This is a genomic window from Kitasatospora misakiensis (genome assembly GCF_042656005.1).
Classification (GTDB): Bacteria; Actinomycetota; Actinomycetes; order Streptomycetales; family Streptomycetaceae; genus Kitasatospora; species Kitasatospora misakiensis.
In genome coordinates, this window is record NZ_JBHSOF010000001.1 from 57,672 (window position 1) to 170,723 (window position 113,052).

General features: G+C 75.0%; 99 protein-coding genes and 2 pseudogenes (2 of these 101 running past the window's edge). 51 read left to right on the plus strand and 50 right to left on the minus strand.

Annotated features, from left to right (window positions below; genetic code table 11):
* From ACFP3U_RS00125 to ACFP3U_RS00135, 3 genes are all read left to right on the plus strand, one after another.
* On the plus strand, positions 1-37 hold the 3' portion of the coding sequence (locus tag ACFP3U_RS00125; protein ID WP_380222937.1) for a hypothetical protein. Its footprint begins 194 nt before the window's first position; the window shows 37 of its 231 coding nt (coding positions 195-231); its start codon lies beyond the left edge, outside the window; its stop codon occupies positions 35-37.
* Between the two features lie 113 nt (positions 38-150).
* Positions 151-687, plus strand: a complete 537-nt coding sequence (locus ACFP3U_RS00130; protein ID WP_380222938.1) for a hypothetical protein — start codon at positions 151-153, stop codon at positions 685-687.
* Positions 688-746: 59 nt separating this feature from the next.
* Positions 747-1,532, plus strand: coding sequence for an alpha/beta fold hydrolase (locus tag ACFP3U_RS00135; RefSeq protein WP_380222940.1), 786 nt, complete (start codon positions 747-749; stop codon positions 1,530-1,532).
* A 22-nt stretch (positions 1,533-1,554) separates the two neighbouring features.
* Here the strand turns inward: ACFP3U_RS00135 and ACFP3U_RS00140 are convergent, their stop codons facing one another.
* Positions 1,555-1,914, minus strand: coding sequence for a winged helix-turn-helix transcriptional regulator (locus ACFP3U_RS00140; protein WP_380222941.1), 360 nt, complete (start codon positions 1,912-1,914; stop codon positions 1,555-1,557).
* An 83-nt stretch (positions 1,915-1,997) separates the two neighbouring features.
* Between ACFP3U_RS00140 and ACFP3U_RS00145 the strand changes: the two genes are divergently transcribed.
* The 4 genes from ACFP3U_RS00145 (at position 1,998) to ACFP3U_RS00160 (ending at position 5,164) form a co-directional block, all read left to right on the plus strand.
* Complete coding sequence (locus tag ACFP3U_RS00145; RefSeq protein WP_380222942.1) at positions 1,998-2,738, plus strand: NADPH-dependent F420 reductase; 741 nt, start codon at positions 1,998-2,000, stop codon at positions 2,736-2,738.
* A 32-nt stretch (positions 2,739-2,770) separates the two neighbouring features.
* Positions 2,771-3,790, plus strand: coding sequence for a hypothetical protein (locus ACFP3U_RS00150; protein WP_380222944.1), 1,020 nt, complete (start codon positions 2,771-2,773; stop codon positions 3,788-3,790).
* 5 nt (positions 3,791-3,795) lie between these two features.
* A complete protein-coding gene (locus ACFP3U_RS00155; RefSeq protein ID WP_380222945.1) occupies positions 3,796-4,149 on the plus strand; it encodes a deoxyxylulose-5-phosphate synthase in 354 nt (117 codons plus the stop codon).
* A gap of 76 nt (positions 4,150-4,225) precedes the next feature.
* Positions 4,226-5,164, plus strand: a complete 939-nt coding sequence (locus ACFP3U_RS00160) for an aldo/keto reductase (protein WP_380222946.1) — start codon at positions 4,226-4,228, stop codon at positions 5,162-5,164.
* A gap of 44 nt (positions 5,165-5,208) precedes the next feature.
* On the opposite strand, the gene ACFP3U_RS00165 is transcribed toward ACFP3U_RS00160, so the two are convergent.
* The 5 genes from ACFP3U_RS00165 to bioB all read right to left on the minus strand — a co-directional run bounded on the left by ACFP3U_RS00165 (position 5,209) and on the right by bioB (position 9,974).
* Complete coding sequence (locus ACFP3U_RS00165) at positions 5,209-5,868, minus strand: hypothetical protein (protein WP_380222947.1); 660 nt, start codon at positions 5,866-5,868, stop codon at positions 5,209-5,211.
* 55 nt (positions 5,869-5,923) lie between these two features.
* The gene (locus tag ACFP3U_RS00170; RefSeq protein WP_380222948.1) at positions 5,924-6,370 is read right to left on the minus strand and encodes a hypothetical protein; all 447 of its coding nucleotides are present in this window, start codon (positions 6,368-6,370) and stop codon (positions 5,924-5,926) included.
* Between the two features lie 135 nt (positions 6,371-6,505).
* Complete coding sequence (gene bioD / locus ACFP3U_RS00175) at positions 6,506-7,273, minus strand: dethiobiotin synthase (protein ID WP_380223289.1); 768 nt, start codon at positions 7,271-7,273, stop codon at positions 6,506-6,508.
* Between the two features lie 62 nt (positions 7,274-7,335).
* Positions 7,336-8,640 carry an adenosylmethionine--8-amino-7-oxononanoate transaminase gene (locus ACFP3U_RS00180; RefSeq protein ID WP_380222949.1) on the minus strand — a complete coding sequence of 435 codons (1,305 nt, stop codon included), beginning with the start codon at positions 8,638-8,640 and terminating at the stop codon, positions 7,336-7,338.
* 47 nt (positions 8,641-8,687) lie between these two features.
* Positions 8,688-9,974, minus strand: coding sequence for a biotin synthase BioB (bioB, locus tag ACFP3U_RS00185; protein WP_380222950.1), 1,287 nt, complete (start codon positions 9,972-9,974; stop codon positions 8,688-8,690).
* A 236-nt stretch (positions 9,975-10,210) separates the two neighbouring features.
* Between bioB and ACFP3U_RS00190 the strand changes: the two genes are divergently transcribed.
* On the plus strand, positions 10,211-11,089 hold the full coding sequence (locus ACFP3U_RS00190) for a hypothetical protein (protein WP_380222951.1): 879 nt from the start codon (positions 10,211-10,213) through the stop codon (positions 11,087-11,089).
* Between the two features lie 79 nt (positions 11,090-11,168).
* Here ACFP3U_RS00190 and ACFP3U_RS00195 read toward each other — a convergent pair whose 3' ends face one another.
* The 4 genes from ACFP3U_RS00195 to ACFP3U_RS00210 form a co-directional block, all read right to left on the minus strand.
* Positions 11,169-13,661: a DEAD/DEAH box helicase gene (locus tag ACFP3U_RS00195; RefSeq protein ID WP_380223290.1), complete on the minus strand. Its 2,493-nt coding sequence runs from the start codon at positions 13,659-13,661 to the stop codon at positions 11,169-11,171.
* A gap of 63 nt (positions 13,662-13,724) precedes the next feature.
* Positions 13,725-14,411: a hypothetical protein gene (locus ACFP3U_RS00200; protein WP_380222952.1), complete on the minus strand. Its 687-nt coding sequence runs from the start codon at positions 14,409-14,411 to the stop codon at positions 13,725-13,727.
* Positions 14,412-14,467: 56 nt separating this feature from the next.
* A complete protein-coding gene (locus ACFP3U_RS00205) occupies positions 14,468-16,717 on the minus strand; it encodes a hypothetical protein (protein WP_380222953.1) in 2,250 nt (749 codons plus the stop codon).
* A 19-nt stretch (positions 16,718-16,736) separates the two neighbouring features.
* On the minus strand, positions 16,737-17,168 hold the full coding sequence (locus tag ACFP3U_RS00210; RefSeq protein WP_380222954.1) for a hypothetical protein: 432 nt from the start codon (positions 17,166-17,168) through the stop codon (positions 16,737-16,739).
* Positions 17,169-17,394: 226 nt separating this feature from the next.
* Between ACFP3U_RS00210 and ACFP3U_RS00215 the strand changes: the two genes are divergently transcribed.
* The gene (locus ACFP3U_RS00215) at positions 17,395-18,594 is read left to right on the plus strand and encodes an 8-amino-7-oxononanoate synthase (RefSeq protein ID WP_380222955.1); all 1,200 of its coding nucleotides are present in this window, start codon (positions 17,395-17,397) and stop codon (positions 18,592-18,594) included.
* A gap of 461 nt (positions 18,595-19,055) precedes the next feature.
* Here ACFP3U_RS00215 and ACFP3U_RS00220 read toward each other — a convergent pair whose 3' ends face one another.
* The 3 genes from ACFP3U_RS00220 to ligD all read right to left on the minus strand — a co-directional run bounded on the left by ACFP3U_RS00220 (position 19,056) and on the right by ligD (position 21,651).
* Positions 19,056-19,925 carry an aminoglycoside phosphotransferase family protein gene (locus ACFP3U_RS00220; protein WP_380222956.1) on the minus strand — a complete coding sequence of 290 codons (870 nt, stop codon included), beginning with the start codon at positions 19,923-19,925 and terminating at the stop codon, positions 19,056-19,058.
* Positions 19,922-20,578 (minus strand): GNAT family N-acetyltransferase, encoded by a 657-nt coding sequence (locus ACFP3U_RS00225; RefSeq protein WP_380222957.1) that lies wholly within the window; start codon positions 20,576-20,578, stop codon positions 19,922-19,924. The genes ACFP3U_RS00220 and ACFP3U_RS00225 overlap by 4 nt, the downstream gene beginning before the upstream one ends.
* A 74-nt stretch (positions 20,579-20,652) precedes the next feature.
* The gene (ligD, locus tag ACFP3U_RS00230; protein ID WP_380223291.1) at positions 20,653-21,651 is read right to left on the minus strand and encodes a non-homologous end-joining DNA ligase; all 999 of its coding nucleotides are present in this window, start codon (positions 21,649-21,651) and stop codon (positions 20,653-20,655) included.
* A gap of 176 nt (positions 21,652-21,827) precedes the next feature.
* Here ligD and ACFP3U_RS00235 point away from each other — a divergent pair, with 176 nt between their 5' ends.
* Positions 21,828-22,889, plus strand: a complete 1,062-nt coding sequence (locus tag ACFP3U_RS00235) for an ATP-dependent DNA ligase (protein ID WP_380222958.1) — start codon at positions 21,828-21,830, stop codon at positions 22,887-22,889.
* 80 nt (positions 22,890-22,969) lie between these two features.
* Here ACFP3U_RS00235 and ACFP3U_RS00240 read toward each other — a convergent pair whose 3' ends face one another.
* On the minus strand, positions 22,970-24,433 hold the full coding sequence (locus ACFP3U_RS00240; protein WP_380222959.1) for a serine hydrolase domain-containing protein: 1,464 nt from the start codon (positions 24,431-24,433) through the stop codon (positions 22,970-22,972).
* Between the two features lie 748 nt (positions 24,434-25,181).
* Between ACFP3U_RS00240 and tdh the strand changes: the two genes are divergently transcribed.
* The 18 genes from tdh to ACFP3U_RS00330 all read left to right on the plus strand — a co-directional run bounded on the left by tdh (position 25,182) and on the right by ACFP3U_RS00330 (position 48,730).
* Complete coding sequence (tdh, locus tag ACFP3U_RS00245; RefSeq protein WP_380222960.1) at positions 25,182-26,210, plus strand: L-threonine 3-dehydrogenase; 1,029 nt, start codon at positions 25,182-25,184, stop codon at positions 26,208-26,210.
* Positions 26,211-26,256: 46 nt separating this feature from the next.
* Positions 26,257-27,450 (plus strand): glycine C-acetyltransferase, encoded by a 1,194-nt coding sequence (locus ACFP3U_RS00250; RefSeq protein ID WP_380222961.1) that lies wholly within the window; start codon positions 26,257-26,259, stop codon positions 27,448-27,450.
* A 470-nt stretch (positions 27,451-27,920) separates the two neighbouring features.
* Entirely contained in the window at positions 27,921-30,017 is a 2,097-nt protein-coding gene (locus ACFP3U_RS00255) for a phosphatase PAP2 family protein (protein ID WP_380222962.1), read from the plus strand.
* Positions 30,018-30,114: 97 nt separating this feature from the next.
* Positions 30,115-31,098: a LysR family transcriptional regulator gene (locus ACFP3U_RS00260; protein ID WP_380222963.1), complete on the plus strand. Its 984-nt coding sequence runs from the start codon at positions 30,115-30,117 to the stop codon at positions 31,096-31,098.
* Positions 31,099-31,199: 101 nt separating this feature from the next.
* On the plus strand, positions 31,200-31,823 hold the full coding sequence (locus ACFP3U_RS00265; RefSeq protein ID WP_380223292.1) for a helix-turn-helix domain-containing protein: 624 nt from the start codon (positions 31,200-31,202) through the stop codon (positions 31,821-31,823).
* 1 nt (position 31,824) lies between these two features.
* On the plus strand, positions 31,825-33,672 hold the full coding sequence (locus ACFP3U_RS00270; RefSeq protein WP_380222964.1) for an AfsR/SARP family transcriptional regulator: 1,848 nt from the start codon (positions 31,825-31,827) through the stop codon (positions 33,670-33,672).
* 142 nt (positions 33,673-33,814) lie between these two features.
* Complete coding sequence (locus ACFP3U_RS00275) at positions 33,815-33,946, plus strand: hypothetical protein (protein ID WP_380222965.1); 132 nt, start codon at positions 33,815-33,817, stop codon at positions 33,944-33,946.
* Between the two features lie 161 nt (positions 33,947-34,107).
* Positions 34,108-35,439, plus strand: a complete 1,332-nt coding sequence (locus ACFP3U_RS00280) for a glycosyltransferase (protein ID WP_380222966.1) — start codon at positions 34,108-34,110, stop codon at positions 35,437-35,439.
* Positions 35,345-36,322, plus strand: a complete 978-nt coding sequence (locus ACFP3U_RS00285; protein ID WP_380222967.1) for a DUF6895 family protein — start codon at positions 35,345-35,347, stop codon at positions 36,320-36,322. Before ACFP3U_RS00280 ends, ACFP3U_RS00285 begins: the two co-directional genes overlap by 95 nt.
* Entirely contained in the window at positions 36,319-37,512 is a 1,194-nt protein-coding gene (locus tag ACFP3U_RS00290; RefSeq protein WP_380222968.1) for a radical SAM protein, read from the plus strand. Before ACFP3U_RS00285 ends, ACFP3U_RS00290 begins: the two co-directional genes overlap by 4 nt.
* Positions 37,509-38,588, plus strand: coding sequence for a DUF6895 family protein (locus ACFP3U_RS00295; RefSeq protein ID WP_380222969.1), 1,080 nt, complete (start codon positions 37,509-37,511; stop codon positions 38,586-38,588). Before ACFP3U_RS00290 ends, ACFP3U_RS00295 begins: the two co-directional genes overlap by 4 nt.
* Complete coding sequence (locus ACFP3U_RS00300; RefSeq protein WP_380222970.1) at positions 38,585-40,006, plus strand: MFS transporter; 1,422 nt, start codon at positions 38,585-38,587, stop codon at positions 40,004-40,006. Before ACFP3U_RS00295 ends, ACFP3U_RS00300 begins: the two co-directional genes overlap by 4 nt.
* Positions 40,003-43,404, plus strand: coding sequence for an ATP-binding protein (locus tag ACFP3U_RS00305; protein WP_380222971.1), 3,402 nt, complete (start codon positions 40,003-40,005; stop codon positions 43,402-43,404). Before ACFP3U_RS00300 ends, ACFP3U_RS00305 begins: the two co-directional genes overlap by 4 nt.
* Entirely contained in the window at positions 43,401-44,285 is an 885-nt protein-coding gene (locus tag ACFP3U_RS00310; RefSeq protein WP_380222972.1) for a S8 family serine peptidase, read from the plus strand. The genes ACFP3U_RS00305 and ACFP3U_RS00310 overlap by 4 nt, the downstream gene beginning before the upstream one ends.
* Entirely contained in the window at positions 44,275-44,934 is a 660-nt protein-coding gene (locus ACFP3U_RS00315) for a GAF domain-containing protein (RefSeq protein WP_380222973.1), read from the plus strand. Before ACFP3U_RS00310 ends, ACFP3U_RS00315 begins: the two co-directional genes overlap by 11 nt.
* The gene (locus ACFP3U_RS00320; protein ID WP_380222974.1) at positions 44,927-46,060 is read left to right on the plus strand and encodes an ATP-grasp domain-containing protein; all 1,134 of its coding nucleotides are present in this window, start codon (positions 44,927-44,929) and stop codon (positions 46,058-46,060) included. Before ACFP3U_RS00315 ends, ACFP3U_RS00320 begins: the two co-directional genes overlap by 8 nt.
* 433 nt (positions 46,061-46,493) lie before the next feature.
* A complete protein-coding gene (locus tag ACFP3U_RS00325) occupies positions 46,494-47,705 on the plus strand; it encodes an MFS transporter (protein WP_380222975.1) in 1,212 nt (403 codons plus the stop codon).
* A 125-nt stretch (positions 47,706-47,830) separates the two neighbouring features.
* Positions 47,831-48,730, plus strand: coding sequence for a Gfo/Idh/MocA family protein (locus tag ACFP3U_RS00330; RefSeq protein WP_380223293.1), 900 nt, complete (start codon positions 47,831-47,833; stop codon positions 48,728-48,730).
* An 87-nt stretch (positions 48,731-48,817) separates the two neighbouring features.
* Here ACFP3U_RS00330 and ACFP3U_RS00335 read toward each other — a convergent pair whose 3' ends face one another.
* The 7 genes from ACFP3U_RS00335 to ACFP3U_RS00365 all read right to left on the minus strand — a co-directional run bounded on the left by ACFP3U_RS00335 (position 48,818) and on the right by ACFP3U_RS00365 (position 57,262).
* Complete coding sequence (locus tag ACFP3U_RS00335) at positions 48,818-49,261, minus strand: hypothetical protein (RefSeq protein ID WP_380222976.1); 444 nt, start codon at positions 49,259-49,261, stop codon at positions 48,818-48,820.
* A gap of 62 nt (positions 49,262-49,323) precedes the next feature.
* Complete coding sequence (locus ACFP3U_RS00340) at positions 49,324-50,259, minus strand: NAD-dependent epimerase/dehydratase family protein (RefSeq protein ID WP_380222977.1); 936 nt, start codon at positions 50,257-50,259, stop codon at positions 49,324-49,326.
* Positions 50,260-50,379: 120 nt separating this feature from the next.
* On the minus strand, positions 50,380-51,741 hold the full coding sequence (locus ACFP3U_RS00345) for a M14 family metallopeptidase (protein ID WP_380222978.1): 1,362 nt from the start codon (positions 51,739-51,741) through the stop codon (positions 50,380-50,382).
* A gap of 400 nt (positions 51,742-52,141) precedes the next feature.
* Complete coding sequence (locus ACFP3U_RS00350) at positions 52,142-52,855, minus strand: hypothetical protein (RefSeq protein ID WP_380222979.1); 714 nt, start codon at positions 52,853-52,855, stop codon at positions 52,142-52,144.
* On the minus strand, positions 52,852-54,273 hold the full coding sequence (locus ACFP3U_RS00355) for a hypothetical protein (protein ID WP_380222980.1): 1,422 nt from the start codon (positions 54,271-54,273) through the stop codon (positions 52,852-52,854). Before ACFP3U_RS00355 ends, ACFP3U_RS00350 begins: the two co-directional genes overlap by 4 nt.
* 296 nt (positions 54,274-54,569) lie before the next feature.
* Positions 54,570-55,748 carry an ARPP-2 domain-containing protein gene (locus ACFP3U_RS00360; protein ID WP_380222981.1) on the minus strand — a complete coding sequence of 393 codons (1,179 nt, stop codon included), beginning with the start codon at positions 55,746-55,748 and terminating at the stop codon, positions 54,570-54,572.
* On the minus strand, positions 55,745-57,262 hold the full coding sequence (locus tag ACFP3U_RS00365) for a hypothetical protein (RefSeq protein ID WP_380222982.1): 1,518 nt from the start codon (positions 57,260-57,262) through the stop codon (positions 55,745-55,747). Before ACFP3U_RS00365 ends, ACFP3U_RS00360 begins: the two co-directional genes overlap by 4 nt.
* A 342-nt stretch (positions 57,263-57,604) precedes the next feature.
* Here ACFP3U_RS00365 and ACFP3U_RS00370 point away from each other — a divergent pair, with 342 nt between their 5' ends.
* Entirely contained in the window at positions 57,605-58,444 is an 840-nt protein-coding gene (locus ACFP3U_RS00370) for a class I SAM-dependent methyltransferase (protein ID WP_380222983.1), read from the plus strand.
* Positions 58,445-58,486: 42 nt separating this feature from the next.
* On the opposite strand, the gene ACFP3U_RS00375 is transcribed toward ACFP3U_RS00370, so the two are convergent.
* Positions 58,487-59,479, minus strand: a complete 993-nt coding sequence (locus tag ACFP3U_RS00375; RefSeq protein WP_380222984.1) for an aldo/keto reductase — start codon at positions 59,477-59,479, stop codon at positions 58,487-58,489.
* A 280-nt stretch (positions 59,480-59,759) separates the two neighbouring features.
* On the opposite strand from ACFP3U_RS00375, the gene ACFP3U_RS00380 reads away from it, so the two are divergent.
* Positions 59,760-60,299, plus strand: coding sequence for a GNAT family N-acetyltransferase (locus tag ACFP3U_RS00380; RefSeq protein WP_380222985.1), 540 nt, complete (start codon positions 59,760-59,762; stop codon positions 60,297-60,299).
* A gap of 17 nt (positions 60,300-60,316) precedes the next feature.
* On the opposite strand, the gene ACFP3U_RS00385 is transcribed toward ACFP3U_RS00380, so the two are convergent.
* The 3 genes from ACFP3U_RS00385 to ACFP3U_RS00395 form a co-directional block, all read right to left on the minus strand.
* Positions 60,317-60,835: a DUF3291 domain-containing protein gene (locus tag ACFP3U_RS00385; protein WP_380222986.1), complete on the minus strand. Its 519-nt coding sequence runs from the start codon at positions 60,833-60,835 to the stop codon at positions 60,317-60,319.
* Positions 60,836-60,912: 77 nt separating this feature from the next.
* Positions 60,913-61,590 (minus strand): helix-turn-helix transcriptional regulator, encoded by a 678-nt coding sequence (locus tag ACFP3U_RS00390; protein WP_380222987.1) that lies wholly within the window; start codon positions 61,588-61,590, stop codon positions 60,913-60,915.
* A gap of 78 nt (positions 61,591-61,668) precedes the next feature.
* Complete coding sequence (locus tag ACFP3U_RS00395; RefSeq protein WP_380222988.1) at positions 61,669-62,427, minus strand: SOS response-associated peptidase; 759 nt, start codon at positions 62,425-62,427, stop codon at positions 61,669-61,671.
* 142 nt (positions 62,428-62,569) lie between these two features.
* Between ACFP3U_RS00395 and ACFP3U_RS00400 the strand changes: the two genes are divergently transcribed.
* Positions 62,570-63,979, plus strand: coding sequence for an NAD(P)/FAD-dependent oxidoreductase (locus ACFP3U_RS00400; RefSeq protein WP_380222989.1), 1,410 nt, complete (start codon positions 62,570-62,572; stop codon positions 63,977-63,979).
* 19 nt (positions 63,980-63,998) lie between these two features.
* Here the strand turns inward: ACFP3U_RS00400 and ACFP3U_RS00405 are convergent, their stop codons facing one another.
* A complete protein-coding gene (locus tag ACFP3U_RS00405) occupies positions 63,999-65,519 on the minus strand; it encodes an alpha/beta hydrolase family protein (RefSeq protein WP_380223294.1) in 1,521 nt (506 codons plus the stop codon).
* A 253-nt stretch (positions 65,520-65,772) separates the two neighbouring features.
* Here ACFP3U_RS00405 and ACFP3U_RS00410 point away from each other — a divergent pair, with 253 nt between their 5' ends.
* Together ACFP3U_RS00410 and ACFP3U_RS00415 are read left to right on the plus strand one after the other, a co-directional pair.
* Entirely contained in the window at positions 65,773-67,095 is a 1,323-nt protein-coding gene (locus ACFP3U_RS00410; protein WP_380222990.1) for a sensor histidine kinase, read from the plus strand.
* Positions 67,092-67,766, plus strand: a complete 675-nt coding sequence (locus ACFP3U_RS00415; protein ID WP_380222991.1) for a response regulator — start codon at positions 67,092-67,094, stop codon at positions 67,764-67,766. Before ACFP3U_RS00410 ends, ACFP3U_RS00415 begins: the two co-directional genes overlap by 4 nt.
* Here ACFP3U_RS00415 and ACFP3U_RS00420 read toward each other — a convergent pair.
* The 5 genes from ACFP3U_RS00420 to ACFP3U_RS00440 form a co-directional block, all read right to left on the minus strand.
* Positions 67,750-68,688 carry a GNAT family N-acetyltransferase gene (locus tag ACFP3U_RS00420; RefSeq protein ID WP_380222992.1) on the minus strand — a complete coding sequence of 313 codons (939 nt, stop codon included), beginning with the start codon at positions 68,686-68,688 and terminating at the stop codon, positions 67,750-67,752. The genes ACFP3U_RS00415 and ACFP3U_RS00420 overlap by 17 nt on opposite strands.
* 70 nt (positions 68,689-68,758) lie before the next feature.
* A complete protein-coding gene (locus tag ACFP3U_RS00425) occupies positions 68,759-69,541 on the minus strand; it encodes an oxidoreductase (RefSeq protein WP_380222993.1) in 783 nt (260 codons plus the stop codon).
* 92 nt (positions 69,542-69,633) lie between these two features.
* Complete coding sequence (locus ACFP3U_RS00430) at positions 69,634-70,212, minus strand: TetR/AcrR family transcriptional regulator (RefSeq protein ID WP_380222994.1); 579 nt, start codon at positions 70,210-70,212, stop codon at positions 69,634-69,636.
* Between the two features lie 585 nt (positions 70,213-70,797).
* Positions 70,798-71,358, minus strand: a complete 561-nt coding sequence (locus ACFP3U_RS00435) for a GNAT family N-acetyltransferase (protein WP_380222995.1) — start codon at positions 71,356-71,358, stop codon at positions 70,798-70,800.
* An 8-nt stretch (positions 71,359-71,366) separates the two neighbouring features.
* Positions 71,367-71,981, minus strand: a complete 615-nt coding sequence (locus tag ACFP3U_RS00440) for a hypothetical protein (RefSeq protein ID WP_380222996.1) — start codon at positions 71,979-71,981, stop codon at positions 71,367-71,369.
* 1 nt (position 71,982) lies between these two features.
* Between ACFP3U_RS00440 and ACFP3U_RS00445 the strand changes: the two genes are divergently transcribed.
* The 6 genes and pseudogenes from ACFP3U_RS00445 to ACFP3U_RS37125 form a co-directional block, all read left to right on the plus strand.
* Positions 71,983-72,186, plus strand: coding sequence for a hypothetical protein (locus ACFP3U_RS00445; RefSeq protein WP_380222997.1), 204 nt, complete (start codon positions 71,983-71,985; stop codon positions 72,184-72,186).
* A 45-nt stretch (positions 72,187-72,231) separates the two neighbouring features.
* Positions 72,232-72,969 (plus strand): annotated as a pseudogene (locus ACFP3U_RS00450) (aminotransferase class III-fold pyridoxal phosphate-dependent enzyme); the annotation flags it as partial.
* An 88-nt stretch (positions 72,970-73,057) separates the two neighbouring features.
* Complete coding sequence (locus ACFP3U_RS00455; RefSeq protein WP_380223309.1) at positions 73,058-73,288, plus strand: hypothetical protein; 231 nt, start codon at positions 73,058-73,060, stop codon at positions 73,286-73,288.
* A 263-nt stretch (positions 73,289-73,551) separates the two neighbouring features.
* Complete coding sequence (locus ACFP3U_RS00460) at positions 73,552-73,917, plus strand: SIR2 family protein (RefSeq protein ID WP_380223310.1); 366 nt, start codon at positions 73,552-73,554, stop codon at positions 73,915-73,917.
* 147 nt (positions 73,918-74,064) lie between these two features.
* On the plus strand, positions 74,065-75,387 hold the full coding sequence (locus ACFP3U_RS00465) for a UDP-glucose dehydrogenase family protein (RefSeq protein ID WP_380222999.1): 1,323 nt from the start codon (positions 74,065-74,067) through the stop codon (positions 75,385-75,387).
* 141 nt (positions 75,388-75,528) lie between these two features.
* Positions 75,529-75,663 (plus strand): annotated as a pseudogene (locus tag ACFP3U_RS37125) (acyl-CoA dehydrogenase); the annotation flags it as partial.
* Positions 75,664-75,698: 35 nt separating this feature from the next.
* Here ACFP3U_RS37125 and ACFP3U_RS00470 read toward each other — a convergent pair.
* Together ACFP3U_RS00470 and ACFP3U_RS00475 are read right to left on the minus strand one after the other, a co-directional pair.
* Positions 75,699-76,427, minus strand: a complete 729-nt coding sequence (locus ACFP3U_RS00470; protein WP_380223000.1) for a class F sortase — start codon at positions 76,425-76,427, stop codon at positions 75,699-75,701.
* Positions 76,414-77,160: a hypothetical protein gene (locus tag ACFP3U_RS00475; protein ID WP_380223001.1), complete on the minus strand. Its 747-nt coding sequence runs from the start codon at positions 77,158-77,160 to the stop codon at positions 76,414-76,416. Before ACFP3U_RS00475 ends, ACFP3U_RS00470 begins: the two co-directional genes overlap by 14 nt.
* A 452-nt stretch (positions 77,161-77,612) precedes the next feature.
* Between ACFP3U_RS00475 and ACFP3U_RS00480 the strand changes: the two genes are divergently transcribed.
* The 3 genes from ACFP3U_RS00480 to ACFP3U_RS00490 all read left to right on the plus strand — a co-directional run bounded on the left by ACFP3U_RS00480 (position 77,613) and on the right by ACFP3U_RS00490 (position 82,591).
* A complete protein-coding gene (locus ACFP3U_RS00480) occupies positions 77,613-79,205 on the plus strand; it encodes a 4-coumarate--CoA ligase family protein (RefSeq protein ID WP_380223002.1) in 1,593 nt (530 codons plus the stop codon).
* Between the two features lie 137 nt (positions 79,206-79,342).
* Positions 79,343-79,963 carry a TetR/AcrR family transcriptional regulator gene (locus ACFP3U_RS00485; RefSeq protein ID WP_380223004.1) on the plus strand — a complete coding sequence of 207 codons (621 nt, stop codon included), beginning with the start codon at positions 79,343-79,345 and terminating at the stop codon, positions 79,961-79,963.
* Positions 79,964-80,107: 144 nt separating this feature from the next.
* On the plus strand, positions 80,108-82,591 hold the full coding sequence (locus ACFP3U_RS00490) for a SpoIIE family protein phosphatase (RefSeq protein ID WP_380223005.1): 2,484 nt from the start codon (positions 80,108-80,110) through the stop codon (positions 82,589-82,591).
* Between the two features lie 34 nt (positions 82,592-82,625).
* Here ACFP3U_RS00490 and ACFP3U_RS00495 read toward each other — a convergent pair whose 3' ends face one another.
* The 6 genes from ACFP3U_RS00495 to ACFP3U_RS00520 form a co-directional block, all read right to left on the minus strand.
* A complete protein-coding gene (locus tag ACFP3U_RS00495) occupies positions 82,626-84,209 on the minus strand; it encodes an MFS transporter (protein WP_380223006.1) in 1,584 nt (527 codons plus the stop codon).
* Between the two features lie 73 nt (positions 84,210-84,282).
* Positions 84,283-84,837: a TetR/AcrR family transcriptional regulator gene (locus ACFP3U_RS00500; RefSeq protein ID WP_380223007.1), complete on the minus strand. Its 555-nt coding sequence runs from the start codon at positions 84,835-84,837 to the stop codon at positions 84,283-84,285.
* A gap of 181 nt (positions 84,838-85,018) precedes the next feature.
* Complete coding sequence (locus ACFP3U_RS00505; RefSeq protein ID WP_380223008.1) at positions 85,019-85,411, minus strand: cell division protein SepF; 393 nt, start codon at positions 85,409-85,411, stop codon at positions 85,019-85,021.
* A gap of 353 nt (positions 85,412-85,764) precedes the next feature.
* Positions 85,765-86,532 (minus strand): TVP38/TMEM64 family protein, encoded by a 768-nt coding sequence (locus ACFP3U_RS00510; protein ID WP_380223010.1) that lies wholly within the window; start codon positions 86,530-86,532, stop codon positions 85,765-85,767.
* 104 nt (positions 86,533-86,636) lie between these two features.
* On the minus strand, positions 86,637-87,185 hold the full coding sequence (locus ACFP3U_RS00515) for an RICIN domain-containing protein (RefSeq protein ID WP_380223011.1): 549 nt from the start codon (positions 87,183-87,185) through the stop codon (positions 86,637-86,639).
* 236 nt (positions 87,186-87,421) lie between these two features.
* Entirely contained in the window at positions 87,422-88,696 is a 1,275-nt protein-coding gene (locus ACFP3U_RS00520; RefSeq protein WP_380223012.1) for an MFS transporter, read from the minus strand.
* A gap of 208 nt (positions 88,697-88,904) precedes the next feature.
* Between ACFP3U_RS00520 and ACFP3U_RS00525 the strand changes: the two genes are divergently transcribed.
* The 4 genes from ACFP3U_RS00525 to ACFP3U_RS00540 all read left to right on the plus strand — a co-directional run bounded on the left by ACFP3U_RS00525 (position 88,905) and on the right by ACFP3U_RS00540 (position 92,594).
* A complete protein-coding gene (locus ACFP3U_RS00525; protein WP_380223013.1) occupies positions 88,905-90,113 on the plus strand; it encodes an ROK family transcriptional regulator in 1,209 nt (402 codons plus the stop codon).
* Positions 90,114-90,233: 120 nt separating this feature from the next.
* Complete coding sequence (locus tag ACFP3U_RS00530; protein ID WP_380223014.1) at positions 90,234-90,650, plus strand: TOBE domain-containing protein; 417 nt, start codon at positions 90,234-90,236, stop codon at positions 90,648-90,650.
* 118 nt (positions 90,651-90,768) lie between these two features.
* On the plus strand, positions 90,769-91,485 hold the full coding sequence (locus ACFP3U_RS00535) for a glycerophosphodiester phosphodiesterase (RefSeq protein WP_380223015.1): 717 nt from the start codon (positions 90,769-90,771) through the stop codon (positions 91,483-91,485).
* A 17-nt stretch (positions 91,486-91,502) separates the two neighbouring features.
* Positions 91,503-92,594, plus strand: a complete 1,092-nt coding sequence (locus ACFP3U_RS00540; protein WP_380223016.1) for a winged helix DNA-binding domain-containing protein — start codon at positions 91,503-91,505, stop codon at positions 92,592-92,594.
* Positions 92,595-92,630: 36 nt separating this feature from the next.
* Here ACFP3U_RS00540 and ACFP3U_RS00545 read toward each other — a convergent pair whose 3' ends face one another.
* Positions 92,631-93,809 (minus strand): hypothetical protein, encoded by a 1,179-nt coding sequence (locus tag ACFP3U_RS00545; RefSeq protein WP_380223018.1) that lies wholly within the window; start codon positions 93,807-93,809, stop codon positions 92,631-92,633.
* A 264-nt stretch (positions 93,810-94,073) separates the two neighbouring features.
* Here ACFP3U_RS00545 and ACFP3U_RS00550 point away from each other — a divergent pair, with 264 nt between their 5' ends.
* Together ACFP3U_RS00550 and ACFP3U_RS00555 are read left to right on the plus strand one after the other, a co-directional pair.
* The gene (locus ACFP3U_RS00550; protein WP_380223020.1) at positions 94,074-94,496 is read left to right on the plus strand and encodes a hypothetical protein; all 423 of its coding nucleotides are present in this window, start codon (positions 94,074-94,076) and stop codon (positions 94,494-94,496) included.
* 122 nt (positions 94,497-94,618) lie between these two features.
* On the plus strand, positions 94,619-95,806 hold the full coding sequence (locus ACFP3U_RS00555) for an AI-2E family transporter (protein WP_380223021.1): 1,188 nt from the start codon (positions 94,619-94,621) through the stop codon (positions 95,804-95,806).
* Here ACFP3U_RS00555 and ACFP3U_RS00560 read toward each other — a convergent pair.
* Positions 95,797-96,369, minus strand: a complete 573-nt coding sequence (locus ACFP3U_RS00560) for a hypothetical protein (RefSeq protein ID WP_380223023.1) — start codon at positions 96,367-96,369, stop codon at positions 95,797-95,799. The genes ACFP3U_RS00555 and ACFP3U_RS00560 overlap by 10 nt on opposite strands.
* Before the next feature lie 133 nt (positions 96,370-96,502).
* Between ACFP3U_RS00560 and ACFP3U_RS00565 the strand changes: the two genes are divergently transcribed.
* Positions 96,503-97,393, plus strand: a complete 891-nt coding sequence (locus ACFP3U_RS00565) for a Vgb family protein (protein WP_380223024.1) — start codon at positions 96,503-96,505, stop codon at positions 97,391-97,393.
* Positions 97,394-97,428: 35 nt separating this feature from the next.
* Here the strand turns inward: ACFP3U_RS00565 and ACFP3U_RS00570 are convergent, their stop codons facing one another.
* From ACFP3U_RS00570 to ACFP3U_RS00585, 4 genes are all read right to left on the minus strand, one after another.
* On the minus strand, positions 97,429-100,452 hold the full coding sequence (locus ACFP3U_RS00570; protein ID WP_380223025.1) for a helix-turn-helix transcriptional regulator: 3,024 nt from the start codon (positions 100,450-100,452) through the stop codon (positions 97,429-97,431).
* 308 nt (positions 100,453-100,760) lie between these two features.
* The gene (locus tag ACFP3U_RS00575) at positions 100,761-100,952 is read right to left on the minus strand and encodes a hypothetical protein (protein WP_380223026.1); all 192 of its coding nucleotides are present in this window, start codon (positions 100,950-100,952) and stop codon (positions 100,761-100,763) included.
* A 102-nt stretch (positions 100,953-101,054) separates the two neighbouring features.
* A complete protein-coding gene (locus ACFP3U_RS00580; RefSeq protein WP_380223028.1) occupies positions 101,055-104,084 on the minus strand; it encodes a type 2 lanthipeptide synthetase LanM family protein in 3,030 nt (1,009 codons plus the stop codon).
* A gap of 550 nt (positions 104,085-104,634) precedes the next feature.
* Positions 104,635-105,279, minus strand: coding sequence for a class I SAM-dependent methyltransferase (locus ACFP3U_RS00585; protein ID WP_380223029.1), 645 nt, complete (start codon positions 105,277-105,279; stop codon positions 104,635-104,637).
* A gap of 235 nt (positions 105,280-105,514) precedes the next feature.
* On the opposite strand from ACFP3U_RS00585, the gene ACFP3U_RS00590 reads away from it, so the two are divergent.
* Positions 105,515-105,961, plus strand: coding sequence for a nuclear transport factor 2 family protein (locus tag ACFP3U_RS00590; protein WP_380223030.1), 447 nt, complete (start codon positions 105,515-105,517; stop codon positions 105,959-105,961).
* A 259-nt stretch (positions 105,962-106,220) separates the two neighbouring features.
* Positions 106,221-106,526 (plus strand): hypothetical protein, encoded by a 306-nt coding sequence (locus ACFP3U_RS00595; protein WP_380223032.1) that lies wholly within the window; start codon positions 106,221-106,223, stop codon positions 106,524-106,526.
* 95 nt (positions 106,527-106,621) lie between these two features.
* Here ACFP3U_RS00595 and ACFP3U_RS00600 read toward each other — a convergent pair whose 3' ends face one another.
* The 5 genes from ACFP3U_RS00600 to ACFP3U_RS00620 all read right to left on the minus strand — a co-directional run.
* Positions 106,622-107,881 carry a hypothetical protein gene (locus tag ACFP3U_RS00600; RefSeq protein ID WP_380223033.1) on the minus strand — a complete coding sequence of 420 codons (1,260 nt, stop codon included), beginning with the start codon at positions 107,879-107,881 and terminating at the stop codon, positions 106,622-106,624.
* A gap of 327 nt (positions 107,882-108,208) precedes the next feature.
* The gene (locus tag ACFP3U_RS00605; protein ID WP_380223034.1) at positions 108,209-108,703 is read right to left on the minus strand and encodes a copper chaperone PCu(A)C; all 495 of its coding nucleotides are present in this window, start codon (positions 108,701-108,703) and stop codon (positions 108,209-108,211) included.
* A 44-nt stretch (positions 108,704-108,747) separates the two neighbouring features.
* On the minus strand, positions 108,748-111,063 hold the full coding sequence (locus ACFP3U_RS00610) for a heavy metal translocating P-type ATPase (protein ID WP_380223295.1): 2,316 nt from the start codon (positions 111,061-111,063) through the stop codon (positions 108,748-108,750).
* A gap of 433 nt (positions 111,064-111,496) precedes the next feature.
* Positions 111,497-111,922, minus strand: coding sequence for a PPOX class F420-dependent oxidoreductase (locus ACFP3U_RS00615; protein WP_380223036.1), 426 nt, complete (start codon positions 111,920-111,922; stop codon positions 111,497-111,499).
* Positions 111,923-111,950: 28 nt separating this feature from the next.
* Positions 111,951-113,052: the 3' portion of a D-alanyl-D-alanine carboxypeptidase family protein gene (locus ACFP3U_RS00620; protein WP_380223038.1), read on the minus strand. The gene runs 386 nt beyond the window's last position; the window shows 1,102 of its 1,488 coding nt (coding positions 387-1,488); the start codon falls outside the window, past its right edge; the stop codon is at positions 111,951-111,953.

The following is a 113,052-nucleotide window of genomic DNA, read 5'->3' on the forward strand; positions in this document are numbered from 1 at the left end:
CGTCCGCCGCGCCGCCACCCGCCGCGCCCCGTACTGACCCGCCATCCCGCTGCGCAGGAGGTCGGCCCCTCCGACCTCCTGCGCCACGGAGCGCACTCCGACAGGGGATCCGCCCCCAAAACCGGTTGACCCATCCGGGACGATGGGGGCGTGATCACCAGGGAGCGCGCCATCGAACTCGTCGAGTCCTACCTGGCCGGGATGGACTGGCCGGGCGGCGGTCCGGCGCCCGAGGTGGCGGTGTACGCCGTGGAGGAGCACTCCGTCGGCTGGCTGGCCTTCTGGGACACCGCCGCGTACGCCCGCACCCGGGACGCGCGGCTCAGCTTCGGTGGCGGCGGCAGCCACGTGCTCGTGGACCTCGAAGACGGCAGCCTGCACTTCGTCCCCAACGCCCGTGACCTGGACGAGGGCTGGGAGGACCACTACCTCCTGGAGGCCAAGGGCGTCCGCCGCCCGGACCCGCTGGCCGCCGAGGTCCGCGCCCTCGTCCGGTCCGCCGGGGCCGTGGCCGCGCTGGCCCACCTGCGCAAGCGGGCCCCGAAGCTGGGCCTGCCGCAGGCCAGGGCCTACCTGACGGCCGTCCGCGACGGCGCCGAACCGCCGGAGGAGCTGGCGAGCCTCACCCGCACGGAACCGAGGTGGCCGCTCCGGCCCGTCGAGAGGTTGGCCGGGCCCGCCGAGTGACGGACCGGCGGGCCCGAATTGGCTGGCCACGGACACGTCCGAGCTGCGACGATGCACGGATGATCACTCTCAAGGACGAGCTCGGCCACCTCTCCTACGTCGTCTCCGGCGACGGACCGCCCGTCGTCCTCGTGCACGCCGGCGTCGCCGACCACCGGATGTGGGACGCCGTCGTGCCCGCGCTCGCCGAGCGGTACACCGTCGTCCGGTACGACCTGCGGGGCTTCGGCGAGTCGGCGCCCCCGACCGGGCCGTTCCGCGAGACCGACGACCTGCTCAGCCTCCTGGACCACCTCGGCCACCAGCGCGTCGGGCTCGTCGGCGCCTCCTGGGGCGGCCGGGTGGCCGTGGAGTTCACGCTCGCCCACCCGGACCGCGTCCACTCCCTCGCACTGCTCGCGGCGCCGTGGCCGGGCTACGACTGGTCGGCGGACATGGTCGCGTACGACGAGGCCGAGACCGCCGCGCTGGAGGCCGGCGACCTCGACACCGCGGTCCAGGTGAACCTCGACATGTGGCTGCGCGGCCCGGCCCGCGGCTGGGACGAGGTGGCCCCGGGGCTGGCCGACCGGCTCCGCGGCGCGGTGCGGACCTCGCTGGTGAACCAGGGCGTCGTGGGCGAGCACTCGCAGGGTCCCTCGGGCCGCGAGGTCTCCGCCGTCGCCGTGCCGACGCTGGTGGGCGTCGGCCGGCTGGACGTCCCCGATTTCCAGGCCATCGCCCGCCGCTACGCCGCAGAGATCCCGGGCGCCACCCTGGTCGAGTTCGCCACCGCCGCGCACCTCGTCGCGCTGGACGCGCCGGAGGAACTCGCCGCCGCGCTGGGGTCGTTCCTGGCTGCCTGACGCCCGCCTCCCGCCTCCCGCGTCAAGGCGTCGGAGCCTCGCCGCGCTCCTGGGCCGCCATGACCTCGTCGCCGTGCTCGAACGCCCAGGCGCCGACGGCGTCGATGGGGGCGAGGAAGGTGCGGCCCAGCCCGGTGAGCCGGTACTCGACGCGGGGCGGGGCGCCGGGCAGCGGCCGGCGCTCGACCAGGCCGTTGAACTGGAGGCGGCGCAGCGTCTCGGTGAGGACCTTGGAGCTGATACCGCCGATACGCTCCCGCAGTTCGACCGGGCGCAGCGGCCCGTCGCGCAGGGCCCAGAGGACCACGGCGTTCCACGTGTTGGAGAGCAGGTCGAAGGCGAGACGGGCGCGGCAGTCGGCCAGGAAGGCGTTGGTGGTCACGTACCGAATGGTGCCTGACGGGTTCTCTAGCGTCGCTGGGGACGGCGTCGAACGGCGCCGAACGACCCCGAGGAGGCGGCGCGATGAGGATCGGTGTGCTGGGCACGGGCAACATGGCGGACGCGCTCGCGACCCACTGGGCGCGGGCCGGGCACGAGGTGCGGGTCGGCGGGCGGGACGCGGTCCGGGCTGAGCGGCTCGCGCGGCGGATCGGCTCTGGCGCCGAGCCCGCCGGGCTGCGGGCGGCTGCCGCGTTCGGCGAGGTGGTGCTGGCCGCGCTGCCCTACGGGGCGGGGGCGGAGGTGGTCCGGGAAGTGCGCGCGGAGCTGGACGGCACGGCGCTGGTCGACTGCTCGAACCCGGTCGGCCCCGGCTTCCGGCTGCTGACGGACGGCGGACCCTCCGCCGCCCGGCGGCTCGCCGAGGCCGCCCCCGGGGCCGCGGTGGTCAAGGCGTTCAACCTCTGCCACGAGGACGTGTGGCGGATGCGGCCACCGGTGTTCGACGGCAGGCCGCTGGCCGTGCCGCTCTGCGGGGACGACGCGGCGGCCCTCGCCGCGGTGTCCGAGCTGGTGCGGGACGCCGGCTGCCGGCCGGTGGCCGCCGGCGGACTGGACCGGGCGGGGCTGCTGGAGGCGACCGCCGCGCTGTTCATCGGTCTGTGGGTCGGCGAGAACGCCGACGCGCAGGCGATCGCCCCACCGCTGGCGTACGCGGCGGGGGAGCCGACGACCGCCACCCGCACAGCCGGTCAGGACGGAGTGAAAGGGGGCGGAACGGGACGACGGGCCCTGTCGGCCGGGACGTCGGGACCGGGAGCGTGAGCGGGAACGGTCCGTACCGAGAGGGGCACGCGATGGCGGAGTACCGCAACGACCACGGGGCGGACGTCGATCCGCACGACCTGGAGATGGTGGCCTTCCGCTCCACGCCCGAGGGCCGGGCGCGCGACGCGCTGCGCGCCGTCAACGCCGACATGCGGCGGAACTACGCCGCCCTGAAAGGCGAGTTGACCACCCACCTCACCCCGGTGATCGTGGTCCAGAACGACGCCCGGGGCGGCCGCTACACCCTCGTCGACGGCGGCGAGCGGGAGTCCCTGCACCCCGTCCCCGAGGTGTTCGAGCTGGCGAAGTCGATCGCGCACGTGCCGCTCGGCGTCTACACGATCCTCGCGCCCCACCTGACCGGACCGGAGGGGCTCGGCTGGGTGCGCCCCCTCCAGGACTTCGCGGAGACGCTGACCGCCGCCCGGCAGCGGCTCCCCGCCGCCGGCCTGCCGCGCGAACTGGAGGCGTCCTCGCGCCGGATCCTCGACGGGGCGCTGCGCTTCGTCGCCGGGTCCGTGGAGCACGGCACCTTCAGCACCCGCTCGTTCACCGAGTTCACCGGCGCGGTGTACGGCGACGTCCGCACCACCATGCGCCACGCCGCCCGGGCCCAGATCACCGGGGTGGAGGCGGTGATGCGGCGCTGGCGGCGCCGGGTGGGGGAGGAGCGGTGGCCGGACCTCTACGTGGTGGTCCTCTCGCTCTGGACCACCTCGGTGCTCAACCAGAACAGCATCATCATCGAACGGTTCATGGCCCCGGCCGCCGCGCCCTCGCACCTCATCGACCTGCCGACCGCCGAGCCACCCGCCGACCCCGTCGCCACCGCCCTCGACAACCTCGCCCGGATCGTGCAGGACAACGTCGCCGCCGAACTGGTCTTCCCGGCCGACCAGGAGATCGCGGACGCCCTCAAGGGCCGGGAGGACCTGCTCTCGGACGCCATCCAGGAACAGCTGGCCTGCCCCTACCGGGACGGACGGGCGGCGGGGGCGGCGGCGGGCGGAAAACCCGTCGAACGCCCGGCCGGTCGCGCCGTACGCTGACGCGCATGGCGTACACCAAGACCTCCTATGTCTGCCTGCCCTGCCGGGCCTCCTACAAGCAGCCGTACGGCAGCGGCACCGACGCACGGCGCTGCCCGCGCTGCGCCGGCACGCTGATTCACGCGGGCTCCGCCTTCGCCGCCCCGCCCCGACGGGACGCCGCCGCCTGGCGGACCCTCACCCTGCTCCTGAACGCGGGCATCCGCTTCCACAAGAGCTGCTGCGGCGGCCCGGGCTACCGACCCCGCACCCGCCACGAGGTACGCGAGCGCACGCTCTACGCCCGCCGCTCCGGCGAGCCCCTGGAGCGGGCACTTCTGCACCCCGAGGTCCCGTGGGAGCGGACGATCACCGGGTGAGACGGCCGGAATCTGTTTGCGGGTGTTCGCGATTGGGTCTTCAATGGTCCGGACCACTACGGGAGGACGCACACCTATGACCATTCCTCAGCGCACCGTCGTCCTGGGCACCTTGGGTTTCGGAACGGCCGTCGACGAGGAGACCTCGTTCGCCATCCTGGACCGGTTCGTCGAGAACGGTGGCACGGTCCTCGACACCGCGAACAACTACGCGTTCTGGATCGGCGACGCCACCGGGGGCGAGAGCGAGGCCGTCATCGGCCGCTGGCTGGCCAGCCGCAAGGCGCGCGACCAGGTCGTCATCAGCACCAAGGTGGGCGCCCGTCCCACCGTGCCCGGGGCCGGGCTGGAGGCGGCCGAGGGGCTGTCCGAGAAGGTGATCCGGGCGGGGATCGAGGGCAGCCTGCGGCGCCTCGGGACGGACCACGTCGAGGTCTACTGGTCGCACATCGAGGACCGCGCGGTGCCGCTCGACGAGACCGTGCAGACCCTCGCCGAGCTGGTGACCTCGGGCAAGGCGGGCGCGGTCGGCGCCAGCAACCACGCCGTGTGGCGGGTCGAGCGGGCCCGCGCGCTCGCCGGGGACGGGCCGCGCTACACCCACCTGCAGTACCGGTACTCCTACCTCCAGCCCCGCTTCGACGTGCCGCTGCGCTCCGCCGGCCATGTGCACGTGACCTCCGAGCTCCTCGACTACGTCCACGCCGAGGGCGACCTGCGGCTCTGGGTCTACAGCCCGCTCCTCTCCGGCGGCCTCACCCGCGACGACGTCGAGATCGACGCCGCCTACGACCACCCGGGCACGCCGAAGCGCCTCGCCGCACTGCGCGCCGTGGCCGAGGAGACCGGCGCCACCATCAACCAGGTGACGCTCAGCTGGCTGCTCGACCACGAGGCGGGCCTCCTCCCGCTGGTCGGCGTGAGCCGGATCGCCCAACTCGACGAGGCGCTCGGCGCCCTCGACGTGCGACTGACGGCGGAGCAGCGCAAGCGCCTGGACGAGGCCGCGCTGTAGGCCCCGTCCGCGGGGGCCCGGCCGGGCCCCCGCGGACGGTCGGCTCAGGCGGTCGGGTAGCCGATCCCGGCGATGTCCTCGGCGAGTTCGGCCGGTTCGACGTCCGGGTTGAGGGCCGCCACGACGGCCGCCGTGAGCGGACGCAGCGCGAGCACGTGCGCGATCGCCGCGCGGTCCAACGCGTCCTCGCACTCGTAGTACTCCTCGGCCCAGACCGCGTACGCCTCCGCCAGGTCCTCGGCGGCCAGCAGGTCGAACAGCTCCACCCCGCCGGTGGGCGCCGCCGACGGGGCCCGCCACGCGGCGTCCCCGGGTTCGCGCCAGAAGCAGACGGTGGCGAGCGGTGCGCCGTCCTCCGCACCGAACGCCGGCTCGTCGACGTACGCGCGGAACGCCGCCGGCACCTCGGCCGTCAGCGCCGGCCCGGCGTTCGGCGCTGTGTGGTCGAACCCGCGCGCGTACGCCCCGGCGGCGGAGAGGACGAGGAACCAGTCGTCGCCCTCCCCGTCGCGCATCGACGCCATCTCCTCGCCCTCGCCCCACTGCGAGTCGAAGGAGTAGTAGCGGCCTCCCCAGTCGGGGCTGAGGATCGCTTCGAGCATGGCGAGCCCGCGGCAGCGGTCCCGGAGGGCCGGGCGGTCGGGCAGCCGGGCGAGGAGTCCGTGCAGGTCAGGGGCGTCGTGCGGGCCGTGAGTGTGGTGCATGTCCGGATTCAAGCAGATGCCACTGACAGCCGGCCTCGCCCGCGGCCGGTAGCCGTCAGGGAGTGTCGCTCAGCGCGTAGGTGCGGAAGGTGGCGAGCAGGGGCAGGACGTCGGTCTTGGCCGGCTCCTCGGTGACCGCCCGCATGGCGTCGATCACGGCGTGCGCGATCACCTTCACCACGTCGAGGTCGTCCCCGGCCGTCGCGCCCCAGGCGCGCAGGGTCCGGGTGAGCAGGGCGCTCATCCGGGCGCCGATGTTGGAGCTCACCGCGTCGGTGAGTTCGGCGAGTTCCGCGTCGGTCATGCTCGACCGCAGGCCGAAGGCCAGCGCCATCAGCGTGTCGACGGCGTGCTCGCCGTAGCGCGCGACCACCGCGGCGAGCGGCTGCTCGGCCGGTCCCCGGACGGCCAGCGCGGCCAGGGCCTCGTCGTCGTCCTTCCACGCCGCTTCGAGCGCGGCGAGGGCCCGCAGGGCCTCGTCCACCATCAGGCCATCCGTCATGCGGAGAACGGTATTGAGCGCTCCGGCGTCGCGGGCGGGGTCCGGCCGCGATCTCACCCGTTCGAGCGAAAACCGCCGGGTTCCGCCACGCGGACGCCGCTGCGCGGCCCCGGCGCGGGCTCAGCCGACCCCGGCTCAGCCGGCCCCGTGCTCGGCGGTGAAGGCTGCGGCGTCCCAGTGGCCGTGCAGCGCGGGCGCCAGCGCGGCGACCGCGAGCGCGGGGAAGTCCTCGGTCAGGCCCGCGCGTTCGGGCAGTACGCCGAGCAGCGGGGCGCCCGCCGCGCGCGGCAGGTCGGCCAGGTTGCAGCGGTCGGCGAGGCCGGGGGAGTCCGGCCAGGCGCCCACCACCACGCCGAGCAGCGGCAGGCCGCGCGCGTCCAGCGCCTCGGCCGTCAGCGTGGTGATGTTCAGCGTGCCGAGACCGGCCGTCGCCACCAGCAACACCTCGGCCGGCAGGCCGAGTTCACGCACGGCGCGGGCCTGGTCGGCCAGCGTCCGGCCCTGCTCGTCGTAGCGGACCAGCAGCCCGCCCGCGCCCTCGACCAGCACCAGGTCGTGCCGCTCGGCCAGGGCGGCGACCTCCTTCGCCACGTCCTCCGCCGGCAGGCAGGGCAGTCCGGCCCGCCGGGCCGCCGTGTCGGGCGCCAACGGCTCGGGGTAGCGGGCGAGTTCGCGCAACGTCAGGGAGTCAGCCGACGGCGCGGCCGGACCGGCCAGCCGGCGGACCTCCTCGGCGTCGCCCGGCTCGTCCGGGCCGACCCCGGTCTGCCCGGGCTTGAGCACCGCGACCCGCAGGCCCGCGCGCAGCGCGCTCGCCGTGACGGCCGCCGTGGTGACCGTCTTGCCGACCTCGGTGCCGGTGCCGGTCACGAAGACGACCCGCCCGTTCGCACCCGCGTCCATCCGCCCGTCCGTCCGTTCGTCGATCCCGTCGCCTGCCATGCCACTCATCGCGCCACCCCCGGTCACCCGGCCACCGCCGCCGCCGTCACGGCCGCGGCGATCCGCGCCACGTCCTCGTCGCCGGTCACGAACGGCGGCATGGTGTAGATGAGGTCCCGGAACGGGCGCAGCCAGACGCCCTCCCGCGCGGCGGCCTCGGTCGCCGCCACCATGTCCACCGGGTGGTCGAGTTGGACGACGCCGATCGCGCCGAGCACCCGCACGTCCTTGACGCCCGGCAGCGCGGCCGTGTCCGCCAGGCCGGTGAGCAGCCCGGCCTCGATCCGCTTGACCTCGGTCGCCCAGTCCTGCCCGAGCAGCAGCTCGATCGAGGCGTTGGCGACCGCCGCCGCCAGCGGGTTGCCCATGAACGTCGGCCCGTGCGCCAGGACGGGCATCTCGCCCCGGCTGATGCCGTCCGCGACCTCCGCCGTGCACAGGGTGGCCGCCATGGTGAGATAGCCGCCGGTCAGCGACTTGCCGAGGCACATCACGTCCGGGGAGACGCCCGCGTGGTCGGCGGCGAACAGCGCGCCGCTGCGGCCGAAGCCGGTGGCGATCTCGTCGAAGACGAGCAGCACCCCGTGCCGGTCGCACAGCTCGCGCAGCATCCGCAGGTAGCCGGGGGAGTGGAAGCGCATCCCGCCCGCGCCCTGCACCACCGGCTCCACGATCACCGCCGCCAGCTCGTCGGCGTGACGCTCCATCAGTTCCTCGAAGGCGCGCACGTATTCGTCGTCGAGCGGGGCGTCGAAGCCGGCCGGCGGCTCGGCGGCGAACAGCTGGTGGGGCAGCACCCCGCCCCACAGGTGGTGCATGCCGCCCTGCGGGTCGCAGACCGACATCGGGTGGAAGGTGTCGCCGTGGTAGCCGCCGCGCCAGGTCAGCAGCCGCCGCTTCTCCGGCCGTCCGACGGACTGCCAGTACTGCAGGCACATCTTCATCGCGACCTCGACGGCCACCGACCCGGAGTCGGCGAGGAACACGTGCCGCAGCGGCTCCGGCGTGATCTCCACCAGGGTGGCGGCCAGCCGGACGGCGGGCTCGTGGGTGAGCCCGCCGAACATCACATGGCTCATCCGCCCCAGCTGCTCGCGCACCGCCTCGTCCAGCACCGGGTGCCCGTACCCGTGGATCGCCGCCCACCAGGACGACATGCCGTCGACGAGCTCGCGGTGGCCGCCCGCGGCCGGGGCGGCCAGCCGCAGCCGGACGCCGGACGCGGACTCCACCACGTACGGGGTGACGGTGCCGGGCATCGGCCCGTACGGGTGCCAGACGTGCGCCCGGTCGAGCGCGAGCAGGGTGTCCGTGGACAGCTGGGGCATGGGGAGACGTCTTTCCGAGGGAAGGCGGTCGGGGCGGGAGCCGGAGCTCAGGCGTTCGGCGCCAGCTCGGTGCCGGCGCCACGGCGGCGGACCCGCACCAGGTCGGTGCGCGCCTCGTCGGTGCCCTCGGTGCCCTCAGCGCCGGCCTCGGTCTCCGCCGCGTGGCCGTGGCCGTGCCCGCCGCACGGGCCGCAACCGCCGCCCGTCCCGCAGCCCGCGGCCTCCGGCGCGGCCGCGGTCCCGGCCTCCGCCCCGGCCGCCTGGCCGTGCCCGCCGCCGCACGGGCCGCCACCGCCGCCGGCGCCCGCCGCCGCGTCCGCGGCGATGTCCGCCCGGTGCCGGGGCAGGGTGCCCTCGCCCATGCCCTCGATCTCGAAGCCGCCGTCCCGGATCATGTCGAGGTCGGCCTGCCCGGCCTGGCCCTCACTGGTCAGGTAGTCGCCCAGGAAGATGGAGTTGGCGAGGTGCAGGCCCAGCGGCTGCATGCTGCGCAGGTGCACCTCGCGGCCGCCGGCGATCCGCACCTCGGTGTCCGGGTTCACGAACCGCACCATGGCCAGGATCCGCAGGCAGCGCTGCGGCGAGAGGTTCCACTCCTTGGCCAGCGGCGTGCCCTCGAACGGGATGAGGAAGTTCACCGGCACCGAGTCCGAGCCCAGCTCGCGCAGCGCGAAGACCACGTCCACGAGGTCCTCGTCGCTCTCGCCCATGCCCGCGATCAGGCCCGAGCAGGCCGACAGGCCCGCGCCGTGCGCCTTCTGCACGGTGTCCACCCGGTCCGCGTAGGTGTGGGTGGTGGTGATGTCGCCGTAGGTGCCCTCGGAGGTGTTGAGGTTGTGGTTGTAGGCGTCGACCCCGGCCGCCTTCAGCCGCTCCGCCTGGTTGTCGGAGAGCAGGCCCAGGCAGGCGCAGATCTCCACCGCCGGGTCGGCCTCCTTGATGGCCGCGACGGTGTCCGTCACCCGGTCGATGTCCCGGTCCGTCGGACCGCGGCCGCTCGCCACCAGGCAGACCCGCTTGGCGCCGCCCGACACGCCGGCCTTCGCCGCCTCGGCGGCCTGACCCGGCTTGAGCCAGGTGTACTTCAGGATCTCGGCCTTGGAACCCAGCCGCTGCGAACAGTAGGAGCAGTCCTCCGGGCAGAGCCCGCTCTTCAGGTTCACCAGGTAGTTGAGCTTGACCCGGCGGCCGAACCAGCGCCGTCGCACCCGGCCGGCGGCCGCGACCACGTCGAGCAGCTCGTCGTCGGTGGTGGCGAGGACGGCGAGCGCCTCCTCGCGGGTGGGGGTCTCCCCACGCAGGCCCTTGGCGGTGAGGGTATCGAGCAGATCCATGGGCCTGATCCTGCCTGCTGGGCCGCGACGGACGCCAGAGGAAACCCACCAGAAGATCCCGGGGAGGATGTGCGAGTTGTCACAGTGGCGAAGCTCACGGTAGTGGCGCCGGTCACCTCGGCGGACGGGCCCCGCGACGCCCGCCGCCGCGGGCGTTCCCCGAGGTCCGCCGGCCGCCCGGCCGACCGCCCGACCCAGTGATCTCCACCACCCGTGACCTGCATACAATCGGGCGCATGACCACGCAGGGGGAGCGCGCCCCGTCATCGGCGGAACCGCCGGCGGAGCGGCCGGCACACGACATGTCAGAACGGCCGCCCGGGGCGTACCGGGCCAGACGGGTGACCGCCCGACGGGTCGTCGGCTGGGTCACCGTCATCGGTGTGGTGGCCGCCGGCGGCTGGATCGTCACCCGCCCCACGCCCGGCGACTACATACCCGGGCTGGGCCCCTCCAGCAAGGAGGCGTCCAAGACCCCGCCGATCGTCGGCGCCCCGCCCCCGCGCACCGTCTCCGACCCCGAGGCCCTCGACGTCGACGCGTACTTCCCCGCCCAGCGGGTCGTCGAGTCCGGCGGCTACAAGGGCAAGCGCTCCGGGGTGCGCCGCGGCGACAACTGCGTCGAGGTGCTGGAGGACCGCACCCTGGAACTGCTGCGCGAGGTCGGCTGCAAGGGCTACCTGGCGGTCAGCTTCACCGCCCAGGAGAAGCCGGTGCTGAGCAGCGTCACGCTGCTGCGCTTCGCCGACGCCCCGTCGGCGGCCCGGGCCGCGGAGGCGCTGCGCGCCAAGTCCGGCGCGGTCGCCTTCATCCTGCCGGACGCCTCCACCGCCCCCGCCCTGCCGGCGGGCGCGGCCCGGCCGGCCACCGAGCCGCGGGTCGAACTCGTCGGCCACTACGTGACGGTGACCAGCTCCCGGCCCGCCGACCCGCACCCCGGCGCCACCGCCGGCGCCCCGGCCGGCGGGACCGCCTCAGCGGCCGGCAGCCCGTCCGCCTCCCCGGCGATCCCGCTGCCGGTGCCCTCGTCCGGCACCGCCGGCCTCGACCAGCTGCTCGACGAGGCCACCCGGGCCGTCTCCTACACGGCGGGCGCGCCGTTCGTCTGGATGTAGCACCGCCCACCGCCGTCGCGAACGGCGGGAGGGGCGGGCCGCAGCCCGCCCCTCCCGCCGTTCGCGCTCTTGCGACCCGTCAGCCGCCCAGCCGGTCCACGGCGGTGACCCGCACCACCGCGCGGCCCTCCTCGTCCGAGCCGTACAGGTCGACCTCGGCGCTGATCCCCCAGTCGTGGTCGCCCGCCGGGTCGTCGAAGATCTGCCGGACCCGCCAGGCGGAGTCCTCCTCCTCGATGATCAGCATCTTCGGGCCGCGCGCGTCCGGACCGGTACCCAGGTCGTCGTACTCGTCCCAGTACCCGTCCAGGGCGTCCGCCCAGCGGTCCGCGTCCCAGCCGTACTCGCCGTCCAGCGCGCCCAGCTCGTCGTAGTGCTCCAGCGCGCACAGCTCCACCCGCCGGAACATCTCGTTGCGCACCAGGACCCGGAACGCCCGCGCGTTCGCCGTCACCGGCGCCGGCTTGTCGTCCAGCACCACCTCGGCGGACTGCGGCTCGGTCGGGTTGGCGAGCTGCTCCCACTCGTCCAGCAGGCTGGAGTCGACCTGGCGGACCAGCTCGCCCAGCCAGGCGATGACGTCCTTCAGGTCGTCGGTCTTGACGTCCTCCGGGACGGTCTGCTCCAGCGCCTTGTACGCGCCCGCCAGGTAGCGCAGCACGATGCCCTCGGTGCGGGCCAGCTCGTAGAAGCCGACGTAGTCCGAGAAGGTCATCGCCCGCTCGTAGAGGTCCCGGACCACCGACTTCGGCCGCAGCTCGTGGTCGCCGATCCACGGGTGCGCCCGCCGGTACACCTCGTAGGCGTGGGTGAGCAGCTCCTCCAGCGGCTTCGGGTAGGTGATCTCCTGGAGCCGCTCCATCCGCTCCTCGTACTCGACCCCGTCGCGCTTCATCTCGCCGATGGCCTCGCCGCGCGCCTTGTTCTGCTGCGAGGCGAGGATCTGCCGCGGGTCGTCCAGGGTCGCCTCGACCACCGACACCACGTCCATCGCGAACGACGGCGAGGTCGGGTCGAGCAGCTCGAAGGCGGCCAGCGCGAAGGTGGACAGCGGCTGGTTGAGCGCGAAGTTCTCCTGGAGGTCCAGGGTCAGCCGCACGATCCGGCCCTCGGCGTCCGGCTCCGGCAGCCGCTCCACCACGCCGCCCTCCAGCAGCGAGCGGTAGATGGCGATCGTCGTACGGATGTGCCGGCGCTGCGCGGCCCGGTCCTCGTGGTTGTCGGTGAGCAGCTTGCGCATCGCCTCGAAGGCGTTGCCCGGCCGCCCGATCACCGACAGCAGCATCGCGTGGCTCACCTTGAACCGGGAGACCAGCGGCTCCGGGTCGGCGCCGATCAGCTTCTGGAAGGTCTCCTCCGACCAGCCGACGAAGCCCTCCGGCGCCTTCTTCCGGACGATCTTGCGCTTCTTCTTCGGGTCGTCGCCCGCCTTGGCGACGGCCTTCTCGTTCTCGATGACGTGCTCGGGCGCCTGCGCCACCACCTGCCCGACGGTGTCGAACCCGGCCCGCCCGGCCCGCCCGGCGATCTGGTGGAACTCGCGGGCCCGCAGGATCCGCACCCGCTGCCCGTCGTACTTCGACAGCGCCGTGAACAGCACCGTACGGATCGGCACGTTGACGCCCACGCCGAGCGTGTCCGTCCCGCAGATCACCTTCAGCAGACCCGCCTGCGCCAGGCGCTCGACCAGCCGCCGGTACTTCGGCAGCATGCCCGCGTGGTGCACACCGATCCCGTGCCGGACGAAACGCGAAAGATTGCGGCCGAACTTGGTGGTGAAACGGAAGTTGCCGATCAGCTCGGCGATGGCGTCCTTCTCCGCCTTCGACGACATGTTGATGCTCATCAGCGACTGCGCGCGGTCCACCGCCTCCTTCTGCGTGAAGTGCACGACGTACACCGGCGCCTGGCCGGTCTGCAGCAGCTCCTCCAGCGTGTCGTGCATGGTGGTGCGGCGGTACTCGTAGAACAGCGGCACCGGACGCTCCGTGTTGCGCACCACCGTCGTCGGCCGCCCGGTGCGCCGCGTCAGGTCCTCCTCGAACCGCCGCACATCGCCCAGCGTCGCCGACATCAGCAGGAACTGCGCCTGCGGCAGCTCCAGCAGCGGGATCTGCCAGGCCCAGCCGCGGTCCGGCTCCGCGTAGAAGTGGAACTCGTCCATCACCACCTGGCCGATGTCCGCCCGGGCCCCGTCGCGCAGCGCGATCTGCGCCAGCACCTCCGCCGTGCAGCAGATGATCGGCGCCGTCGGGTTCACCGAGGCGTCACCCGTCATCATGCCGACCTGCTCGGTCCCGAACATCTTCACCAGGTCGAAGAACTTCTCCGACACCAGCGCCTTGATCGGCGCCGTGTAGAACGTCCGCTGCCCCTCCGCGAGCGCCGCGAAGTGCGCACCCGCCGCCACCAGGCTCTTCCCCGAGCCCGTCGGCGTCGCCAGGATCACGTTGTTCCCCGACACCAGCTCGATCAGCGCCTCCTCCTGCGCCGGGTACAGCGAGATCCCGCGCTCCTCCGCCCAGGCGGCGAACGTCTCGTACAGCGCGTCGGGCGTGGCGGGCTTCGGCATCAGATCAAGGAGGGTCACCCGGCTATCTTGCCTGCTCGCCGCCGCCCCCGGCAAAGCCCGGGATCACTTGGCGGGGACGGCGGGGGCCTGCTCGGCGAGCCGGACGTCGGGGCAGCCCTCCTGGCGGACGACCTCCTTCGCAGTGCGCAGCGCCAGCTCGGTGTAGTCCTGGGCCACATCCCGGGCCGGGCGTCCCGACAACCAGATGTCGCCGCTGACGGCTACCTCCCGGTAGACGTCCTCGGGGTGCGCCTGCCGGTCGCTGTCGCACCGGAAGAGCACCACCGGGCGGCTCCCGAGATGGAGCCAGGCGCTGGTGCCGGTACCGAGGTCGAGCACCTTCGTTCCGTCGCCGGCCGCAACGGCTGCGGTCATCGACCGGGTCTGCGACTGGGCCGAGGACTCCATCAGTTGTCGGACTTGGATCCTCACGGCGAAGTCGTCGCCCGTGGGGCTCCAGGTGACCCCGCAGCTGACCTGCTCACTCCGGCCGGACAGGTCGCCGCGCGGGGTGTGCTCCTGCGCTCGGCCGTCCGCGCCGACCAGCGGCCTGATCTGGTCGCCGGTGAGAAGCCCCCAGCAGGCGCTGGTCGGCACCTCCACGGACTGCCACGGCTTCCACGCCCACAGTCCGCCGCCCACGGCTGCGGTCATCACAAGGGCGACGGCGGCGTGCCAGGGGCGGACCCGGGACCGGCGCGGGGGCGGGTCGTCGGGGGCGGGCGGGATGATGTGGGCGACGTCAACCATGTCTCAAACGCTCTCGGTCGTGGCCGGGGGTGTTGCTGTCGGGATGGCGGGCACGTCTAGCCTTCCTTCGGCTTCGTGGGAAAGTGATGGTCGTAGGCGCCCTTGCCGCTGGTGAAGCCGGTGTTCTCCTCGTTGGCGGCGCGGCGGGCGACATCGTTGATGTAGTTCGGGTCGACGCCCGCGTTGCGGCCGCCGTCGCGGACCGCGCTGATGATCGCCTGCTGAGCGTTGGCCTCGGCGTTCTCCACCCATCCGCCGGCCTTGTCGATCGCCTCGTTGCGGGTGTCCACCTTGTAGCTGTCGGCAAAGCTGTCCATGATCTTGTTGGCCGCGGCGTCGATGCCCTCGCCGATCAGGGGCGCCCGCTCCTTCAGCGCGTCGCCGGCGAACGACCAGAGCTGGCCGGCGAGTTCCCGCTTGCTGTTGACGGCCTCGTTGTACTTGGCGTCACTGGTGGTCTGCTGGGTGTACACCTCGTCGACCATGGCGCTGGTGAGCAGGCCGTTGACCTGCCCGGCCGGCTTTGCGATGTTCTCGATCGCCAGGGACAGGTCCTTGTGCAGCTCGGGGTGGGCGAACACGTCCTCGATCTGGGCCGTGGTGTACGCCTGCTGCCCGGCCGCGATCGCGGCGTAGGCGTTCGGGTCGTGGCCGAGCGTGCCGACCAGCCGTGTGACAGCGGTTGGGTCGAGGAGGTGCTTCTCGGCGCCCTTACCTTCCATGGCGTCCTGGACATCGCCGATGTAGTTGGCCGTCATGTCGCCGAGGCTGCCGTTGAGGCTGGCGAAGGGCGCGTGCTCGCCGCGCAGCAGGTCCGGGCCCTCGCCGGTGCCGAACTTGTCCACGACCTGCTTCATCAGGCCCTCCATCGCCGCCGTGTGCGGCGGGAACTTCCCGGCCGTGTCGTCGTACGCCTTGCCCGTGGTGGCCGCCTCCAGGGCGTGGCCGAGGGCGGTGACGTCGAAGGGGTCGGCGGTGCCCGGGTTGGGGCGGGGCGGGTACTGCTGGTCGAGCAGCAGCGAGCGCTCGCCCTTGTCGGTGAACATCTCGAAGTAGGTGTTCTTGCCGCCCGTGCTCTTGACCGTGCCGTCCGGGTTGTACGTGGTCGGCGCGTCGTGGAAGAACTTGGTGGCCGCCTCCGGGCTGTGGCCGAGGGCCTCCAGGACGGCGGACATCGGGTTGATGCCCCGGATGTTGCCGTCCTTGTCCGGCACGCCGACGAACTTGAGCTCGGTGAACGGGTAGGTCGCCTTGCCGGCCGCGTCCCAGCGCATCGGGTTCTCGTTGGTGAGCTGGGTGACGTGCTCGGCGACCGGGTTGAGGAAGTGCGGGTCGTACTTCCCGCTGCGCAGGATGTTGCCGAGGATCTGGTAGCCGTACGGGCTGTGCGCCGGGTCGGCGCCCGCCGGGACGGGGATCTGGGTGGCGCCGGCCTTGCGCAGGCGCGCCTCCCAGTCGTCGGAGACGTGCGGCTGCTGCTTGCTGTCGGTGGCGGTGGCCAGGGTGAGGCCGAGGCCGTCCTGGATGTGCTTGACCGCGTCCGCGCGCGCCGGGCTGCCGGCGAAGTCGGCGCTCTGGGCGAGGGCGCCGTAGGAGGCGAGGAAGGTCTGCGGGTCCTGCTTGCCGTAGAAGGCGGAGGCGAACCGCGGGTCGGCGCCGTGGTGTTCGAGCAGCGACCGGAGGTGGGCGAGTTCGGCGTCGGTGGCCTTGCCCCCGGCGCGGACGATCCGGGCGGCGTCCGCGGCGTCGGCCTCGGCGATGCCGCCGACCGCGAGGGGGTTGAACTCGGTGGTGTCGTTGCCGGTGTCCAGGGCGAGCGCGCTCGCCGCGCCGGTGTCGGCCTCGGTGGCGCGGTCGAGCGCGGCGGCGATCTCCTTGGCGACGGCGGTGGCGTTGGCCTGGTTGGTCCTGGCGTAGTCGGGATCGTTGCGGTCGGCCTGGTCGGTGGCGGGCGGCCAGTGGACGCTGCCGTCGGCGGCGACGGTGAGGCCCTTGTCGGCGGCGTGCCGCAGCGCCGTCTCCAGGTCCTTCTTGGCGGCCGCGAACTCGTCGTGCGCGTCGCGCAGGGCGCGGGCGATCGCCGAGCCCTCCTCGAAGGCGTTGTGGATGTTGTCCCGGGTCTTGGTGAGCGCGGTGGCGGCGGTGCCGGCGGTGTCGCCGTGCCAGCCGGAGTGCTGGACGGCGCCGATGACGTCGTTCTGCATCCGGGTGGTGAGGTCCCACTTGCGGAGCAGCTGCTCGAAGTCGCCGGCGGCGGCCGAGAGGGCGGTGAGGTCGACGTGCTGGAGCTGGCTGAAGGTGACCATGGTCGGCGTCGTTCCTCTGCTACTGCTGCGGCGCGAACTGGGCGTGGATGGCGGCCTCGGTCTGCGCGTAGTTCCGGGCGGTGGTGTCGAGGTTCCCGGCCAGCCGGCCGACCTCCAGGGAGAGGTTGTTCGCCTGGTCCGACCAGATGCTCCAGGCGGTGGTCAGCCGGCCGCCGGTCTCCCACCCGCTGAGCGCGGCGGCCGCGGCGGCTACGTGCTGGGCCGGCTGGGTGAGCTCGGTCTTGACGGCGGCCTGAAGGGCGTGCGCGTTCTGCGCGGCCTTCTGCAGCAGCGGCGGGTCGGCCTTCAGGGTCTGCCCGCCGGCCAGTGACACCGGGGCGGCGTTCGCGCCCGCCAGGTCCGGGAACTGCTGCTTCGCCTCCGCGGTCAGGTTGCCCGAGCTGTCGAACAGCCACGGGTTCATCCGTCGCTCGAATTCCAGGTCCGCCACTTGTGTATCCCCCCATGTCCGGAACGGTGGCGAGGCTAATCGGGAGCGAACAAAAGACGGAAACTCATGACCGAATCTTTGAATTCTTTGCCATTTCATGGGAATGGAAATGAAGCGGAGGGATTGTCTCGGTGGAATCCGGATGAACAGGATGTGCGCGCCGCCGTCACGACTGTGCTCAGCCGCACATTGCCCGCCCCGCGCCCGCCGTGCCAGAGTGCCGACCATGGTCAACCGCGTCGCGCCCGCCCCGTCCGTCCCCGCCGCCCCCGGCGCCGTCTTCGACTGGCTCGACGAGACCGCCGAGCAGCGGGCCGCGGCCGGACTCACCCGGACGCTGCGCAGCAGGCCCGCCGACGATCCGGTGCTCGACCTCGCGGGCAACGACTACCTCGGGCTCACCCGGCACCCCGCCGTCACCCGGGCCGCCGCCGATGCCGCGCTGCGCTGGGGCGGCGGGGCGACCGGCTCCCGGCTGGTCACCGGCACCACCGCGCTGCACACCGAACTGGAGGAGGAGCTCGCCGCGTTCTGCGGGGCGGAGGCCGCCCTGGTGTTCTCCTCCGGCTACACCGCCAACCTCGCCGCGCTCACCGCGCTCACCGACCCCGACACCCTGATCGTCTCCGACGCCTACAACCACGCCTCGCTGATCGACGGCTGCCGGCTCGCCCGCGCCGACGTCCACCGCGCCCCGCACAGCGACCCGCGGGCCGTCGCCGACATCCTCGCCGGACGGGCCCGGCGCCGCGCCCTGGTCGTCACCGACTCCGTCTTCTCGGTCGACGGCAACGCCGCCCCGCTCGCCGAACTCGCCACCGTCACCCGCCGGTTCGGCGCCGCCCTGCTCGTCGACGACGCGCACGGCCTCGGCGTCCTCGGCCCCGGCGGCGCCGGCGCCCCGGCCGCCGCCGGCCTCGCCGGCGCGCCCGACCTGGTCACCACCGTCACCCTCTCCAAGTCGCTCGGCTCCCAGGGCGGCGCCGTCCTCGGCCCGCGCCGGGTCGTGCGCCACCTCGTCGAGACCGCCCGTACCTTCATCTTCGACACCGGCCTGGCCCCCGCCGCCACCGGCGCCGCCCTCGGCGCCCTGCGCCTGCTGCGCGCCGAACCCCACCGCGCCGACCGCGCCCGCGAGGTCGCCCGCACCCTCGCCGCCCGCCTCACCGCCGCCGGCCTGCACGCCTCCACCCCCGACGCGGCCGTCGTCTCCGTCCGCGCCCCCGGCCCCGAGGCCGCCGTCGCCTGGGCCGCCGACTGCCGCCGCGCGGGCCTCGCCGTCGGCTGCTTCCGCCCCCCGTCCGTCCCCGACGGCGTCTCCCGCCTCCGCCTCACCGCCCGCGGCGACCTGACGGACACTCAGATCGCCGACGCCGTCCGCATCATCGCGGCCACCGCCCCGGAGGGCGCCGAGACGGCGGGCTGATCCCACCTCGCCCGGTCGGACACTGCGGTCAACTCCGCTGAGACAGAGCATTGGTGACTGATCGTCCGGCTGTCATACTGGCGGCCCGGTCGGCGGTCGGCGGTCGGCGGTCGGCGGTCGGCGCGGGACGGCGGCCCGCAGCCGGAGGACCTCTACCGGTGGCGCAATCTGGCGATCGCCGCCCTCCGCTCGGACCTCGACCTCGCCGGGCTGGAGTCGTACGACTTCCAGGCCGGCTCCACGATCCTGGCGGATCTGCGGCGGGAGCTGGAGTCGGCCGAGCGCGGTCCGGGGCGCGGTCCTGGGCGCCGGGACGGCCGCCGGACCGCGGGCCGGTTCACGCTCCGCCGGACCGCCGGTCCTCCGGTCGGGACGACGGCCCGGCCGACCGGACGCCGGTCCGTGCCCCCGCCCGCTCCGCCCGCCGACGGCCGCTGACGAACCCGGGCCACCCACAGCTCCTACAGCCCCGCGAGCTCCCGCAGGAACGCCGTCCCGTCGTCCCGGCGGCCGGCCGCGATGCGCGGGGCGGCGATCAGGACGGCCGTCGCGCGGCACCAGGCGAGGAGCCGGTCGGCGTCCGCGCCCGGCACCAGGCGGGCCAGTTCGGCGATCCGGGCGGCCAGCGCGGCCGGGTCGGTCACGCCGTCGAGGGCCCAGTCGACCAGGTCGAAGTCCGGGTCGCCCAGGCAGGCGCGCGGGTCGATGGCCACCGGACCGGCCGGGCCGAGCAGCACATTGGCCGGGTGCAGGTCGCCGTGGACGAGCGCCAGCGGGCTGCCGTCGCCGGTCAGTTCGCGGGCGAGGGCCCGGGCGTTCGCCGTCGGCACCCCCGGCGCCCGGCGCTCGGTCAGGTCGAAGAGGAACTCGGCGCGCTCCGCCAGGGAGGGGAGCGCGGCGCGGGGCGGCGCGGCCACCGAGCGGAGCTCGCCCAGCAGCCCGGCGACGTCCGCCGGGCGCCAGCCGTGCTCGCGCAGCGGCGTCCCCGGCGCGACGTCGGCCAGCAGCAGCGCCCCGGCCCCGGCGTCCTGCTCCAGCGGACGCACCACCGACGGCACCTCCCGCCACGCGGTCAGCGCCACCGCCTCCTGCCGGGCCACCTCGGCGTCCGGCGTCAGCTTGAGCCACACGGCCGCGCCGTCGGCCGGCCGCTCGCAGCGGAACACCCGCGCCGTGCCGCCCCCGCCGGCCGCCCGCACCGCCAGCCCCCAGCGCTCGGCCAGCGCGTCGACCAGCCGCGGCAGCTCCGCGCACCAGGCCTCGGCGCCCGGGCCGAAGCGGGTCACCAGCCGGGCCCGCACCTCCTCGGGGACGATCGTCAGAGGGTTCACGGCTGCCCCAGCACCAGCAGGGTCTCCGCGCCCACCGGCCGGTAGCCGGCCGCCTGGAAGGCCCGCACGCTCGTCGCGTTGCCCGGAGCCTGCTGCGACCAGAGCCGGTCGCCCTCCGGCAGCAGGTGCCGGGCCGCCACGGCCAGCGCCCGCCCCAGGCCGCGTCCGCGCGCCGCCGGGTCGACCTCCACCGAGCACTCCCAGCGCCCGGCGACGCCGCGACCCAGCACCAGGACCCCGAGCCCGCCGTCCGCCTCGAAGACCCGCACGTCCTCGCGGTAGCGCAGCGCGCGCACCACCCGCGGATGCCCCCGGTCCGCGACCGGGGTGAGCGCCAGCGGCGGCTCACCGGGCAGGCGGTCGGCCACGGTCAGCAGGTCGATGTTGCCGTTCACCCGGCCGGTGCGCCGCGCGAACGCGGTGAGGAAGGGCGGGCAGAGCGGCGCCGCCAGCGGGTCGCTCGGTACGGCGGCCAGCGTCGCCCGCACCCAGTCCGGGTCCTCGTCGGTGAACACCACCGCGTGGGCGGAGAAGGACACCACCCCGGCCTCGCGCGGCGACGGCTGCGGCACCACCGTCACCGATCCGTCCGACGGCGGGAACAGCCCGCCCGCCGCGTCCGCCAGGATCTCCCGCAGCCCCCGTACACCCACCGTGCGCCCCCTTTGTGATCTTCGTCGGCGGTCAGCCTACGTGATCACGTCACACCCCGATCGGGCTTCAGGGGTCAGGTCTTCTTCCGGGCCCGGCTCGGCTGCACGCGGGTCGGCTCGCCCGCCGCCTTCGGATGGTCCGGCGGGTACGGCAGCTCCCCGTGCGCGCCCTCCGCGACCTGCCGCTCGTACAGCTCCAGCAGCCCCTCCAGCCGGAACGCCTCGTCCGCCATCCCCGCGTGCGGATCGCCCACCTCCGCGAACCGGGCCGGCACCGTCCGCAGGTCGAAGTCCTCCGGCAGCGCGTCGTCCAGCTCCTCCCAGGTCAGCGGCGTCGACGCGGTCGCCCGCGGCCGGGCCCGCAGCGAGTACGCGGAGGCGATCGTCCGGTCCCGCGCCATCTGGTTGTAGTCGACGAAGATCCGCTCCCCGCGCTCCTCCTTCCACCACGCCGTCGTCACCCGCCCCGGCAGCCGCCGCTCCAGCTCCCGGCCCAGCGCGATCACCGCGTGCCGCCCGTCGGTGAACGTCCACTCCGGCACCAGCGGCACGTACACGTGCACCCCGCGCCCGCCCGAGGTCTTCGGCCACCCCCGCAGGCCCTGCTCCTCCAGGACGGCCCGCAGCTCGCGCGCGATCCGCACCGCGTCCCGGAAGTCCGTGCCCGGCTGCGGGTCCAGGTCGATCCGCAGCTCGTCCACATGGTCGGTGTCGGACCTGCGCACCGGCCACGGGTGGAAGGTCAGACAGCCCAGGTTCGCCGCCCACAGCACCGCCGCCGGCTCGGTCGGGCAGATCTCGTCCGCCGAACGGCCGCTGGGGAAGGCGATCCGCGCCGTCGGCAGCCAGTCGGGCAGGCCCTTAGGCGCCCGCTTCTGGTAGAAGAACTCGCCCTCCACCCCGTCCGGGAACCGCTGCAGCGTGGTCGGCCGGTCCCGCAGTCCGCGCAGCACCCCGTCCGCGACCGCCAGGTAGTACTCCGCGACGTCCAGCTTGGTGAAGCCGCGCTCCGGGAAGTACACCTTGTCCGGGTTCGACAGCCGGACGGTGCGCCCGGCGACATCCAGTTCCACGGCAGAGCCCATGCCACTCACGCTAAGCGCGGCCCGCCCACCGCGCCTGTGCTGAGCTGCGTACCTGTGCTGAGCTGGGCACCTGTGCTGACCTGGGGGCCTGCGCTGACCTGCACGCCTGTGCCGACCTGCGCGCCACCGCGCGGCGGGCCCGCTCCGGCGGGAGGATCGGGACCATGGACCTGCCCGTGATGCCGCCCGTCGCCCCGATGCTCGCCAAGTCCGTCGCGAAGATCCCGCCCGGCATGCAGTACGAGGCCAAATGGGACGGCTTCCGCACCATCGTCTTCCGCGACGGCGACGAGGTCGAACTCGGCAGCCGCACCGGCAAACCCCTCACCCGCTACTTCCCCGAACTCGTCGACGCCCTGCGCCGCGAGACACCCCCGCGCTGCGTCCTCGACGGCGAGGTGGTCATCGCCCGCGACGGCCGGCTGCGCTTCGAGGAACTCCTCGAACGCATCCACCCCGCCGCCAGCCGGGTCAAACTGCTCGCCGAACGCACCCCCGCCTCCTTCGTGGCCTTCGACCTGCTCGCCCTCGGCGACGCCTCCCTGCTCGACGAGCCCCTCGCCGTACGCCGCGCCGCCCTCGAAACGGCGCTCGCCGACGCCGCCGACCCCGTCTTCACCGCCCCCGCCGCGACCGACCGCGAGCTCGCCGAGACCTGGTTCGCCCAGTACGAGGGCGCCGGCCTGGACGGGATCGTCGCCAAGCCCCTGGACCAGCCCTACCGACCCGGCGAACGCACCATGTACAAGATCAAGCACGAGCGCACCGCCGACTGCGTGGTGGCGGGCTACCGCGAGCACAAGAGCGGACCGGTCGTCGGCTCCCTGCTGCTCGGGATCCACGACGCCGAGGGCCGCCTCCAGCACGTCGGAGTCTGCGCCGCGTTCCCGATGGCCCGCCGCCGCGAACTCGCCGAGGAACTGGCCCCGTTGCGCACCACCGACCTCTCCGGCCACCCCTGGGGCGCGTGGGCCGACGAGGCCGCGCACGCCGACGCCCGGCTGCCCGGCGCGCAGAGCCGCTGGACCGGGAAGAAGGACCTCTCCTGGGTCCCGCTGCGGCCCGAACGCGTCGTCGAGGTCGCCTACGACCACATGGAGGGCACCCGCTTCCGGCACACCGCGCAGTTCCGCCGCTGGCGGCCGGACCGGACGCCGGCGAGCTGTACGTACGAGCAGTTGGAGGAGCCGGTCTCGTACGACCTGGCCCGGGTGCTGGGCGGCTGACCGCCCGCCACCAGCGCGTCCGGGGTCGCCGGGCCGCCGGTTCAGACCGCCGGCTCAGGCCGTTGGTTCAGACCGCCGGTTCAGGCCGTCGACGGCACCGGCGGGGTGACCGAGGTCGACACCGAGGCCGAACCGGTCGGCGTGCCCGGCGACTCGTCCCCGCCCGCCGGCGCCGCCGGCAGGTCGTAGACGTTCCCGGGCGAGACGACCTCCGTGATCGCCTTCGCGAACAGGGTCGACGGCGCCGAACCGTTGAACGGGATGTCCGTGTTCAGCAGCACCACCAACGACGCCTGCGCCGACGGCAGGTACACCACCACCGACTGGTAGCCCGGCAGCGAGCCGTTGTGCCCGATCCACCCGTGGTTGTAGAACAACCCCAGCCCGTACCAGGTGTCCGGCACCGCCGAGGGCTGCGGCTGGAGCCGCTGCGCCTGCGTCTGCGGGGTCAGCAGCGTGCCCGTGGCCAGCACCTTCGCCCACTTCTTCAGGTCCGCCTGGTCCGAGATGATCGCCCCCGCCGCCCACCCCCAGGACGGGTTCCAGTCCGTGGCGTCGGCGATCGTCCCGTCCGCCGTCTGGTTGGTGTAGCCCCGGGCGTGCGGCTGCGGGAAGGCGTTGGTCGTCGGGAACACCGTCCGGCCCAGGTCCGCCGGGTCGAACACCTCCTTCTTCAGGAACTCGCCGAGCGGCCGCCCGCCCAGCTTCTCGATCACCTTCCCGATCAGCACCGTGTTGGTGTTGGAGTACTCGAACTCGGCCCCCGGCGCGAAGTTCACCGGGTGCTTGAACGCGTACGCGAGCAACTGGTCCGGCGTGAACTGGCGCTGCGGGTCCGACTGGAGCGCCGTCACGAAGGCCTCGTCCTCGCTGTACGAGAACAGGCCGCTGCGCATGTCGGCCAGTTGCCGCAGGGTGATCGAGTCACCGTTCGGCACCCCCGCGACGTACTTGCCGATCGGGTCGTCGAGCCCGGCCTTGCCCTGGTCCACCAGCCGCAGCAGACCGGTGACGGTGAAGGTCTTGGTCTCGCTGCCGATCCGCATGTTGAGCCCGGTCACCATCGCCGTGCCCGCGACCTTGTCGGACACGCCGAAGGCCTTCAGGTAGTCGCCCTTCGGCGTGGACAGGTTGACGATCACCCCCGGCACCGAGGCCTCCGTCAGCACCCGCTGCACCGCCGCGTCCAGCCGTGACGTCACGTCGGGCGTCAGCGGCAGCACGGTGGGAGCCGCCGACGGGCTGCCGGTAGTCGGTGAGGGACTCAGCGGGGTGGCGGTGGCGCTCGGACCCGACGCCGAGGGGCTCAGCGCCGCCGGAACGGCCGTCACCTCCCCGGCCGCCGGCGCGCCGGTCGACCCGCCGCCCGAACACCCGGCGGAGGCCAGCAGCCCGGCCAGCGCCAGCACCAGCGCCAGCGGGGCCGGCCGGGTGGCCGGCCGGGCGGCGGGACGGGGAGCGAGACGGGGGGCGGGACGGCGGCGGGGGGTCGTGGCCCGGTCGGGCCCGGGGGCCGTCGCACGGGTCGTCACACGGTTCGTCATGTCGAGGCGCCTCTCTGGGCCGGACGGGCCCGGAGCAGCGCTCCACGGGCCCGCAAGGGGGAGCGATCGCCACCGTATGCGCGCCCGGACCGCCCCGCGCGCCCGGCGGCCGCCCGCTGGCCCGAACGGACCCACCCCTCGGCCCGCCTCAGCCACCCGGCCCGGCCCGGCTCGCACCCCGGCGGTCCGTCCGGCACCATGACCCGCCCCCTACCGGCGCCCGCGTAGGGTGCGCACGGCACACCGTCGCCGTCCGCCGCGACTGACCCCGGGGGCCGGGGGTGACTTTGCAAAGTCCCCACTTTGCAAAGTGTGTGTTGGCAAAGTCCCACCGGGTCCGGGTTCGGCTCCGCGTCCGCGACTTTGCAAAGTGGGGACTTTGCAAACAGTCCCTCGCCCGCCCTGCGGCGCGGGGCCGCCACCGCCACCGCCCGGACAGCGCCGTGCGCGCCCCGCGCACGCGCCGCGCGCTGCGCCGTCGGAGTGCCGCCCGGCACGCCGCGAGGGCCCCCGAGCCCAGCTCGGGCACGATCGTTTAGCCCAGCTGTCGCGGCCCTTAAGAATTCCTCGATGGACCGCACCCCCTCCCACCAGGCAGATTTCTGCCTGCCCGGAGTGCGGACGCCAGGATCGAGGTCAGGGATCCCGGCCCCCGCCAGGACCCTCCGGCCCTCCCGAGGGCCGCCACGCCGGGCCCCGTCGGCCTGCCCACACCAGGTCGCCCCACCGTGCGTCAGGAGCCACCGCCGTGAAGGCACTCGTCAAGCAGAAGGCCGAGCCCGGACTCTGGCTGATGGACGTCCCCACCCCGGCGATCGGCCCCGGCGAGGTGCTCATCAAGGTGCTGCGCACCGGCATCTGCGGCACCGACCTGCACATCCGCAAGTGGGACGGCTGGGCCCAGCAGGCCATCCGGACCCCGCTGGTGCTCGGCCACGAGTTCGTCGGCGAGGTCGCCGAGATCGGCGCCGGCGTCGCGGACATCTCCGTCGGCGACCTGGTCAGCGGCGAGGGCCACCTGGTCTGCGGCAAGTGCCGCAACTGCCTGGCCGGCCGCCGCCACCTGTGTCGCAACACCGTGGGCCTCGGCGTCAACCGCGACGGCGCCTTCGCCGAGTACGTCGCGCTGCCCGCCTCCAACGTCTGGGTGCACCGGGTCCCGGTCGACCTCGACGTCGCCGCGATCTTCGACCCGTTCGGCAACGCCGTGCACACCGCGCTGTCCTTCCCGCTGGTCGGCGAGGACGTGCTGGTCACCGGTGCCGGCCCGATCGGCATCATGGCCGCCGCCGTCGCCAAGCACGCCGGCGCCCGCAACGTGATGATCACCGACGTCTCCCCGTACCGCCTCGACCTCGCCCGCCAGGTCGGCGTCACGCTGGCGCTCAACGTCGCCGAGGAGACCATCGAGGACGGCCAGCGCAAGCTCGGCCTGCGCGAGGGCTTCGACGTCGGCCTGGAGATGTCCGGCCGCCCCGAGGCGATGCAGTCGATGATCGCCAACATGACCCACGGCGGGAAGATCGCCATGCTCGGCCTGCCCGCCGAGCAGTTCCCCATCGACTGGGCCTCCGTCGTCACCTCGATGCTCACCATCAAGGGCATCTACGGCCGCGAGATGTTCGAGACCTGGTACGCGATGTCCGTCCTCCTGGAGGGCGGCCTCGACCTCAGCCCCGTGATCACCGGCCGGTACGCCGCCGAGGACTTCGAAGCCGCGTTCGACGAGGCGGCCGGCGGCCGCTGCGGCAAGGTCATCCTCGACTGGACCGCCTGAGTACCCTCGCCGATCTGACGATCCGACGATCCGTTTAGGAGCAGCTGTGTTCGACAACGTGCGCGACGACCTCGCCGCCACCCTCGAAGAGATCCGCGAAGCCGGTCTCTTCAAGCCGGAGCGCGTCATCGGCACCCCGCAGAGCGCCGCCGTCACCGTCACCGCCGGCGGCACCCCGGGCGAGGTCCTCAACTTCTGCGCCAACAACTACCTCGGCCTCGCCGACCACCCCGAGGTGCTCGACGCCGCCAAGGACGCGCTCGACCGCTGGGGCTACGGCATGGCGTCCGTCCGCTTCATCTGCGGCACCCAGGACGTCCACAAGCAGTTGGAGGACCGGCTCTCCGCGTTCCTCGGCCAGGAGGACACGATCCTCTACTCCTCCTGCTTCGACGCCAACGGCGGCGTCTTCGAGACCCTGCTCGACGAGCGCGACGCCGTCATCTCCGACGCCCTCAACCACGCGAGCATCATCGACGGCATCCGCCTGTGCAAGGCCCGCCGCCACCGCTACGCCAACCGCGACCTCGCCGACCTGGAGCAGCAGCTCAAGGAGAGCCAGGGCGCCCGCCGCCGCCTGATCGTCACCGACGGCGTCTTCTCGATGGACGGCTACGTCGCCCCGCTGCGCGAGATCTGCGACCTCGCCGACCGCTACGACGCCATGGTCATGGTCGACGACTCGCACGCCGTCGGCTTCGTCGGCGCGGGCGGGCGCGGCACGCCCGAGCTGCACGGCGTCATGGACCGCGTCGACATCATCACCGGCACCCTCGGCAAGGCGCTCGGCGGCGCGTCCGGCGGCTACGTCGCCGCCCGCCGGGAGATCGTCGCCCTGCTGCGCCAGCGGTCGCGGCCGTACCTGTTCTCGAACTCGCTGGCGCCGGTCATCGCGGCGGCCTCGCTGAAGGTGCTGGACCTCGTCGAGCGCTCCAACGAGCTGCGGGAGCGGCTGGCGGCCAACACCGCGCTGTTCCGCTCGAAGATGACCGAGGCCGGCTTCGAGATCCTGCCGGGCGACCACCCGATCGCGCCGGTGATGATCGGCGACGCGGCCAAGGCAGGGCGGCTCGCCGAGCTGCTGCTGGAGCGCGGTGTGTACGTGATCGGCTTCTCCTACCCGGTCGTCCCGCACGGCCAGGCCCGGATCCGGGTCCAGCTCTCCGCGGCCCACACCACCGAGGACGTCGAGCGCGCCGTGGCGGCGTTCATCGACGCGCGTTCCGTGCTGGGGGAGTAGCCCGCAGCCCGCACGATCCCCACCCGTCACCGCCGCGGTGTCCGGGGAGCGCCCTCCGGGCCGGCTCCCCCCTCGATCGCCTGTGGCGCGTCCGCTCGCAACCGGACGCGCCACGGGCTCCCAATCCGCCGCACGGCACCAAGACCACCTGCCCCACCCTCCCGCCGCGGGAGTGGGAAGTCGGCCCGGCCGACTTCCCACTCCCGTTCGCGGTTTCCGGGGGCCTCGGTCGGCACTTTGCAAACACCCAGAAAACTTTGCAAAGTGCGTTGTGACGTCCCTCTACCAGGACAAACAGGCTCTGCACTTTGCAAAGTGCACACTTTGCAAAGTGCGGAGCCCGGAACCGGGGTAGTGGCACCAACCCGGGCGGACCACCCGCCCGGCGCCCTCCGGAGTGCGCGCGGGTGGGCGGGCGCCGAGAGTCGGCGGGGAGAGAACAGAAGAGGAGCCGCGGCGGGAGGAACGGGATGGCGGTGCGCAGGGCGACGCCCCCGACGCCCCGGGCGTCGAGGGCGCCCGGCGTCCCGCCCGTGCTCACCCTGCTCCTCCGGCTGCTCGCCCTGACCGCCGCCGGGCTCGTCACCTGGACCACCCTCGCCGACGCCGCCGGGCGCCGGCCGGCGCTGCCGCTGCTGTTCGCGGCCTGGCCGCCCCCGCCGTCCGCCGGCCTGCGGGCCGTCCTGCTGCTCGTCGCCGTGGCCGCCGTCGCGTCGGTCGGCGCCCTGGTCGCCCGCCACCCGCCGCCCGGCGTCCCCGCTCCGGCCTCGGTCGGGACGCTCGCCGCGGCGGCCGTCCTGATCAGCGCCGAACTGCGCGGCCACCCGGCCGACGCCGTCCTCGGCCTCGCCACCATCGCCCTCGTCCTGTTCGACGTCCTGCCCCGCCGTCCGACCGCGCCGCCCACGGCGGGCCTCGCGCTCGGCGTGGGCATAGCGCTCCACCCCGTCGCGCTCCTCTTCCTCCCCGCCGTCCTCCCCGGTCGCCCGGCCCGCGCCCCCGCCCGGGCGCGGCTCGCCCGCGTCCGGCCCGCGCTGGTCGCGCTGGCCACCGCCGCCGCCGTGCACACCGCCGTCCGGCTGGCCGATCCTGCCCGCACCGCGCGTTTCCACCGGCGCTTCGCCGACCCCGCCGCCATCACCGACCCCGCCGATCTGACCGCGCTCGCCCTGCTCCACCGCCTCGGCCTGCACGGCGGCCCGCCGCTGTTCGCCGGCTGGCTCGCCGTGGCCCTCGCCGCCGCGCTGCTCGCCCTGCGCCGCGCCCGCGCCCTCGCCGCCGACGGCCAACCCCTGCTCGCGGCCGGCGTCCTCGGCTGCGCCACCGCGGCCGTCGCCCCCGTCGCCGGTCCGGCCGACCTCGGCTGGCTGCTGCTCGCCGCCACCGGCCGGCTCGGCCGCCGCCCGGAGGACCGCGCGCTGTGGCCGGTGATCGCCGCCACCGTCGCCCTGCTGCCCGCCACCCTCCTCGACCCCGGTATCGAACCCGTCAGCGGCCTGCTGCTGCGCAAGGCCCCCGTCCTGGTCGCGCTCGCCGCGGCCGCCGTGCTGCCGTTCCGCCGCCGCACCGACCCGTACTGGCGGCTGCACCGTGCCCCCGGCCCGCCGCCCACCGGGCGCACCGGCAGGCGACGCTACGTCCCGCTGCTGCCCGCCCGGCTGCGCCCGGTCTCCCGGCCCAATCCCGTGCTGGAGCTGCTGTTCATCCAGGTCGGCTACGGCGTCTACACCTACATCCGCAACGCCGCCCCGGACCGGGTCGCCGTCGCCACCGACCACGCCCGCCGCCTGTACCACCTGGAGCAGACCCTCCACCTCGACCTCGAACCCGCCGTCAACGGCTGGGCGCTGCGGGCCGGCGAGGGCCTGCGCGACGCCGCGCAGGAGTACTACAAGGTCCTGCACTTCGCCGTCCCGCTCGCCGTGCTGCTCTGGCTCTACGCCCGCCACCCCGGCCGGTACCGCACCGCGCGCACCGTCCTGTTCGCCGCCACCGGCCTCGCCCTGCTCGGCTTCTGGGGGTACCCGCTGGCGCCGCCCCGGCTGGTCCCGGAGTTCGGCCTGCGAGAGGACCCGGGCGGTGCTCCCGCGGACGCCCCGCTCGGGGCGCTGACCGCGCTCACCAACCAGTACGCGGCGATGCCCTCGCTGCACATCGCCTGGTCGGCGTGGGCCGCCCTGGTGGTGGTCACCACCGTCCGGTCGCCGTGGCTGCGCGCCCTGGCGGCGCTCTACCCGGTGACGACCTTCGTGGTCGTGCTGGCCACCGCCAACCACTGGGTGCTGGACGCGGTCGGCGGCGTGGCGGTGCTGTCCGCCGGCGGTCTGGTGGCCTTCCTGCTCACCGGCCGGCTGCTCACCGACCGCGCCCCCGCGCCGTCCGGACCGCGTCCTCCCGCTCCGGCGGACCGACCCGTCCTCGGCGCCCTCGCCCACGGCGCGGCCGGGCCCCCGGACCTCCCCGACCGCCCACCCGAGCGCCCGCCCGACCTACAGCCCCAGCACCCGCCCGACCGCTCCTCGGAACACCGCCCGCCGGACGGTCGCACGGAGCGCCGCCGGGAGTAGGAAGTCGGCCGGTCCGACGTCCCACTCCGCCGCCGCCCCGCGCAGCGCTTCGCCGCCCCGCCCCGGGAGCCCCGCCGACGCTGGCAGAATTGGCCTTGTGATCGACGCGAGACGGCTGCGGACCCTGCGAGCGGTGGCGGACCACCGGACGGTGACCGCCGCGGCGGCGGCGCTCTACCTCACCCCCTCCGCGGTCTCGCAGCAGCTGGCCGCGCTGGAGCAGGAGACCGGCCACCACCTGCTGGCCCGCGAGGGCCGGGGCGTGCGGCTGACCGCCGCCGGGGAGATCCTGCTGGGGCACGCCGACGCCGTGCTCGCCCAGCTCGAACGCGCCGAGGCCGACCTCGCCGCGTACAGTGCGGGCGTCTCCGGCGAGGTGACCGTCGCCTCCTTCGCCACCGGCATCTCCCTCGTCCTCGCGCCCGCGATCGGCATCCTCGCGACCCGTGCCCCCGGCGTCCGCCTCAAGGTGCTCGACGCGGAGGGCGACGCCAGCCTGCCGATGGTGCTGGACGGCCGCGCCGACCTCGCGGTGGCCGTCGAGTACCGGGGCGCCCCGCGCGCCGACGACGCCCGCCTCACCCGCGTCCCCCTCTACGCCGAACCCTTCGAGGCGGTGCTGCCGCTCGCCCACCCGCTGGCCGCGGCCGAGGGCCCGATCGCGATGGCCGACCTCGGCGACGAGCCGTGGATCGGCCCCTACCCGGGCAACCCGTGTCACGACGTGGTGCTGCTGGCCTGCGAGCACGCCGGCTTCCAGCCGCGCCTGGTGCACTCCTCCGACGACTTCCGCGCCGTCGTCGCCCTCGCCTCGGCCGGCGCCGGCGTGGCGCTCGTCCCGCGCTCGGCCCTGCTCGGCGTCGATCTCGCCCACGTCGCCGTCCGCCCCGTCGACAGCGCCCTCGCCACCCGCCGGGTCTTCGCCGCCGTGCGCGCCGGCGCCGACGGGCACCCCCTCATCCGCCCGGTCCTCGACGCCCTCGCCGACGCCGCCCCGACCGCGCCCGCGGCCCCGACGGCCCCGGCGACCCACGGCACCCCTGACGCCCCCGACACCCCCGGCACGCCGCCCCGATCCTGAGACTCCCTCGACGAGACCCGACCGCGCCGGCCCGGGGGTGGTGGGGGCGGTGGGGTTGGACGGGCTGCTGGCACCATCCGGGCACGCTCGTCCTCTTGCCGGTGTTCGACGGGACCGTCAGCATGAGGGCACCGCAGTGGTGTGCCGCCGGAGGGGGGATCCCGTCGATGGGTGGTGGAGATCCGGTGTGTCCGGCGTGCGGAGCGCCACGCGCGCCGGGGCTGCCACCGCCGGCGGCGGCGCTCCCGCTGGCCGGGGCGCTGACCCCCCGCGAGCGCACCGTGCTGCAACTGCTGGGCCTGGGGTACGACAATCGCTCGATCGCCTACGAACTCAGCATCAGCGAACGCACCGTCAAACGGTTCGTCACCGCCATCCTGGCGAAACTCGGACTCCGATCAAGACTTCAGGCCGGGCTGCTCGCGCTGATCCTCGCGTCCTCCCCGGCCGGCGGCGGCCCCTGGCCCAAAGGTCTCATGGACGGCGTCCCGGGCGCCGGTGATGATGATCTGGCATCCGAGAAGGAGGGGACCATGACATTCGACGCCCTCGCCGCCCTCCGGCAGGCGGGCAACCCGGTCGACCTGCTGACACTGGAACAGCGGGACGTGCTGTCCCGGCTCACCGAGGACGAGGTGACCGTCCTCAATTCCGTCAAACAGCGGCTCGACGCCGTTTCGGACGCCGAGGTGGAAGGGCATTCCTTCGTCATCAAGTTGGCGTGAGATGGCGGTCAGATTCGGGATTCTCGGGCCGCTGCGCGTGCTGGAGAACGGTCGTGCGGTCGACCCGGGATCGCGGAAGCAACAGGTCCTCCTGGCGGCTCTGCTGTCCCACGCGAATACCCGGTTGTCGGCCGACGCACTGGTCGAGGCGCTCTGGGACGACGCGCCGCCGCGCACCGCCCGGAAGAACCTCCAGGTCTACGTGTCGGGACTGCGCCGACTGACCGGCCCCGAGCCCGGGACAGAGGCCGACCCGACCTGCGGGCCGGGCGCCACCCGGATCAGCCACCAGGCCGGCGGCTACATCCTGCACACCGCCGAGGCGGAGCTCGACGCGCTCCGCTTCGAACAGCGGGCCCGGGCCGGGGCGCTCGGCGAGGCGCTGGGGCTGTGGCGCGGGTCGGCGCTCGACGGGTTCCGGGACGTCCCGCTGATCGACACGGCCGCGCAGCGCCTGGACCGCCGCTTCCTCGGCGTGTTCGAGGACTGGCTGGACGCCGAACTCGCCGCCGGCCACGGGGCGGAGGCGATCGAGCGCGCCACCGAGACCGCCCAGCGGCACCCGCTGCGCGAACGGCTGCGGATGCTGCAGATGACCGCGCTGTGCCAGGCCGGGCGGCGCTCCGAGGCACTCGCCGTCTACGACGAGCTGCGGCAGGCGCTGGCCCACGAGCTCGGCCTGCCGCCCAGCCCCGCGCTGGCCCGCTTCTACCGCTCGCTGCTCTGCGAGGCCGGCCCGGTCCCGCCGCGCCCCGCCGCCTCCGCCGAGCTGCGGCCGCCACCGGCACCGCGCCCGCACCGCCCGGCGGCGCCGAACCTGCTGCCCACCGACCCGCCCGCGTTCACCGGCCGCGCCTCCGCCGTGCGCCGGCTGACCGAGGTACTCACCGGGGACGCCGGCCGGCTGGCCGTGGTGACCGGACCGCTCGGCGCGGGCAAGACCGCGCTGGCCGTCCACACCGCGCACCGGCTCGCCGGGCACTTCCCGGACGGCCGGCTGTTCGTGCGGCTGCGCGGCGAGGACGGCCGGCTGCGCCCGCTGGAGGACGTGCTGCGCCAACTGCTGGCCGCCACCGCCCCCGGCGGACGGGACGGGCCGCCCGGCGCGCCGCCGCCCGCCGAGCCGTCCGACCCGCGCTGGGCCTGGCAGTTGTGGCTGACCGGGCGCCGCGCGCTGGTGGTCGTCGACGACGCCCGCCGCGAGTCGGAGGTCCGCCCGCTACTGCCGGAGGCCGGCGAGAGCGCCGTCGTGGTCACCGCCCGGCCCCGGCTGATCGGGCTTGAGGGCGCCCACCGGCTCTGGCTGCCGCCGCTCACGGTGGACGAGGCGGTGGAGCTCCTCGGCCGGACGATCGGCGCCGAACGGGTCGACGCGGACCGGGAGTCCGCCGCCAGGATCGTCCGCGCGACCGGGCTGCTGCCGCTCGGGGTGCGGCTGGTCGCCGACCGGCTGGCCTTCCTGCGGCACGTCCCGCTGGGCGAGTACGGCGCGCGGCTGGCCGGCGGGCGGGCCCTGCTGGACGAGCTGTGCGGCGGCGACCCGCTGGTGCGGGTGCGGCTGGCCGAGTCGGTCGGCGAGCTGCCGGAGGCCGCGCACTGGGCGGTGCTGCGGCTCGGCCTGCTGGCCCGCCCGGTGTTCACCCTGGACCGGGCCGCCGCGGCGTTGGACTGCGACCCGGGGACGGCCGTACGGGTGCTGGAGGACCTCCTGGAGGCCAGCCTGCTCACCGTCGCCGGCGCGGAGGGGCTCGCCCACACCGTGCGGTACGAGATGCCGGCGCTGCTGTACGCGTACGCCCGGGAGCGGGCCGCCCGGACCGCCGACCGGGTGCCGGCCCGTCACCACTGAGCCGCCAACACCCGAATGGTGAACGGCATCTGACCAACCGTCATACCGAAATCGAACCGCCGCCTAATCGCCGTCATACCGGAGGTCCCTACGTTTCTCCCGGGCCGGCGTAGCGGACGCCGCACTGCAGAGGGAGGTCAGCATGAGCGACTCCATCAACCCGGAGCCGACCGCCGAGGACGAGGACGTCGACGTCGTCGCGCACGGTGTCGAGGTGGAGGACGACGGTCTCGTCGAGGACATCTGCATCATCAACAACAGCGCGGCGCTCTGACCCGATCCGTCCGGTCGTCGAGCCATGACGCCTGAGCGGGCCATCCGGCCCCGGCGGCCCGAACCGCCGGTGGCCGGGTGGCCCGCTCGGCCGCTCCCGACGCCGTTTCTGCTCCCGGTCCCGAGCGCCGCCCCGACCGCCCTCCCCGGCCCGGAGGTCCCGTGAACGTCCTGCTCTGCCCGCTCAGTGACGGCGGCTACCTCTACCCGGCGCTCACCGTCGGGCGCGAACTGCGGCGCCGCGGCCACCGGGTCTCCGTGCTCGGCCGCGCCGGCGCCGCACCGTTCGCGGCCGAGGCGGGCCTGCCGTTCGCGGCGGCGGAGGAGTTCGGCGGTGAGCGGGCCTTCTCCGCCGCCCGCTGGGGCGTCACCGGCCTCGCCCAGTACCGGGCCGTCGTGCGCGCCGCCCGGCAGGCCCGCGCCGACCTGCTGGTCACCTCCGTGCTCTGCAACGGCGCGCTGCTCGCCGCCGAGACCCTGGACGTCCCGGTGGTCGTGCTCGGACTCTCGATCCACCTGTGGACGTACCGCTCCGGCGGCGCGGACGAGCCGCAGTACGGCCGCAGCCGGGCGAACCGGACGCTGGAGACGCTGGCGCTCTACGACGCGACCCGCGAGGAGGCTGGGCTCGCCGGCCGGCCGTCCCGCTGGCCGTCGACCCGGTCGACCTCGCCGCGCACGGCCACCGTAGAAGCCCCGGACGACTCCCCGCTGCTCGGCGACGCGCTGCTGCTCCGTGGCGACCCCGAACTGGAGTACCCCGGAGCCGAGTTGCCCGAGCGGGTGCACCACGTCGGCCCGCTGCCCTGGGAGCCCGCCGCCGACCCGGCCGAACTCGCCGCCGTCGACGCCGCCCTGGCACGCACCGGCAAGCCCGTCGTCTACGTGCACCTCGGCCGCTTCTTCGGCGGCGGCACCCCGTGGCCCCGGCTCAACGCGACCTTCACCGGCGGCCGCCACCAGGCCGTGGTGGAACAGGGCCGCACCGGCGAGCCGCGACCCGCCCCGGACGCCGACATCCTGCTCGTCCGCAAGCCCTGGCTGGGGCCGCTCGTCGACCGGGCCGGGTTCGTCATGACCGCCGGCACCTCCGCCCCCGTCCTCGGCGCCCTGCTGCGCGGTCGCCCGCTCGGCGTCACCCCCAACGGCTCCGAACAGCCCGTCCTGGCCGGCGCCCTGCTGCGGGCCGGCGCCGCCGTCCACCTCCCGCGCACACCGGGACCGGACCCGGCCGGGCTGCTCGAAACGGCCTGGCGGGACGACCGACTGCGCGCCCGCGCCCGCCGCCTCGGCCGCCGGCTCGCCGAGGCCGCGACCGACGGCCCGCGCCGCGCCGCCGACCTCGTCGAGCGGGTCGCCGGACAGCCCGCCCAGCAGCCCGCAACCTCAAGGGAGAACCATGGGTACTCGATCAGCCGGCCCGGACCTCGCGGCCGTGGCGAGCCTCTCGGCGGGCGCCCGGCAGTGGATCGGCCTGCACTGCGGCTACCTTGACGAACCGTCAGGACGGGCCGAGCTGCCGGTGACCCCACGGGTCAAGGCGCTGCTGCAACTCGCCCTGCTGCGCCGCTGCTGGGCCGCGGCCGCCCCGGCGGACCCGGACCTCGCCCCGGTCGCCGGGACCGTCGAACAGGTCTGGCGCGACCCCGACCACCCGCGCCTGCTCACCGTCGAACCGCGCTACGCCCGGCAGTTCCAGCTGATGTACGGCGCACTCGCCCCCGCCGGGCCCGATGCCGACGGCCCGCACCGCGCGGTCCTCGCCGAGGCCGCGTCCGGCGACCTCCTGACGCCGCGCCGCAAGTCGCCGTACCTGCACCTGGAAACCCGCTACTACGCCGAACTCGCCGGCGTCCCACACCGGTTGCTGGACTACCCGGAGCTGTACCGGATCAGCCGGCTGGCCGGGCACGCCGACGGACGGCCCACGGCCGAACTCGACGTGTGCAACGTGACCCACACCGTCTTCCACCTCGCCGACTTCGGCTTCCGCGACCCCGGCCTGGGCGGGGCCGACCTCGCGCACGCCCGCGACCGGGTGGAGCGCCTCACCGAGGAGTCCGTCCGGCGCGGCGAGTGGGACCTCACGGGCAAACTGCTGCTCGCCCAGCACTGCCTCGGCCTCGACCCGCTCAGCACACCCTCCGGCGCGGCCGGCCTGCGCCTGCTCGCCGAGGCCCAGGCGCCCGACGGCGCCCTCCCCGGCCGCTCCGCCACCGACCGCGCCGCCACGGGCGCGACCCCGGTCGAGTACTTCCGGAAGTCCTACCAGTCGACCCTGGTGGTGGCTCTGACGACGGTGATCCTCTTGCAAGGAAACACAATTGACGATCCATCAGACATGATGATGGCGGCGGCTCCGGGCGGTGTCCGATGAGCCCGACGCAGGCCGCCACCGCGAGCGGCGCCCGCATCCTCCAGGGCGAGCGGAACTGGTGGTTCCTCGGCCCCGGCGGCGGCCTCGCCCGGCTGCGCCCCGGCCAGCTGACCGCCGACGGCACCCTGCGCCCCGGCACCGAGCGCCGGCTCCGCGAACACGGGCTGCTGACCGCCCCGGCCCCGCGCAGCTACGCGCTGACCGTCCTGACCAGCACCCACTGCAACCTGGGCTGCGGCTACTGCTTCCAGAACACCGCCCAGGACGCGGACGGCGGCAGCCGGCCGCCCCGGATCGCCCGCAAGCGCCTGACCTCGCGGACCATCACCGAGATCCTCGACTTCACCGACCGGCAGATGGCCGCCGCCGGCCTGGCGAAGCTCCGCATCCTGCTGTTCGGCGGCGAGCCCCTGCTCAACCCGCGCGGCTGCCTGGACCTCCTCGAACGCGCCGCCGACCACGGCCTTGCCTCCGCCTGGATGATCTCCAACGCCACCCTGCTGACCCCCGCGCTCGCCGCCGGACTCGCCGAGCGCGGCCTGCGCTCCGTCCAGGTCACCTTCGACGGCGACCGCCCCGACCACGACCGGATCCGGATCCGGCGCTCCGAGGGCGGCGGGACCTTCGACACCATCCTCGGCAACCTCGCCCGCGCCTCCGAATCCTCCCCGCTGCACTGGATCTTCCGGGTCAACGTCTCGCAGGAGACCTACCGGGGCGTCGACTCCCTGATCGACCGGCTCGCCGGCGCGCTCGAACCGGCCCGCTGCACCCTGTACTTCGCCCAGGTCGGCGATGTCGGCGTCGGCTACGGCAACGACCTGCGGCACACCCGCGACCTGTCCGCGCGGTTCACCCGCTGGCAGCGCCGCGCACTCGACCTCGGCTTCGGCGTCACCCGCCCGCAGGCCCACCGCCCCTGCGCCACCTGCGGGCACGGCGACGGCCGGTACGGCGCGGTGGTCAGCGCCGACGGCACGCTCGCCAGCTGCTGGGAGACGGCGGGCAAACCGGACTGGGAGGTCGGCACCGTCACCGGCGGCTACCTGCCCGGCACCCTCACCCGGGACCGCTGGGTCGGCTGCGAGGACCTCTACCGGCGGGACGAGGACCGGCGCACGCTCGCCGCGTTCCACGACACGGTGGACGCGGCGCTGCTCGACTACCTGGACGAGACGGGGCGCCTGTGACCACGGCACCCGGTCTCCGCACCGCGCCCGACGACGGCGGGCCCGGGCTCGCGCACGAGCTGGAGCGGCTCTCCGCCGGCACGCTCGACTGGCTCGTCCACCACCTCGACGACTTCGACCCGTTCGCGCCCCGCCGGCCCGGCACCGGCCCCGGCCCCGGCCCCGGCCCGCGGACGGGGCGAGCGGCCGTGGACGCGCCGCCCGGCGGAGCGCACCGCCCCGCCAAGGCCGCGCTGGAACTCGCGCTGCTCACCCACTGCTGGACCCGCCTCGACCCCGGCGACGACCCGCGCCGGGCCGGGGCCACCGCCCGGGTCCGGTCCGTCTGGCAGCACCCCGGCTTCCCCCGCCTGCTCACCGCCGAGCCGCGCGGCGCCACCCAGTACCGGCTGGCCTGGGCCGCCCTGGCGCCGCGCGGGACGGACGACGCGCCGTACCGGGCCGAGCTCGCCCGGATCCCCGCCGCCGACCTCTCCCCGGCCGGGCGCTCGGCCTACCAGCGGCTCGAACTGCGCTACTACGCGGACAAGGCCGGGGTCGCGCACACCGTCGAGCCGTACCGGGAGCTGGCCGAGCGCAACGTCCTCGTCGAGCTGCCCGGCACCGCCCTCGCCCGGGCCGCCCGACGCGACCACCGCCGGGACACCACCGCCGACCGCCCCGACGAGCCGCCCGTCACCGTCCCCGAGGCGTACGCGCTCACCCACTCCGCCTTCTACCTCAGCGACTTCGCCCGCACCGCCCCCGAACTGCCGGACGGCGCCGCCGCCGACGCGGCGGCCCTGGTCGGCCGGCTGCTCGACCACTGCGTCCGGCACGACTGGTGGGACCTCGCCGCCGAACTCGTCATGACCCAGGTCTGCCTGGGCCTGGACGCGGCGCGCACGCCCGAGGGCGCCGCGGCCGTCGCCTGCCTGGCCCGCGCGCAGCGACCCGACGGCTCGATCCCCGGACGGTCCGCCGCCACCCGGGCGAGCGCCGCCGACCCGGCCGCCGAGTACTTCGCGAAGGCCTACCACACCACCCTGGTGACCGCCCTGATGACGCTGCTGCTCGGAACGGCGCGTGCGTCATGACCGCGCGTCCGGCGACCGTCCTGGGCCGGCTCCGGCCGACCCTCATCAACCCGACCTACAGTCGGCTCTGGTTCGGCCAGGCGGTCTCCTCGGTGGGCGACGCGGTGTTCAGCACCACGCTCGTGCTCTGGGTGGCGACCGTGCTGGCGGAGGGGAAGTCCTGGGGCCCGCAGGCGGTCAGCGGCGTCGTCCTGGCCACCAGCGCCGCCGTGATGTTCGTCGGACCGCTCGCGGGCGTCTTCGTCGACCGCTGGGACAAGCGCGCCACCATGCTCGGCACCGAGGTGCTGCGCGGCGCGCTGGTGGCCGTGCTGACCGCCGTGGCGTTCGTGCCGACCGAGGACCTGCCGGCGGGCGTCTGGCTCGGGCTGATCTACCTGACGGTGCTGGTGCTCAACGCGGCCGGCCAGTTCTTCACCCCGGCCCGGTTCGCGATCATCGCGGACCTCGTCACCGACGAGGCCGACCGGGCCCGGGCGGCCGGCATCGCCCAGGCGACCGGGCAGACCGCCTGGATCGTCGGTCCGCCGCTCGCCGCCCCGCTGCTGTTCGCGGTGGGCCTCCAGTGGGCGCTGCTGTTCAACGCGCTCTCGTACCTGGTGTCGTACATCGCCATCAGCACGGCCGACCTGCGGCCCGTGCAGCCCACACCGTCGCAGTCCGCCACGACGAACGGGAAGGCCGCCGAACGGCCCGGGCTCTTCCAGGACTTCGCGGCCGGCCTGCGCTTCTTCGGACGCAACCGCTTCCTGGTCGCCCTGCTGCTGCTCACCGTGATCGGCCAGCTCGGCATGGGCGCCCTGAGCACCCTGAACATCTTCTTCGCCACCCGGAACCTGCACGCCTCCGCCGAGCTCTACGGCTACCTGGGCATGGCGCTCGGCATCGGCGGGATCGCGGGCGCGCTCGCGGCCGGGCGGGTCGTCCAGTGGATCGGCGCCCGGCGGACGACCTGGATCGGCCTGATGGCGAGCGGCGCGCTGCTGGTGCTGTACTCGCGGCAGACCGGCTTCCCGGCGGCGGTGACCCTGCTGTTCGTCTTCGTCGTGCCGATCACCATGCTGAACACGGCGATGGCGCCGCTGCTGCTCGCCGCCACCCCGCAGGAGTTCCGGGGCCGGGTGATTTCGGTGTTCTACCCGGTCACCCGGCTCGCGTCGATGCTGACGGCGGTGCTGTCCGGCTGGCTGGCGGGCAGCGGGCTGCGGGACTTCTCGGGCTCGCTGGCGGGGGTGCGGTTCGGCCCGATCGACACGATCTTCGCCGCCTCCGGGCTGGTGGTCGTGCTCGCCGGCGTCTACGCCCGGATCGCGCTGCCCGCGACCGAGGCCGTCCCGTCGGCAACCCCGTCGGCCGATCCGCCGGGCGAGCCTGTGGCCACACCCTCACCCGGCGCCACCCCGGAGGCCCGGCCGTGAGCTGCCGGGCGTGCGGACGCCGCACCGCCGAGGCCGACCGGTTCTGCGCCGGCTGCGGCACCCCGCTCGCGGCCACCGGCACCGCCGCGCCCCCGGTCGAGGCCGAGCCGCGCGAATCGCGCCGCAAGGTGTCCATGCTCTTCCTGGACGTCGTCGGCTCCACCACCCTCGCCGAGCGGCTCGACCCCGAACCGCTGCGCCGCGTGATGGACCGCTACTTCGCCAGCTGCGGGGCCTGCATCGCCGAACACGGCGGCGTGGTCGAGAAGTTCATCGGCGACGCGATCCTCGCCGCGTTCGGCGCCACGGTCGCCCACGAGGACGACGCGCTGCGCGCCGTCCGCGCCGCCACCGGAGCGCTCGCGGCGCTGGCCGGGCTGACCGCCGACCTCGCCGCCGAGTACCAGGTGCGGCTGGAGGCCCGGGCCGGCATCTGCACCGGCAACGTCGTGGTGATCACCAGGCCCGGGGACGACTTCCGGGTCGTCGGCGACTCCGTCAACACCGCCGCCCGGCTGCAGACCGCCGCCGCCCCCGGCGAGGTGCTGATCTGCGCCGACACCGCCGCCATGGTGCGCGGACAGGTCGGCGTCGAGTCCGTCGAACCGCTGCGGCTGAAGGGCAAGTCCCGCCCCGTGCCGGCCTGGCGGGTCACCGCCCCCGGGGCGGCGGCCGACGACCCCGCCCCGGTCACCCCGTTCATCGGCCGGACGGAGGAGCTGGCGGCGCTCGACCGCGGCTACCGGCAGGCCCGCGACGGCCGCCGGGTCTGCCTCGCCACCGTCGTCGGCGCCCCCGGCATCGGCAAGTCGCGGCTGGTGCGGGAGTTCCTCGATGGGCTGCCGGCGGGCGAGGCCGTCGTGCTGTCCGGGCGCTGCTCCGCCTACGGCCGGGGCATCACCTACCGGCCGCTCGCCGAGATGCTCGGCTCGCTGCCCGGCGGCCGGCCGGAACTCGCCCGGCTGCTCGCCGAGGACGCGGTGGACGCGGCGGAGGCCGGTCCGCCCGGCAGCGCCGGGGCGCGGGCGCGCCGCCTGGTCGCCCGCACCCTCGCCGCCGTCGCCGACGCGGCCGGCGCCGACCCCACCGACGCCGGCCCGGCCGGGGACCAGGACGTCGGACCGGTCGGCGTCGAGGACATCGCCTGGGCCGTGCGCCACCTCCTGGAGGTGCTCGGCCGCTCCCGGCCCGTGATCATGGTCTGGGAGGACCTGCACTGGGCGGAGGCGACCCTGCTCGACCTCGTCGACGGGATCGCCACCTGGCTGCGCGACGTCCCGGTCCTGCTGCTCTGCGTCGCCCGCCCCGACCTGCTCGACCTGCGCGGCGACTGGGGCAACGGCAAACCGTGCGCCACCACCGTCGACCTCGGGCCGATGACCGAGGAGCAGACGGCCGCCCTGGTCGGCCGGCTGGCACTGCGCGGCGACGTCCACCCGCAGGACTTCCGGGCCCACGAGCACCGGGAACTGACCGACCGGGTCATCGCCCTGTGCGACGGCAACCCGCTCTTCGCCGAGCAGCTCATGGACGTCTTCGCCGAGACCGCCCCCGGCACCCACGTGCCGCCCACCGTCCAGGCGCTGCTCGGCGCCCGGCTGGACCAACTCCCCACCACCGAGCGCGGGTTGCTGGAACTCGCCGCCGTCGTCGGCCGCGAGTTCAGCCGCGGACAGCTCCGGGCGATGGCCGAGGCCGACGGCGTCCCGCCGACCGCCGCCGACGAGGCGACCGCCCGGCTGGCCCACCGCCGGGTCTTCGAGCCCGGACCGGCCGCCACCTACCGCTTCGCCCAGGCCCTACTGCGCGACACCGCCTACGAGTTCACCCCGAAGACCCGGCGCGAACGCTGGCACGACTTCCTCGCCGACCGGTTCTCCCGGGTGCGCCCGCCGGACCGGATGGCGGTCGCCTACCACGTCGAGGCCAGTTGGCTGCTCGGCCGACAACTACGGCCGGGCGTCCAGCAGTTGCCCGCGCTCGCCGGGGCGGCGGCCGGTGCCCTGATCGCCGAGGGCCGGCAGGCGCTGGCCCGCAAGGACCTCCCCGCCGCAGTCCAACTCCTCGAACGCGGGCGGGCGTTGCTGCCGGTCGGCGACCCCCGGCACACCGCACTCGCGCTGCACGTCTGCGACGCCGGGATCTGGCTGCAGGACGAGGCCCGCTGCCGGGCCGCGCTCGACGCCGCCGAGGCCGCGCTGCCCGACCACCCGCGCGCCGCGGTGACCATCGCCGTCCAACGCGGCATCGTCGCACTCCGGTTCGGCCTCGCCCCGCCCGCCGCCGTCGCCGCCGACGCGGACCGCCTCGCGGCACGGCTGGAGCACGACCCGGGCGACGACCGCAGCTGGTGCCGGCTCCACCAACTGCGCGCCCTCCTCGAACTCGCCGCCGAGCGCACCGCCTCCGCCGAGACCTCCTTCCGTCGCGCGCTGGCCCGCGCCCGGGCCCTCGGCGACGGCTACGAGGAGGACCGACTCCTCTGCGCGGTCTGCGAGTTGGCGCAGTGGACGCCCACCCCGGTGGCCGCCTCGCTGGAGCTGTGCGCGCTGCTCGGCCGGCGCTTCGCCGCCAACCGCTCGCTGCTGATCCCCGTGCTCGTCGCCCGCGCCCACCTGGAGGCGCTCGGCGGGGAGTTGGAGCGGGCCCGCCGCACCCTCGCCGAGGCGCTCACCTACTCCCACGACGTGCACACCGACCTCGCGGACGCCGTCGTCCTGGACGCCGCGGGCTTCGTCGAGTCGCTGGCCGGCGCCCACGAGCTCGCCGAGGCGCGCTACCGGCAGAGCCTCGGCGTGCTGCACGGCGCCGAGCACGCCCCGGACACCCGGACCACGGAGGTCGCCATCGCCCGCGAGCTGTTCGCCCAGGGCCGGACCGACGCCGCCGCGCGCGCCCTGGACGCGCTCGACCCGGACGGGCTCCTCGACGCGGACGGGTTCCCCGACCCGGATGGGTTCCCCGGCGTGGACGTCCTTCCCGGCGAGGGCGGCCCGGACGGCGGCAACCCCCGGGCCCGGCTGGGCGCGACGGCGCTGCGCGGCCGGATCGCCTCCGCCCGGGGCCGCCACGCCGAGGCGGTCGCCGCCGCCACGGCGGCCCGGCGGCTGAGCGAGGGCTCCGACGACCCCTGCCTCGTCGGGGAGACGCTCCTCGACCTGGCGATCGTGCTCCGGGCGGCCGGCGAGGCCGAGCGGGCGACGGCTGAAGGGACCGAGGCGTTGCGGATGTTCGAGGCCAAGGGCGCCACCCTGCCCGCCGGACGGGTCCGTGCCTGGCTCGCCGCAGCGGCGCCGCCGGGCACGGCAGGCCCCGCGGACCCAACGGACCCAACGGACCCAACGGACCCACCCGACGCGCCCGGCCCGCCCGCCCCCGTGGGCGGTGACCGGCGATGACCGACCTCCACCTCCCGCCCTGGCGCCGCCCGCCGCGCGACCACTTCCCCGGCGTGCCCGCCTGGAGCATGCCGGTCTCGGTCGTGCCGCAGGAACCCTTCGAGGTCAGCCCGCTCGGCGGCCACCTCACCCAGGACTGGGCCTGGGGCGGCGCGGACGGCTCCGGCGTGCGGGTCTGCGTCCTGGACAGCGGCGTCGACGCCGGCCATCCGCTGGTCGGCGGCCTCGACCGGGCGATGGACGTGGTGCGCGCCGAGGACGGCACCCTCGCCGTCACCCCGACCGAACCGGGCGACACGGCAGGCCACGGCACCGCCTGCGCCAGCGTCATCCGCTCGATCGCCCCCGGCGCCGCCCTCACCTCGGTCCGCGTCCTGTCCGGCGGCCGGCACGGCAGCGGTGCCGCCCTGCTCGCCGGGCTGACCTGGGCCATCGAGGAGGGCTACGACGTCATCAACATGAGCCTGTCGACCACCAAGACGGAGTTCTGCGACGCCCTGCGCGACCTCGCCGACTCCGCCTACTTCCGCCGCTGCGTCATCGTCGCCTCCGCCCACAACATGCCGGTGCGCAGCTACCCGTGGCCGTTCGCCTCGGTCATCTCGGTGGCCAGCCACGACCGCCCCGACCCGATGACCTACTACTACAACCCGTCCCCGCCGGTCGAGTTCTACGCCCGCGGGGTGCGGGTGCCGGTGGCCGGCCCCGGCGGCCGGCACCTGCTCAGCACCGGGAACAGCTTCGCGACCCCGCACATCGCGGGCATCTGCGCGCTCATTCTCAGCAAGCACCGCTCGCTCACCCCCTTCCAGCTCAAGTCCGTCCTCTACCTGGCCGCTGAGAACGTAGCTGTACCCGATGGAGGTGCGCGTGTCGACTGACCCGTTGGAGAGTGCCGAGATCCGGCAGCGCAGACTGCTCCAGTCGATCGTGGAGGTCGCCCGCAGCGTGTTCGGCGCCGCCGCCGCCTCGGTGCTGCTGGTGGACGAGGACGAGGGCGACCTCGTCTTCGAGGCGGTCGCGGGGGAGGGGGAGCACCACCTGCTGGGCACCCGCTTCCCGGCCGGCACCGGCATCGCGGGCTGGGCGCTGATGACCGGTCAACCGGTGGTGGTGGACGACGTGGCGGACAGCCCGCAGTTCGCCCGCTCGGCCGCCGAGTCCACCGGCTACGTGCCGCGCAGCATCATGGCCGCCCCGCTGATCTGCGAGGGCGACTGCATCGGGGTGCTGTCCGTCCTGGACCGGGACAGCCGTCCGCGCTGCGACCTCGGCGACATGGCCTCGCTCGGGCTGCTGGCCACCGAGATGGCCACGGTGCTGGAACTCCTGCTGGTGCTCCGCTCCACCGCCCCGGCCCCGGCTCCCTCGGGCTCCCCGGCTTCCGGGACCTCCCCGGTGTTCGACCTGGCGGTGCTGCAACGCGTCGCCGACCGGCTCCCCGGGGCCTCCGACCACGTGGCCGCGACCGTCGGCAAGCTCCTGGCGATGGCCGACGACCTGCTCGCCCCCGCCGACGCCGATGCCTGACCGCCCCACGCCGCCGCCCACCCGGTTGTCCACGCCCACGCCCACGCCACCGCCCGCCCCGCCGTCCGCCCCCCGGCCTGACGCGGCGGCCCGCTCGCCCTTCCTCAGCCAACTCGACGACCCCGCCCGCTCCCTCGACGCCCGCCCGCGGCCGACCCCCTGCGTCCTGCTGCTCAGCCGCGCCTGCGACACCGACCTCGACCCGGTGCGGAACCTCCTCTCCGGCGCCGGCATCCGCACCGCCCGGCTGAACGCCGAGGAACTCGCCGCCACCTCCCTGACGATCACCGCCGACGGCCGCTCCGTCCGCCTGAACGGACGGGCCCTGACCCCCACCGTCACCTGGATCCGCCACTTCGCGCCCACCGCCGTCGACCCGGCGCCCTCCGCCCTCGACCAGACCGCCCTCGATCCGGCCGCCCTCCTCGCGGACGGCCCCGGGGCGGCCCGCACCGCCTTCCTGCGCGACTCGTGGCAGGAGGCGGCCGGGCAGCTCGCGGCGGTCTCCGGCACGGCGATCCGCTCCGACCGCCCCGGCGTGCTCGGCCAGCTGGACCTCGCCCGCCGGTACGGGGTCGCGGTCCCGCGCACCGTGCTGACCACCGATCCGCACCTCGTCCGGGACGAGTTCGACGGCCCGCGGGTGGTCGTCAAGGCGGCCGGCCACCACTTCGTGGAGCCGGTCCCCGGCCGGCTGCACGGGATCTTCCCGACCGTCCTCGACCGGGCCGATCTGGCCGGCGGCCCGCGCCCGGGCCCGCCGGTGATCGTCCAGGAGTACGTCGAGCACGAGGCCGAACTGCGGGTCTACTTCGTCGCCGGCCGGCTGCACGCCTTCGCGGTCAGCAAGACCGCCCCCGCCGACCCCTGGACGGCCCCGGACCGGATCGGCGTCCGCGCGCTGCCGGCACCCCCGCCGGACGTCGCCGCCGCGACCCGTACCCTCGCCGCCGCGATGTCCCTGCGCTACGGCGCCTTCGACTTCCTCCTCAGCGGCGGCACCCCGGTCTTCCTGGAGGTCAACCCCGACGGCGACTGGCGCTGGGCCGAGCGCCGCACCCGCACCACCCCGGTCACCGTCGCCGTCGCGGCCATGCTCGCCGCCCTCCACCGCGCCGCGCTCTGAACCAGGCCCGCGCCGGCGGGTGTCGACGGCCCCTGGACGGGGTAGCCGTGCCGGGACGGAGAGCGTACGAAGCGTGAGAGGACCGACCCACCGTGGGAATCCCGCCGAACGACCCCGTGCCGCCCAGTCCCACCCCGGCCCCGGGGCCGGGACCCGCGCCGGGACCGGGCCCGCTGCCCGGTCCGGTGCCCGCCCCCGGCGGCCCGGATCCGGTCCCGCCCGGCCCCCCGCCGCTGGAGCCCGACCCGCCCCCGCCGCCCGCACCGCGACCGGACCCGCATCCGCAGCCCGGCCCCTTCCCCGGCCCGGTCCCGGCCCCCGAACCGGTCACCCGCGCCCCCGCTCCCCCTCCACCGCCCCGCCCGCGCCCGTTCGGCGCAGCGTGACCCCGCCACCCCGCGCCCGCCCGACCCGCGCGACCTACCGTGGGCGGATGACCGATCGCCGGACCGGGCGGCCCGCCACACGTCACCCCGGCTACCGCAGGGCCTACCTCGGGGCCGCCGCCGCCTTCGCCGTCTGCATGGCGGGCACCACCCTGCCCACCCCGCTGTACGGGCTGTACCAGGAGCAGATCGGCTTCTCCGAACTGATGGTGACGGTGGTGTTCGCCGTCTACGCCTTCGGGGTGATCGGCGTCCTGCTGCTCGTCGGCAACGTCTCCGACACCGTCGGCCGCCGGCCCGTCCTGCTCTGCGGACTCGCGCTCGGCGCGGGCAGCGCCGTCGCCTTCCTCGCCGAGGGCGGACTGCCGCTGCTCTGGCTGGGCCGGCTGCTGTCCGGCCTGTCGGCCGGCCTGTTCACCGGCACCGCCACCGCCTACGTGCTGGAACTCGCCCCACCCGGCCGCCGCGCCCGGGCGGGCTTCGTCGCGACCGCCGCCAACATGGCCGGCCTCGGCTGCGGCCCCCTGCTGTCGGGACTGCTCGCGGAGTACGCGCCCGCGCCGCTCGTCCTGCCGTTCGTCGTGCACCTGGTGCTGCTCGCCGCCTCGTTCGCCGTCACCTGGTTCCTGCCGGAGACCGTGGACGGCGCCCGCCCGCTGCGCACCGCCCGGCCACGCCGCCCGTCCCTGCCGCCGGAGGTCCGTGGGGTGTTCGTCCCGGCGGGGGTCGCCGCCTTCGCCGGCTTCGCGCTGCTGGGCGTCTTCACCTCGGTCAGTCCGGCCTTCCTCGCCGAGGACCTGGGCATCCACAACCACGCGGTGGTCGGCCTCATCGTCTTCGCGGCCTTCCTCGCCTCCACCTTCGGCCAGCTCCTGGTGCCCCGGCTGGGCGCCGCCCGGGCGATCCCGCTGGGCTGCCTGGTGCTCATCGCGGGCCTCGCCCTGCTGGCCGTCTCGCTCGCCCGCACCACCCTCGCCCCGCTGGTGCTCAGCGCCCTGGTCGGCGGCACCGGCCAGGGCATGGGGCTGCGCGGGGCGGTGGGGGAGATCGCCGACGCCGCTCCCGCCGAGCACCGGGGCGGGGCCCTCTCGGCGCTCTTCGTGGTCGCCTACTTCGGCATCTCGATCCCCGTCATCGGCGTCGGCCTGCTCGCCGAACCCCTCGGCCTCGCGGACGCGGGCCTGGTCTTCGCCGCCTGCATGGCCCTCCTCGCCGCCGCCTCCGGCACCTACCTGCTGCGCCGCGCCCGCACCGCCTGACGCGCCGCCTGACGCGCCGACCGGGCTCGTACCGCTCGACGACCCGTGCATAGGGTGGGGGCGGTAGATGCCCGCGCGCACCCCGTGGAGTTCCGATGAGTCCGACCCCCGACCCCGACGTCCTGCTGCCGGTCGGGGTGATCGGCCTCGGCGACATCGCGCAGAAGGCCTACCTGCCGGTCCTGACGGCCCTGCCCGGGCTGGACCTGCGCCTGATGACCCGGGACGCCGCGAAGCTGGACCGGATCGGCGACGCCCACCGGATCGCGCCGGAGCAGCGCTTCACCGACCTCGGGCAGCTGATCGCGAGCGGGATCCGGGCGGCCTTCGTACACGCGGCGACCGACCAGCACGTCCCGATCGTCGAGCAACTGCTGACGGCCGGCGTCGACGTCTACGTGGACAAGCCGCTCGACTACACCCTCGAAGGCTCCCGCCGCCTGGTCGACCTCGCTGACCGCACCGGCCGCTCGCTGATGGTGGGGTTCAACCGGCGCTTCGCCCCGAGCTACGTCCAGGCGAAGGAACGCCCGCGCGATCTCATCGTGCTGCAGAAGAACCGCGAGGGCCTCCCCGAGGCGCCGCGCCCGATGGTCTTCGACGACTTCATCCACGTCGTCGACCTGCTCCGCTTCCTGGTGCCCGGCGACATCGACCACGTGGACGTCCGCGCACGGGTCCGCGACGGCCTGGTCGAACACCTCGTCCTCACCCTGGCCGGCGAGGGCTTCACGGCGTTGGGCATCATGAACCGCCTCTCCGGCTCCACCGAGGAGGTCCTGGAGGTCTCCGGCGGCGACTCCAAGCGCGAGGTCCACAACCTCGCCGACGTCATCGACCACCGCGGCCAGCCCACCACCCGCCGCCGCGGCGACTGGGTCCCCGTCGCCCGCCAACGCGGCATCGAACAGGCCGTCCTCACCTTCCTCGACGCCATCCGCACCACCAAACCCCTCGACGCCCACGACGCCCTCCACACCCACGAACTCTGCGAACTGATCGTCGAACGCATCGAGTCCCCCTGACGCCACCCCGCCCGACTCCGCCCCGGCTCCTGGCACCGCAGAATCACCGTGGCCTGACGTCCATGGGGTCCGTCGATGTCGCGCGGTTCAGCGTCCGCCGCGTCGTCGGGGTGCGGGGGAGGTCGGAGGCTCCCACCCTTTCCTGGCCTCCGCCTCCAGTGCGGCCACAGAGTCGGCCCGCGACCGCGAGCCCGGCACGATGCCCCCGATCCGGCCGCCGGGACGGCTCTCGGCCAGCTTGGCGAGGGCCTGTGATGGCGGGAGGCCCAAGGCTTTGGCCTCGCGCAGCTTCCGAAGCCAGTATCCGCCGCTGTTCGACGCATCGGCCAGGACCGCGGGACGTTCCACCCAGCCGGCCGCGTCATCCTCGTCCGACGCCCAGAGATAACCGAGGACACCACTGGCGTCGTTCGCGACGGTCACATGCTCGACGGACTTGTCGGTCCGGTAGGCGTAGTCGATCGGACCGCCCTCGACGAGCCGAAGTTGCATGTCCTCTCGAAGTCGAGGGGTGTCCCAGCCGTTGTCCATGAGGAATCTTCTCCCGGTCAGGCGAGTGCGAGTACGGCGCCACCCCGTCGCCGGCGGGGCGGTCAGTTCGACAGGCGGGCGCGCCACCACGCGGTGGTGGTACGGAGTTGGGTGGTGAGGGGGGTGGGGTGGGTGGTGAAGGTGGTTTCGTAGGCGGTGGTGTCGACGGTGAAGGGGGCGTCGAACTGGTGGCGGACTTCGCGGAGTTCGCGCAGGAGTGGGGTGGCGAGGGCGGCGAGGGCGAAGACGGTGGGGTGGAGGCGGCGGACGGGGACGGGGGAGACGCCGGCCTCGGTGGCGAGGAGGTCGATCATGCGGCGGATCGGGAGGGCGGGGGCGGTCGGGATGTGCCAGGCGCGGCCCCAGGCGCGTTCGTCGGCGGCGACCTCGGCGAGGGCCCGGGCGACGTCGGGGAGGTAGGTCCAGCTGTGCGGGGCGTCGGGGTCGCCGAGGACGCTGACGGGCTTGCCGGCCAGCAGGCGGGGGACGACGCGGCCGGCCAGGTGGCCGCCGTCGGTCACGCCGGGGCCGAAGAAGTCGGAGGCGCGGACCTCGACGGCCCGGATGCGGCCCGCCTCGTGGAGGGTGCGGGCCTGCTCCCAGAGGGAGGCCCGCAGGCGTCCCTTCGGGCCGGTCGCGGCGAGCGGGAGGTCCTCGGTGAGGGGGCCGTCCACCGGGCCGTAGCCGTAGAGGTTGCCGGGCATGACGAGGACCGCGCCGGTGGTTTCGGCGGTCGCGAGCAGTGAGGCGTGCAGGGGCGGCCAGCCGGTCGTCCAGCGGGGCAGCGGTGGTGCGGCGCAGCTGTGGATCGCGGCGGCGCCGTGCGCGACCTCGCTCAGCCGCCCGCTGTCGGTGGCGTCCAGCGCCACGTGCTCGATCCCGGGTTCGGCCGGCCGGTTCGACCGGGTGACCACCCGTACCGCGTGGCCCTGCTCGGCCAGCAGTCGCGCCGTGGCCGCCCCGGCCGGTCCGTATCCGACGATCACATGAAGACTCACCGTCCCACCATAGAGGTGCCGGAGCGGCGGGAACGCGGTCGGGGGCGGGTGCGCGCCCGGTCGGGAGCCCGAGGGTGGGGCCGACCGGGCGCGCGGAGCTGAATCGGTGGTGAGGGTACGTCAGTTGGCGATGCCGCAGTACTGCTGCTGCTTGCCGATGGCGCGGTAGACGCAGTCGGCCGTCTCCACCAGGCGCAGCACGGACTCCCGGTTGCGGCTGGTCTCGCGCCCGATCACCTCGTCGGGCGGGTAGAAGCCGCTGCTGCCGTTCGGCCCGGGGTACATCTCGAAGGTGTAGGCGAAGACCCGCTGGGCGCCCCACAGCCAGTCGTCGATGGTGCCGTCGGTGATGTAGAGGTCGCTGGACTGCTCCGGGGTGTAGCCGTTGGTGGAGGCCATCGACTTGCCGAGGGTGGCGAAGGTGTTGTACTCGTCGGCGGTCATGCCGGTGGCGGTGTTGGCGGTGGTCCAGCCGAACGGCCAGAGCACCAGTTCGCTGTAGGTGTGGAAGTCGATGGACGCGGTGATCTGCTGCTTGCCGCCGACCACCCGGGTGCGGACGAAGTCGGCGACCACCTTGGTCTCCTTGGCGGACTCCGGCGCGGTGCCCCGGTAGGTCTCGCTGGAGGTGGAGCCGGAGGAGCCGCCGCAGCAGCCCCACTTGTAGTTCCAGTTGCGGTTGAGGTCGGTGCCGACGCTGCTGCTGCCGGAGTTCGGCTGGCGGTCCTTGCGCCAGCTGCGGTAGCGGCCGGTGGCGATGTCGTACTCGCCGCCGTCCGGGTTGAGGTCCGGGATCACCCAGATCTCGCGGGTGTTGACGGCGTTGGCGATCCGGCTGTCGGTGGCGTACTTGTCGCCGAACTCGTGCAGCAGGTAGAGCGACATCTCGACGGTGAGGTGCTCGCGGGCGTGCTGGTGGGCGGTGAAGAGCACCTCGGGCTCGTTCTCGTCGGTGCCGACGTTGTCGCTGATCTTGACGGCGACGATCGGCCGGCCCTCGTACGAGGTGCCGATGACCTGCTTGCTCATGATGTCGGGGTGTGCGGCTACGACGGCGTCGATGTCGGCGGCGGCCTCCGCGTAGTTGTGGTAGCCGGAGTCGGCGGACGGGAAGTCGTTCAGGCCTGCGCCCACGCCCTCCTGGCCGGGCCCGTCGCCGTACCGGGGGCCCGGCAGCGGGACGGGGGACCAGCCGAGCGCCCGCAGTCGGGCGGCCTCGGCGGCGGTGGCGGTGACCGTCAGGGAGTCGGGCCGGACGGCGTCGACGGAGGCGCCGGTGGCGGCGACGGCGGTGCGCTCGGCGACGCTGCGGGGGCCGTCGAGGCGGTACTGCCGGGCGGCGTCGGGGTCGGTCACCGGGGCGGCGGTGCCCGACTGGGCGGCGGCCGGGGTGACGGCCTGGATGGTGAGCGGCGTGGCGAGGGCGAGGGCCAGCAGGACGGCGGTGGCCGCGGCAGGCTTCCCTCGACGGGGCAGTCGCATGACTGTCCTCCTGTGGGGGGTCCGTAGGGACGGAACGGTGGAGGAGTGCGGCGCCGCGAGCTTGATGGTCCGCCAATGTCATGCTTTCGTCAAGTGGTGGGAGGTGGCGGGACGGTCGGGGGATCTCCCGATGGACCGTCAGATGGGGCCACCGCGACGTCCGGTGGCGCACGCCACCGCCCCGTCCCCGGCTGGCCGCCGGGCCGTCGCAGGCTCGATGAACGTGGGCCGCGCACGGCGAACTCGCGCGTGTGTGGCCGGGAGGAGGGTTAGGGATCCCCGGTCGCGAAGTGAGGGATCGTCAGCACTCACTCTGCGCGGACCGGACCCCCGTTTCGTGCGAAGAGGAAGGATTCGTCATCGGGTCGGAGCCCAGCCGCCCCTGGGCGCGGCTGTCGCGTCACGCGACCCGGCGGCCGGTCCGCGGGAGCCGCTCGGTCGCCGCCTCGGCCGGCGCCTCGGCCACGGTGGCCGCGCCGGTGCCCGCGTCCGTGGCCGCCGGGGTGACCGGCTCCGGCGGCTCGTCCAGCAGCAGGGGGATCCCGTGCCGCAGGCGCACCGCTCCGGGCAGGTCGTAGCGGCGGCGCCGCTGGACGAGGTTCTGGCTCTGCACGAGGAGCGTGCCGGTGACGGTGCAGGTCCCGGCCCGCAGTTCGACCAGACGGGCCCGCCGGATCACCGCGACCACGCCCGCCAACTCGATGGCGAGGGTCAGTTGCATCCGGACCGAACCCACCGGGGTGCCGTCGACCAGCAGGTCGACGGACGGGGTGTTGGCGGAGGTGATGCGGTGGTTGGCGAGGACCACCACCTCCTCGGACTCCGGAGCGGCCCGGGTGCGCCGGGCGGCTCCGGTGAGCGCGGCGTACCGGGACCAGCCGGCCGCGGCGAAGCCGAACAGGTCACGCCCGAGCAGGCCGTCCAGTGCGGCGGCGACCTCGTGCTCGACGGCCCGCCCGGCCGCTCCGGTCAGCCGAGGGACGCCGTGCAGCAGGGCGCCGACGGTGCCCTGCTCGTGCAGGGCCTCGGCGAGCGCGTCCACGGCGCTGCCGGGCTCGGCCCCGAACAGCAGCTCCCGCGCGGTCGCCGGATCGGTCAGGGTGGCGGTGGTCATGGCCCTTCCTCCTCCGTTTCCTCACTACCTGTTGCCTCGCCGCCCGTCTCCTCGATGCGGTGCGTGCCGGGGTCCGAGCGGGACTCCAGCCGGACGGTGTGACCGGGCCCGGCCGGGTCGGCGGTGTCGCCGACCTGCGGTCGCGGCGGCGCGCCGGCCGCCGGGGCGACGGCGACGTGCCCGGACACCCAGCGCGGTCCCCGACGCCGGCCGAGCAGATGGGCGCCCACGAGGGCGGCGAGCACCAGGGCGCCACCCGCCGTCGGGCCGACCACCAGCGCGATGGGCGTCGCGTGGTCCCCGCCCAAGCCGGGTGTCCCGGTGCCGCTCGAGCTGGGACTCGCGGGGCTGCCGGAACCGGAGTCGGCCGCCAGGACCTCGAAGTCCGTGGTGCCGGCCATCTCCGGACGGTCCGGGCAGACGGCGCGCAGCCGGTAGTGGCCGGGCCGGGCGTTGGCCGCGATCCGCGTGGTCACGACGAACCCGTTGCCCGTGCCGGTGTCGACGCGCTCCCACACGACGTCGTTCCAGCTCAGCTCCGCCTCGGCGCCGCCGCAGTCGAAGCCGCTCCCGGTGAGCTCCACCTGCTGCCCCGGCCGTCCGGCACCCGGCGCGACGCGTAGCGCGGGCCCGGTGGGCGCCGGCCCGGTCGACGGGTCCGGCGCCTTGGACGAGGCCCCCGGGGACGGCCCGGTCGTCGGTTCCGGAGTCGGTTCCGTCGTCGGTGCCGTCGGACTGTTCCCGCCGGACGCGAGGACGGTGAACGTCGCCGTGGCGTCGTACTCGGCGGCCGGGCCGCAGTAGGCCTCCACGGGATGGGCGCCCGGCGGCGCGTCTCCGGGCACGGTGAGCTGCTTCTCGAAGGCGCCGTCGGTGGGCCGGACCCGGTCGAGCTCCTGCTGCTCCCAGCGCAGCACGACGGGCTCCTCCGCCGGACAGTCGAACCCGGTGCCCTCGGCGGTGAAGCCCTGGCCGGCGGCGCCGCTCGCCGGGGTGAGGACGAGGGTCTCCGGCGCGGCCGGTTCGACGACGAAGTCTCTGGTGACGCTCAGGACCTCCGCCAGCAGACCCGGCGCCGCGGGCACCGGGATGTCCGTCCCCGGCGAGACGGGGGCGTGCGCGACCGGGCAGGAGGCGCGTACGGGGTGCGAGCGCGGTGCGGCGTCGGCCGGGACGTCGACGAACCCCTGGAAGCTTCCGTACGCGTCGATCTGTGCCGTCGCCACGGGGGCGCCGTCCCAGTCCAGCCGCACGCTCGCCGGAAGCTTCAGCCCGGGGAGGCAGCTCTCGAAGCCCGACCCGTCGACCGTCACCCTGGACTTCGGCGGTCCGTGGTCGGGCGTCAGCTTCATCGTGGCCTGCGCCCGGGCGACCGGCGCGAGGAGCGCGCACAGCAGCGCGACCACGGCGCCCAGCACTACCGAGGTGAGGACGCGCCCCGCCGTTCGTCCGGTACCTGCCGCACGCCCGGTACCCAGAGCCCGTCCGGTCCGCGCCGACACGGCCGGCCGCCTACCGGCCGAGCCCGTCGGCCGGGCGCCGGCCCGACGAGGGCGCGGTGGAACGGCGGCAACCGTCCCCGGATAAGGAATGGCTCGGCTGTCGGGTCATCGCCGACCGTCCTTCCACGAACCTTTCTCTCATCATCCCCTCGCCCCCACCTCCGCACCAGGCCGGCGCTGGGCGGCCCCGGGGGGGCTACCCGCGGGCCGCGCTACCCCCGCGCGGCGCGGCGGTAGTGGTCGAGGACGTCCTGGCGCAGCAGGCCGGCGAAGCCGGCGGCTTCGAGGCGCAGCCCGAGCTGGGGCGCGGTGAGGCCGAGCGCGGCGGCGGCCGTCGGCAGGTGCCAGTCGTGGGCGGCGAGGCGGTCCAGCAGGTGGCCGCGCCGGACCTGGGCCTCGGAGAGGCGGAAGGTCTTCAGGTAGGCGAGGCGGCCGTGCTCGTCGGTGATCGCCTCGCCGATGTGGTTCTCCTGCTTGGGGCGGAACTCCGGCAGGAACCGGGCGAGGCTGAACCGGCCGAGGCGGCGCACCACGCGCGCCCGGTAGTCGGGCTCCAGCAGGCCGCCCGCCATCGTGTCGTCGTGGAAGGCCGCCCAGGCGCGCTCCTGCCCGTCGACGGCCGCGCGCAACTCGGCGATCGAGTTGATCGGGCCGGCCGTGCGCAGGTCGGCCCGGAAGTCCGGGACGGGGGCGGACAGGGTGGCGTAGTGGTGGATCAGCTCGCCGTAGAGGTCGAGCAGCAGGGTCCGGTGCAGCGCGCGGTAGTCGTCGGGGTGCGGGACGACGAAGGCCGCGGCGAGCGCGTCGGCGACGTACACGACCACACCGCACTGGCCGGGGTGGATCTCGAAGACCCGCAGCGCGTCGGCGAGGCCGCGGACCCGGTCGCCGCCGTACGCCTCCTCGGCGCGCGGCGACAGGCCGTGCCGCAGGGCGCGGTCGGACCACTCCTCCCAGGCGATCGACGGGCCGCCGAAGTGCAGCGCGAGATAGCCCTCCATGGCGAGGTGCAGCGGCAGGAAGCGCAGCCGGTTCCGGCCCTCGCGCTTGGCCATCCGGCGCGGCACCCGCACCCGGACCCGCTCGGGCGGGTTGGCCGCGGTGACGGCGGAGGGCGCGTCGAGCCGGGTGCCGTAGGCGGCGGCCGGGGTGCCGTCGCGGGTCCAGTCGGCGACGAAGCCGTGCGGGACGAAGGCGACGTAGTCGGTGCGGCGGCCGACCGGGACGGCGGCGTACTCCGGCTCGTACAGCTCCGGGTGGAGGCGGAGGTCCTCGATCGGCTCGCTGCGGACCAGCGGCACCAGGCGCACGCCGCCCCACACCTGGGCGGGCCGGACGTCGAGGCCGGCGAGGTCGAGCCGGAACGCCGGCCCGGACGCGGTGGTGGTCATCGGACGGCCTCCTCGGCGGAGTCGGCCGCAGAGGCCGCAGAGGCCGCAGGGGCCGCGGCCGGGAAGCGCGCGCCGCCGTCCGCCGCCAGGAAGTGCTCGGTGCGCGCCGCCAGGTGCGCCGTCAGCTCCGCCAGGTCGGTCCGGCCCTCGGCGAAGCGGGCGAACTCGACCAGCGCCGGCAGGTCCTCGGCGTCACGCAGCCCGGCCGTCGGCACCGTCGGGGCGAGCCGGCGGACGTCGAAGCTCTCCGCGTCGTACACCGGGTTGAGGTGCACGATGCTGGTCCGGTGCTCCGGGTCCAGGCGGGTGCGCCACACCCGCAGCACCTCGGCGGCCAGGCCGGGCGGCGCGTTGTCCCAGCCGTCGGAGACGATCACCAGCCGCTGTGGCGCCGTCTCCAGCGCGTCCAGGACGCGGCGCCCGAGCGGGGTCGGGCCGGACGGGCGGGCGAGCAGCGCGTCGGTGCGGCCGGAGGTCCACAGCGCGGTGTACTCGCCGGCCAGCACCCCCAGCAGGACGTGGCAGGCGAGCGCGGCGGCCAGCGGCCGGCGGCGCTTGACGCCCGAGCCGTACGCGGACCAGCTGTCGTCGAGGACGGCCGTGACCCGGCCCCAGCCGCCCTCCTCCGCCCCGGCCGCGCGCACCGCCCGGCGCGCCGCGCCGCGCAGGGCCTCGGTCAGCTCGGCCCGGCGGGCGATCCGGTCGGCGGGCGGCAGGCCCAGGACGTACGAGGCGAGCCGGGTGAGCGGCATCCGGGCGAGCGCCGCGGCGTCGGCGGTGACGGCGGTGGCGCCGCGGGCCCGGGCGGACTCCTGGAGGCGCAGCCGCTCCAGGCCGGTCAGCTGCGGCTCGATGCGCTGGAGGAACGCGGCCCGGGGGACGCCGTGGCGGTGCGCGAAGCCTTCCGCCACGGTGTACGGCAGCTCGTAGAGCGCGGACTGCTGGTAGTGGGCGCGGCGCCAGGCGTCCAGCAGCGGCGCGGCGTACGTGGCGCGCCGCCGCGGGGCGTACAGGAAGTCGCCGGTCTCCTCCGCGACGGGCCGCAGATGGGTGTGGCGCAGCGCGCGCTTGAGCCCGGCGCGGTACTTGACGGCGTCGAGGGTCTGGTCGGGGCGGGCGGCGAGCCAGTCGCGCAGGATCGCGCGGGTGCGGCGGTTGTTGACCTTGGCGCGGCGCAGCTCGCCGATCAGCCGGTAGACCCGCTGCGGCGGCAGCAGGGCCAGCCGGCGGGCGATCAGCCGGCCCTCGGTGTGCCGCTGCTCCGGGGTGGCGTCGCGGGAGGTCTCCAGCAGGTGGCGGACGATCAGCGCGGCGTTGTGGTCGTTGATGTCGAGCGCGAGCGCGGCGGCGTACGGGCCGCGGTAGTTGACGAGCATGTACGCGTGCAGGAAGTCCAGCGAGAGCTGCTGCTCGGCGGCCCCGCTGTGGAACTCGCGCTGCCCGGTGCCGGTGATCGCGGCGTTGACGAACAGCAGCACGTCCTCGGCGGCGACGAGGTCGCCGTACGTCTCCACCGCCTGCCCACCCCCCCGCAGCTCGTCATGTCGGGATCGCCGGCCGGGGAATGGGGGTACGAACTGCGAATCATTGCGGTAGAAGGCACGTTCCGGAAGTCGCACCGGAGTCCCGCGGCCGGCCGGACGACCCTAAACCGGGCGGCGCCGGGGACGCAACGGATTTTCCGGCGATGCGCCGGCCACCGCCCCAGCGCCGCTTCGTGCACGATCAGGCCGGGGCGCCGCCGGCGGCGGTCCATCCGGCGTGGGCGACACGCGGGCAGGAACGTGCCTGCACCGCTGCCGCGCCGCCGCGCGGTGGACTGGCGCGGCAGCGCACGCCGAGGAGGAGACCACCGCATGGGCACCAGCACGGGAGCGGGTACGGGAGCGGGTACGGGCACGGAGACGGACAGGGGTAAGGACAGCGACGCGGCCTCCGGCCCGGTCCGGGTGCTGGACGTGTCGGGCGCGGCCTACCGCCGGGCGTTCGAACTGTTCCTCGCCGGCACCGACGAGAAGCCCCGCACCCACGCCCGGCTGACCGAGATCGCCACCGGCCTGGACCGGCGCCGGGTCCTGCTGGACGTCGGCGCGGGCGAGGGCCGGACCACCGCGCACCTGGCGCAGTACTTCGAGCGCACGGTGGCCGTCGAGCCCAGCGCCGCGATGCGCGAGAAGCTCCGCCTGGCCTGCCCCGAGGCACTCGTCCTGCCCGAACCGATCGCCGCGGCCGATCCGCCCGAGCCGGCCGACCTCGTCCACCTCTCCCACGTGCTCTACTACGTGCCGCCCGGGGACTGGCTGGGCACCGTCGGCCGGGTCCTGGACTGGACGGCGCCCGGCGGCACGCTGCTGGTGGTGCTGCAGAACCCGGAGAGCCCGTGCATGCGGATGGCAGCGCACTTCACCGGCGTCCGTTACGACCTGCGGCCGCTCGCCGAGCAGTTGGCGGAGCGGGGACCGGAGTACGCGGTCGCCCTGGAGACCCTCGAGCTGCACTACCGGACCGACCGGCTGGAGGAGGCGGTGGACGTCGCCGAGTTCATGGTGAACGTGGCCGAACTGGCCGCCCTGGACCGGCTGCCCGACCGGGCCGAGCTGACCGCCTACGTCGAATGCCACTTCGCCCGGCCGGACGGCGGCTACGCCATCGGCCACACCCAGGACATGCTGGCGGTCGTCCGCGCGCCTCGCTGACCGCGCGCCCCTCGCTGACCGTGCACGCCCCGGGCCAAGCCCTCAGGCCCAGGGCAGCGCCGACCGGGTGCGCCAGTACTGCTCGGCCGGCTCGGCGAGCGGCGCGAGGCCGGCCAGCGCGGCGGCGTCGAGCGCGAGAGCGGCGGCGCCCAGGTTGGAGGCCAGCTGCCCGGTGGTGGCCGCGCCGGAGAGCACCACGTCCGCCCAGGGCTGCGCGGTGACGGCGGCGAGCGCGAGGGCGTCGCAGGACGCGCCGGTGCGGGCGGCGAGTTCGCGCAGGGCGGCGGTGTCCGGGCCGGTGGCGTTGCGGTCGGCGAGCCGGCCGTTGGCCATGCCCTCCTTCACCACGACGAGCCAACCCGCCGCGTGGGCCTCGGCGAGGGCCGGGCCGGCCGAGGTCTCCAGCACGTTCCAGGTGGACTGCACGGCGCTGAACAGCGGCTTGCCGTCCACCGTCACCGCGAGCGCCGCCCGCACCGCCGCGGCCTGCGCCGGACCGCTGGTGGAGAGGCCCACCCGCACGCCCTCGGCGGCCAGACCGGCCAGCCGGGCGTGCAGGGCGGGGTCGGTGAGCGCGGGGCTGTCCGGGGTGACCGAGTGCACCAGGTAGACGTCCGGACGGCGGCCCAGCGCGGCGAGGCTCTCCCGCACCTGACGGTCGAACACCGCCGTCGAGTGCTCCTTGACCTCGTGCGCCGACACGCCGGAGGCACGCCAGCCGGCGGTGTAGGTGTAGCCCCACTTGCTGCCGACCGTCACCTCGGCCGCGGCCCCCGGCCGGGCGGCGAGCCAGGCGCCGAGGAACTCCTCCGCGCGCCCGTAGGAACGGGCGGTGTCGAAGTACCGCACACCGGCGGCGAAGGCGGCGTCGAGCAGGTCGTGGGTGCGCTCCCGGAGGGCGTCGACGGTGCGCTCGGCGGGCAGGTCGAGGTCGCGGCCGAGCGTGATGTACCCGGGCCGCCCGACGGCCGCGGTGCCCAGCCCGAACCGCGTGATCGACGGGGCGGGCGCTTCGGCGGCGGGGGCGGTCGGCATGGCGGGGCTCCTTCGGCGGCGCGGGGGGACGAGGCGGGCGACCGTGCGCGGGCACGGCGCCGCACGGGACGGCCGGCACTCCGCTGTCGCGGTGCGACCGCCCCCACCGCACCCTATCCGCCGGGCCGGGCCGCGCCCGAGTCGCTCCGCAGCACCGTCGCGCCGCCCCTGAGCTGCGCCGATGCCTCCGGGGCCGGGCGGCCCCACCCCGACCGCGCCCGCTCGGCGGCGTGGCCTATGCTCCTGTGTCGTAGGAGTCATCACCGCAGGGGAGGCGGCCTTGACGTACCGGATCGAGCGGATCGGCCTGGCGGACTGGGAGCGACTGCGGGAGGTGCGCCTCGCGCAGCTGCAGGACACGCCGATGGCCTTCCTGGAGACCTACGAGACGGCGCTCGCGCACGGCGAGGAGGAGTGGCACGCCCGGGTCCGCCGGGTGAACGAGCCGGGCTCCGTCGGCCTGGTCGCCGTCGCCGGCCCGGGAGCCGGGTCCGGCCCGGACGAGGAGACTGACGCCGGTGCGTGGGTCGGGACGATGATCGGCTTCACGCCCGAGCCCGACGCGGCCCTGCTGTTCGGCGTCTGGGTCCACCCGGAACACCGTGGCCGTGACCGCGGGGTGACGGACGCCCTGCTGGACGCGATCGTCGCCTGGGCCCGGGAGACGGGCGCGCGGCGCCTGCGGCTCACGGTGCACGAGGAGAACACCCGCGCCGCCGCCTTCTACCGCCGCCGCGGCTTCGACTTCACCGGGGTCAGCAAGCCCTACTCGCTCGACCCGGCCGCCCGCGAACTGGAGATGTCCCTCCCGCTGGTCTGAGCCCGACGTACGCCGGCCTACACCCCCACTGCCGCCCCGTCACCCGCCGCCGCGCGGGCCTCGGCGGCGGTGTGCGCGGACGTGAAGGTGAAGGCGCGCGGCGAGGGCCCGTGCGCCCGTAGGTCCGCCAGCCGCTCCAGCGCCTCCTCGACGGACGGGCGGTGCCCGGCGGGGACCCACCAGAGCACCAGGTCCGCCTCGACGTGCCGCTCGAACCACTCACGCCGCCGCCGCATCACGTCCAGGTGCCCGCTGCGGTAGGCGAAGTCCCACAGGGCCTCCTGCGTCTCCCACACCGACAGGTTGACGATGACGTGCTCGCCCGCCGGACGCAGACCGGTGGCGTCCGCCGCCCCGTCCTCCACCAGCCGCCAGACGAAGCCGGGCGCGTGGTCGGCGGCGGCGTTGACCGGGTCGAGCAGTTCGACGAACGGGGCGATCCGCGGGTCGTCGATCGGGTGGCGGAGCGTGGCGAGGTTGAGCTGGGCGAGGTGGGAACCGGGGGAGGGGTGGGCCGCAGGCCGGGCTGAGGTCATGCCTCATCCCAGCACGGCCCGAATCTCTATGTCAACGATCTTAGTTTTTAGAAGCTCCCGGAAGTTTTCAGAAGCTCTCAGAAGCTGTCAGAAGTCTCGACCACCACGCAGCACTCGCCCGGCCGGGCGTCCATCCGGGCGCGGACGGGGCCGTCCGCGCCCAACAGGCCCTCCAGCAGCGCGAGGTTCATGCCGCAGACGAGCGGCGGGAACTGCTCGGCCACGGCGTGGAAGGGGCAGTTGCGCATCCGGACGACCGAGGGCGTCCCCGCTCCCTCAGCCCCTTCGTCCTCCTCCAGATGCGGCTCGTAGCCGCGAGCCGCCAGCACCTCCATGGCCTCCGCGAGATCGCCGCAGGGCGCCCCCGACCCGCGCAGCGCCTCGCCCCGGCGGCGCGCCGCCGCGCAGAGCCCGGCGTCCAGCCCGGCCGCCTCGGCGGCCTCGGCGAGCAGTTCGGCGGCGGTGCGGTAGTCGCGGGCGGGCAGCGACACCGACCGTTCGACCCGCGCTCGGGTGTACACCTTGGCGGGCCGGCCCGCCCCCGGCCCCGAACGGCCGGTCAGCCGGCGGCTGCCGCTCTCCAGCAGCCCGGCCTCGGCGAGCTTGTCCAGGTGGTGCGCGGCGAGCGTGCGCGCCACCCCGGCCGCCTCGGCGGCCTCGTTGCGGCCGACCTCACGGCCCTGCGCCGCCACGTACTCGTACAGCCGGCGCCGCAGCGGATCCTGCAGCACCGCGATCGCGTCGATGTCCTCCATCCGGCCAGTCTAAGAACAACGCGGATCGCCGATAGAGAGCCGGCCCTCGCCGGCCCACCGGAGCAGGGTGCGGCCGGATCAGGTGTAGTGGCCGCCGGTGACCTCCGGCAGCGGGTCCGCCACCGCCTCCAGCAGCTGCGGCCCGTCGTTGCGGACACTGTTCACCGCGGTGGCGACCGGTCGCACCAACAGGTCGCCCGCCGGTGCGTAGAGCAGGTCGCGGACCTCGGCGGGGTCGGTGACGGAGGGGTCGAGCCAGGCGTCCAGGGCGTCGTCGGCGAGGGTGACCGGCATGCGGTCGTGGATCCGGCCGGCCGCGTCGGTCGCCTCGGTGGTCAGCACGGTGCAGGTCACCAGCCACGGGTCCGCGTCCTCGGGCGCCGAGCGGTCGCGCCAGAACTCGTACAGCCCGGCCATCAGCAGCAGTCCGCCGTCCGGCCGGTGGAGGTAGTAGGGCTGCTTGTACCCCTTGCGCCCCTCGGCGGCCGGCACCGGCCGCCACTCGTAGTAGCCGTCCGCGGGGATCACGCACCGGCGCTCCTTGAACGCCTTGCGGAACGCCGGCTTCTCGGCCGCCGTCTCCACCCTCGCGTTGATCATCCGCGCGCCGGAGCCCGGGTCCTTCGACCAGGACGGCACCAACCCCCAGCGCAGCGAGCGGACCTGACGCACCAGCTCCCCGGTCTCCCGGTCGACCCGCTCCAGCACGCTCGCCACCTCGTCGGTCGGCGCGACGTTCCACGACGGCGCGAGCGCCTCCGCGGCCGGCCACAGGGAGGCGCGCAGCAGTTCGGCGAGATCGGGCGGGGTGGTGGTGGAGACGAATCGACCGCACATGCATCCCATCCTGCCGCGCCCGGCCCCACCCGTCACGCACCCACGGATCCCGCCGGGCCCAGGACCAGGCCCCCGACCCACCCCCGAGCCGAAGATCATCAAGAAGTATGATCGCTCCGCGACACGACGCGAAGGGATGCCAGTGGCGCGGGTTGCGGTGATCGGTGGAGGGATCGGCGGCCTGGGGGCCGCGCTGATGCTCGGACGGCGGGGCCACACGGTCACGCTGTTCGAACAGGACGCGCGGGAGGCCGGGGAGGACCTGCACCAGGACTTCTTCCGCTGGCACCGGCCCCGGGTCCCGCAGGCCGTCCAGCCCCACTCCCTCCTCGCGCCCGTGCGCACCGTGCTGCACGCCGAGGCGCCGGACGTCTACGCCGACCTGCTGGCGCGCGGAGCGCTGGAGTACCACGAGTTCGACTGGTTCGACGAGCATCCGCCGCACCGGGCCGGCGATGAGGAACTGGTGACCCTGCGCACCCGCCGGATCGTGCTGGAGGCCGCCCTGACCGCGGCCGTCCGGCGGGAGGGCACCGTCGACGTACGGCGCGGCCGGCGGGTGGACGGCCTCATCGTCGAGAACGGCCTCACCGTCGAGAACGGCCTCACCGTCGAGGACGGCCGGCCCGCCCGGGTCACCGGCGTCCGGGTGGGCTCGCGGACGCACCGCGCGGACCTCGTGGTGGACGCGGCCGGCCGCCGCTCCCCGGTCCCGGCCTGGCTCGTCGCGGCCGGCTGCCGCCCGCCCGTGGTCGACAGCCACCGGGCCGGGATCGCCTACCTCTGCCGCTGGTACCGCCTGCGGGCCGACGGCCCGCGCAACCCCGGCCGGGTGAAGAACGGCTCGTCCGCCCCGTTCGCACTCGCCGGCGTCTTCCCCTCCGACAACGACAGCTTCGCGGTCAACCTGGTGCTCTCCACCGGTGATCCGACCCGCGGGGCGCTCACCGACCCGGCCGTCTTCGAGGCCGCCGCCCGCCGCTTCCCCGCCACCGCGGCCTGGCTCGACCTCGGCGCCGAACCGCAGTCGGGCGTCCTGGCCATGGCCGGCCTGGACAACCGCTGGACGTCGCTCGTCGACGACCGGGGCCCGGTCGTCACCGGCCTGGTCAACACCGGGGACAGCCTCGTCCACACCAATCCCACCCTGGGCCACGGCGCGGCGCTCGGCCTGCGCGCCGCCCAGCACCTCGCCGAGCGGCTCGACGAGACGGTGGCGGACCCGATGGCCTACCACGACTGGACGGTCCGCGCCCTGCGCCCGTGGTTCGACGCGCAGGTCGCGGCCGACCGCGCCAACGAGCAGCGTCTCACCGACAGTTCACCGCCCCCGGACCGGCGGGCCGCCGCCGTCGCCGCCTGCGCCTTCGACGATCCCGTCGTCATGCGGGCCCGCGCCCAGGTGCGCCACCTCCTGCGCCCGGCCGACGAGGCCTACCGGACCGCCGAGGTGGACCGCCACGTCACCGCCTGGCTGGCCGCCCACCCGGACTTCGCCCCGGACCACGACGGCCCGACCCGCGACCAGTGGGACGCGCTCGTCCCGGCCTGAGTGAGTCGCCGTCGGCCGGTCAGTGGTTGTCGGCCGAGCGGTGGACGGTGAGCTCGCCGTAGGAGGCCAGGTCCCTGGACACGTCCCCGGCCGCCGGATCACCGGGCCCGTGCCGCAGGGTGGCGCCCAGGAAGGCGAGGGTGGCCGCCGCGACCACGCGGGTGCTCTCGGTGCGGCCCAGTGAACCGACCAGCGAGGGCACCGGCGGCAGGTAGAGGGGCGCGTCCGTGAAGGTGAGGTGCGCGGCGCCGGGGACGGTGAGCCGGTAGCCCGCCGAGGTGCTGAGCTTGAGGACCTCGGTGAGGCGGGGCAGGTAGCGCGGGTCGGTGCCCGGGCCGATGGCCTGGGTGAGCGCGAGCACCGGCTGGGGGAGGGGGAGCCGCTCGGGGTCGCGGGGGTAGCCGTCCAGGTCGACGACGACGGCGAACCGGTGGTCCTGGCGGGCGGCCTGCAGGGCGGCGGCGCCGCCCAGGGAGTGGCCGGTCACCGCGGCCCGGTCGGTCTCCAGGCGTCCGGCGAGCGGGCCGTCGCCGCCGGCCCGGTCCAGGCGGACCAGCTGGGAGAGGATGAAGCTGAGGTCCGCGGCCCGGATCCGGGCCGTTTCGGCGGCCCGCGCGTTGTCCTCCTCGTCGTCGCCGGTGGAGGTGACCGCAGTGCCGACCGTTCGGCCGTCGGCGAGGACGACGGTGGCGGAGTCGTACGGGTGGTCGAGGGCGGCGACCACATAGCCGTTGCTGGCCAACTCCTCCGCCCAGGCGGTGTTCTGGGTGCGCACGCCGCCCAGTCCGGGGGAGAACAGCACGACCGGGAACCGTTCGCCGCCGTCGGCCACCGGGGCGTCGGGGACGGCGCGGCCGCGGGCGCGGGGGGCGCCGTCGAGCAGGAAGCCGGGGAGGCCGACATAGCGCGCGAGGCCCTCGGCCACGGTGCGCGCCTCCGGCTCCGTGCGGCCGAGGTACTGGGCCCGCCGCGTACCCGCGGGGCTCTGCCGCGCGGGGTACCAGAGCTGGACCACCACCATGCGCCGGTCGCCGGGGTCCGGAGTGGCGGTCTCGGGGCGGTCCGGGTCGGTCCACTGCAGCACGCGGGTGCCGACCGCGAACCGGCCGGTCGGCTCGGGGAACACGGGGACGGGGAAGGCCCAGGCGGCGGCCGGGCCCGAGGCGGCCAGGGCGACGCAGACCACCGTTCCGGGCAGCGCCACCCACCAGCGGGCCCGCCGCGCCGGTCGGCTTCCGATACGTCGTCGGACCAGTCGTCGGATCAGCGGGGCGAGGGCGAACGGCAACGCGAGGGCAGCGGCCGCCAGGACCGGCAGCAACTGCCAGCGGATCCCCAGCACGCCCAGCACGATCGCGGACAGCACGACGGCCGATCCCGCCGCGATCGTGACGGGCGGGCGGGCGGCGGGGGGCAGCCAGCGCGCCGTCACCAGTGCGAGGGTGCCCAGCAGGGCGAGGAGTTCGAGGGGGGACATCTGAAGTCCCGTGATGATGTCGGTCACCGGGCCATCGTCGGCGCGGGGCGCGTGCCGCCACATCGCTCCCGGGTCGCCGTCGCGTGCCACCGGGGGCGCGGTCCGGGGCGTGCCCCGCTGCGACCGGGGTCGCAGGCCAACCCTCCTGATCAGGCGCCACTCTGCGACCCCGGGCGGTATCGGGACTCCTCCTGTGGTCGTACCCCGGCACGGCGCAGGTCAGACGGTGGGATCATGCGGTGCGCCGTACCGGGGCCTACCGTGATGAGGCCCCGGTAGGAGTGGGCCCAGGACGCTGAATCGACAGGGACGTGTGATGACCGAGGCGGGTGCGGAAACCGGCGGCGCCCGTCCGGCGCGCGACCGGGGCCAAGTCCGGCCACCGTGGGCGGCCGCACGTCTGACCAGGTACGCCGACCGGGCCTCCGCACGAGCGGCGCGACCGCTGGGGGCCGCCCGGCGCTGGGGCTCCCGGCTGCCGCCCGTGGTGTGGGACGCGCTGCTGCCGGCGCTGCTCCTCGTCAACATCGTGACCACGCGCCCGCCGCAGGGGCTCCCGGTGGCCGTCGCCCTCACGGCCGCCCTCGCGCTGCCCCTGGTGTGGCGGCGCCGGGCGCCGCGCACCGTGTTCGCCGCCGTGGCGGTCGCGGCCTTCGTCCAGTGGCTGATGGACGTCCAACTTCCGGCCGACGTCGCCCTGTTGGTGGCGCTCTACACGGTGGCCGCGACCTCGGGGCGGCGGGGCACGCTGCTCGCCGGCGCCGTCGTGGAGGCCGGGGTCCTGGTGGCCTGTCTGCGCTGGGCGGCGGAGGGCGCGTTCCTGACGCTGTTCGTCGCGGTGACCGCGATGGCCGTGGCCGCCGCCGTCCTCGGTCTGAACGTGCGGACCACGCGCGCCTACCTCGCGGCCGTGGAGGAACGGGCCGCACGGCTGGAGCAGCAACAGGAGCAGCAGGCGCGGCTGGCGGTCGCCGAGGAGCGGGCGCGCATCACCCGCGAGATGCACGACATCGTCACCCACAACCTGTCCGTCATGGTCGCGCTCACCGACGCCGCCGTCTACGCGCAGCACCGCGCGCCCGACCGGGCGACCACCGCGATGCACCAGATCTCCGAGACGGGCCGGCAGGCCCTGACCGACATGCGGCGCGTCCTGGGCGTCCTGCGCACCGACGAACCGGACGCGGAGCGCCACCCGCTGCCCGGCATCGCCCAACTGCGTTCCCTCGCCGACCAGATGGGCGCCGCCGGGCTGCCGACCCGCCTCGACGTCCACGGCGGCCACACGCACGTGCCCGCCACCGCACAACTGACCGTCTACCGCCTGGTACAGGAAGCCCTGACCAACACCCTCAAGCACACACCCCCCGGCACCTCCGCGGAGGTCCGGGTGCGGTGCTCGGCCGCGGCCGTCACCGTGGACGTCACCGACAGCGGCCCGTGCCCGCCACCGGCCGCCGGCGCCGCGTCGTCCGGCCACGGCATCCCCGGCGCCGCGTCGTCCGGCCACGGCATCCCCGGCATGCGCGAGCGCGCGGCCGCCTACGGCGGGACGCTGCGGGCCGGACCACTCCCGGGCGGCGGCTGGGCGGTCCGTACCCGCCTGGACCTCGGCGGCGGCGCGGAGGCGTCCGCATGACCATCCGCATCCTGATCGTCGACGACGAGGCGCTGCTGCGGATGGCCTTCAGCACCGTCCTGGAGGCCCAGCCCGACATGGTGCCGGTCGGCGAGGCCGCGGACGGCGCCGAGGCCGTGCGCCTCGCCCGGGAACTGCGGCCCGACGTCGTCCTCATGGACGTCCGGATGCCCGGGACCGACGGCATCGAGGCGACCCGGCGGCTGGTCCGGACGTCCCCGCAGAGCAGGGTGCTGATCCTCACCACCTTCGACCTCGACGAGTACGCCTTCGCCGGACTCAACGCCGGGGCCTCGGGCTTCCTGCTGAAGAACACCCGGCCGGAGGAACTGCTCACCGCGATACGCGCGGTGGCCGCGGGCGACGCGGTGGTCTCCCCGCGGATCACCCGGCTGCTGCTGGAGAGCTTCCGTCCGCACATCCCGGGCGGCCGGGAGGCCGGGCGCGGCGCCGAGCGCGCCGAGCGGCTGCGACGGCTCACCCCGCGCGAGCGCGAGGTGCTCGCGGAGGTGGGCCGCGGCCGGTCCAACGCCGAGATCGCCGCCACCCTGCACCTCGCGGAGGCGACCGTGAAGTCCCACCTGGGGCGGATCCTGCACAAGCTGGAACTCCGCGACCGGATCCAGGCCGTGGTCTTCGCCCACGAGAACCGCCTCATCCACCCGGCGTGACACCGCCCAGGGCCTTGCCGTATACCGCCGACCCACGACGGACCGTCATACCCACCCGCTGGTACAGGGAGAGCGCACCGGTCTCCGAATGCGTCCACAGGGTGCACGTCCGGCGCCCCTCGCGGTGGAAGGCCCGGAACGACGCCTGCAACAGCATGCGGGCGATCCCCCGGTTGCGGTGGTCCTTCCGGACCGCGACCCGCTCGACGTACCCCTCGTCGGTGCCCGGGACGTTCAACGACAGCACCGCGCCGACCATCTGCTCCCCGACGAACGCCACCGGCGAGAACTCGGGCGCGAAGGTGTCGAGTTCGACGGTGTGCCGGGCCCACTCCTCGTAGGACAGCCGCCGCTTCTGCCACTCGTCGAAGGCGTCCTCGGTGAGCCGGTACGCCGCCCGTTCGTCACCGGGCCGGAAGCAGCGCCAGGTGACACCGGGCGGCGGGCCGGGCACCACGGGTTCGGCGGACAGCCCGATCTCCAGCAGCCACTGGGTGACGAACGGCTCGTACCCCCGTGCCCGCAACAGCCCCACCGCCGCCCGGTCGCCGTCCGATACCGTCTGGCTGAGCCGTTCCCCACCGGCCTGCCGTGCCCGCGCCTCGACCCAGTCGAGCAGCGCCCCGCCCAGCCCCTTCCCCCGGTGGTCGGGGTGGACGTCGACGGCACTGCGCCGACCGCCGTGCACCCAGCCCCGCCCGGCGAGACCCCCGTCCGCGTCGTGCACGAGCAGCGTGTCCACGGCGGGGTCGAGGCCGGGCAGGGTGAGGTCCGCGGCGATCCGGTCGGGTTCGGTCTCCGGATCGCCCAGGAGCTCGCGCTCGCAGGCGGCCACCAGGTCGTGGATCGCACGGGCATCGCCGACAGTCGCGGCCCGCCACTGGTAGGAGGCGGGGAACGACGGGGAGGACAGATCAGCCATGAGACGACTCTGCGTCAATCGATCTCCCGCTGTCGACCGATTACCGACTTCGGCTCCCCGCCGGTACCCCTCACACCGTCTTGATGCCGCCGCCTTCGACGAGGTAGTCGGCGCCGGTGATGCTCGCCGCGCGGTCCGAGGCGAGGAAGGCGACGACGGCCGCGACCTCCTCGGGCTCGACCATGCGGCCGGTGGTCATGCCCATCGCCGCAGGCACCCCGGCCACGAACTCGCGGTGCCCGACGCCGTTGGCCTCGGCGAGGCGGGCGCCGAAGCTGTCCTCGTCCTCCCACATGCCGGTACGCGTCGGGCCGGGGGAGACGGTGTTCACGCGTACGCCCCGGGGCCCGAACTCCTCGGACAGCGCCTTGCCGAACGCGTTGAGACCCGCCTTCGCGGCGCCGTACTCGATCGGGCCCGTGCCCGGCAGACGCGCGCTCATCGACGAGATGTTCACCACCGAACCGCGGCGCTCCAGGATGCTCGGCAGCAGTCGGCGAGTGACCCGTACGGTGCCGAACAGGTTGACCTCGAAGCTCTGCGCCCACAGGGTGTCGTCGGTCGCGAGGAACCCGTTCAGGTTGAACGCGTCCCCGCCGCCCAGGTTGTTGACCAGGATGTCCACGCCGCCGAGTTCCGCGAGCGCCCGCGCCCCCAACTCCTCGGCGCCCTCCGGCGTACTCAGGTCGACCGCCACCGGGTGGGCCCCGGCCTCCTTCAGCTCGGCGGTGATCGTGCGGGCCGCGCCGACCACCCGGACCCCCTCGGCGACGAGCTGCCGCGCGATCGCGAGGCCGACACCTCGGCTGGCCCCGGTGACGACGGCGGTCTTCCCTGCGAGATTGAGCTCCATGCCAGACTCCCTACAGATTCTTGAACTACAGGTACAAAAAAAGCCCACAAAAAGGGCCGCCGACTGGCGGTGCTGAACTACTCAGCGCTGAACTACAGCGACGCCATCGCCGCGTCCACGACCCGCCTCAACTGGGCGGCATCCTCGGCGGTCTTCGCCAGGACCCGCATCCCGATCACCGTCGCGAGCAGCCAGGAGGCCACCGCCGCCGCGTCGCGATCGCCGTCGATCTCGCCGGCCCGCTGGGCTTCCTCGACGGTCGCCCGGAACGCGCCCTCCGTCCGCGCGAACATCTTGCGCACGGTGTCGGCCGTCTCGGCGTCCGAGGGGGCCGACTCGGCGGCGGTGTTGACCGCCATGCAGCCGCGCCGATCCGGGTCGCCCATGTCGAGCTCGACCAGCGCCTCCAGCGCCCCCCGCAGCCGGTCCTTCGCCGAACCGGGGTGGTCGAGGAGCGCCGCGAGCCAGGCCGCCTGCGAGTCGCGGTAGCGCGCCAGCGCCAGCTCGAACAGCGCGTGCTTGCTGCCGAAGGTGTTGTACAGACTGCCCTTGCCGATGCCGATCTCGTCCACGAGGTCCTGAGGCGTCGTCGCCGCATACCCCTTGCGCCAGAACACGCCCATCGCGCGCTCCACCGCCACGTCCGGATCGAACTGCTTCGGCCTGCCCATGGCGCTACCGTAGCAGGGTTTTTGACCTTGAGGTCAAGTAGTCGTGTCGAACTGTCACGTGCGTGCAGTACGGTCCTGTCATGGCAGCCAAAATCGATCTCACCCTCGACTGCGCAAACGCGGAGGGCAACGAGTTCTGCGTCGCCGCAACCTCGGCCTGAGGCCGGCGGAAGTCGGGATCCGGCCTCCGAGGAAAACAAGCAGGCGTGATGGCGTTTTCTTTCGGAGGGTGCCAGCCTGCTCACCGACGGCGATCGTTGGGCCACCTCTGGGGTAGGCGTGGGCGTGGGGTCGGAGGTCGGTGTGGGTGGGCGGCCGGTGTTGCGGGTGGGGAATGCCTCGGGGTTCTACGGGGACCGGTTCTCGGCGATGCGGGAGATGCTCACCCGTGCGCGAGCTCGTGCCCGGCGACGGCGAGGACGTCGCCCGGATCCGCGCCCGCCTCGCCCGGCTCCACCTCAGCTGACCTGGACGAATCACCACCAGAAAGGTGGGCAATGCTTGCCAAGACGTCCGTTCTGGCAAGTGGAGTGCACCAGAGATTCCGGCGTGCCGCCCGGCCGGGACTGACCGCCTGGGAACCAGTCAGGCGACGGTTGCCGACCCGGCGCGGAGCAGTAGGAGGTCAAGGACCGGTCCGTCACCGACCCTGTACGGCCCGGCGTATTCGTACCCCAGGCGGTCGTAGAGACGGCGAGCGGGGCTGTCACCGGGCATCGCGAGCAGCGACACCCACTGTGTGCGCAGCGCGGCGACGAGCGCTGCGTGGATGCTGGTGCCGACTCCCTGGCCGTGCCAGCCGGTCCGGACGGCGAGTTCGCAGATCCCTGCCAGGGAGTCGGTGTCGCGGGCCTGCGCGGTGATGGCGGGGCGGAGGTCGCCGAACCAGTAGTCGGGGGTGCAGCGGAAGCCGTAGCCGATGCCGACTGCCTGGCCGGCGGCGTAGGCGACGATGAGGGTGAACTCGTCGCGGCGGGCGTGGCCGGTGATCTGGCGGCGGAGGGTCTCGGGGGTGAAGCCTGCCTGGGCGACGTCGTCGTGCCCGGCGTGGGCTTCGGCCCAGACGTCGGTGAGCGTGTCGAGCAGGGTGGCGGCGTCGCTGGCGCCGTAGCGCCGGAGGGCGAGGGGAGCGGCCGGTGCGGTCATGGTGTCCTTCAGGCGGCTGGGACGGCGGTTCGGTAGGCGTCCAGGAAGTCGGCGACGCAGTGGGTGTCCTGGTGGGGAGCCAGGGCGCCGGCGTCCTCCGTGAGCGCGCGGTCGCCCTGCAGGGCCCAGCCGCGGGCCGCGCGCATCGCCAACAGCGCCAGCCAACGCGGTGAACCGAGGCCGAAGGCCGCGCGCTGCGCCACCCGCGCGGTGCCGACGGCTTCGCGGGGGCGGCCGGTCGCGTGGGCGAGCAGGGACATGCACGCGAAGGCGTGCGCCTCCAGGCCCGGGTCGTCGGCCTGGCGGGCGCTGGCCAGCGCCTCGGTGTAGAGGGAGCGGGCGTCGGCGGTGCGCCCGGCGTCGAGGGCGAGCCACCCGGCGGCGACCGACAGCATGCCGGTGGCGGTGTGGAGCCGACGGCCCAGGTCCTCGCCGTAGCGTCCCTGGGCGAGCCAGGAGTGGGCGGTGTGCAGTGCGGCGGCGGCCTGGTGACCGAGGTCGGCCGAGCCGTGGTCACGGTCCTGGGCGTACAGCTGCTGCTCGACCTCGACCAGCGTCTGGAGGTGGTCCGGGCCCAGGGCCGCACCCGCCGCCGCGGCCCCACCGAAGAGAGAGGAAACCACCGTGAAGCCCTACACCGCCCACCCGCCGGACCGCGCCCGGCTGCTGACGTCCACGAGGCCCATGCCGGACTTCGAGGTCGTGGGATCGGACGGGCCGTGGCTGCTGCGCGCCGACGGCACCCGGATCTTCGACGGCTCCAGCGGGCTGCTGTGCGCCAACGTCGGCCAGAGCAGCCGCAAGGTCCTCGCTCGGATCGAGGAGTAGTTCTCCCGGTTCACGTTCGGCGGCGCGGCCGTCGTGCGGCCCCACGTGCAACTGGAGCTGGCGGACCGCCTGTGCCGGGCCGTCGGCCGACCCCACGACTCGGTCGCCCTGGTCGCCTGCGGCACGCTCGGCGTCGAGGTCGCCATCGGCCTGGCCCGCAGCATCGCCCGCGCCAAGGGCGGCAAGGCCCGCGGGGACATCCTCACCTGCGACCTGAGTTACCACGGGATGAGCGCCTTCACCCTCGCCCTGGCCGGCAACCACGCCCGCCGACCCCGACCCGACGACGCGATGGGCCTCGGCCCGGCCTTCCCCGCCCCCTACCCACCGACCCACCCGCACGACGGCGGCCGGACCTGCACCGCCGACTGCGCCGAGGAAGTCGCGAAGGCGATCGACGCCCGCGGCGCGGACAACGTCGTCGCCGTCCTGCTGGAGCCGGTCAACGGCACCACCGGCGGCGCCTACGTCCCCCCGGACGGCTACCTGCGCCGCGTGCAGGAGATCTGCCGCGCCCGGGGCGTCCTGGTCATCCACGACGAAGTCCTCACCGGGCTCTGGCGCACCGGCCTCCCGCTCGCCAGCCGGCACTGGGACGGCGTGGAGCCGGACATCGTCGTCCTGTCCAAGGGACTGGGCGCCGGATACACCCCGGTCGCCGCCGTGCTGGTATCGCCCGAGATCGCACCGCTGCTGCGCCACGACGACGCGGACCCGCTGCCCGCGATGGGCACCATGGCGGCGCACCCGCTCATGGCCGCCGCCTGCCTCGGCGTCCTCGACGAGCTGGAAGCCCTCGACCGCGACGCCCTGCGGGCCCGGGGGCGAGCGGCTCGGCCAGACGCTGCGGGCCCTGACCGGCCTGCCCGGCGTGCGGGACGTCCGCGGCGCGGGCCACCTGTACGGAGTGGAACTCGCCCCGGACCTGCTGTGGCCGCTGCTGCGCAGGACCGAGGAGTGCGGGGTGTTCCTCTACCCCTTCACCGGTGCTGGCGACCCGAAGTCCGAGGGCCTGGTCGTCGCCCCGCCGCTGACCTCCACCGAGGAGCACCTCGAATTCCTCACCGCGGCGCTCACCGACGCGGTCCGAACCCTGAGCTGACCCATGCCGGGCGCACCCGGCCGCGAACCCGAGGAGACCACCGTGCTTCCGCCCCATCCCGTGATCGACTCCCTCACCCGCGAGCAGTCCGGTTGGACCGAGGACGAGGACGGGCGCCGCCGCGTTGTCCACTACCGCCTCCACTACGACCTCGACCAGACCCAGCCGATGGACCGCCTGGTCCGCCGCTGCACTGGCTGCACGAGGTCTACCGGGTCACCGAGCGGCGCGGCAACGACCTCACCCAGGGCTACCGCTTCACCATGGCCCCCGGCCAGGACATCCTGGTCCAGGAGATGCTGACCGAAACCGAGCGCAAGATCGACGACATGGTCGCGATGTTCCGCGCTCTGTTCCAGGCCGAGCCGACCGACGCCCACCGGGTCCTGAAGGCGCTCTACGACGCCGGCCACGCGGTCGGCCCCCTCGCCACCCACAACTTCGACCGCCTCTTCGCCCGCACCGGCATTCCCGAGGCGTTCATGCGCCATCGTGCGCTCCGAAGCGATCCCCGCCCTGCGCCGCCTGGCCGAGCTGCTGCAGGTCGAGTGCTGACCGCCCGGCGCGCGACGGTGCACCGCTCTACCGCTCGCTCGGCTTCACCCCAAACGAGCGGGCGATGCGGCTGATCCAGCCCCACACCCAGCCCTGAACCAGCACCTCCCACAATGAACAGCTGATCGAACTCCGTTCCGTCAAAGGCGAGTTCAAATCCGCGATAGCGTCGGGTAGCGCGCCGGATGCGGTGCGCTACCCGACCAGACAAGGACCCCTCCATGCGTGTTTCCGTGATCGGCTGCGGCCACCTCGGCATCCCGCACGCGGCGGCGATGGCCGAACTCGGTCACGAGGTCGTCGGCGTGGACGTCGACCAGGCCAAGGTCGACCGCCTCAACGCCGGCGAATGCCCGATCTACGAGACAGGCCTGCCCGAGCTGCTGGCCGCTCACACCGCCACCGGCCGCCTGCGCTTCACCACCGACATCGCCGAAGCCGCCGCCTTCGCCGACCTGCACTTCGTGGGCGTCGGCACCCCGATCGACGCCGACGGCCGCTCCTACGACACCGGGCAGGTCTTCGGCGCCATCCGCCAGCTCGCCCCGCACCTGAGGCGGGCCTGCACCGTCGTCGGGAAGTCCACGGTCACCGTGGGCACCACCGTCAAGGTCACCGAACTCGCCCACCGCCTGGCCCCCGCCGGAGACCTGGTCGAGGTCGTCTGGAACCCGGAGTTCCTGCGCGAGGGCCACGCCGTCGAGGACACCCTGCGCCCGGACCGCCTCATCGCCGGTGTCACCAGCGCGGAGGGCGAGAAGGCGATCCGGGCGGTCTACGCCGGCATCCTCGACGCCGGGGTCCCCCTGTTCGTCTGCGACCCGCAGACCGCCGAGCTCGCCAAGGGCGCCGCGAACACCTACCTCGGCCTCAAGATCTCCTTCATCAACGGCGTCGCCGACATGTGCGACGCCGCCGGCGCCGACATCTCCAAGATCGTCGAGATCCTCGGCATCGACCCCCGCATCGGCGCCGACGGGATGAGGCCCGGCATCGGATACGGCGGCGGCTGCCTCCCCAAGGACGTCCGAGCCTTCACCGCCTCCGCCCGCCAGCTCGGCGCCGACCGGGCCGCCGCCCTGCTGCTCGCCGCCGAGCAGATCAACGAGAACCGCACCAGCACCGCGATGGCCCTGATCACCGGCGCCCTGGGCCAGCGCCCGGTCAAGGGCGCCCGGGTCACCGTGCTGGGCGCGGCTTTCAAGCCCGGCACCAACGACGTCCGCGAGAGCCCGGCCCTCGCCCTCGCGCAGGCCCTGGAGCACGCCGGCGCCGTCGTCACCGTCCACGACCCGCAGGCCGTCCCCACTGCCATGCAGCGCAACCCGGAGCTGGAGTACACCGACGACCTCCCGGCAGCCTTCGACGGCGCCGACATCGCCGTCCTCGCCACCGAGTGGCCCGAGTACCGGCAGGCCGACCCGCAAGACCTCGTCGGCCGCCCCGCGACCCCGCTGCTCGTCGACTGCCGCACCACCCTCGACCCCGAGCCCTGGCGCGCCGCCGGTTGGACCGTCCACCAGCTCGGCCGCCCGGGCAAGTAGCAGCACGCCACGCAACCTCAGCAGCGCCCGGGAGCCCGCCAGGGCTTCCGGGCGCTCGCCGTCTGAGCGGAGGGGCCAACGCCCCTGGGCGGATACCGTGGTCCGTCCGGGCGCAGAGGACCCACGGCCCTCGCGCCGGCCGGACGAGGGAGAAGCGATGGCTTGGCGGCCGCCCGAGGAGCCAAGTACGCGGCCGGCCGGGGTGCCCCGGTCAGCCGCGAGATGGTGCTCAACTACGTCGCCCAGCACACGCTCGGCCTGCCCAAGTCGTACTGAGCCACCCGCCGCACGCGCCGCACCGGCTCACCGACTCACCGGACCGAGGTGAGGTGCGCGAACACCACGGTGTTGGACTCGTAACCGGTCCGCCGGTCGAACTTCCCGCCGCAGGTGATGAGCCGTAGCTCGGCCCGGTCGGTGGCGCCGTAGACGAGGGCGTCCGGGAAGTCCCGCTTGGGGAAGACCCGGACGGAGTCCACGGTGAACACCGCGGTGCGCCGGTCCTTGCGGGTCACCGAGACGGTGTCGCCGGGGCGCAGCAGCCCGAGCCGGTAGAACACCGCGGGACCGCTGCGGGTGTCCGCGTGACCGATGACCAGCGCGTTGCCGGCGGCTCCGGGCGCGGTGCCGTCCCGGTACCACCCGGCCAGGTTGCGCTGCTCCACCGGCGGGGTGGCCAGTGCCCGGGTGGTGGTCAGCCCGACGCCGGTCATCGGGGCGTCGACCTTGATCGCCGGAATCCGGATCCTGGTCGGGGCGGAGGCCGGCAGGGGTGGCGCGGCGGGCAGCGGCGCGGGCGCGGCGGGTACGGGTACCGGTGCCGGCGTGGCGGCGGGCGCGGGGGCGGGCGCGGGGGCCGGCGCCGTGGCCGCCGCGGTAGGCCCGCTCAGCGTCGGTGGCAGTGGCGGCCCGCCGCCGTCGGTGCCGCCGTCCTGGACCAGCCAGGTGCCGCCCGCCGCCAGCGCCACGGCGACGGGCCCGGCCGTCAGGGGGCCGGGGCCGGCGCGCCGTGCGCGGTGCGGACGGTCAGGATTCGGCATTGCGCCCGGAGCGACGGCGCAGGGCGCGCAGGCCGAGTGCGGCGGCCGCGGCGATCAGGCCCGCGCCGCCGAGCACCTCGGCGGTGTTGGAGCCGGAGGTGCCGCCGCCACCGGTGCCGACGCCGCCGTGCGGCCCGCCGGGCTTGGGTGAGGGGCTCGGCGAGCCGCCGGGCGCGCCGCCGGGCGAGGGCGAGGGGGAGGGGGAGGCCGAGGGCGACGGGGAGGCCGAGGAGGTGGGCGACGGGGAGGACGAGGACGTGGGCGAGGAGGAGGACGTGGGCGAGGGCGAGGAGGTGGCCGTCGGCGAGGGCGAGGTGGTCGCGCACTGCACCTGGAAGACCTTCTGCTTCGCCGCGCCGTTCTCACCGACGAAGGTCCAGTGGAGCTTGTAGTGCCCGTCCGGGAGGCTGTACGTCGAGGTCGTGCCGGTGCCGTTGGTCAGCACCAGGGCCCCGGCCAGGACGAGCGCGTTGCCGGTCGGCGGCTGCTGCTCGATGGTCCAGCTGACCAGCTGGAGCGTGTCGAAGTTGAAGGCGTCCAGGTAGAACTGACAGACCTTGGCGTCCTCGTTCTGGCTGTCCACCGGGGTGCTGCTGTCGTGGACCTTGACGTCGCCGTTGTCGCCCGGCGCCGCCGAGGCGAGCGGGGCCGCGCCGAGGGTGAGCGCGGCGGCGGCGGTCGCGGCGGCGAGCAGCCGGCGGGTGGAGGGCAGGGGAGGGGAGGTGGTGCTCACGGTGGTGGTGCTCCAGTGTCCGGGGCCGCACCCGGGGTGGGCGGCCGTGGTGCACACCGTCCGGCCGGGCGCGCCCGCCGTGGTCGTGCCACGCGCAGCCCGCCCGAGGTTTCCCCGGAATGGCCCTGTCGGGACGCCCGCGCCCGAACCCCTGGACGCCTCCCACCCGGACACCCGGTCACCTCACTCCACCCTCGAACAGATCGTCGCATCATCGTTCTGGCATCTGACCGAATCCCGTCGCCCCGGAGCACCGCCGACCCGCCCCCACCTCGCGATTCGCCGTACCGCGCCACCCCTGCGCCCCGCGCGCTCCCCCAAACGTCCGTCACAGGGGCGCACCGACCGCCCACTGTCCGTATGCTCCTGTCCGCGCGCCGCACGGCCGGTCGCCCGAGGACCTCCCGTCCGGCCATCCTGCCCCACGCCAACTACCGCACAGGAGGCACGCCTTGGTGTTCCACAGCGAGTTCCCGGACGTCGGCATCGTCGACCTCGCCCTGCACGACGCCGTTCTCGGCGACGCCGAGCGCCACGGCGACCGGCCGGCCCTCATCGACGGGATCACCGGCGAGACGATCAGTTACGCGCAGCTCGCCCACGCCGTCGGCCGGGTCGCCGCGGGCCTCGCCGAGGCGGGCGTCCGCCGGGGCGACGTGGTGGCCCTGTTCAGCCCCAACAGCGTCCGCTACCCGATGGCCTTCTTCGGCGCCACAAGGGCCGGCGCCACCGTCACCCCCGTCTCCTCCCTCACCACCCCCGGCGAACTCGCCGTGCAGCTCGCCGACAGCGGTGCCCGCTGGCTGATCACCGTCTCACCGTTCCTGCCCACCGCCCGCGCCGCCGCCGAGAAGCTCGCCGGCGAGGGCCGCGAACTCGCCGGGATCGTGGTGCTGGACGGCGCGGAGGGCCACCTCTCGCTCGCCGACCTGCTCGCCGCCACCGGCCCCGCGCCCGAGGTCGACCTCGACCCGGGCCAGGACATCGCCGTCCTGCCGTACTCCAGCGGCACCACCGGCCTGCCCAAGGGCGTCATGCTCACCCACCGGTCGATCGCCACCAACCTCGCCCAGACCGACGCCGTCTTCCGCCCCGAGGTGGGCGAGCGGGTGCTCGCGGTGCTCCCCTTCTTCCACATCTACGGGCTCGCCGCGCTGCTCCACCAGCCGCTGCGCTGCGGGGCCACCGTGGTCGTGCTGCCCCGCTTCGACCTGGAGCAGTTCTGTCGGACCATCCAGGACCAGCGGGTCCAGTCCGTGCTCGCGGCCCCGCCGATCGTCCTCGCCCTCGCCAAGCACCCCGTCGTCGACCGCTTCGACCTCTCCTCGGTCGAGTACCTGCTCTGCGCCGCCGCCCCGCTGGACGGCGAGCTCGCCGAGACCTGCGCCCGCCGCCTCGGCCTGCCGCGCATCCTCCAGGGCTACGGCATGACGGAGCTGTCCCCGGTCAGCCACGTGGTGTCCCCGGCGGACCCGGACCCCTCACCGGGCTCGGTCGGCCGGATGGTGCCCTCCACCGAGCTGCGGGTCACCGCGCTGGACGGCACCGGCGCGGACCTGGGGCCCGGGGAGCGCGGCGAGCTGCTGATCCGCGGCCCGCAGGTGATGAAGGGCTACTTCGGCCGCCCCTCCGACACCGCCGCGACCGTCGACGCCGACGGCTGGCTGCACACCGGCGACGTCGGCTTCGTCGACGAGCGCGGCTATCTGCACATCGTCGACCGGGTCAAGGAACTGATCAAGTACAACGGGTACCAGGTCGCCCCCGCCGAGCTGGAGGCGCTGCTGCTCAGCCACCCGCAGATCGCCGACGCCGCAGTGATCGGGGTGTGCGACGCGGAGGGCACCGAGAGCCCCAAGGCCTTCGTGGTCCGCGCCCCCGGCAGCGCGCTCACCGAAGAGGAGGTGGCCGCCTTCGTGGCCGGTCAGGTCGCGCCGTACAAGAAGGTGCGGGCGGTGGAGTTCCTGGACGCCGTCCCGAAGTCGCCGGCCGGCAAGATCCTCCGCCGTGAGCTGCGCGAGCGCGAGGCGGCCGCCACCGGCTGAGCCGCGCACCTCCCTGCCCGCACCCCGTCCACCGGCCCCCCACCCCTCCACCCGCCCGCCCCGGAGCCCCGACCGCCGTCTGCGAGGATCGACCCACCGCCCGCCCGCCCCCGCACGGACAGGAACCGCCCCCGCAGATGACCACCCACCCCGCCGCCCGCGCCCCCCAGCAGGACCGCAGCCGCGCCACCCGGGCCCGGCTGCTGGCGGCGGCGGTCGACTGCCTCGCCGAGCTCGGCTGGCACGGCTCCACGGTCGCCGTCGTCGCCGAGCGGGCCGGGGTCTCCCGGGGCGCCGCCCAGCACCACTTCCCCACCCGGGAGGACCTCTTCACCGCAGCCGTCGAGCACGTCACCGCCGAGCGGCTGGCCGCCGTCCGCGCCCACGCGGACGCGCTGCCACCCGCAGGCCCGGCCCGCACCGAGGCCGTGGTCGACATGATCGTCCGCCTCTACACCGGCCCGCTGTTCCGGGCCGCCCTCCAGCTGTGGGTCGCCGCGGCCACCGAGGAACCCCTGCGTGAACGGATCATCGGCCTGGAGGGCCGGGTCGGACGCGAGGCCCACCGCGCCGCCGTCGAGTTCCTCGGCGCCGACGAGAGCCGGCCCGGCGTGCGGGAGACCGTGCAGGCCACGCTGGACATGGCCCGCGGACTCGGCCTTGCCAATCTGCTCACCGACGACAGCGTCCGACGATCCGGAGTGATCCGGCAGTGGGCGAGCCTTCTGGAGAGTACGCTGCGCCCGGTAGGCACATGACGCCCGTACACCTGCCCGACCGGTTCCCCTCACCAAGGGGTCGCCGGGCGGACGATGTCCGTGCAGTCTGGAGAAGAACCCCGGCCGCACGGACCGCGAGGGCCGCCCGGCCGGGCACGAGCCGAACCGGGGTGCTGCCTGATCATGCGGAGAGACGAGTGGGACGCGACCGACGCGCCCGACGCCGCCGACGCCACCGGCCCCGGAACGGGCGCCGCCCCCACACGCCTGGACGGTCATCGCCTCGTCCCGCTCGCGACCGCCCTGCTCCAGGACGACGGACTGATCCTGCACTGGAGCGAGGACGCCGAGGCCCTGCTCGGCTGGACGGCCGAGGAGGCCGTCGGCAGCCACGCCGCCCGGCTGCTCAGTGCCGACGGCGAGCGCCCCGAGGTCCTCGAACTCTTCGCCCGGATCATGAGCGGCAAGGGCTGGTCCGGGGTCTTCCCGGTCCGCCACCGCGACGGCCACACCGTCGAGCTGGAGTTCCGCACCTACCCGATCGCCGGCCCCGGCGGCACGCTGCTGCTGCTCGCCACCGCCTCCGACTTCGCCGCCCTGCACCGGGTCGAGGCCGACCTCGCCGTGCTCGACGGCATCTTCGGCCAGTCCCCGATCGGCATGGCCGTCTACGACACCGACCTGCGCTACGTGCGCCTCAACGAGTCGCTGGCCCGGATGAATGGCGTCCCCGTCGCCGACCACCTCGGCCGCCGGATCAGCAGCGTGCTGCCCGGCATCAACAGCGCCGAGATAGAACAGACCATGAAGCAGGTGCTGGTCACCGGCCGGCCCGTGGTCGACGCCCGCTCGCACGGCCGGGTCCCCGGCGACCCGCGCCGCGACCGCGCCTGGTCCGCCTCCTACTTCCGGCTGGAGGACTCCACCGGCCGGGTCTTCGGCGTCTGCTCCTCGATCATCGACGTCACCGAGCGCTTCCAGGCCGAGGCCCGCGCCGCCCGCGCCCAGGAACGCCTCACCACCATCGCCGAGGCCACCGCCCGGATCGGCACCACCCTCGACCTCCAGCGCACCGCCGAGGAGCTGATCGAGGCCGTCGTCCCCCGGTTCGCCGACTTCGCCACCGTCGACCTGCTGGAAACCGTGCTGCGCGGCGCCGAACCCACGCCCATCCCCGAGGACCGCAGCGTCCAGCTGCGCGCCGTCGCCGTCGGCGAGTCCTACGAGACCGGGCTCGTGCACGCCGTCGACACCGTCGGCGAGGTCTCCGAGTACGCCCCCGAGCGCAGCTACACCCAGTGCCTGCGCAGCGGCCGGCCGCTGCTGCGCTCGCGCGTCGACGAGGAGGTGCTGCGCGGCCTGGTCGCCAGCCCCGACCGGGTCGGTCCCGGGCTCGCGGCCGGCATCCACTCCTACCTGATGCTGCCGGTCACCGCCCGGGGCATGGTCCTCGGCGGCGCCGAGTTCATCCGGATGCGCAACCCCGAGCCGTTCACCGCCTCCGACGTCGCGCTCGCCGAGGAGCTCGTCGCCCGCACCGCCCTCGCCATCGACAACGCCCGGCTCTACCGGCGCGAGCGGGAGACCGCGCTCACCCTCCAGCGCAGCCTGCTGCCCCAGGAGATCCACCGCACCCTGGGCCTGGAGATCGCCTACCGCTACCTGCCGTCCAGCGTCACCAGCGAGGTCGGCGGCGACTGGTTCGACGTGGTGCCGCTCTCCTGCGGCCGGGTGGCGCTGGTCGTCGGCGACGTGATGGGACACGGCATCCGGGCCGCCGCCACGATGGGCCAGCTACGCACCGTCGCCCGCACCCTCGCCACCCTCGACATGCCGCCCGAGCAGGTGCTCACCCGCCTGGACGAGACCGCCTCCGGCATCGGCGAGGGCCAGTTCGCCACCTGTATCTGCGCCGTCTACGACCCGCTGGAGCACACCCTCCAGGTCGCCTCGGCCGGCCACCTGCCGCCCGTCCGGGTCTCCCCGGACGGCACGTCCCGCCGGGTCGAGATGCCGCCCGGCGTGCCGCTCGGCGTCGGCGGGGTGGCCTTCGAGTCGGTCGAGTACGGCCTCCCGGAGGGCGGCATGGTCGCCCTGTACACCGACGGCCTGGTCGAGCGGCGCGGCCAGGACCTCGACGAGGGCATCGACCTGCTCGCCCGCACCCTGTCCGGCCCCGGCCGCACCCTGGAGGAGAGCTGCGACGCCGTCCTCGGCGCGCTGGTCAGCGGCGGCAGCGACGACGACATCGCCATGATCATGGCCCGGGTGCTGCCGCTGCCCGCCGACCGGGTCGCCACCCTCCCGCTCAGCGGCGGCGGCCGGCTGCCCGGCAAGGCCCGCCGGTTCACCCGCAGCACCCTCGCCGGCTGGGGCCTGTCCGCGCTCTCCGACTACGCCGAACTGCTCGTCAGCGAGCTGGTCACCAACGCCCTGCTGCACGCCGACGCCCCGCGCCGGCTGCGGCTCTTCCGCGACCGGGTGCTCACCGTGGAGGTCGCCGACGCGGGCGGCCAGACGCCCCAGCTGCGCCCGTTCGCCGAGCAGGACGAGGGCGGTCGCGGCATGTTCCTGGTCAGCGAACTCGCCCAGCGCTGGGGCAGCCGCCTGACCAAGGACGGCAAGGTGGTCTGGGCCGAACTGGAACTCCCCTTCGGCGCCGGGTGAGCCGGGGCCACCCACACCCGCGCCGTCGGTGCCGTCAGCGCACGGAGGCCTTCTCGCGCTCCCGCTCCGGGGCAGGCTGCGCGGTGCCGGCGGCGGGGGCCGTGGCGGCCCGGTCGCCCAGGCCGCGCAGCAGGCGCCAGGCCAGCACGGCCGCGCCCAGCAGCAGCGCGCCGGCCAGCATCCCGGCCGCGTTGACGCCGTGCACGAACGCCGTCCGGGCGCTGTCCAGCAGCGGTCCGGCCAGGGTGGCCGGCAGCCCGTGGGCCGCCTCCACCGCGCCGCCGAGCGACTCGCCGGCCTGGGCGGCCGCCGCCGGGTCCGTCCCGGCCGGGACGGTCAGCCGGCCCGCGTACAGCGCGCCGACCACCGAGCCGACCAGCGCTATGCCGAGCGCGGTGCCCAGCTCGTACGCGGTCTCGGAGACCGCCGACGCGGCCCCGGCCCGGTCGGCGGGCGCGGCGGTCAGCACCAGGTCGGCGCCGAGCGTGTAGACCACGCCCTCGGCGGTGCCGACCAGCAGGAACGCGGCGGCCAGCAGCAGGTAGATGGAGTCCTGCTGGATCCAGCCGAGCAGGCCGATCCCGACGCCCATCACCAGCAGGCCGGCGGTGAGCGCCGTCCGGGCGCCGGTGCGGCGCACCAGCCGGGCGGTCAGCAGCCCGCCGACCACCGCGCCGGCGAAGGCCGGCAGCTCGGCCAGCCCCGCCTTGAGCGGCGGGTAGCCGCGGACCAGCTGCAGGTACTGCGAGGTCAGGAAGACCATGCCGGAGAGCCCGATCAGCGCGATCAGCGAGGCGAGCACGGCGGCCGTGAAGCGGCGGTCCCGGAAGAGCCGGACATCAAGCAGCGGGGTGTCCAGCCGCAGCTGGCGCCGGACGAACAGGACCAGCGCCGCCGCGCCCAGCACGGCCGTGACCGGCACGTCCCAGCGCAGCACACCGTGCGCGGCGGCCTCCTTGATCGCGTAGACCACGCCGATCACACCGGTGAGCGAGAGCAGCACGCTCAGCACGTCCCAGCGGCCCGGCTCCGGGTCCTTGGACTCCGGCAGCAGCCAGGCGCCGAAGCCGAGCAGCAGCAGGAGCACCGGGATGTTCAGCAGGAAGACCGAGCCCCACCAGAAGTGCTCCAGCAGCACACCGCCGACCACCGGGCCGAGCGCGGCGCCGGCGGTCGCCGCGGCGCCCCAGATGCCGATCGCGGTGGCCCGCTCGCGGTCGTCCGGGAAGAGCGTGCGGATCAGCGAGAGGGTGGACGGCATGATCGTCGCCCCGGCGACGCCGAGCAGCGCGCGGGCCAGGATCAGCCAGCCGGCGGTGGGTGCGTACGCGGCGAGCAGCGAGGCGGCGCCGAACGCGGTGGCGCCGGCCAGCAGCAGCCGCTTGCGGCCGATCCGGTCGCTGAGCGAGCCCATCGAGACCAGCAGACCGGCGAGGACGAAGGAGTAGGCGTCGCCGATCCACAGCAGCTGGGTGCCGCTGGGGCGCAGGGTCTCGCTGATCGAGGGGATGGCCAGGGAGAGGACGGTCGCGTCGACGGTGACCAGGGTGACGGCCAGGACGAGGACGGCGAGGCCGGTCCAGCGCTGGCGGGGCTGGAGGTGGACGGTGCTGCTCATGGGTATCGGTGTCCGGTTTCCGGTCCGAGGTGCGGAGGGGTACGGGGGTGCGGAGGGGGTGCGGGGGAGGGGGTCAGTGCGGCGGCGGGGTGCGCAGGGCGCCGCCGAGGAACAACTCGGCGAGCGAGAAGGCGGCGTCGCGCGGGGCGAGCCGGCCGTCCTGGATGGCCCAGCCGATCCCGGCCACCAGGTCGAAGAAGGCCTCGCTGAGCCAGGCCGCGGAGAGCTCGATGCGGAAGACCCCCTGCTGCTGTCCGCGCAGGAAGAGCGCGTGCATCCGGGCGATCTGCGACTCCCAGAGCTCGTTGACCCGCTCGTCGTCGTAGAGCTGGCTCTCGCCGGTGAGGAAGGCGCAGAGCGTGGCGTCCGGGACGACCGCGTCGACCAGGCGGCGCAGCGCGGCGTGCGCGTCGCCCTCCTCGACGGCGGCGGTGTCGAGCGCGGCGCCGAAGCGCTGGAGCCCGAGCATGCCGACCTCGCGGATCAGCGCCTCCCGGCCCGGGAAGAGCCGGTGCAGGGTGGCGCGGCTGATGCCCGCGGCGCGGGCGATCTCGTCGAGGTGGGCGGTCGGGCGGCGGGAGAGCACGCCGACGGCGGCTTCGAGGACGGAGTCACGGTCGGTGGCCATGGAGCGAGTGTACGTCGAATGAGACATGGATGTCTCAGAATTACTTTCCCTGGCTCATTCGAGGCATAGTCCTCCGGTGGCCGGGCGGCAAAAAACCGGGGACGGCGAGTGCCGTCCCCGGTCCCGGGGTGCCGCGGTGCGCGCGGCCGGAGTTCAGCTCCGGCCGCTCGGCTCCGGCGGCTCAGCTCTGGTTGTAGAAGCCGGTCTCGTCGAGCGGGCGGTCGATGACCATCACCTCGACGTCCGCCGGGGTGAGCAGGAAGACCCGGCGGGCGATGCGCTCGATGCCGCCGCGGGTGCCGAAGATCAGACCGGAGGCGAAGTCGACCATGCGCTTGGCCTCCGCCTCGTCCATCTCGGTGAGGTCCATGACCACCGGGATGCTCGCCCGGATGTGCTCGCCGACCGTGCGGGCCGCCTCGAACCCGGTGGGCCGCAGGGAGACGATCTTGGTCGGGGCTGGGGAGGACGATACCGTCTCCTGCTCGACCCATTCGTCGTCGTACACCGCGGCCGGGTAGTTCCCGGAGGGCATCAGCCACCCGTTGTGGTGCTCGTCGCGAAGTGCTCCCATGCCGCGCCTCCCTGCCTCTGTTCCGTACAGGTCCCCCGGTGCGCGTGTCCTTTTGACACGTCATCCACTCGTCGGAACTGTCCGAGTATCGCACTGATCACCGGTGTCGTGCCCGCTCGCGCGGTCCGTACGAGTCGCGCCGCGCCAGGCCCCGGGCGGACCCGGGCACCAGTTTCGACGCGGTAGAACGGCGTACGGTTGCGCGCGTAGACCATATCGGTCGCGGTCACCGCGCAATTGACCTTCTGTCAACAATGCGGGAACGATTTCACACGCCACTGACAGCGGACCCGTCCGGCCGAGCGGGCCGAGGTGTTCCGCGCGCCCGGCGCGCCGGATCGGCCGCCCGGCGCTCAGCCCGTGGCCGCGCGCCGCCGCCGGGCGGCGGCCCGTCCGACCGAGACCAGGCTCGCCAGCCCGAGGAGTCCGAGCGCGCCGACGGAGAGCAGGAAGCCGGCCGATCCCGGCTCGCGTGCGGTGGCCGCCGCCGAGACGTAGACCGCGGTCACCGGGATCACTCCGAGCGCGGTCGCCCCGATGAACGAGCCGAACCGGACGCCGGAGACGGCCGCGCCGTAGTTGGCCGCCTGGAACGGCAGGCCGGGGAAGAGCCGGAGCAGCAGGACGCTGCGGAACCCCTGGTCGGTGAAGCGCCGGTCCAGCGCCAGCAGCATCCGCCCGCGCAGCAGGCGGCGCAGCGCGTCCTGCCCCAGCCAGCGGGCCAGGCCGAAGGCGATCGCCGCCCCGAGGGTGGTGCCCAGCACGGCCAACAGGAGGCCCTCCTGCACGCCCAGCAGCAGTCCGGCGGCGGCGTTCAGGGCCGGCCGGGGGAAGAACGCCACCGTGCCCACCGCGTACACCGCGGCGAACAGCGGCGCCCGCCAGTACCAGGGCATCCCGCCGGACAGTCCGCCGTCGAGCAGGGTGGTGGGGCTCCACAGCAGCAGCGAGCCGGCCGCTGCGGCGAGGATCGCCACCAGCAGGGCGAACCGCAGCCACGGCTGCCGGGCCGGTCCGGCGGCCGGCACGTCGGCCGGCACGTCGGCCGGCACGTCCGCCGGGGCGGATCCGTCGGTCGCGGCGGCGCCGGGTGCGGGCGGGGAGGTCACGGGAGCGGGCACGGACCGAGGGTAACCGGGCGCCCGGTCCGCCCGGGACGCGGGTGGTCCCGGGCGGACCCGGACGGACCGGCGGGGCCGGGGGCGGCCGAGGCGGCCGGGGGCGGTCAGCCCCGGGCGGTCGGCACCGTGCCGTAGAACCACCACTGGCTGAGCGAGGGCTGCGGGCTCGACTGGACGACCGGGGTGCCGTCCGTCGGGTCGCCGCCCCGGACGTCGAGGTTGAGACCGCTGTTGGCGTTGGTCAGGGTGTAGACGCCGGCGTGGTGGACCAGGGTCTGGGTCCACTTCTGGTTGGCCCCGCCGTTGCAGGTCCAGATGATGGCCTGGACGCCCTCGTCGGTGCTGCCGGCGGGGATGTCCAGGCACTTGCCGCTCGCCACCCCGACCAGCTCGCCGGCGTCGGTCCAGTACCACTGCTGGTTGGCGCCGCCGTTGCAGGTCCACTGCTGGACGCGGGCGCCGTTCTCGGTGCTCTGCGTGGTGACGTCCAGGCACTTCTGGGTGCCGGAGGGGTTGGCGGTGATGACCTCGACGGGAGTGGCGGCGGTGGTGCGGGCGGTGGCCGGCGCCGCGAGGGAGAGGGTGCCGGCGACGGCGAGCGCGGCGGCGGCCGCGCCGAGCCGGCGGGCCGGGGCGGAGGGAGGACGGGTCATGGCGTTCCCTTCGGTGGTGGCTTCGAGGACGCGGCGCCCGGGGTGCTCGACGGCCGCCGACTCGACGGGGTTGCGTGCGATGTGATGAAAGGTTATGAGCCCGTGCGCGCATCGGGCCTCGGGCGCGCGGAGGCCGGGCGCGCGGTGTGCGCGCCCGGCCCGGGTGCGGTGGCGCTGGGGAGGGTGCCCGGCCCGGGTGCGGTGGCGCTGGGGAGGGTGCCCCGGGAACCGCCCCGTCAGCTCGCGGGCGAGTTCCGCTCGAAGACCCGGGCCGGCTCCGCGACGGCCGGACCGTCCACGGCGACGGCGTCCGCGGCGGCGTCCGGGGCGTGGCCCTCCGCCCGGCGCAGCGCTCCCGCGCCGAGCAGCAGGGCGAGGGCGAGCGCGGTGACCACGCCGAAGGAGGCGGTGAGCGAGGTGGCCTGGGCGAGGCCGCCGACGATCGCGGGGGCGATCAGGCCCGAGGTGTAGGTGACGGTGGCGACGCCGGCGATGGCCTGGCTGGGGTTGCCGCCGATCCGGCCCGCCGCCGCGAAGGCGAGCGGGACGACCACGGCGATGCCGATCCCGATCAGCGCGAACCCGGGGATGGCGAGCGCGGGGCGGTCGGCCGCGACCACCAGCAGTCCGCCGGCCGTGGCGACGGCGCCGCTGAGCCGGGTCGCCCGTACGGCGCCCAGCCGGCGGATCGCCGCGTCGCCGGCCAGCCGGCTGACCGCCATGGTGAGCGAGAACGCGGTGTAGGCGGCGGCGGCCACGGTGGGCGAGGCGCCGGTGACATCGCGCAGGTAGACACCGCTCCAGTCCATCGAGGCGCCCTCGGCGAACACCGCGCAGAAGCCGAGCAGTCCGATCAGCAGCGAGCTGCGCGGCGGCAGCGCGAACCGCGGCGGCTCCTCGGACTGCTCGGGCGCGCGCTGGTCGGGCAGGGCGCCGCAGACCGGCTGGACGAAGGCCAGCAGCAGCACGGCGGTGACGCCGAGCTGCAGGCGCGGGTCGACGTCCCCGTGGGCCGCGAGGATGCCGATGCCGCCGGCGACCAGGCCGCCCACGCTCCACATCCCGTGCAGGCCGGACATGATCGAGCGGCCGAGCCGTCGCTCGGCCTCCACGCCCTCGGCGTTCATCGCCACGTCGGCCGTGCCCGCGGACGCCCCGAAGAGCAGCAGGGCGAGGCAGAGCACCGGCAGCGAGGGGGCGAGCACGGGCAGCGCGAGGGCGACGCAGTAGAGCGATATGAGGGTGCGCACCGCCGCCCGGCCGCCCCGGCGGTGGACGAACCGGCCGGCCAGCGGCATCGCGAGGGACGAGCCGATCGCCGGCATCACCAGGGCGATTCCGAGCTGGCCGGCGCTGAGGTCGAGGTGGTCCTTGAGCCACGGGATCCGGCCCGCGAAGGTGCCGGCGACGGTCCCGTGCACGGCGAAGACGAGGGCGACGGCGATCCGGGCCCGGCGGGCGGCCTCCGGTGTGCCGAAGCGGGGTGGTGCTGCGGTCGGGCTGGCGGTCATCCGGCTGTTCCCTCCCCGCCGCGCGGTGCGGCGGTCCCCCTGGGGGTGTTGGTCCGATGGTCCTGCTGCTGGCGGCCCTTGTCACCGGCGCCCCGGTGGGGGCCGCCCGTGCCGGGCCGGTCGCTGGTCCGGGAGGTGCTCCGGGCGACGGTTCGATAAATTATCAGGAAGGGACCCTGATAGAAACACTCTGGAAGGATGTTCGGCCATGACCACCGCGCGCACGGCCACGCCGAGCACCGCCCGGGCGATCAACGACCGGTTGGCGCTCAACCTGCTGCTCGACCAAGGACCACTCACCGCGACCGAGCTGCGCGAGCTCACCGGCCTCTCCCGGCCCACCGTCGCCGACCTGCTCGACCGGCTCCGGCGCACCGGCCTGGTCGCCGTCGTCGGCGAACGCGGCGAACAGCGGCGCGGCCCCAACGCCCGGCTCTACGCGCTGGTCACCTCCCGCGCCCACCTCGCCGCCTTCGACGTCCGCTCCGGCGGCGTCTCCCTGGTCGTCGCCGACCTGGCCGGGCGGACCCTGGCCGCCGCCGAACTCGCGGTCGACGACCCCGGCGAGGACGCCGCCGCCCACCGCGCGGCCGCCGACCGGATCGTCCGCACCCTGCTCGACACCGCCCGCCGGGCCGACGTCCCGCACCTGCACACCGTCGCCGTCGGCGCCCCCGGCCTGGTCGACCCCGCCACCGGCCGGCTCCAGTCCACCGGAGACCTGCCCGCCTGGCACGCCGAACTCCTCGCCGTGCTCCGCGAACTCCCCGGCACCGACGTGATCCTGGAGAACGAGGTCAACCTCGCCGGGCGCGCCGAGTACCGGACCGGCGCCGCGCGCGGCCGGGACGACTTCGTCCTGGTCTGGCTCGGCCACAGCGTCGGCGCCGCCGTCGTCCTCGACGGAAAGCTGCGCCGCGGCGCCGGCGGCGGCACCGGCGAGATCTGCTTCCTGCCCGTCCCCGGCACCACCGCGCTGCCCAGCGCCACCGGCTGCGAGGACGGCTTCCACGGACTGGTCGGCAGCGCCGCCGTCTGCGCGCTGGCCCGCGCCCACGGCCTGCCCGCCGACCGGGCCGACGACGCGCCCGCCGCCGAGGCCGCCGTCCGCGCCGCCCTCGACGCGCTCGGCGAGGGGCAGCCCGGCGGTCCGTTCCTCGACGAGCTGGCCGAGCGGATCGCCCTCGGCACCTCGGCGGTCTGCGTCGTCCTCGACCCCGGTTGCGTGGTGCTCGGCGGCGAGACCGGCCGGGCCGGGGGCGCCGAACTCGCCGCCCGGGTGGAACGGCGGCTCGCCGCGCTCTCCCCGCTGCGCACCGAGGTCCGGGCCGGCGAGGCGGGCGGCGGCGCGGTGCTCGGCGGCGCCGTCCTCACCGCCGGCGACGCCGTGCGCCGCGACGTCTTCGGCGAGCCATAGGTCGCCCCCTCCGCTGCGCGGAGCCGGTGCCGGGTGCGGCAGGATGGGCGGCGGGGCCGTGGGCGCCCGCCCCGCTGCTCGTCCGCCGAACCGTCCTAACCACCGTCAGGAGTCGCAACCATGGGCCACCCCGGGGCACCGGCCAACCCGTACCGCATCGGCGAGGCCGCCGCACTGCTCGGCGTGAGCGCCGACACGATGCGGCGCTGGGTGGACGCCGGCCGGGTCGTCGCCGAACGCGACGAGCACGGCCACCGGATCATCGCCGGCGCCCGGTTGGCCGCCTTCGCCCGTGAGCTGGCCCGCCCCGAGACGGCCGCCGCCGAGGGCCGGCCCTCCTCGGCCCGCAACCGGTTCCCCGGCATCGTCACCGATGTGGTGCTCGGCGACGTCGCCGCCCAGGTGGAGATCCAGGCCGGGCCGTTCCGGGTGGTCTCGCTGATCAGCCGGGAGTCGGCGGAGGAGCTGGAACTGGTGCCCGGCGCGCCCGCGACCGCCGTCATCAAGTCGACCAATGTGATGATCGAACTGCGCTGAGCCCGTCGAGGACCGGCCGCCCCCGGGCTGCCACCCTCACCGACGCACCGCCCCGACGAATCGACCTGACGAACTTCCCCGACGCACCGCCCCGACGACCGGATCGATGAACGGAACGATGACCGCACCCGCCGCCCGCCGCCCCGCGCTCGCCGTCGCCCACCGGGGTGACCCGTACCGCTACCGCGAGAACACCCTGCCCTCCGTCGAGTCGGCGTTCACCGCCGGTGCCGACGCCGTCGAGGTGGACGTCCGGCTGACCCGCGACCGGGTCCCGGTGCTGCTGCACGACGCCACCCTCGAACGGCTCTGGGGCGACCCGCGCCCGCTCGCCCGGCTCACCGCCGAGCAGCTCGACGAGGTCGGCGGCGGCGGCCGGTACCGCGTGCCCACTCTCGCCGAAGCGCTCAAGGCCGCCGCCGCGACCCCCGGCGGCCGGCTGCTCATCGACCTCGACGACGCCGGCCCGGCCGCCGCCACCTGGGACGTCGTCGTCGGCCTCGGTGCCGAGCGGCGGGTCGGCTTCTGCGGCCCCGCCACCGCCATGCTGGCCGTCCGGGCCCTGGCGCCGGACGCCGAGATCGCGCTCACCTGGAAGCAGCCCCGGCTGCCCGCCCGCGCCCTGCTGGACGACCTGCGCCCGCGCTTCGTGAACCCGCCGTTCGGCCTGGCCACCCCCGAGTTCACCGCCGCCGCCCACCGGGCCGGACTCGCCGTCTCCACCTGGACCGCCGACCTGCGCCGCACCATGCGCAAGCTGAGCGCGGCCGGTGTCGACTCGATCACCAGCAACCGGATCGCCCTGCTGCGCGCCGTCCTGGACGGCCGCCGGTGACCGGGGGCGGGGGCGACGTGCTGGGACCTCGCGCGCTCGGGCGCGCGCTGCTGGCCCGTCAACACCTGCTGGAGCGGACCACCACCACCGCGGCCGCCATGGTCGAGCACCTCGGCGGCCTCCAGGCCCAGGCCGCCCCGCAGCCGCCCTACCTCGGCCTGCTCGCCCGCCTCGACGGCTTCGCCCCCGAGGCGCTCACCGAGCTGATCGAGAGCCGGCGCGCCGTACGGATCGCTCTTCAGCGCGGCACCATCCACCTGGTCACCGCCGAGGACTGCCTGACCCTGCGTCCGCTGCTCCAGTCGGTGCTCGACCAGGGCCTGCGCGGCGCCTTCGGTAAACTGCTGGTCGGTCTCGACCTCGACGCGCTGGCCACCGAGGCCCGCGCCCTGGTCGAGGAGGAGCCGCGCACCTTCCAGCGGCTCGGCGCCGAACTCGCCGCCACCCGCCCCGACCGCGACCCGGCCGCGCTGGCCCAGGCCGCCCGCTGCCTGCTCCCGCTGGTGCAGGTCCCGCCGCGCGGCCTCTGGGGCCGGAGCGGTCCCGCCGCGCACACCACCGCCGAGGCCTGGCTCGGCCGGCCCCTCGACCCCGCGCCCTCGCTCGACGACCTCGCCCTGCGCTACCTCGCGGCCTTCGGCCCCGCCACCGCCGCCGACCTGCAGAAATGGTGCGGCCTCAGCCGGCTCGCCCCGGTCCTGAAGCGGCTCGCCCCGCAGTTGGTCACCTTCCGCGACGAGCAGGGCCGGCTGCTCCACGACCTGCCCGACGCGCCCCGGCCCGACCCGGACACCCCGGCCCCGGTCCGGCTGCTGGCCCCGTTCGACAACCTGCTGCTCTCGCACGCCGACCGCACCCGGGTCCTGCCCGAGGCCTACCGGCCGCGGGTGATGACCCAGAACGGCATCGTGCTCGGCAGCCTGCTGGTGGACGGCCTGGTCGCCGGCAGCTGGCAGCTGGCGGAGGAACGTTCCGGCGCGCGCTCGGTGACGGTCCACCCGTTCACGCCACTGACCCGGGCCGACCGGCTGGCGGCCCGGGCCGAGGCCGAACGGGTGCTCGCCTTCGCGGGCGGCGAGGGGGCCGTCCGCTTCGAGGAGGCCGGGTAGCCGCTCGTCCGGAGGGGTCCTGCGGAGCGCGGCCGGTCAGGCGGAGAGCCCGCCGGGGCCGACGGTGAGGACGCTGCCGCGGATGGTCGTGTCGCCGCCGTCCGCCATGTCCGCCCAGGACAGGAAGACACTGTCCGGATTGCCGTTGCCGAACACGGCGGCGGCACTGAGATGGAAGCGGTTGCTCTTGATGTCGGTACCGGAGCTGACCGGGACCGGGGGGCCGATCTCCAGCTCGCTGTCCGAGCAGAGCTGCGCCATCACGGTCGGCACGGTCTGGAAGGTGTCCGCGCTCTTCTCCACCCAGGCCAGGACGAAGCGCCCGCCCGGCAGGGCCGTCAGCGCCGGAGCGCTCCGGTTGACGTGTTGCGGCGTGCCCGCGGAGGCTTTGACGAAGACCGTGCCGGCCAGTGACTCGATGATGCTGGCCGAGATCGTGGTCTGGGGGACCCCGAGGTCGCTCTGCCCCGCCGACCTGATGTGGGCGGCGACGAAGCGCCCGTTGTCGAGCGCCGTCAGCGCGGTCCGCCCCGTGAAGCCCGTGAGGTTGGGGTGGAGCTCGCCGGTCAGGGGCGTGCCGTCGAAGCCGAAGACGCGGTAGACGAGCCCGCCGCCTCCCACCGGATCGCCGTTCGTCCAGGCGATGACGTAGTCCCCGGTGCTCAGGAGCGTCACGGCCGCGTCGGTGTGGAAGCCCGCGGTGGTGTTGGCGGTGATCTCGGCGCCCGCCTTCTGCCCGTCGGGCGTGAAGCGCTGTGCGCGGATCCGCTGCTCCGGCCCCTCGTCCGTCCAGGTGACCAGGCAACCGCCGTCGATCATGCGGGTGACGGTGGGCGGGAACCGGCGGTCGACGGGGTCGGTGCTGACCGGGACGGTCGGCCCGGAGGGTTTTCCGTCCAGGAACCGTCGCAGCACCACCCCCGGGAACGGCGGGGGTATGTTGAAGGGCTGCTCGATCCACGCCGCGAAGCTGCTGGTGCCGACGGAGTCCAGGAACGGCCACTGCCGGTTCGTGTTGCCGTCGGCCGGGGCCGCCACGCTGACGAGGAACTCCTCGCCGGTCTTCGCTCCGGCGGTGTTGACCCGCTGCCCCTTGATGCCGGCGTCGGCGTCGTCCGCCCAGAGCGCGGTGAACAGGCCGAAGCTGATCAGCGCGTCGGCGCAGGGCTGTGACTGGCCTCCGGCGACGGAGGTGTTCACGATGAAGTCACTCATGATCGTTCTCCAATGGTCCGAGTCCGAGTCCGGATGCCTCTTCCCAGCACAGCCCCGCCGTGGAGCGCCCGCAAATCCGGCCGCGACCGCATCGCACGGGTGTCCTGCGGTCGGTCGGGTGTTCGATCGGCGTGACCCGTTGGAGCGGCCCGACGGCGGGTGGACTGTACGTGCACCGATCGACTGGCTTGAATCGACCCACCCGTCGGACGGCGGCGTCAGCGTGGACGCCGCCCCAGTGGAATGGAGTCGACCGTGGCCCCGGTGAACGATGGCGTCTACGCGATCGCCAAGCCCAACGAGCAGCTGCTCACCCTTGAGGAGGCGAAGGACTTCGTGGTCCTCCTGCCGCCCACCGGCGAGCCCGGCGGGCAGGAGTGGGAGGTGACCGGCAGCGACAACGGATACGTCGTCATCAAGAACCTCCGGCACGGCAGCTACGTCGGCCCGGACGGCCCGGTGGAGGAGAACCAGCTGGTCCGGGGCGTGGAGGAGCCCTTCGAGTGGGCGCTCTACCCGTCCGCCGAGCCGTTCACCTTCCACGTCGTCGTCCCCGGCGGGCCGGTCGACGGCGAGGAGCTGGCGCTGGACCTCAGCGTGCTGGACATCTTCCCGCCGCGCACCGCGCTGCGGCCGCTGAACGTGCGTGACCAGGCGCAGGCCTGGTCGTTCCAGTTCCACGAGTGACAGGCGCCCCCTCTCGGCGCGCCCGGTCGGCCCGGGCGCGCCGAGAGGGGCAAAACGGGCATTTGATCGGATCGTCTGCTGAGATGGGGCAGAACTCGACCGATCGGCCGGACGGAGGATCGATGCCGGGGGACGCTCCGCCCGAACGGCGGCAGGCGGACCATCGCCGCCCCTACCTCATGCTGCCGCCCCCGGTCCGGGCGGGCGCCGCCTGGTCCGCGGCGATCGTGCTGCTCATCACCGTCGCCTCGCTGGTCGTCTTCGCCCTCGTCGAACTGCGCGCGGCGACCGTCCCGGTCATCCTGGCGCTGCTCGGCACCTCCCTGCTGTATCCGGTGATGCCGTGGATGGTCCGACGTGGAGTCAGCCGCTCGGTCGCCGCCGGGCTCACCTGCGCCGTCCTGGTCACCGCCGTCGGCGCCGTGATCTCCCTGCTCGTCAACTCGCTCGTGCACAGCGCCCCACAGATCGCCGACGCGCTCCCGGAGGCGGGAGACCGGCTCGCCTCCTGGCTCGGCCCGGTCGGCGAGAAGATCCGGCACGCGCTGGACAACGCCCAGGGCGAGACCGACTCGCTCCTTTCGACCCTCACCAACGGCGTGCTCTCCGGCCTCGGCCTGGCCACTCAGATCGGCACCGGTGGCGTGCTGGCCCTCGCCCTGGTCTTCTTCTTCCTCCGCGACGGCCACCGCACCGGCGACGTCATCCGCTCCTACCTGCCCGCCCGCAGCGCGGAGACCGTGGTCGCCTGCGCCGAGCGGGCCTTCGAGGCGATGGCCGGCTTCATGCGGGGCACCACGCTGATCGCCCTGATCGACGCGCTCTTCATCACCGTCGGCCTGCTCGCCCTGGGCGTCCCCGGCGCGCCCGGGCTCGGCGCGCTGGTCTTCATGGGCGCCTACATCCCGTTCGTCGGGGCCTTCCTCTCCGGCGCCGTCGCCGTCCTGGTCGCCCTCGCCGACGGCGGACTCGGCACCGCGCTGTGGGCGCTCGGCATCGTCCTCGCCGTCCAGGCCATCGAGGGGAACGTCCTCCAGCCGGTGATCCAGAGCCGCACCGTGGAACTCCACCCCGGCACCATCATGGTCGCCGTGGTGGCCGGCTCCGGGATCGCCGGCATCATCGGGGCCCTGCTGGCCGTACCGGTCTGCGCCGCCGGGCTCGGCGTCGTCTCGGTGCTGCGCGGCGCACCGGGGCGGGGCCGCCGCCCCGACCGGAACGGCGGCGGCGTGAACGGTGGCGCGGTGAACGGTGGCGCGGTGAACGGTGGCGCGGTGGCCGGGCCGGCCGTCGAGGGGCGTCAGGAGTAGACGAGCGGACGGCCGCTCCGCAGCGCGTACTCGGCGGCGCGCAGGAACAGCGCGGCGTGGAAGGCGGTGTCCAGGTCCTCCGTCCAGAGCCCCGGCGAGACGGCCGCCGTGGCCGCCGCGTGCTCCTCGAACCAGCGGCCGATCTCCAGGTTGTCGCAGTGCTCCGGTATCCCGGGCGGCAGCGCGAGCAGCTCGGCGAGCCGCCGGGCGGCGTCCAGCGCCCGGTGCGCGTCACCGACCGCCGTCATGTCGTTGTACGCGCACTCCACCGGCAGCAGCACCGGTGCCTCCAACTCGACCGGGAGCAGCACGTCCCAGCCGAGCAGCGCCTCCACCGTGCCGTCGGCCAGCTCCCGGCAGAACGCCTCGAACCCGCTGATCGGACGGTTCAGCTTCTCCTCGAAGTGCCGCCCCGACCCGGCCCGGAACTCCGTCACCGGCGGACAGACGAACGGGGCCAGCCCCCGCCCGGCCAGCACCGCGTCGAGCTCCCGGGCGACCGGCCCGAGCACGTCCTCGTCGAGCCAGTCGTCGGCCTCGACGCTCACCAGATAGATGCCCATGCCGAGGACGGTAGGCCACCCCACTGACAGTCGGCCGGGGCGGTGGTTTGCCCGGGGCGGGGCGGGTGGGGGAGAGTGCTCCGGACACGGTTTTTTGTTGCGAATGTGTCAAAAGAGAGGGGTGGGGCGACCGATGACGATGGAACGGGTCGTGGTGTCGGACGGGGTGGCCGGGCCGTACGGGGTGGCGGCCGGTGCCGACGGCGACGTGTGGTTCACACTGGTGCACGCGGGGGAGATCGGCCGGCTGGCGGCGGACTGCAGCGTCACCCGCTTCGGGCTCGGCGCGCCGGACTGCGGGCCCTCGGTGATCACCGCGGGGCCCGACGGCGCGCTCTGGTTCACCCGGATGCGCGACCACCGGATCGGCCGGATCACCGTGGACGGCGAGACGCGCTCCTTCGCCCTGCCCACCGAGGCCTGCGGGCCCTACGGCATCGCGGCGGGCCCCGACGGCGCGCTCTGGTTCACCGAGCTGAACGCCGACCGGATCGGGCGGATCACCGTGGACGGCGAGGTCACCGAGTACCCGCTGCCGGCCGCCGGCGCCTTCCCCTCGATGATCACCGCCGGCTCGGACGGCGCCCTCTGGTTCGCCCTCAACCAGGCCGACGCGATCGGCCGGATCACGGTCGACGGGGAGATCACCCTGCACCCGCTGCCCACCGGCGGCGCCGCCCCGGTCGGCATCACGGCGGGCCCCGACGGCGCGCTCTGGTTCGTCGAGATCGGCGCCGGCCAGGTGGGCCGGATCACCGTCGACGGCGAGGTGACGGAGTACCCGCTGCCCGACCGCGACGCCCGCCCGCACGCCGTCACCACGGGCCCGGACGGCCGGCTCTGGTTCACCGAGTGGGCCGCCGGCCGGATCGGCTCCCTGACGCCCGACGGCGTCTACACCGGGTACGAGCTGGACGGCGGCGAGCCGGACGTGGCCACCGAACCGCACGGCATCGCCGTCACCCCGGACGGCACCGTGCACGTGGCCCTGGAACTCGGCGCGATCGCCCGGCTGACCCCCTGAGCGGCGAGCCCGGCTGACCCGCCGAGGCTCGCGGATCAGGGGCCGGTGCGGAGTTCGGCGGCGAGGCCGCAGAGCGCGGCGCGGTCGGGGCGGCCGGTCTTGGCGAGGAGGTTGGCCAGGTGCTTCTCCACCGTGCGCGGCGAGATGGAGAGCTTGCGGGCCAGCTCCTGGTTGCCCGGCCGGTCGGCGAGCAGGACGAGGACCTCGTACTCGCGGACCGTCACCCCGCAGGTGCGCAGGTCGGCGGGGACGGCGTCGCGGCCGCCCCGGTGCTGGGCGACGCTCGCGCCGGCCCGGCGCAGCAGGGTGCGGCAGGCGACGGCCACCGGCTGGACCTCCAACTGGTGGAAGTACTCCTCGGCGGTGCGCAGCCAGGCCACCGGTTCGCCCCAGCCCTCGGTGAGCGCGGCCTCGGCGGTGAGCCGCAGCGCGAGGTGGTGGGCGAGCGGGAAGGCCGCGGCGGTCGGCCGGGTCTCGGAGATCGCCCGGGCGGCCTCCGCGGACCGCCCCTCGCGGCCCAGCAGCACCGCGTCCGCGAACCGCAGGAACTGGCGGTTCCAGGCCAGTTCGGCGGCTGGCACGGCGGCGGCCCGGTCGAGCTCGGCGCGATCCCAGTGGCCCTCGACCACCTCCAGCAGCGGGTGCAGGCCGTGCCGGCCGGCCAGGTAGAACACGCTGGGGTGCTCCTCCTCCCAGGCCAGCCCGGCGGCGAGTTCGGCGCGGGCCGTGGCGCGGTCCTCGGCGAGCAGCGCGCCGACGGCCCGGCACAGCCCGTAGCGCAGCGGCGTCAGGAAGGACTCCTCGCCGCCCGCCTGCCGGAACCGGGCGAGTTCGCGCTCCATCTCCCGGACCCGGCCGAGGTGCGCGGCGAGGGTGGCGGAGGAGAGCAGCAGGTAGCGGTGGGCGGCGAGGTTGTGCAGGCGGGCGGTGGCGTCGAGGCAGCGGTCGACGATCGCGCGGGCGGTCTGCCACTCGCCGCGCATCACCGCGTTCATCGCGAGCAGGCCGTCGAGGGTCTGGGTGAGCACGATCGCGCCGAGGCCGGCGGCGGCCTCCCGGGCGCGTTCCAGCCGGGTGCCGTCGCCGGTGCGCATGAAGGCGTTGGCGCCGAGCCGGAGCAGCGCCTCGACCCGCCAGACGGGCAGGGCGTTGGCCTCAGCGACGGCGAGCATCCGCTCCAGGCAGGCGTCGGCGGCGTCGAAGCCGCGCTCGCGGGCGAGCAGGGCGAGCAACTGCCAGGCCTGGCAGGCGACCACCGGGAGGCCGGCGCGTTCGGCCACCTCGGCGGCGCGGCGGGCCCGCCGTTCGGCCTCGGCGAGGCGGGCGGCGGTGGGTGCGGTGATGGGGGCCGTGTCGGTGGTGGGGTCCTCGTCGGGGGCCGGGGTGTGGTCTGGCAGCAGGGCGAGGTGGCCCTCGACCACCGCCAGCGCGGCGTCCTGCTCGGGGCGCGGCCGGCCCGCCGTGAGCGCGCGTACGGCGGCCACCTGGGCCACCGCGTCCGCGCCGCGCTCGGCCATCACCGCCGCCCAGGCGAGCCGGGTGTGCAGCTCGATCCGGTGCTCGACGTCCGGGGCGGGGAAGGCCGCCCGCTCCGTGCCGGTGCCCGGCGCGACGGTCGCCGACTGCGGGACCGGCGGCAGCGTACGGACCAGCTCGAACGCCCGGTCCAGCTGCCCGGACTCGGCCAGCGCGGGCAGCAACTGCGCCGTGACGCAGGCCCGTTCGGCGTCCCCGGCGAGCTCGTGCGCGCGCTCCAGCAGGACCACCGCGGAGCCGGCCGCCCCGGCCTCCAGCACCCGTCGGCCGGCCTCGGCGAAGTGCACCGCCGCGCCCGCCCGGTCGCCGCTCGCCAGGAGCAGGGAGGCGACCAACTGGCGCCGTTCGTCGGCGAGTTCCGGATCGGCCCGGACGATGGCGCGGGCCGCCCGGCGGGCCAGCGCGGCCCGCTCGGCGGGGGCCAGCGCGGCCGTCACCGCGTCGGCGGTCAGCGCGTGCCGGAAGGCGTAGCGGTCCGGCGCCGCGCCGTCCGGCACGATCACATTGGCCTCGGAGGCCGAGCGGAGGTGGCTGAACAGGGTCCGGTCGTCGTAGCCGGTGATCAGCTGGACGGTGGTCACCGAGAACCGGCTGCCCAGGGTGGCCGCCGTCACCAGCAACTCCCGCACCTGCGGGTCGAGTTGGTCGATCCGGTGGCCCCAGCTGCGGACGATGGTGCTGGGCACGCCCGGCCGTGACCCGTCGGCCAGCACCCAGCGGCCGTCCTCGGCCCGCCGCAGCGCGCCGGAGTCGAGCAGGTCGGCGAGCAGCTCCTCGACCAGGTACGGGCAGCCGTCGCCGCGTTCGACGAGGTGCCCGACCAGGGCGGGCGGCAGTTCGGCGGCCTCGCCCTCCAGGATCGCGGCGGCCAGCGCGGCCACCTCGGCGGGCGGCAGCGGCGGCAGCTCGGTGACGGTCGCGGCGCGGCGGCGCTCGGCGGCCCGCACCAGCTCCAGCGCCGGGCCCGGTTCGGCCCGCAGGGTGGCGAGCAGCAGGACCGGGAGGCCCGCCAGGTTGTCGACCAGGTACTCCAGGACGGCGACGGTCTCGGCGTCGGTGTCGTGCAGGTCCTCCAGGAGCAGGACGCAGCCCTGGTCGCGGCCGAGCACCGCGAGCAGCCTGAGCAGCGCCTCGGCCAGCTCGACCACCGTCTCCGGGTAGACGCCCGGGCCGGCCGCCGTGGCGTCCCGCCACTCGGGGACCAGCCGGGCGAGCGCCGGACGGTAGGGCGCGAGTTCGGGGTCGGTCGGCGGACCGGCGGCCCGGAACCGGGAGGACAGCGCCTCGATGAGCGGCCGGAACGGCGTCACCGTCCCGGTCGAACTGCCCCGCCCGCGCAGCACCGGCAGGCCCACCCCGTACGCGTGGTAGGCGCACTCCCCGGCCAGCCGGGATTTGCCGATGCCGGCCTCGCCGAGCAGGAAGACCGCCCCGCCGGACCGCTGCCGGGCAGCGGCCAGCGCGCCGCCGAGCATCGCGAGCTCCGCGGCGCGGCCGACGGTGATCGACGACGTGGTGCGCATGCGCGCAGGCTACTTGACGGGGATTCCGTTCTGAAGTGCGGTGAATCGGCCACGAAGCAGATGCCGTGTCAGCACCGGATGGTTGCCGTACGACCACAATCGGAGTGCGGGGCTTCGAACCGGCGCGTGGGCCGGTGGCGGCGCGCGGTGGTGCGGGGTCCGCCGCCGAGGGGCTGCCCGGTCCTCGGCGGCGGACGGTCCGGCCGGTCAGGGCCGGGGTGGTGCGGTGGGTCGGGCTGCTTCCGGACGGGACCGGAAGGGAGCTGAACGCATCAGCGGGACCAGCGGGACCAGCGGGATCCGAGGGATCAGTAGGGAGTGGTCATGGTCGGGAACTCGATGATCGGCGGGATGGCGCCGCCGGTCCCGGCGAGCAGGTGGGAACGCAGGCCCAGGCCGCCGCCCGTGCGCAGGCGGATCTCGCCGGCCGGGTGGTCGGCCGTCTCGCCGGGGCGGACGGCGGATTGCGGCAGGGTGAGCCGCTCGTCGCGGTGGTGCATGGTCGGGTGCTCCGTTCGTGGTGGTGATGGATGGTCCGGGGATGAGGACGTCGTTCGGGTGGCGCCGGTTCGGTCGGGACGGGTGGTGCGGGCGGGGGACGGTCAGCGGAGCGCGACCGGTCTGCGCGGCCCGCTGGTGGCGCGCGGCAGGGCGGTCGGGCACGGGGTGCTCGGGCCGCCGCCGACGTCCGGACAATTCGGGGCGGTCGGGGCGGTCGCCGGGCTGGGGAGGAACGGGTCGCGGGGTATGGCGGCCCGGCGGGGCGTCGCCGGGGTGCCCGGGCGGAGCAGCAGGGCGGCGGGCACCTGGTCGGGGAAGCCGAGGCGGAGCAGGCCGTGGCCGATCCCGGCCAGCCCGGTGAGCAGCCCCGGGTGCGGGACGTGGTCGGGCGTTCCGGACCGCGGCCCGTCCTGGTCGACGGCGGCCAGCAGGGCGCCGGCCCGCCGGACCCACGGGGTGCGGCCGGGGGCGGGGCCGTGCCGGCCGAGCAGTTCCAGCACGCCCAGCTCGCCGTGGCAGAGGCTGTGGTCGCCGAGCGCCGTGGCGCGCGCCGTGTTCCGTACGGCGCGCTGGGCCCAGTCGGCGAGCCGGCGGTCGGCGAGCGCCGGCGGGCTGTCCACCACGGCGAGCGCGACGCCGGGGCGGCCCCGGCACCAGGAGCCCTCGCGGGAGCGGACGGCGGTGGCCGCGTGCAGGGCGGCCAGTCCGGCCCGGTGGTGCGGGCCCTCGGCGGGCTCGCCGACGGCCTCGGCGTAGCGCAGCAGGGCCCAGCCGACGCCGGCCGAGCCGTGGGCGAAGCCGGTGGTGGCGGGGAGGGGGTGGGCGGCGAGCCGTTCGGCGCAGCGGGCGGCGGCGGCCAGCGCGTCGGTACCGGTGCCGCCGGTGGTCCCAGCGGCTCCGGCATGGACGGCGAGCAGGGCCGCGAGTCCGCCGGCGGTGCCGCTGTGCACGCCCGGGTCGCTCTCGCGCTCGGCCGCGGCCGCCGTGAGCGCCACCGCCGCCCCCGTCCAGCCCGCGATCAGCGGGTCGTCCAGGAGCCGGGCGAGTTCGGTGAGCGCGTAGCTGATGCCCCCGAGGCCGGCGAAGGCGCCGGAACCGACGGCGGCCGGGTGGTCGGGGTGGGCGCCGAGGGCGTCGAGCAGCCCGGGGACGGGCGCGAGGGCGCGGCGGGCGGCCTCGGCGTAGCGGTCGGTCCCGGTGAGCGCGGCGAGCTGGGCGAGGAAGAGCGCCGTGCCGGTGTACCCGCCGGCCAGGTCGGCGCCGAGCGGCCGGACCCGCCAGTAGCGGTCGGCGAGCAGTTCCAGGCCGAGCCAGTTGGTGCGGGAGCGGCCCTGGTAGGCGGCGGCGACGAGCTGGTCCCCGAGCCCCCGGGCGGCGGCCAGCAGCCGCTCGGGCTCGGGCGCGGTGGCCCAGACGTTCTCCGGCTCCGGACGGCCGGGCCGGTGGGCGGGGGTGTCGGCGGCGCCGGCCATGGCGGCGCGGACGATCCACTCCTGGTCCTTGCGGTCGACCGCGCCGAGTGCGGCGAGCTTGGCCTCGACCCTGGCCAGGCCCGGTTCGGCGAACTCCCCGGGCAGCCGGTGGCCGTCCGAGGTCCACAGGTCGCGGGAGCCGGGCCGGGTGGTGAAGAAGGGGACGTCGCCGGTCCACAGGTCGGCGATCTCGTGGTCGGCCAGCCCGGGGCGGCCGGGGTCGTCGACCGCGTCGGTGCTCAGCAGGTCGAGCAGAGCCTGCCGGGCGCCGGCCTCGCGCAGCACGTCGGGGTGGGTGGACTCGTCGAGCAGGCGGGCGTAGACCCGGGTGGCCCGGGGCACCACCCGGACCTCGGCGTCCGCGAAGGCGCGCAGCAGCCCGCGCGGGCCGGTGAGTTCGTCACGGCCGGCGGCGAGCGCGGCGTATCCGGCGCGGAAGCCGGCCACCAGGGCCTCGGTGTGGTCGGCCGGGTCGACGGGGGCGCCGCCCAGCCGCGGCCGGTTGTGGGAGCCGCCGAACGGGCGGGGGCGGCGCACCAGCCGCATCTCGTCGGTGCCGGCGCCCGCCCAGTCGACGCCGTCGACCGGGGAGAGTCGCCGCCCGGTACCGCCGCCGCCGATGCCCGAGACGTCCACGGCGCCGTCGTCGCCGATCAGCAGCTGCGGCAGCAGGCCGACCCGGTGGACGGAGTCGGCGAGCGCGCGGGCCGCCGGGTCCTCGGCCGGGCCGGGGTCGCCGGTGGGGCCGGGGTCGGGGCCGGGGCTTCCTACGGGCGGGTGGAACAGGGTCTCGACGTCCACCAGCACCGGGTGGTCCCCGCAGGCGACCAGGTTCTCGAAGTGCATGTCGGTGCCGTCCAGGACGTGCAGCAGCGCGAGCAGCGCGCCCTGCCGCCGGTAGAAGCGCTCGACGTCGTACTGGGTCAGACAGGGGCGGGCCTCGGCGTACTCGGTCCAGCCGTGGCTGCCCCGGTCGAGCAGGCCGAGCGCGTGCAGTCGGGGCACCCCGGGCTGGGCGCTGTACCAGCCGACCAGGGCGTTGAAGTGCCGGTGCGCGGCGGGCGGCCGGGGGCGGTGGACGACGGCGGCGCCGTTCGCGAAGTGCAGCAGGCCGACGGCCCGGCCGCGCCGGTGGCGGTCGCCGGCGTCGGCGGTGACCGCCAGCAGCGTGCCCGGGTCGCGACCGCGCAGCAGCCCGGCGACCAGCAGGGGCCGGTCGACGGCGAACCGGTCCAGCAGTTCGGCGTGGGCGTCGGCGGCTTCCAGGCAGGCGGTGGCGAGCAGCCGGGCGAGGACGGGGTAGTCGCGCAGCAGCGCGGCCAGGCCCTCGCGGCGCGCGGTGAGCGCGAGGAAGGAGCGGAACCGCTCCTGCGGGGTGCCACCGGCCAGCCGCCCGGCGCCCCGGGCCACGTTGAGCTCCAGGACGAGGGTGCGCGCGGCGATCCGGGCCAGCCGTTCGGTGAGCCGCGCCGTGAACTCGGCGCGCAGCGCGGGCAGGTCGATCCGGCCCAGCTGCTCGGCGGCGCGCACGGCGGGGGAGAGCGCGGTCAGCAGTCGGACCTGCGCGCGGTCGGCGAAGGGCTGCAGGACGAGCGCGAAGCCGGTCAGCCCCGGGTACGCGGCACGCGGCACCACCGGCCGGACGGGCGCGGCGGCCACCGCGGCCTCGGTGAACGCGGCCCAGGCCGGGCGGGCGGCCGGGACCGGCCGACCGGGGGTGAGTCCCCGCTCCCACCACGACGGGCCGCCGGCACGGGGGGACCGGAGACGAGCGGGGTGGGAGCGGGGAGTCTGGGAGGGGTGGGGATGGTACGGGTCGGGTGCCGGCGCGGGTGCGCCGGGTCGGGCAGGTCCTTCGGTTCCTTCGGGTCGTTCGGTTCGTTCGGTTCGTGCGGGGAAGTCGCCGGGCATCGGAGTGTGCGGGAACGGTGTGGCCGAGGGGACCGCCGGCGTGACCGGGCCCTGAACCGGTCCGGCGCCCCCGTCGAGGCGCGTGTCGTGCACGGCGTTCACCTCAGCCACCACCGCACCTCCGATGCCGGGAGAGAGCCGCGCTGCCGTCGAAGGCGCTGCCCTCGTTGATGATCCTGTCGTTGCGGCGGTCGCCGGGGCATGGGGGTCGAGCCCCCATCTTTGTGCTGCCCGGCCCGCACGATCCGCCGCACCCCCGCCGATGGACGGGGGTGGTCGCCGTCGGGGCGACGGCGGCTCAGCGCCGGGCGAACAGCAGTTGGGTGGCCACGGCGGGGCGGCCGTTCATGGTGACCACCGGGATTTCGCGCTCGTCCACCGGGTCGAAGGCGGCGAACAGTCCGTCCAGCCAGTCCCGGGTGTGGTGGCGGCAGACCGCGCCGTCGCTCGTCTCGAACACGCCGAACCGGCCGTAGCGCGCCTCGCAGCGGCGGTAGCGCTCCCGGTTGCGCTCGTCCGGCTGGAGGCCGTAGTCGCTGACGTGCAGCAGAGCGCCCGGCCGCAGCACCCGGTGCAGTTCGGCGACCAGGGCGCGCTGGGCCGCGTCGTCCGGGACGCAGGTGAGCACGGCGAACAGGAAGGCCGCGTCGTAGCCGCCGTCCGGCCGGTCGAGCCCGGGCGGGTCGGCCAGCACGGCGAAGCGGGCGCCGGGCTGCTCGGCCCGGGCCCGGGCGATCAGCTCGGGGGCGACGTCCACCCCCTCGACGTCGGTGAAGCCCAGCGCGGCGAGCTCGCCCGCGAGCCGGCCGTAGCCGCAGCCGTAGTCCAGCACCGCCGCGTCCCGATCGATCCGCGCCGTCCAGGCGGGGTTGAGCGGGTGGCCGAAGGTCTTGGTGGTCCCGGTGGAGTTCCAGTACGCGGACTGGTCGTCAGGTGCCGACATGGCCCGATGATGCCACGGCAGGGCGGCGGTGGTGCGGCGGGGGTGCGCGGGGCGGGGGCGTTCGTCCCGTGGCCGGCCGCCGCCTTCCTGCTGCTCGGCCTCCTCGGCGCGCACCGGCGGTGACCCCTGACGAACCGTCACCGACCCTCCGCCGTACCCTTGCCGAGGGGCTCCAGACCCGGATATCAATCAGCCACCGGGGATGCCGTCCCGGTCCTGTCGAGAGGAACGTCCGATGACCGCCACCGCCTCGCCGAGCGAAGTCCTGCGCCAGTTCGTCCAGTTGATGGGCAAGGGCCCGGACCTGGCGGTAGTCGACCTGGTCACCACCGACGCCGTCTTCGAACTGCCCTACCTGACGCCCGGCGTGCCGCCGCAGCAGCCGGGCCGGGAGGCCTTCCTCACCCACCTGCAGCGGGGGGCCGCGATCCAGCGCTTCGACGCCGTCGACCACGTCGAGGTGTACGGCACGAGCGACCCCGAACTCGCCGTCGCCGAGTACCGGTTGCACGGCGAGGTGCTGGCCACCGGCAAGCGCTACACCCTCGACTCGGTGATGTTCGCCCGGGTCCGGGGCGGTCTGATCACGTGGTCCCGGGTGTACACCAACCCGCTGGACGGCGCGGTCGCCTTCGGCGCCGTTGACCGGCTGCTGGGCGCCCTCCGGCCGGCGGCGGAGTAGGCCGGGGCCTCCCGGCGGCGGCCTTTCCCCGGTCGGGCCGCCGCCGGGAAGCCGCTGTGCCCCGGACCTGGTCGTCGGCCGCCGCCTGCCCCCCCGATCGGAGCAGTGGCAGGCCCGGCCCCGCTCGCGGCCGGGCGGGCCCCGGTGGACGATCGCCGCATGACAACCACCACGGCATATCACCACGGCATGTCGCCGAGCTCTCCTACGTGTCGCGATGACGCGTGAGGGCCACCCCCCAATCGATCAGGAGTCATCCATGGCAACCGAGCGCGCGGTCGGATCGGCAGTGGACGCGGCCTTCTTCGAGGCCGTCGGAGAAGTCTTCATGCGGTACCCGGACCTGAAGACGAAGTACGCCGTCGTCAGCCTGGCCCTCGAAGCCGAGATGGGTATCGACTTCGAACGGCAACACGGAGTGTCCCGGGTCGAGGGCGACCGGATCGTCACCGAGTTCGTGGACCGGGACAGGCCGATTCCGCGCTCGGTGACCGCCGGTATCCCCGCCAGGATCTGCCTGGAGGAGGACGCCCAGGGCAATTGCCTGGAGTGGTGGTACTACTGACGGCGTTCCTGGCGCTGAGGCCCCGCCCGGCGCCGCCACCCCGCGCCCGCCGGTCTGACCTCCGTCGGTCCGGCGGGCGCGGAGCGGCCTTTCGGTCAGGCGTGCAGGTCGGCGAGGTCCTTGATGTCCTGGAAGCTCATGCCCATCGCGTGGTACAGCCGCACCTGCTCCTCGTTCATGGCGCCGTCCCGGGTCAGCTCCTTCACCTGGGCGTCGGTCAGCGGCTCGACCGGGCCGTCCGCTCCGCCCGCTCCGCCCGGGCCGGTGTGGCGGGAGCCGAGCGGGCCGCCGGACGTGAGGCCGCCGACGAGGCCGGCGAGGTCCTCGGAGCCGATCTCGGTGGCGCCGGTCGGTGCCTGGACGGCCGGGGTGTCCTTGCCGAACGCGATCCGGAGCGGGAGCGGGGTGCCGGGGGCGGCCTTCTCCTCCAGCTGCGCCAGGTCGAAGCTGACGGCGGACAGCGTGCCGCCGTCGAGGAGGACGTCCAGCGCCAGCGGGCGGTCCGGGACCTTGGTCGGGGCGGTCTTCGGCAGCTTGCCGAGGTTCGGGATGTCCTTGGCGAGCGGTTCGACGGCCTTCAGCAGGTCGTCCGTCAGCTTGCGGGCCGGGGCGGTGACGATGATCCGGTCCTTGCCGTCCTGCTTGCCCTTGTCCTCGAAGGACAGGTCGTGGGCGAGGATGTCCTTCAGCGAGGCGGTCAGGTTCTCCGAGACCTTCGGGTCCAGGGTCGGCGCGGGGGTCGCGGCGCCGCCGCTCGTGGACCGGCCGGGGCGGTCGGCGCCCTCGATCACCTTCGGGTCGAAGGCGACCCACTGGCCCTTCAGCGCGTTCTGCAGGGCGCCGGGCAGGCCCTCGGCCAGCCCCTCGACCTCGGCGGCGTCCTCCCCGACGAGGTGCGCGAAGCCGGCGAGGTCCGCCCGCGCGTAGGCCTTGCCGCCGACCTGGCGGAGTTCCACCAGCGGCGCGCCGCCCTTGCCGGTGAGCGTGTAGGAGGCCGAGACCGACGGGTCGGCCGGCTGCGCGGCGCCGCTGCCGGCGCCCTTGGAGGGCTGGATGTCCTTCAGCGGCTTGTCCGCGCTGAAGGCGATCGACAGGCTCACGGCGGAGAGCGCGGCAGCGCCCTCCTTGTCGATCTCCTCACCGGTGGCCGCCCCGAACGCCTCGATCTGCGCGGGGGTGGCGTCGACGGACAGCTTGGCGCTGAAGGACTTGCTCCGGCCGAACGCGTCGAAGGCCTTCGACACCTTCTCGGCCGCGCTGAGCTGCTGGACGGTGCCGCACGCGGCGAGGCCGGTGGCGAGGACGGCGCCGCAGGCGGCGGCGGCCAGGGTGGTGCGGGCGGACCGGCGTATCACGGTGCTGATGGCAGAACTCCTGAGGTGCAAGGTACGGCTGTCGGGCATGCGGACGCGACCGGCGCTGCCGGGCACGGCGTGCCGCTGTGACGGGTGCGGCACAGCGAAGCACAGAACCCCTGGTGGGGGCATCCGCATTTCGGCAGCCCGGAGCGGGCGGCCCGGTGCGGACGGCCCGGAAGGGCGGTCCACAAACTACCGGGCCCGACCGACAACCCGTCGCCCGGGCACCGGTCGGGGCACCGGTCGAGCAGTGACCGGTGCCCCGCCCGGCGGGTCCGAGGAGGCCGGACGGGGGGCCGGGCCTCCTCGGAGTCAGGGTGCGCCTCAGCCGCGCCGGCCGCCGGGTGGGCGGACCTCGGCCTTGACGCGCAGGTCCGGGCTGTTGCGGAAGGTCAGGGTGAACTCCACCCACTGGCCGACCGTCAGCGCGGGCGGATTGATGATCATCAGATCGGCGTCCTCCGGGGACATCGCGAGCTCGCCGCGCTCGGGCACCGGGAGGGCCGTGGCCGGCTCCCAGCGGCCGGCGGCGCCCTGGTGCAGATGCCGCTTCAGCGTCACCTTGCCGCCGAACTCCCAGCTGGCGCCCGTCAGTTCGTCGGGTATGTCGCCGGGGTTGCGGACCGTGAAGAACGCGGCGGTGGCCGGGACCCCGCCCGCCGTGGGCAGGAGCAGCCAGCCCGGTCCGGCCTCGACCGGGCGCGCGGTGCCCGCGCCGCCGATCGCCGTCCACCCGGAGAGCAGCGCGAGCGCCACCGCGGCGGCCCCCACCGGCGGGCCGACCACCTTCAGCCGCTCGGCCACCCGCCGCCCGCTCACCGTCCTGCCTCCGCTCAGCGTCCCGCGCCCGTCCGCCGTCCCGCTCACCACGTCGCACCCGCCGAACGCCGCGCCCCGGCCGGCCGCCGAGCCGTACCCGACCGCCGGCCACCGCCCGCCGCGCCCCCGCCCGCGCCACCGCCACCGTCGCCGCCCCCGCCCCCGTCCGCGGCACCCCGCCCCGGACGCCACGTCCGCAGCCGCAGGCTGTTGCCCACCACCAGCAGCGAGCTCAGCGACATCGCCACCGCCGCCAGCATCGGGTTCAGCAGCCCCACCGCCGCCAGCGGAATCAGCACCACGTTGTAGCCGAACGCCCACACCAGGTTGGCCCGGATCGTGCCCAGGGTGCGCCGGGCCAGCCGGACGGCGTCCACCACCGCCTCGATGTCCCCGCGCACCAGCGTCAGCCCGGCCGCGCCGATCGCCGCGTCACTGCCCGAGGCGAGCGCCACCCCCAGGTCCGCCGAGGCCAGCGCGACGGCGTCGTTGACCCCGTCGCCGACCACCGCCGTGGTCCGCCCGGCGGCCTTCAACTCGGCCACCACCTCCGCCTTGCGCTCCGGCGAGGCCGAGGCGTGCACCCGCTCGATGCCCAGCTCCCGCGCGACCGCGTGGGCCGCGCCCGGGCCGTCACCGGTCAGCAGCACCGGCTCCAGGCCCATGCCGCGCAGCCGGTGCAGCGCGCGCCAACTGCCCGAACGCAGCGTGTCACCGACCGCCAGGACGGCCACCGGCCGGTCGTCCAGCTCCACCACCACCGGCGTGCGGCCGGCCGCGGAGGCGTCCGTGAGCGCCGTCGTCAGCTCCGCCGGCAGCGGCGCCCCGGCGTCGTCCGGGCGGACCACCCGGACCCGCTGCCCCTCCACCTCGCCGGACACCCCGACCCCGGCGGTGGCCGCGAACTCGGCCACCGCCGGGAGGGGTTCGGAGCCGCACCGGGCCCGGGCCGCCCCCACGACGGCCCGCCCGATGGGGTGCTCCGAGCGGTGCTCGACGGCCCCGGCGAGCCGCAGCACCCGGTCCTCGTCGACGCCCGCGCTGGCGGCCACGGCCACCGCCGCGAGCTCCATCCGGCCGGTGGTCAACGTGCCCGTCTTGTCGAGCACCACGGTGTCGACCCGGCGCAGGCTCTCCAGCACCTCGGGCCCGCGCACCAGGACGCCCAGTTCGGCCCCGCGCCCGGTCGCCGCCAGCAGCGCGGTCGGCGTGGCCAGGCCCAGCGCGCACGGGCAGGCCACCACCAGCACGGCGACCGCCGCCGTCACCGCCGCCTGCGGGTCGGCCCCGGCGCCCAGCCAGAAGCCCAGCACGCAGACCGCCACCGTCAGCACGCATGGGACGAACACCCCGGCGACCGTGTCCGCCAGCCGCTGCGCCCGCGCCTTGCCGGCCTGGGCGTCCGCCACCAGCGCGGTGATCCGGGCCAGCTGGGTGTCCGCGCCGACCGCGGTCGCCCGCACCACCAGCGCCCCGCCGACGTTCACCGTGGCGCCCGCCACCTGGTCACCGGGGCCGACCTCCACCGGCACCGACTCGCCGGTCAGCAGGCTGAGGTCCAGCGCGGAACCGCCCTCGACCACCACCCCGTCGGTGGCCACCCGCTCACCCGGCCGGACCACGAACTCCTGCCCCGGCAGGAGCTGTTCGATCGGCAGCAGCCGCTCCTCGGCGGTCTCCGGGTCGCGGACGCACACCTGCTTGGCGCCCAGCTCGGCCAGCGCCCGCAGCGCGGAACCGCTGCGCCGCCGCACCCGCCCCTCCAGCAGCCGACCGGCCAGCACGAACAGCGGCACCCCGACGGCCGCCTCCAGGTAGACGTGCGCGGTGCCGCCGCCGTCCGCCGTCAGCGAGAACGGCATCCGCATGCCGATCTCGCCCGCCCCGCCGAACAGCAGCGCGTACGCGGACCAGCCGAAGGAGGCGACGACCCCGAGGCTCACCAGGGTGTCCATGGTCGCGGCCGCGTGCCGCAGCCCCTGCCAGGCCCGCCGGTGGAAACCGGCCGAACCCCAGCTCGCCACCGGCAGCGCCAGCCCGAAGCAGACCCACTGCCAGGCCGGGAACTGCGCGGACGGCACCATCGACAGCACCAGCACGGGCACCGCCAGCAGCGCCGTCACCAGCAGCCGCCGGCGCTCGTCCGCGTCCTCCGCCTCGGGGCCGGTGGGCGGCACCCCCTCGGGCACCAACCCGGCGGTGTAACCGGCCCGTTCGACCGCCGCCACCAGGTCGTCGACGCCCACCTCGGCCGGGTGCAGCACCCGCGCCCGGCCGGTGGCCAGGTTCACCCCGGCGGTGACGCCCTCGATCCGGGCCAGCCGCTTCTCCACCCGGCTCACACAGGCCGCGCAGGTCATCCCGCCGACCACCAGGTCGGTGCTCACGAGAGCGTCGGCCTCCTCGGCCGCCCTCACCGGGCCGCTCCCATGTCGTGCCCCATCCCGGGTTTCCCGCCGCCTCCGCCACCGGGCGTCAGCCCGGGCGTCACCGGCCCGGCGCCGCGACCCACCGCGAACGCCACGACGAAGACCACTACCAGCAGCAGGGCGAACCCCGCGAGCACACTCAACGGCCGGGCACCCGGCGACATCCCACTCACGCCCCACCAGTCGTCCCCCCACCCCGCCGAGTTCCCGTACACCCCGAATGACCCGAATCACACCCACCAATGGGTGTACCGCCGCGCCCGGCCGGCACGGGGCGGGGCGCGCTGCGGCAGCGGGATGCGGACGATCTGGGGGCGTGGTCGCTGAGTTGGGTGGGGAGGAGGGGGCGGGAGCCGGTGCGGCGTCAGTCGTCGGTGAGGGTGAGCCGGATGCCGATGGTGCCGCGCTCGCCGCGTCGCAGGCGGCTGCCGAGCAGGGTGGCGACGCCGAGGAAGCCGTACTTCTGCCGCAGCAGCGTCCGGTAGGCGGCGGTGCCCTCGGGGCCGAGGATCTCGGCGGTGGCCGGGACGGACTCACCGGTCGGATTGCCGCGGACGTCGCAGGGGCCGACCAGGACGTCCGGGCGGTTGCGGATCCGCTTGACCTTCCACGAGTCGGTGACGGTCCAGATGCCGAGCGCCTCGCCGTCGCGCACCACCCACACCGGCGTCGGGACGGCCGTGCCGTCCTTCTTGAAGGTGGTGACCAGCAGGTAGCTGCCGGAGGAGAGGCCGACGAGGCGTGCGAGCCGTTCCTGCCGGTGCGGGTCGGGGTGGGGAGTGGCGCTCATGCCGGGCATTCTAGGGCCCGTCAGCCTGTCAGTGTCGGCGGCGGGCGCCGGCGGAGCGGACGAGGGACCGGGCGCGGCGGGCGAGGCGTCGGCGGTTGCCGCCGCCGACGGCCGTGGCACCGCCGACGGCGGTGGCACCGCGCGGCGCGGAGGACGCGACGGGCGGGGCGGTGCGGGCGACGCGCGGCGCGTAGTCCGGCCGCGGCGGTACGGCGACGCCGCCGAGCACGGTCGGGGAGGGGGCGGGCCCGGCGACCGCGGCGGTCCCGGCCTGCGGGCGCCGCCGGGTGCGGAACCGGACCGCCGTCCAGAGCGCGAGCGTCAGCGCCGCGCCGAACGCGACGGCCGTCCAGCCGCCCGGGCCGAGGGCGCGGTCGGCCTCCCGGATGGCGTGCGGCAGCACACCGCCGGCGGCGGGCGCCTCGGGGCCCGCCGGGGCGGAGGCGCCGGCGGCCTCCTCCACCAGGTGGCCGACCGGCTCGACCTTGCCGGCCGCCGCGAAGCCCCAGTCCAGCAGCAGCGCCGCCTCGTCGTAGACCTTGGACTGCTGCTCCGGGTGCATCACCGTCACCAGCAGGGTCCGGCCACCCCGTTCGGCCGCCCCCGTGAAGGTGGCGCCCGCGTTGGTGGTGTAGCCGTTCTTCACCCCGATCAGGCCCGGGTACTTGCCCAGCAGGCGGTCCGTGTTGGCGATGTCGAACGTGGTGCGCTGCCCCGTCGTCTTGTCCACCGCGCCGGGGAAGTGCGCGGTGCGGGTCGCGCAGTAGCTGCGGAAGTCCGGGTTGCGCAGCCCGGCGCGGGCGAACAGCGTGAGGTCGTACGCCGAGGAGACCTGCCCGTCCTGGTCGTAGCCCTCCGGCGAGACCACCCGGGTGTCCAGGGCCTGGAGGGCGGTCGCCCGCTCCTGCATCTGGGTGACGGTGCGGGCCAGTCCGCCGTTCATGTGGGAGAGGACGTGCACGGCGTCGTTGCCGGAGGCGAGGAAGACGCCCCGCCAGAGGTCCTCGACCCGGTACGGCAGGTTCTCCTTGATCCCGACCAGGCTGCTGCCCGCGCCGAGCGCGGCCAGCTCGACGGGGGCGACCCGGTGTTCCAGGGACCGGTCGAACTTCGGCAGCACGGTGTCCGCG

What these genes read in the sequence shown, in the direction of transcription:
- ACFP3U_RS00135 (WP_380222940.1), top strand. Translation starts at nt 747, where the DNA reads ATGATCACTCTCAAGGACGAGCTCGGCCACCTCTCCTACGTCGTCTCC.
- ACFP3U_RS00145 (WP_380222942.1), top strand. Translation starts at nt 1,998, where the DNA reads ATGAGGATCGGTGTGCTGGGCACGGGCAACATGGCGGACGCGCTCGCG.
- ACFP3U_RS00150 (WP_380222944.1), top strand. Translation starts at nt 2,771, where the DNA reads ATGGCGGAGTACCGCAACGACCACGGGGCGGACGTCGATCCGCACGAC.
- ACFP3U_RS00155 (WP_380222945.1), top strand. Translation starts at nt 3,796, where the DNA reads ATGGCGTACACCAAGACCTCCTATGTCTGCCTGCCCTGCCGGGCCTCC.
- ACFP3U_RS00160 (WP_380222946.1), top strand. Translation starts at nt 4,226, where the DNA reads ATGACCATTCCTCAGCGCACCGTCGTCCTGGGCACCTTGGGTTTCGGA.
- ACFP3U_RS00165 (WP_380222947.1), bottom strand. Translation starts at nt 5,868, where the DNA reads ATGCACCACACTCACGGCCCGCACGACGCCCCTGACCTGCACGGACTC.
- ACFP3U_RS00170 (WP_380222948.1), bottom strand. Translation starts at nt 6,370, where the DNA reads ATGACGGATGGCCTGATGGTGGACGAGGCCCTGCGGGCCCTCGCCGCG.
- bioD (WP_380223289.1), bottom strand. Translation starts at nt 7,273, where the DNA reads ATGGACGCGGGTGCGAACGGGCGGGTCGTCTTCGTGACCGGCACCGGC.
- ACFP3U_RS00180 (WP_380222949.1), bottom strand. Translation starts at nt 8,640, where the DNA reads ATGCCCCAGCTGTCCACGGACACCCTGCTCGCGCTCGACCGGGCGCAC.
- bioB (WP_380222950.1), bottom strand. Translation starts at nt 9,974, where the DNA reads ATGGATCTGCTCGATACCCTCACCGCCAAGGGCCTGCGTGGGGAGACC.
- ACFP3U_RS00190 (WP_380222951.1), top strand. Translation starts at nt 10,211, where the DNA reads ATGACCACGCAGGGGGAGCGCGCCCCGTCATCGGCGGAACCGCCGGCG.
- ACFP3U_RS00195 (WP_380223290.1), bottom strand. Translation starts at nt 13,661, where the DNA reads ATGCCGAAGCCCGCCACGCCCGACGCGCTGTACGAGACGTTCGCCGCC.
- ACFP3U_RS00200 (WP_380222952.1), bottom strand. Translation starts at nt 14,411, where the DNA reads ATGGTTGACGTCGCCCACATCATCCCGCCCGCCCCCGACGACCCGCCC.
- ACFP3U_RS00205 (WP_380222953.1), bottom strand. Translation starts at nt 16,717, where the DNA reads ATGGTCACCTTCAGCCAGCTCCAGCACGTCGACCTCACCGCCCTCTCG.
- ACFP3U_RS00215 (WP_380222955.1), top strand. Translation starts at nt 17,395, where the DNA reads ATGGTCAACCGCGTCGCGCCCGCCCCGTCCGTCCCCGCCGCCCCCGGC.
- ACFP3U_RS00235 (WP_380222958.1), top strand. Translation starts at nt 21,828, where the DNA reads ATGGACCTGCCCGTGATGCCGCCCGTCGCCCCGATGCTCGCCAAGTCC.
- ACFP3U_RS00240 (WP_380222959.1), bottom strand. Translation starts at nt 24,433, where the DNA reads ATGACGAACCGTGTGACGACCCGTGCGACGGCCCCCGGGCCCGACCGG.
- ACFP3U_RS00255 (WP_380222962.1), top strand. Translation starts at nt 27,921, where the DNA reads ATGGCGGTGCGCAGGGCGACGCCCCCGACGCCCCGGGCGTCGAGGGCG.
- ACFP3U_RS00270 (WP_380222964.1), top strand. Translation starts at nt 31,825, where the DNA reads ATGGCGGTCAGATTCGGGATTCTCGGGCCGCTGCGCGTGCTGGAGAAC.
- ACFP3U_RS00275 (WP_380222965.1), top strand. Translation starts at nt 33,815, where the DNA reads ATGAGCGACTCCATCAACCCGGAGCCGACCGCCGAGGACGAGGACGTC.
- ACFP3U_RS00285 (WP_380222967.1), top strand. Translation starts at nt 35,345, where the DNA reads ATGGGTACTCGATCAGCCGGCCCGGACCTCGCGGCCGTGGCGAGCCTC.
- ACFP3U_RS00290 (WP_380222968.1), top strand. Translation starts at nt 36,319, where the DNA reads ATGAGCCCGACGCAGGCCGCCACCGCGAGCGGCGCCCGCATCCTCCAG.
- ACFP3U_RS00300 (WP_380222970.1), top strand. Translation starts at nt 38,585, where the DNA reads ATGACCGCGCGTCCGGCGACCGTCCTGGGCCGGCTCCGGCCGACCCTC.
- ACFP3U_RS00310 (WP_380222972.1), top strand. Translation starts at nt 43,401, where the DNA reads ATGACCGACCTCCACCTCCCGCCCTGGCGCCGCCCGCCGCGCGACCAC.
- ACFP3U_RS00320 (WP_380222974.1), top strand. Translation starts at nt 44,927, where the DNA reads ATGCCTGACCGCCCCACGCCGCCGCCCACCCGGTTGTCCACGCCCACG.
- ACFP3U_RS00325 (WP_380222975.1), top strand. Translation starts at nt 46,494, where the DNA reads ATGACCGATCGCCGGACCGGGCGGCCCGCCACACGTCACCCCGGCTAC.
- ACFP3U_RS00335 (WP_380222976.1), bottom strand. Translation starts at nt 49,261, where the DNA reads ATGGACAACGGCTGGGACACCCCTCGACTTCGAGAGGACATGCAACTT.
- ACFP3U_RS00345 (WP_380222978.1), bottom strand. Translation starts at nt 51,741, where the DNA reads ATGCGACTGCCCCGTCGAGGGAAGCCTGCCGCGGCCACCGCCGTCCTG.
- ACFP3U_RS00350 (WP_380222979.1), bottom strand. Translation starts at nt 52,855, where the DNA reads ATGACCACCGCCACCCTGACCGATCCGGCGACCGCGCGGGAGCTGCTG.
- ACFP3U_RS00360 (WP_380222981.1), bottom strand. Translation starts at nt 55,748, where the DNA reads ATGACCACCACCGCGTCCGGGCCGGCGTTCCGGCTCGACCTCGCCGGC.
- ACFP3U_RS00370 (WP_380222983.1), top strand. Translation starts at nt 57,605, where the DNA reads ATGGGCACCAGCACGGGAGCGGGTACGGGAGCGGGTACGGGCACGGAG.
- ACFP3U_RS00375 (WP_380222984.1), bottom strand. Translation starts at nt 59,479, where the DNA reads ATGCCGACCGCCCCCGCCGCCGAAGCGCCCGCCCCGTCGATCACGCGG.
- ACFP3U_RS00385 (WP_380222986.1), bottom strand. Translation starts at nt 60,835, where the DNA reads ATGACCTCAGCCCGGCCTGCGGCCCACCCCTCCCCCGGTTCCCACCTC.
- ACFP3U_RS00390 (WP_380222987.1), bottom strand. Translation starts at nt 61,590, where the DNA reads ATGGAGGACATCGACGCGATCGCGGTGCTGCAGGATCCGCTGCGGCGC.
- ACFP3U_RS00395 (WP_380222988.1), bottom strand. Translation starts at nt 62,427, where the DNA reads ATGTGCGGTCGATTCGTCTCCACCACCACCCCGCCCGATCTCGCCGAA.
- ACFP3U_RS00405 (WP_380223294.1), bottom strand. Translation starts at nt 65,519, where the DNA reads ATGTGGCGGCACGCGCCCCGCGCCGACGATGGCCCGGTGACCGACATC.
- ACFP3U_RS00410 (WP_380222990.1), top strand. Translation starts at nt 65,773, where the DNA reads ATGACCGAGGCGGGTGCGGAAACCGGCGGCGCCCGTCCGGCGCGCGAC.
- ACFP3U_RS00415 (WP_380222991.1), top strand. Translation starts at nt 67,092, where the DNA reads ATGACCATCCGCATCCTGATCGTCGACGACGAGGCGCTGCTGCGGATG.
- ACFP3U_RS00420 (WP_380222992.1), bottom strand. Translation starts at nt 68,688, where the DNA reads ATGGCTGATCTGTCCTCCCCGTCGTTCCCCGCCTCCTACCAGTGGCGG.
- ACFP3U_RS00425 (WP_380222993.1), bottom strand. Translation starts at nt 69,541, where the DNA reads ATGGAGCTCAATCTCGCAGGGAAGACCGCCGTCGTCACCGGGGCCAGC.
- ACFP3U_RS00430 (WP_380222994.1), bottom strand. Translation starts at nt 70,212, where the DNA reads ATGGGCAGGCCGAAGCAGTTCGATCCGGACGTGGCGGTGGAGCGCGCG.
- ACFP3U_RS00435 (WP_380222995.1), bottom strand. Translation starts at nt 71,358, where the DNA reads ATGACCGCACCGGCCGCTCCCCTCGCCCTCCGGCGCTACGGCGCCAGC.
- ACFP3U_RS00460 (WP_380223310.1), top strand. Translation starts at nt 73,552, where the DNA reads ATGGCCCCCGGCCAGGACATCCTGGTCCAGGAGATGCTGACCGAAACC.
- ACFP3U_RS00465 (WP_380222999.1), top strand. Translation starts at nt 74,065, where the DNA reads ATGCGTGTTTCCGTGATCGGCTGCGGCCACCTCGGCATCCCGCACGCG.
- ACFP3U_RS00470 (WP_380223000.1), bottom strand. Translation starts at nt 76,427, where the DNA reads ATGCCGAATCCTGACCGTCCGCACCGCGCACGGCGCGCCGGCCCCGGC.
- ACFP3U_RS00485 (WP_380223004.1), top strand. Translation starts at nt 79,343, where the DNA reads ATGACCACCCACCCCGCCGCCCGCGCCCCCCAGCAGGACCGCAGCCGC.
- ACFP3U_RS00490 (WP_380223005.1), top strand. Translation starts at nt 80,108, where the DNA reads ATGCGGAGAGACGAGTGGGACGCGACCGACGCGCCCGACGCCGCCGAC.
- ACFP3U_RS00495 (WP_380223006.1), bottom strand. Translation starts at nt 84,209, where the DNA reads ATGAGCAGCACCGTCCACCTCCAGCCCCGCCAGCGCTGGACCGGCCTC.
- ACFP3U_RS00500 (WP_380223007.1), bottom strand. Translation starts at nt 84,837, where the DNA reads ATGGCCACCGACCGTGACTCCGTCCTCGAAGCCGCCGTCGGCGTGCTC.
- ACFP3U_RS00505 (WP_380223008.1), bottom strand. Translation starts at nt 85,411, where the DNA reads ATGGGAGCACTTCGCGACGAGCACCACAACGGGTGGCTGATGCCCTCC.
- ACFP3U_RS00515 (WP_380223011.1), bottom strand. Translation starts at nt 87,185, where the DNA reads ATGACCCGTCCTCCCTCCGCCCCGGCCCGCCGGCTCGGCGCGGCCGCC.
- ACFP3U_RS00520 (WP_380223012.1), bottom strand. Translation starts at nt 88,696, where the DNA reads ATGACCGCCAGCCCGACCGCAGCACCACCCCGCTTCGGCACACCGGAG.
- ACFP3U_RS00525 (WP_380223013.1), top strand. Translation starts at nt 88,905, where the DNA reads ATGACCACCGCGCGCACGGCCACGCCGAGCACCGCCCGGGCGATCAAC.
- ACFP3U_RS00530 (WP_380223014.1), top strand. Translation starts at nt 90,234, where the DNA reads ATGGGCCACCCCGGGGCACCGGCCAACCCGTACCGCATCGGCGAGGCC.
- ACFP3U_RS00535 (WP_380223015.1), top strand. Translation starts at nt 90,769, where the DNA reads ATGACCGCACCCGCCGCCCGCCGCCCCGCGCTCGCCGTCGCCCACCGG.
- ACFP3U_RS00545 (WP_380223018.1), bottom strand. Translation starts at nt 93,809, where the DNA reads ATGAGTGACTTCATCGTGAACACCTCCGTCGCCGGAGGCCAGTCACAG.
- ACFP3U_RS00555 (WP_380223021.1), top strand. Translation starts at nt 94,619, where the DNA reads ATGCCGGGGGACGCTCCGCCCGAACGGCGGCAGGCGGACCATCGCCGC.
- ACFP3U_RS00560 (WP_380223023.1), bottom strand. Translation starts at nt 96,369, where the DNA reads ATGGGCATCTATCTGGTGAGCGTCGAGGCCGACGACTGGCTCGACGAG.
- ACFP3U_RS00565 (WP_380223024.1), top strand. Translation starts at nt 96,503, where the DNA reads ATGACGATGGAACGGGTCGTGGTGTCGGACGGGGTGGCCGGGCCGTAC.
- ACFP3U_RS00570 (WP_380223025.1), bottom strand. Translation starts at nt 100,452, where the DNA reads ATGCGCACCACGTCGTCGATCACCGTCGGCCGCGCCGCGGAGCTCGCG.
- ACFP3U_RS00575 (WP_380223026.1), bottom strand. Translation starts at nt 100,952, where the DNA reads ATGCACCACCGCGACGAGCGGCTCACCCTGCCGCAATCCGCCGTCCGC.
- ACFP3U_RS00585 (WP_380223029.1), bottom strand. Translation starts at nt 105,279, where the DNA reads ATGTCGGCACCTGACGACCAGTCCGCGTACTGGAACTCCACCGGGACC.
- ACFP3U_RS00590 (WP_380223030.1), top strand. Translation starts at nt 105,515, where the DNA reads ATGACCGCCACCGCCTCGCCGAGCGAAGTCCTGCGCCAGTTCGTCCAG.
- ACFP3U_RS00595 (WP_380223032.1), top strand. Translation starts at nt 106,221, where the DNA reads ATGGCAACCGAGCGCGCGGTCGGATCGGCAGTGGACGCGGCCTTCTTC.
- ACFP3U_RS00610 (WP_380223295.1), bottom strand. Translation starts at nt 111,063, where the DNA reads ATGACCTGCGCGGCCTGTGTGAGCCGGGTGGAGAAGCGGCTGGCCCGG.
- ACFP3U_RS00615 (WP_380223036.1), bottom strand. Translation starts at nt 111,922, where the DNA reads ATGAGCGCCACTCCCCACCCCGACCCGCACCGGCAGGAACGGCTCGCA.